Source organism: Bartonella sp. AC329YNZD, from assembly GCF_042196685.1.
Lineage (GTDB): Bacteria > Pseudomonadota > Alphaproteobacteria > Rhizobiales > Rhizobiaceae > Bartonella.
This window is the reverse complement of record NZ_JBHIQS010000003.1, coordinates 1-115343: the sequence shown is the minus strand read 5'-3', so window position 1 is coordinate 115343 and position 115343 is coordinate 1. Positions and strand designations below refer to the sequence as shown.

Annotated in this window: 94 protein-coding genes and 1 other RNA gene (1 of these 95 running past the window's edge); 46 read left to right on the top strand and 49 right to left on the bottom strand. The window is 37.4% G+C overall.

Going from position 1 to position 115343, the window contains the following annotated elements; translation table 11 throughout:
* The 9 genes from mutM to gshB form a co-directional block, all read right to left on the bottom strand.
* Positions 1-284 carry the 5' portion of a bifunctional DNA-formamidopyrimidine glycosylase/DNA-(apurinic or apyrimidinic site) lyase gene (gene mutM / locus ACFIMW_RS02815; RefSeq protein ID WP_375606811.1) on the bottom strand. The gene continues 592 nt to the left of window position 1, outside the view, so only the first 284 of its 876 coding nucleotides appear in the window; it begins with the start codon at positions 282-284; its stop codon lies off the left edge, out of view.
* Between the two features lie 276 nt (positions 285-560).
* Positions 561-1808 (bottom strand): aminopeptidase, encoded by a 1248-nt coding sequence (locus ACFIMW_RS02810; RefSeq protein ID WP_375608047.1) that lies wholly within the window; start codon positions 1806-1808, stop codon positions 561-563.
* Positions 1809-1987: 179 nt separating this feature from the next.
* The gene (locus tag ACFIMW_RS02805; protein WP_375606809.1) at positions 1988-2821 is read right to left on the bottom strand and encodes a cell wall hydrolase; all 834 of its coding nucleotides are present in this window, start codon (positions 2819-2821) and stop codon (positions 1988-1990) included.
* A gap of 551 nt (positions 2822-3372) precedes the next feature.
* Complete coding sequence (phoU, locus tag ACFIMW_RS02800) at positions 3373-4095, bottom strand: phosphate signaling complex protein PhoU (protein ID WP_375606808.1); 723 nt, start codon at positions 4093-4095, stop codon at positions 3373-3375.
* 21 nt (positions 4096-4116) lie between these two features.
* Positions 4117-4875, bottom strand: coding sequence for a phosphate ABC transporter ATP-binding protein PstB (pstB, locus tag ACFIMW_RS02795; protein WP_139412809.1), 759 nt, complete (start codon positions 4873-4875; stop codon positions 4117-4119).
* Between the two features lie 51 nt (positions 4876-4926).
* Positions 4927-6219, bottom strand: a complete 1293-nt coding sequence (pstA, locus tag ACFIMW_RS02790; RefSeq protein ID WP_375606807.1) for a phosphate ABC transporter permease PstA — start codon at positions 6217-6219, stop codon at positions 4927-4929.
* Positions 6216-7676, bottom strand: a complete 1461-nt coding sequence (gene pstC, locus ACFIMW_RS02785; RefSeq protein WP_375606806.1) for a phosphate ABC transporter permease subunit PstC — start codon at positions 7674-7676, stop codon at positions 6216-6218. Before pstC ends, pstA begins: the two co-directional genes overlap by 4 nt.
* Positions 7677-7751: 75 nt before the next feature.
* Entirely contained in the window at positions 7752-8798 is a 1047-nt protein-coding gene (locus ACFIMW_RS02780) for a substrate-binding domain-containing protein (protein ID WP_375606805.1), read from the bottom strand.
* A 134-nt stretch (positions 8799-8932) separates the two neighbouring features.
* On the bottom strand, positions 8933-9880 hold the full coding sequence (gene gshB / locus ACFIMW_RS02775; RefSeq protein WP_375608046.1) for a glutathione synthase: 948 nt from the start codon (positions 9878-9880) through the stop codon (positions 8933-8935).
* 87 nt (positions 9881-9967) lie between these two features.
* On the opposite strand from gshB, the gene ACFIMW_RS02770 reads away from it, so the two are divergent.
* On the top strand, positions 9968-10762 hold the full coding sequence (locus ACFIMW_RS02770; RefSeq protein WP_375608045.1) for a molybdopterin-synthase adenylyltransferase MoeB: 795 nt from the start codon (positions 9968-9970) through the stop codon (positions 10760-10762).
* An 898-nt stretch (positions 10763-11660) separates the two neighbouring features.
* On the opposite strand, the gene ACFIMW_RS02765 is transcribed toward ACFIMW_RS02770, so the two are convergent.
* Positions 11661-12224, bottom strand: a complete 564-nt coding sequence (locus ACFIMW_RS02765) for a c-type cytochrome (protein ID WP_375608044.1) — start codon at positions 12222-12224, stop codon at positions 11661-11663.
* A 104-nt stretch (positions 12225-12328) separates the two neighbouring features.
* Between ACFIMW_RS02765 and ACFIMW_RS02760 the strand changes: the two genes are divergently transcribed.
* The 24 genes from ACFIMW_RS02760 to truB all read left to right on the top strand — a co-directional run bounded on the left by ACFIMW_RS02760 (position 12329) and on the right by truB (position 38538).
* Complete coding sequence (locus ACFIMW_RS02760; RefSeq protein WP_375608043.1) at positions 12329-13060, top strand: 3-deoxy-manno-octulosonate cytidylyltransferase; 732 nt, start codon at positions 12329-12331, stop codon at positions 13058-13060.
* Positions 13057-13920: a prephenate dehydratase gene (locus ACFIMW_RS02755; protein WP_375606800.1), complete on the top strand. Its 864-nt coding sequence runs from the start codon at positions 13057-13059 to the stop codon at positions 13918-13920. The genes ACFIMW_RS02760 and ACFIMW_RS02755 overlap by 4 nt, the downstream gene beginning before the upstream one ends.
* Positions 13921-14456: 536 nt before the next feature.
* On the top strand, positions 14457-14864 hold the full coding sequence (locus ACFIMW_RS02750) for a hypothetical protein (RefSeq protein ID WP_375606799.1): 408 nt from the start codon (positions 14457-14459) through the stop codon (positions 14862-14864).
* A gap of 1610 nt (positions 14865-16474) precedes the next feature.
* An RNA gene (gene ffs / locus ACFIMW_RS02745) (signal recognition particle sRNA small type) lies at positions 16475-16572 on the top strand.
* A 222-nt stretch (positions 16573-16794) separates the two neighbouring features.
* Positions 16795-18735, top strand: a complete 1941-nt coding sequence (locus tag ACFIMW_RS02740) for a DNA polymerase III subunit gamma/tau (RefSeq protein ID WP_375608042.1) — start codon at positions 16795-16797, stop codon at positions 18733-18735.
* 14 nt (positions 18736-18749) lie between these two features.
* A complete protein-coding gene (locus ACFIMW_RS02735; RefSeq protein ID WP_375608041.1) occupies positions 18750-19073 on the top strand; it encodes a YbaB/EbfC family nucleoid-associated protein in 324 nt (107 codons plus the stop codon).
* Between the two features lie 30 nt (positions 19074-19103).
* Entirely contained in the window at positions 19104-19709 is a 606-nt protein-coding gene (gene recR, locus ACFIMW_RS02730; RefSeq protein WP_273790577.1) for a recombination mediator RecR, read from the top strand.
* Between the two features lie 49 nt (positions 19710-19758).
* The gene (locus tag ACFIMW_RS02725) at positions 19759-20787 is read left to right on the top strand and encodes a YeiH family protein (protein WP_375608040.1); all 1029 of its coding nucleotides are present in this window, start codon (positions 19759-19761) and stop codon (positions 20785-20787) included.
* 913 nt (positions 20788-21700) lie between these two features.
* Entirely contained in the window at positions 21701-22387 is a 687-nt protein-coding gene (gene tsaB, locus ACFIMW_RS02720) for a tRNA (adenosine(37)-N6)-threonylcarbamoyltransferase complex dimerization subunit type 1 TsaB (RefSeq protein WP_375608039.1), read from the top strand.
* The gene (rimI, locus tag ACFIMW_RS02715) at positions 22387-22878 is read left to right on the top strand and encodes a ribosomal protein S18-alanine N-acetyltransferase (protein ID WP_375608038.1); all 492 of its coding nucleotides are present in this window, start codon (positions 22387-22389) and stop codon (positions 22876-22878) included. Before tsaB ends, rimI begins: the two co-directional genes overlap by 1 nt.
* Before the next feature lie 31 nt (positions 22879-22909).
* The gene (miaB, locus tag ACFIMW_RS02710) at positions 22910-24286 is read left to right on the top strand and encodes a tRNA (N6-isopentenyl adenosine(37)-C2)-methylthiotransferase MiaB (RefSeq protein ID WP_375608037.1); all 1377 of its coding nucleotides are present in this window, start codon (positions 22910-22912) and stop codon (positions 24284-24286) included.
* A gap of 129 nt (positions 24287-24415) precedes the next feature.
* Entirely contained in the window at positions 24416-25573 is a 1158-nt protein-coding gene (locus ACFIMW_RS02705; RefSeq protein ID WP_375608036.1) for a PhoH family protein, read from the top strand.
* Positions 25570-26061, top strand: coding sequence for an rRNA maturation RNase YbeY (ybeY, locus tag ACFIMW_RS02700; protein ID WP_375608035.1), 492 nt, complete (start codon positions 25570-25572; stop codon positions 26059-26061). The genes ACFIMW_RS02705 and ybeY overlap by 4 nt, the downstream gene beginning before the upstream one ends.
* A gap of 83 nt (positions 26062-26144) precedes the next feature.
* The gene (locus ACFIMW_RS02695) at positions 26145-27170 is read left to right on the top strand and encodes a hemolysin family protein (RefSeq protein ID WP_375608034.1); all 1026 of its coding nucleotides are present in this window, start codon (positions 26145-26147) and stop codon (positions 27168-27170) included.
* On the top strand, positions 27133-28767 hold the full coding sequence (lnt, locus tag ACFIMW_RS02690) for an apolipoprotein N-acyltransferase (RefSeq protein WP_375608033.1): 1635 nt from the start codon (positions 27133-27135) through the stop codon (positions 28765-28767). Before ACFIMW_RS02695 ends, lnt begins: the two co-directional genes overlap by 38 nt.
* Before the next feature lie 149 nt (positions 28768-28916).
* Positions 28917-29330: a helix-turn-helix domain-containing protein gene (locus ACFIMW_RS02685; RefSeq protein ID WP_375608032.1), complete on the top strand. Its 414-nt coding sequence runs from the start codon at positions 28917-28919 to the stop codon at positions 29328-29330.
* A gap of 130 nt (positions 29331-29460) precedes the next feature.
* Entirely contained in the window at positions 29461-30729 is a 1269-nt protein-coding gene (metK, locus tag ACFIMW_RS02680; protein WP_375608031.1) for a methionine adenosyltransferase, read from the top strand.
* Positions 30726-31427, top strand: coding sequence for a tRNA (guanine(46)-N(7))-methyltransferase TrmB (locus tag ACFIMW_RS02675; protein WP_375606787.1), 702 nt, complete (start codon positions 30726-30728; stop codon positions 31425-31427). The genes metK and ACFIMW_RS02675 overlap by 4 nt, the downstream gene beginning before the upstream one ends.
* Before the next feature lie 151 nt (positions 31428-31578).
* Entirely contained in the window at positions 31579-32205 is a 627-nt protein-coding gene (gene rimP, locus ACFIMW_RS02670) for a ribosome maturation factor RimP (protein WP_375606786.1), read from the top strand.
* Positions 32206-32252: 47 nt separating this feature from the next.
* Positions 32253-33884, top strand: coding sequence for a transcription termination factor NusA (gene nusA, locus ACFIMW_RS02665; protein WP_375608030.1), 1632 nt, complete (start codon positions 32253-32255; stop codon positions 33882-33884).
* Positions 33885-34520 (top strand): RNA-binding protein, encoded by a 636-nt coding sequence (locus ACFIMW_RS02660; RefSeq protein WP_375608029.1) that lies wholly within the window; start codon positions 33885-33887, stop codon positions 34518-34520. It begins immediately after the preceding gene.
* Positions 34517-37036: a translation initiation factor IF-2 gene (gene infB / locus ACFIMW_RS02655; protein WP_375608028.1), complete on the top strand. Its 2520-nt coding sequence runs from the start codon at positions 34517-34519 to the stop codon at positions 37034-37036. Before ACFIMW_RS02660 ends, infB begins: the two co-directional genes overlap by 4 nt.
* 123 nt (positions 37037-37159) lie before the next feature.
* Positions 37160-37573 carry a 30S ribosome-binding factor RbfA gene (gene rbfA / locus ACFIMW_RS02650; RefSeq protein ID WP_375608027.1) on the top strand — a complete coding sequence of 138 codons (414 nt, stop codon included), beginning with the start codon at positions 37160-37162 and terminating at the stop codon, positions 37571-37573.
* A 2-nt stretch (positions 37574-37575) separates the two neighbouring features.
* Entirely contained in the window at positions 37576-38538 is a 963-nt protein-coding gene (truB, locus tag ACFIMW_RS02645; RefSeq protein WP_375608026.1) for a tRNA pseudouridine(55) synthase TruB, read from the top strand.
* 1486 nt (positions 38539-40024) lie between these two features.
* Here truB and ACFIMW_RS02640 read toward each other — a convergent pair.
* Positions 40025-41653 (bottom strand): MFS transporter, encoded by a 1629-nt coding sequence (locus tag ACFIMW_RS02640; protein WP_375608025.1) that lies wholly within the window; start codon positions 41651-41653, stop codon positions 40025-40027.
* A gap of 311 nt (positions 41654-41964) precedes the next feature.
* Here ACFIMW_RS02640 and rpsO point away from each other — a divergent pair, with 311 nt between their 5' ends.
* The 3 genes from rpsO (at position 41965) to ACFIMW_RS02625 (ending at position 45748) form a co-directional block, all read left to right on the top strand.
* Positions 41965-42234 carry a 30S ribosomal protein S15 gene (gene rpsO, locus ACFIMW_RS02635; RefSeq protein WP_005774142.1) on the top strand — a complete coding sequence of 90 codons (270 nt, stop codon included), beginning with the start codon at positions 41965-41967 and terminating at the stop codon, positions 42232-42234.
* 251 nt (positions 42235-42485) lie between these two features.
* On the top strand, positions 42486-44681 hold the full coding sequence (gene pnp / locus ACFIMW_RS02630) for a polyribonucleotide nucleotidyltransferase (protein WP_375608024.1): 2196 nt from the start codon (positions 42486-42488) through the stop codon (positions 44679-44681).
* Positions 44682-44752: 71 nt separating this feature from the next.
* Positions 44753-45748 carry a class I SAM-dependent methyltransferase gene (locus tag ACFIMW_RS02625; protein WP_375608023.1) on the top strand — a complete coding sequence of 332 codons (996 nt, stop codon included), beginning with the start codon at positions 44753-44755 and terminating at the stop codon, positions 45746-45748.
* Positions 45749-45767: 19 nt separating this feature from the next.
* On the opposite strand, the gene hslU is transcribed toward ACFIMW_RS02625, so the two are convergent.
* The gene (hslU, locus tag ACFIMW_RS02620; RefSeq protein WP_375608022.1) at positions 45768-47078 is read right to left on the bottom strand and encodes an ATP-dependent protease ATPase subunit HslU; all 1311 of its coding nucleotides are present in this window, start codon (positions 47076-47078) and stop codon (positions 45768-45770) included.
* Complete coding sequence (gene hslV, locus ACFIMW_RS02615) at positions 47079-47660, bottom strand: ATP-dependent protease subunit HslV (protein WP_012754621.1); 582 nt, start codon at positions 47658-47660, stop codon at positions 47079-47081.
* 220 nt (positions 47661-47880) lie between these two features.
* Between hslV and ACFIMW_RS02610 the strand changes: the two genes are divergently transcribed.
* The 4 genes from ACFIMW_RS02610 to ACFIMW_RS02595 all read left to right on the top strand — a co-directional run bounded on the left by ACFIMW_RS02610 (position 47881) and on the right by ACFIMW_RS02595 (position 52410).
* The gene (locus ACFIMW_RS02610) at positions 47881-48870 is read left to right on the top strand and encodes an asparaginase (protein ID WP_375608021.1); all 990 of its coding nucleotides are present in this window, start codon (positions 47881-47883) and stop codon (positions 48868-48870) included.
* A 122-nt stretch (positions 48871-48992) separates the two neighbouring features.
* Complete coding sequence (gene coaA / locus ACFIMW_RS02605; RefSeq protein ID WP_375606822.1) at positions 48993-49991, top strand: type I pantothenate kinase; 999 nt, start codon at positions 48993-48995, stop codon at positions 49989-49991.
* 13 nt (positions 49992-50004) lie between these two features.
* Positions 50005-51372, top strand: coding sequence for a M17 family metallopeptidase (locus ACFIMW_RS02600; RefSeq protein WP_375608020.1), 1368 nt, complete (start codon positions 50005-50007; stop codon positions 51370-51372).
* A gap of 165 nt (positions 51373-51537) precedes the next feature.
* Entirely contained in the window at positions 51538-52410 is an 873-nt protein-coding gene (locus ACFIMW_RS02595) for an NlpC/P60 family protein (RefSeq protein ID WP_375608019.1), read from the top strand.
* A 1241-nt stretch (positions 52411-53651) separates the two neighbouring features.
* On the opposite strand, the gene mutT is transcribed toward ACFIMW_RS02595, so the two are convergent.
* From mutT to ACFIMW_RS02580, 3 genes are all read right to left on the bottom strand, one after another.
* Entirely contained in the window at positions 53652-54065 is a 414-nt protein-coding gene (gene mutT, locus ACFIMW_RS02590; protein WP_375608018.1) for an 8-oxo-dGTP diphosphatase MutT, read from the bottom strand.
* Between the two features lie 125 nt (positions 54066-54190).
* Entirely contained in the window at positions 54191-55423 is a 1233-nt protein-coding gene (gene argJ / locus ACFIMW_RS02585) for a bifunctional glutamate N-acetyltransferase/amino-acid acetyltransferase ArgJ (protein WP_375608017.1), read from the bottom strand.
* A 128-nt stretch (positions 55424-55551) separates the two neighbouring features.
* Complete coding sequence (locus ACFIMW_RS02580) at positions 55552-56505, bottom strand: peptidylprolyl isomerase (RefSeq protein WP_375606773.1); 954 nt, start codon at positions 56503-56505, stop codon at positions 55552-55554.
* A gap of 434 nt (positions 56506-56939) precedes the next feature.
* On the opposite strand from ACFIMW_RS02580, the gene secA reads away from it, so the two are divergent.
* From secA to prmC, 4 genes are all read left to right on the top strand, one after another.
* Entirely contained in the window at positions 56940-59657 is a 2718-nt protein-coding gene (secA, locus tag ACFIMW_RS02575; protein WP_375608104.1) for a preprotein translocase subunit SecA, read from the top strand.
* A gap of 10 nt (positions 59658-59667) precedes the next feature.
* Entirely contained in the window at positions 59668-60087 is a 420-nt protein-coding gene (locus ACFIMW_RS02570; RefSeq protein WP_375606771.1) for a Fur family transcriptional regulator, read from the top strand.
* A 222-nt stretch (positions 60088-60309) separates the two neighbouring features.
* Positions 60310-61386, top strand: coding sequence for a peptide chain release factor 1 (gene prfA, locus ACFIMW_RS02565; RefSeq protein ID WP_375606770.1), 1077 nt, complete (start codon positions 60310-60312; stop codon positions 61384-61386).
* A complete protein-coding gene (prmC, locus tag ACFIMW_RS02560; protein WP_375606769.1) occupies positions 61383-62249 on the top strand; it encodes a peptide chain release factor N(5)-glutamine methyltransferase in 867 nt (288 codons plus the stop codon). Before prfA ends, prmC begins: the two co-directional genes overlap by 4 nt.
* On the opposite strand, the gene nrdF is transcribed toward prmC, so the two are convergent.
* The 4 genes from nrdF to nrdH are packed head-to-tail and all read right to left on the bottom strand — an operon-like array spanning position 62246 to position 65986.
* Positions 62246-63220, bottom strand: coding sequence for a class 1b ribonucleoside-diphosphate reductase subunit beta (nrdF, locus tag ACFIMW_RS02555; protein WP_273722534.1), 975 nt, complete (start codon positions 63218-63220; stop codon positions 62246-62248). The two genes, prmC and nrdF, sit on opposite strands and share 4 nt — an antisense overlap.
* A gap of 11 nt (positions 63221-63231) precedes the next feature.
* Complete coding sequence (gene nrdE / locus ACFIMW_RS02550) at positions 63232-65382, bottom strand: class 1b ribonucleoside-diphosphate reductase subunit alpha (RefSeq protein WP_375606768.1); 2151 nt, start codon at positions 65380-65382, stop codon at positions 63232-63234.
* A complete protein-coding gene (gene nrdI, locus ACFIMW_RS02545; RefSeq protein ID WP_375606767.1) occupies positions 65364-65762 on the bottom strand; it encodes a class Ib ribonucleoside-diphosphate reductase assembly flavoprotein NrdI in 399 nt (132 codons plus the stop codon). The genes nrdE and nrdI overlap by 19 nt, the downstream gene beginning before the upstream one ends.
* A complete protein-coding gene (gene nrdH / locus ACFIMW_RS02540; RefSeq protein ID WP_005774163.1) occupies positions 65762-65986 on the bottom strand; it encodes a glutaredoxin-like protein NrdH in 225 nt (74 codons plus the stop codon). The genes nrdI and nrdH overlap by 1 nt, the downstream gene beginning before the upstream one ends.
* A gap of 680 nt (positions 65987-66666) precedes the next feature.
* Between nrdH and ACFIMW_RS02535 the strand changes: the two genes are divergently transcribed.
* Genes ACFIMW_RS02535 through ACFIMW_RS02525 form a run of 3 tightly spaced genes read left to right on the top strand, consistent with a single transcriptional unit; the run spans position 66667 to position 69220 of the window.
* Positions 66667-67422 carry an ABC transporter ATP-binding protein gene (locus tag ACFIMW_RS02535; RefSeq protein WP_375606766.1) on the top strand — a complete coding sequence of 252 codons (756 nt, stop codon included), beginning with the start codon at positions 66667-66669 and terminating at the stop codon, positions 67420-67422.
* Positions 67423-67425: 3 nt separating this feature from the next.
* Complete coding sequence (locus ACFIMW_RS02530; protein ID WP_375606765.1) at positions 67426-68295, top strand: metal ABC transporter permease; 870 nt, start codon at positions 67426-67428, stop codon at positions 68293-68295.
* Positions 68296-68305: 10 nt separating this feature from the next.
* Complete coding sequence (locus tag ACFIMW_RS02525) at positions 68306-69220, top strand: metal ABC transporter solute-binding protein, Zn/Mn family (RefSeq protein ID WP_375606764.1); 915 nt, start codon at positions 68306-68308, stop codon at positions 69218-69220.
* Positions 69221-71104: 1884 nt separating this feature from the next.
* On the opposite strand, the gene ACFIMW_RS02520 is transcribed toward ACFIMW_RS02525, so the two are convergent.
* The 7 genes from ACFIMW_RS02520 to ACFIMW_RS02490 form a co-directional block, all read right to left on the bottom strand.
* Positions 71105-72151: a sn-glycerol-3-phosphate import ATP-binding protein UgpC gene (locus ACFIMW_RS02520; protein WP_375606763.1), complete on the bottom strand. Its 1047-nt coding sequence runs from the start codon at positions 72149-72151 to the stop codon at positions 71105-71107.
* Positions 72152-72153: 2 nt separating this feature from the next.
* Positions 72154-73005, bottom strand: a complete 852-nt coding sequence (ugpE, locus tag ACFIMW_RS02515; RefSeq protein ID WP_375606762.1) for a sn-glycerol-3-phosphate ABC transporter permease UgpE — start codon at positions 73003-73005, stop codon at positions 72154-72156.
* A gap of 10 nt (positions 73006-73015) precedes the next feature.
* Entirely contained in the window at positions 73016-73900 is an 885-nt protein-coding gene (gene ugpA, locus ACFIMW_RS02510) for a sn-glycerol-3-phosphate ABC transporter permease UgpA (RefSeq protein WP_375606761.1), read from the bottom strand.
* A gap of 95 nt (positions 73901-73995) precedes the next feature.
* Positions 73996-75330, bottom strand: a complete 1335-nt coding sequence (gene ugpB / locus ACFIMW_RS02505; protein ID WP_375606760.1) for a sn-glycerol-3-phosphate ABC transporter substrate-binding protein UgpB — start codon at positions 75328-75330, stop codon at positions 73996-73998.
* Between the two features lie 971 nt (positions 75331-76301).
* Positions 76302-77024 (bottom strand): glycerophosphodiester phosphodiesterase, encoded by a 723-nt coding sequence (locus ACFIMW_RS02500; RefSeq protein WP_375606759.1) that lies wholly within the window; start codon positions 77022-77024, stop codon positions 76302-76304.
* Between the two features lie 170 nt (positions 77025-77194).
* A complete protein-coding gene (gene guaA / locus ACFIMW_RS02495; RefSeq protein WP_375608103.1) occupies positions 77195-78751 on the bottom strand; it encodes a glutamine-hydrolyzing GMP synthase in 1557 nt (518 codons plus the stop codon).
* Positions 78752-78883: 132 nt separating this feature from the next.
* Entirely contained in the window at positions 78884-80170 is a 1287-nt protein-coding gene (locus ACFIMW_RS02490) for an RsmB/NOP family class I SAM-dependent RNA methyltransferase (protein ID WP_375608016.1), read from the bottom strand.
* Positions 80171-80685: 515 nt separating this feature from the next.
* On the opposite strand from ACFIMW_RS02490, the gene ACFIMW_RS02485 reads away from it, so the two are divergent.
* Positions 80686-80832: a hypothetical protein gene (locus ACFIMW_RS02485; protein ID WP_375608015.1), complete on the top strand. Its 147-nt coding sequence runs from the start codon at positions 80686-80688 to the stop codon at positions 80830-80832.
* Between the two features lie 176 nt (positions 80833-81008).
* On the opposite strand, the gene guaB is transcribed toward ACFIMW_RS02485, so the two are convergent.
* The 3 genes from guaB to ACFIMW_RS02470 all read right to left on the bottom strand — a co-directional run bounded on the left by guaB (position 81009) and on the right by ACFIMW_RS02470 (position 86019).
* Entirely contained in the window at positions 81009-82508 is a 1500-nt protein-coding gene (gene guaB / locus ACFIMW_RS02480; protein ID WP_375608014.1) for an IMP dehydrogenase, read from the bottom strand.
* Between the two features lie 157 nt (positions 82509-82665).
* Positions 82666-84237 carry a phospholipase D family protein gene (locus ACFIMW_RS02475; protein WP_375608102.1) on the bottom strand — a complete coding sequence of 524 codons (1572 nt, stop codon included), beginning with the start codon at positions 84235-84237 and terminating at the stop codon, positions 82666-82668.
* Positions 84238-84627: 390 nt separating this feature from the next.
* Positions 84628-86019: a sigma-54-dependent transcriptional regulator gene (locus tag ACFIMW_RS02470; RefSeq protein ID WP_375608013.1), complete on the bottom strand. Its 1392-nt coding sequence runs from the start codon at positions 86017-86019 to the stop codon at positions 84628-84630.
* 253 nt (positions 86020-86272) lie between these two features.
* Between ACFIMW_RS02470 and ACFIMW_RS02465 the strand changes: the two genes are divergently transcribed.
* Complete coding sequence (locus tag ACFIMW_RS02465) at positions 86273-86632, top strand: hypothetical protein (RefSeq protein ID WP_375608012.1); 360 nt, start codon at positions 86273-86275, stop codon at positions 86630-86632.
* A 278-nt stretch (positions 86633-86910) separates the two neighbouring features.
* On the opposite strand, the gene ACFIMW_RS02460 is transcribed toward ACFIMW_RS02465, so the two are convergent.
* Together ACFIMW_RS02460 and ACFIMW_RS02455 are read right to left on the bottom strand one after the other, a co-directional pair.
* Complete coding sequence (locus tag ACFIMW_RS02460; RefSeq protein WP_375608011.1) at positions 86911-87903, bottom strand: SIS domain-containing protein; 993 nt, start codon at positions 87901-87903, stop codon at positions 86911-86913.
* A gap of 39 nt (positions 87904-87942) precedes the next feature.
* The gene (locus tag ACFIMW_RS02455) at positions 87943-88833 is read right to left on the bottom strand and encodes a UTP--glucose-1-phosphate uridylyltransferase (protein WP_375608010.1); all 891 of its coding nucleotides are present in this window, start codon (positions 88831-88833) and stop codon (positions 87943-87945) included.
* Positions 88834-89099: 266 nt separating this feature from the next.
* Between ACFIMW_RS02455 and ACFIMW_RS02450 the strand changes: the two genes are divergently transcribed.
* Both ACFIMW_RS02450 and ACFIMW_RS02445 read left to right on the top strand, forming a co-directional pair.
* Positions 89100-90359 carry a lytic murein transglycosylase gene (locus ACFIMW_RS02450; protein ID WP_375608009.1) on the top strand — a complete coding sequence of 420 codons (1260 nt, stop codon included), beginning with the start codon at positions 89100-89102 and terminating at the stop codon, positions 90357-90359.
* 14 nt (positions 90360-90373) lie between these two features.
* Complete coding sequence (locus ACFIMW_RS02445) at positions 90374-91450, top strand: SGNH family hydrolase (RefSeq protein ID WP_375608008.1); 1077 nt, start codon at positions 90374-90376, stop codon at positions 91448-91450.
* Between the two features lie 161 nt (positions 91451-91611).
* Here the strand turns inward: ACFIMW_RS02445 and ACFIMW_RS02440 are convergent, their stop codons facing one another.
* Positions 91612-93636, bottom strand: coding sequence for a M3 family metallopeptidase (locus ACFIMW_RS02440; protein ID WP_375608007.1), 2025 nt, complete (start codon positions 93634-93636; stop codon positions 91612-91614).
* A 1062-nt stretch (positions 93637-94698) separates the two neighbouring features.
* Here ACFIMW_RS02440 and mgtE point away from each other — a divergent pair.
* From mgtE to ppa, 3 genes are all read left to right on the top strand, one after another.
* Positions 94699-96075 carry a magnesium transporter gene (gene mgtE, locus ACFIMW_RS02435; protein WP_375608006.1) on the top strand — a complete coding sequence of 459 codons (1377 nt, stop codon included), beginning with the start codon at positions 94699-94701 and terminating at the stop codon, positions 96073-96075.
* A 1267-nt stretch (positions 96076-97342) separates the two neighbouring features.
* Positions 97343-99172: a translational GTPase TypA gene (gene typA / locus ACFIMW_RS02430; protein ID WP_375608005.1), complete on the top strand. Its 1830-nt coding sequence runs from the start codon at positions 97343-97345 to the stop codon at positions 99170-99172.
* 60 nt (positions 99173-99232) lie between these two features.
* Positions 99233-99763 carry an inorganic diphosphatase gene (gene ppa / locus ACFIMW_RS02425; RefSeq protein WP_375606746.1) on the top strand — a complete coding sequence of 177 codons (531 nt, stop codon included), beginning with the start codon at positions 99233-99235 and terminating at the stop codon, positions 99761-99763.
* Between the two features lie 52 nt (positions 99764-99815).
* Here ppa and ACFIMW_RS02420 read toward each other — a convergent pair whose 3' ends face one another.
* The 16 genes from ACFIMW_RS02420 to ACFIMW_RS02345 all read right to left on the bottom strand — a co-directional run.
* A complete protein-coding gene (locus ACFIMW_RS02420) occupies positions 99816-100130 on the bottom strand; it encodes a DUF167 domain-containing protein (protein WP_375608004.1) in 315 nt (104 codons plus the stop codon).
* Positions 100131-100152: 22 nt separating this feature from the next.
* A complete protein-coding gene (locus tag ACFIMW_RS02415; protein ID WP_375608003.1) occupies positions 100153-100446 on the bottom strand; it encodes a YggT family protein in 294 nt (97 codons plus the stop codon).
* Between the two features lie 326 nt (positions 100447-100772).
* The gene (locus ACFIMW_RS02410; RefSeq protein WP_375608002.1) at positions 100773-101342 is read right to left on the bottom strand and encodes an invasion associated locus B family protein; all 570 of its coding nucleotides are present in this window, start codon (positions 101340-101342) and stop codon (positions 100773-100775) included.
* 101 nt (positions 101343-101443) lie between these two features.
* Positions 101444-101965: an RNA pyrophosphohydrolase gene (locus ACFIMW_RS02405; protein ID WP_375608001.1), complete on the bottom strand. Its 522-nt coding sequence runs from the start codon at positions 101963-101965 to the stop codon at positions 101444-101446.
* A 39-nt stretch (positions 101966-102004) separates the two neighbouring features.
* Positions 102005-103315, bottom strand: coding sequence for a S41 family peptidase (locus ACFIMW_RS02400; protein ID WP_375609170.1), 1311 nt, complete (start codon positions 103313-103315; stop codon positions 102005-102007).
* Positions 103305-104585: a murein hydrolase activator EnvC family protein gene (locus ACFIMW_RS02395; protein ID WP_375607999.1), complete on the bottom strand. Its 1281-nt coding sequence runs from the start codon at positions 104583-104585 to the stop codon at positions 103305-103307. Before ACFIMW_RS02395 ends, ACFIMW_RS02400 begins: the two co-directional genes overlap by 11 nt.
* A gap of 96 nt (positions 104586-104681) precedes the next feature.
* Positions 104682-105164, bottom strand: a complete 483-nt coding sequence (gene rlmH, locus ACFIMW_RS02390; protein ID WP_375607998.1) for a 23S rRNA (pseudouridine(1915)-N(3))-methyltransferase RlmH — start codon at positions 105162-105164, stop codon at positions 104682-104684.
* A 1-nt stretch (position 105165) separates the two neighbouring features.
* Complete coding sequence (gene rsfS / locus ACFIMW_RS02385; RefSeq protein WP_375607997.1) at positions 105166-105552, bottom strand: ribosome silencing factor; 387 nt, start codon at positions 105550-105552, stop codon at positions 105166-105168.
* Positions 105553-105663: 111 nt separating this feature from the next.
* The gene (locus ACFIMW_RS02380; RefSeq protein WP_375607996.1) at positions 105664-106257 is read right to left on the bottom strand and encodes a nicotinate-nucleotide adenylyltransferase; all 594 of its coding nucleotides are present in this window, start codon (positions 106255-106257) and stop codon (positions 105664-105666) included.
* Positions 106258-106286: 29 nt separating this feature from the next.
* A complete protein-coding gene (locus ACFIMW_RS02375; RefSeq protein ID WP_375607995.1) occupies positions 106287-107543 on the bottom strand; it encodes a glutamate-5-semialdehyde dehydrogenase in 1257 nt (418 codons plus the stop codon).
* 45 nt (positions 107544-107588) lie between these two features.
* A complete protein-coding gene (gene proB / locus ACFIMW_RS02370) occupies positions 107589-108728 on the bottom strand; it encodes a glutamate 5-kinase (RefSeq protein ID WP_375606818.1) in 1140 nt (379 codons plus the stop codon).
* 1 nt (position 108729) lies between these two features.
* Positions 108730-109755 (bottom strand): GTPase ObgE, encoded by a 1026-nt coding sequence (gene obgE / locus ACFIMW_RS02365; protein ID WP_375606736.1) that lies wholly within the window; start codon positions 109753-109755, stop codon positions 108730-108732.
* Positions 109756-109953: 198 nt separating this feature from the next.
* Entirely contained in the window at positions 109954-110682 is a 729-nt protein-coding gene (locus tag ACFIMW_RS02360) for an RlmE family RNA methyltransferase (RefSeq protein ID WP_375607994.1), read from the bottom strand.
* Between the two features lie 29 nt (positions 110683-110711).
* Entirely contained in the window at positions 110712-112022 is a 1311-nt protein-coding gene (locus ACFIMW_RS02355; RefSeq protein WP_375607993.1) for a Ppx/GppA phosphatase family protein, read from the bottom strand.
* Between the two features lie 925 nt (positions 112023-112947).
* Complete coding sequence (locus ACFIMW_RS02350) at positions 112948-113544, bottom strand: invasion associated locus B family protein (RefSeq protein WP_375607992.1); 597 nt, start codon at positions 113542-113544, stop codon at positions 112948-112950.
* The coding region (locus tag ACFIMW_RS02345; RefSeq protein WP_375697383.1) for a Vomp family autotransporter at positions 113541-115343 on the bottom strand (1803 nt) is incomplete at its 5' end. The genes ACFIMW_RS02345 and ACFIMW_RS02350, both read right to left, overlap by 4 nt.

The following is a 115343-nucleotide window of genomic DNA, read 5'->3' as shown; positions in this document are numbered from 1 at the left end:
TTTCTCGTTGAAAAAGCTTTTCTCAAAATGTCATTCTCTATACGCCATGAACCAGACATTCCTAAATGGCTTAAAATTGTTTCATTATGAGAAAGATGAAATAATAAATATTTCGCACGTCGACCAAGTTCTATAATTTTTCTGCCGATAAGGCGCTCAGAAAACGCCTCAGGAAAAGGAAAACGCAAATCTCTACGATTAAGTTTGACAGATACTATCTTTGCATCAGTTACAACGGACTCAAGTCCACGACGAACTGTCTCTACTTCAGGAAGCTCAGGCATTACTCTTCTTTAATAATTATACACTTTCCAATCGTATGACTGATAAATTGGCTTCTTCCCCCCTCCTTTAAAAACGAAGACTTCCTCTACATCTACTAAACAAATTCTTGCTGAGTGGATTTTACTTGGCTTTCTACTCATGTGAGTCATTTAACTAAAGGCTTTATGGCCAAACCCTGCCTTGAATATATACCACACACTCTAAAATACTTAGCGTATCAATGAGACTTGCATACCACCCCACCTTAAATGACGAAGTTTTACAGCATAACAGAATTAAGTCCATTCACCCTTACGAAATACAGGAACTCTTACACCATCTTGGGTAATGCCATCTATGTCAATTTCACCAGAACCAATCATCCAGTCAATATGAATGACACTTTTATTTCCACCACGTGCTGCAATCTCTTCTGACGTCAATGATGCCCCATCTAAAAAGCATTTGGAATAACACTGCCCTAAAGCAATATGACATGCAGCATTTTCATCAAATAAGGTATTATAAAAAAGGAGGTCACTCTTAGAAATTGGTGAAGAATGGGGCACAAGAGCAACTTCACCTAAGCGACTAGCCCCTTCATCACTTTGCAAAACCTGTTGCAAAACTTCCTGACCTGTTGATGCACGAGCCTCAACAATACGCCCTGCTTCAAAACGCATCTCAATATTATCAATCAGTGCTCCTTGATAAGAAAGAGGCTTTGTTGAGCGAACGAAACCTTCAACCTTATGAGCATGAGGAGTCGTGAAAACTTCTTCTGTCGGAATATTCGGATTGCAAACAACACCATTTTGAGCTGCAGATGCACCACCATGCCATTCATGATCATCTGCCAAACCAACTGTTAAATCGGTACCTGGTCCTGTAAAATGCAAAGCAGAGAAACGCTGCTCATTAAGCCAAGATGACCGTTGTTTCAAAGCTGCATTATGGACACTCCATGCATGCACTGGATCTTCTTCTGTAACACGTGAAGCAGAAAAAATTGCATCAGCTAATTTTTTAATCGCCTCATTAAGAGGTAAAGAAGGAAACATTGCCTCAGCCCATCCTGCTGTTGGATATGCAACAATCGACCAATTCATAGCAAAATTTGATATTTTCTTGAGTGCCGGCTGGTAAGCTATTGAAGTGGCTTTATTTAAACGTGAAACCTTATCAAAATCCTGATTGGAAAGGAGCAAAGGATTATCCCCAACAATCGCTAAACGCGCTGCCCCATTTTCAAAAGCCTTTGCCATTCCCTCATAGAGCCAAGAAGGAGCACAATCAAAACTAGCCGTATGAGCATTTTCAAAACGTGTAAGTGATAACATATCATCACTAAAAATTGGTGTAATGACACCAGCACCAATCTTATAAGCATGATATGCGATACGCCGAACAAAAGGGAGGGCTGAAACTGGAGCAGTTAAAACAAGATCCTGCCCCTCTTGTAAATTCAACCCCACTTTCACTGTAATTTCTGCAAGACGATTAAGCATTTCAGGCGAAATTGTCTCATGAATATCAAAGTACATTACCAATACCCTTCTTTAAATAGAATGCGTTCTTTATGTCGTCATATTATAAATTGTTATTCAATATCTTTTGAATTTACTTTCTCCACGTATAATTATGGATATCATGATCGCTAAAGAGTTCACTTAATTCATAAACTGCAATGGATTGTAAAAACACTTCCTTGGTCGTGCAAAAATTATCGGTTTGTGTACCGTTTTTCTAACATTGCAACAATTGCATTTAACTGATCTGATGAAGGTAACGCCATAATCGGTTTATTTTCTTCTTTCCTAGCTGGATGTTGAGGCGCATAGGCGGGAATGGGAACTTTATCAAGCTGTACCATCGCAAAAGACGTAGGATGGTCCGTCTTGGACTGTGCTACCTGTGTAGAAGAAGATATACTCTTTTCTGTTCTTATTCCTCTACTTTCTAAACTTTCATCCACAAAGCTTGGCGTATTACCAGAACGTTCTTGGGCAAACGCATAAGCAACATCATAAGGGCGATTATTTGTAGGAATTTGAAGTGATCCATCACGCGATCGTTTTTCATAAAAAGCATTTCCCCCTGCAACATGAACATAGTGCATGTTTTTATACGGAAAAGACAAACCAGCGGTATGAAAAAACTTAGCGTGTTTAACTTTCTTATCTCGTTCACCCCGTAAAACGGCATCAGCCGCTTCTCTTACACGAGCAACAGATGCTTTCTCCGTCATAGGACGTGTTAAAACACCAGGAGCAAACTGCTTATATTGACCAACAACACCACAAATCGTCTTAGGATAGGCGGTCGAATTAACACGATTCATAACAACCGTCCCAACGGCAATCATTCCTTCACGGCTTGTGCGATTTGATTCAAAATACATCGCTCGCATAAGGCATTGACGCTCTGTCAATGGATACGTAACCGTTTTTGTCTTATTATTTATTTTTCCAGTATCTAAATGATTTGAAGCACATCCCACAATAACTAACGGCGCTACACAACAGGTAACAAAAACATTCCAACGATTTTTTTTCATCTTATGCAACACATTCCTATAATCTCTAAGCTATTCAAATTTTAAAATGAGCTTTAAATGTATCTCTCAATAAAGTACATAGCTAATTGTTACCACTCAGTAAAACTTTAATACAAGAGGTAATCAAAAAGTATCTATGCAAAATAAAAAATAAAAAACTCTTAATTTACAGATCGATATTGTTATTCTTCACGATTCAATATAGGCTATAATAACCCAGACGTTTTAATTACAATAAAATAACACTATCCACTTCTTCTACATACGAAAAAAATAATACAGATATCCCCTTTGAATATAAAATTTTAACAAAATGATCTGAAAGGAAATTCCCCTAGAAAACTCCCCTCCAGCCACAGTGTGAATAATGGTATCATTCAATATACAAATATGTCAAATCAAGAGTTAGAAATCTGCCATGCTTCTCTGAAAAAACTCTTTGTTACTTCTTTGTGCTTTTCCATAAGATGGTTATCTTATTCTTTCTATAGCTGCACTCTAAGAAAATACTCATATATCTACAAACTTATTTTATACATATAAGAAAAATTTTAATCTATTTTATTCTCACCTACCCCAACTTTATAAGTAAGATCATCGCGAGGACGATCAGAAGACATATGATAACCCGTTATGATATAATGCAACATTTCAGCAATATTGGTAACATGATCACCAATTCGTTCAATGTTTTTTAAACAAAACAGTAAGTGCGTACAAACCGTAATATTGCGCATATCTTCCATCATATACGTCAAAAGTTCACGAAAAAGAGAAGTATACAAAGCATCAATCTTCTCATCACGCTCCCGCACAGCGTCAATACGCTCTAATAAGCGACTCGTATAAGCATTTAACACTTCTTTTAATTGATTGAGCGCTAAAGCTGTAATTGTTTCAAGTCCATGATAAAAGGATGCAGATTGACGTATTTCTGAAAGTGCAACAGTCCTCTTAGCAATGTTTTTGGCCATATCCCCAATCCGCTCAAGATCAGAAGAAATACGAATGGCTCCAATAATTTCACGCAAATCGACAGCCATCGGCTGGCGTTTGCATATAATAGCAACCGCTTTTTCATCAATGTCACGTTCTGCTTCATCTAAAAACACATCATCGGCAATCACTGTCGTTGCAAGTTGAAGATCACTACACACAACCGATGCGACAGAACGTTCAATCATCCTTTCTGCATGGCTCCCCATTTCTGTAATCCTTACTCTTAAATATTTTAGTTCTGCATCATAAGAACGGACAGTATGTTTCATAGACATATCTTACACTCCTCAATTTACCTATCCAAAACGCCCCGTAATATAATCTTGCGTCCGTTGCTCTTTTGGTGAAGTAAAGATCATTTCAGTTGCACCAACTTCTACCAAATGCCCTAAATGAAACATAGCCGTATATTGAGAAACACGTGCGGCCTGTTGCATGGAATGTGTTACAATAACAATTGTATAATTTTGCCGTAACGCATCGATAAGCTCTTCAATCCGTGCTGTCGCAATGGGATCAAGAGCTGAACAAGGCTCATCCATCAAAATAACTTCAGGACTAACCGCAATAGCACGTGCAATACACAAACGCTGTTGTTGTCCCCCTGATAAACTTGTTCCAAGATCATGAAGACGGTCTTTTACTTCTTCAAACAAACCTGCCTGCCTCAAACTCTTTTCAACCACATCATGCAATTCAGAGCGTGTTTTAACCAAACCGTGAATGCGTGGACCATACGCAACATTCTCAAATATAGATTTTGGAAAAGGACTAGGCTTTTGAAAAACCATTCCAACACGAGCACGCAATTCTACAACATCAATCCTCTGATCATAAATATTCTCCCCATCTAAGGTAATAAGACCCGTTATTTTAGCACCTTCAATTGTATCATTCATACGGTTAAAACAACGCAAAAAAGTTGACTTCCCGCATCCTGATGGACCAATCAAAGCAGTCACTTGATGTTCAGGAATATCAAGTGTAATACCATGGAGTGCCTCTTTGTCTCCATAAGAAACCTTCACATCCTGACCACGCATTTTAATCTTCATTACAAAAACTCACCTTACAAAAATCTTATCGAAATTGTTATTTTATTAAAATTATTGGCGGCGTTCAAATCGTCGACGTAAAAAAACCGCAGAAATATTCATGATCGCAAGAAAAATCATTAATACAATAATAGCCCCTGACGTCTTTTCAACAAAAGCGCGCTCTGCTTCACCAGCCCACATAAAAATTTGAACAGGCAACGCTGTTGCTGGATCCATGGGAGTCGTAGGAATATTAACAACAAAAGCAACCATTCCAATCAAAAGCAAAGGCGCAGTTTCACCCAAAGCCTGAGCTACTCCAATAATTGTACCTGTCAAAATACCAGGCGCTGCTAAAGGAATAACATGATGAAAAATCATTTGTGTTTTTGATGCCCCCAAACCTAAAGCTGCTGCACGAATAGAGAGAGGAACAGCACGCAAAGCAGAACGTGTTGCAATAATAATCGTGGGGAGAGTCATGAGCGCTAAAACAAGACCTCCAACAAAAGAAGCGGAACGTGGTAATCCCAAAAAATTAATAAAAACCGCGAGTCCTAAAAGACCAAAGACAATCGAAGGAACAGCTGCAAGATTATTGATATTAACTTCAATAAAATCTGTAAATTTATTTTTACGTGCATATTCTTCCAAATAAAGAGCCGTTGCTATGCCTATCGGAAGTGAAACCAATAAAACAATGCCTATCATATAAAGAGAACCAATAATCGCAACCCCTAACCCAGCAGTCTCAGGACGACTTGAAGCGCCAAGTGTAAAAAAACCAACATTAAATGTTTTATAAAGCGTACCATCATGCGCTAAACGCTTTATCCATTCTATTTGCCGATTAGAAACTTTACGGTTTTTTTCTGCTACATGCAGATCAATCTGCCCCTTATAAGCAGAATCGATATCCGCAGCTGCCAAAACTTTGATTTTTTGCATTGTGCCAATCAGTCTTGGATTCTTTGTCACCATTTCACGGAGTTGAACACGTACACCACTTGAAAACATACGGCTAACATCCCGCAGGGAGGCTCGATCATTTTGATCGATATCAAGTTTCTTGGCTAACGCATTGCGTACAAGAATTGGATAATTCGCCATTATGAGGACCTGTGGATTTGTTTTATGTTGACCACCTGGATCAATAATCTTTTCATCCAAATAAATCGATAATGTCATTTGACTCTGCAAAAAGGCTGTATAACCTTGACTAATGATAGACCATAAAAGCGCAAATAAAAAAAACAAACCAATAAAAATGGCAATCAAACCATAAGCACGAAAACGACGTTCAGCCCAATACCGACGTTTGAGGCTAATATTGCGACGAGGAAAAAGAATTTTTTCATTCATTCATATTGTTCCCGATATTTACGCACAATATAAAGAGCTAGAATATTCATCAAAAGTGTCATGACAAAGAGTGTCATTCCTAATGCAAAAGCCACCAAAGTTTGTGGAGAGTTAAACTCAAAATCACCAGTCAATTGATTAACAATCTTAACTGTCATCGTCGTCATTGCTTCGAAAGGATTGAGTGTTAAGTTTGCAGCAACACCCGCCGCCAAAACCACAATCATTGTTTCACCAATTGCACGCGATGCTGTCAACAAAATTGCTCCCATAATCCCTGGAAGCGCTGCCGGTATAACGACTTTCTTAATTGTTTCAGATTGTGTTGCTCCTAAACCATAAGAACCTTCACGTAAAATGCGTGGAACAGCTGTTATAACATCATCCGACAAAGAGGAAACAAAAGGAATCAACATAATTCCCATCACAACTCCAGCAGTCAAAACACTTTGCGCCATAATAAAACTAACCCCGTCTGAGAGAGAAGCAGAGAGATCTCGTAAAAATGGTCCTACAACCTTCAAAGCAAAAAAGCCATAAACAATCGTTGGAATGCCAGCAAGAACTTCTAACAATGGCTTCACAATTGCTCGCAATCGCGAAGAAGCATACTCGGCCATATAAAGAGCTGAAAATAATCCTATAGGTACAGCAAAAAGCATGGCAACAAATGCAATATAAAGCGTACCAGCAAGAAGTGGTATTAAACCAAATTGTCCTACTTCACCGCTTGAACCGCTCGCGGAAAAACGCGGATCCCAAACCGTTCCTAAAAAGAAATTTGAAAAAGATACAGACTGAAAAAAGCTTATTGTCTGAAAAAACATAGAAAGTGCAATGGCTATTGTCGTCAAGATAGCAACGATAGAAGCACAAACCAGTCCAATAATAATCAAAGATTCAACCTTATTACGCGCACGCTGATGAGGAGCAATTTGCATTATTCCACAGATAAAACCAAAGAATGCAATAGCAAAAAGGAAACCATAACCAATGAACTGAAGCTTTTCAGAAGAAAATACCCATGACTGTGCCATTGTGTACACATCATCCGATACTTCATCAGGTAAAATAAATCCCTTCGCGAATAATTGTGCCTGCACTGTCTTATAGGAAGCGGTAGAAAGATCCCCTTCAAAGTGATGAAGCATTTTGGCAAGACTTCGAAGAGTCTCCCAAAGTAAATCATGATTTACAGGCTCTGTTATATGCGCACTATATGCCTCAAGCTCTTGAGAGGCATTATATTCTAAATAAATTGTACTCCCAGAATCCCAAAAAATTAAAAAAATAAAAGCTGGAATAACAGTAATCAAAAATGTCCACCAGCCATAATAATACGCACGAGAATGCATTTTATGTCGTCTGTATTCAAGAAAGCGTGCACGCATATAAGAAATACAAAAGCCACAAAATCCAAGAATTAATAACAGCAAAATAATGAAGGAAATGCGCATTTTATCTTTCAGTTTTTATAAAAAAATAGCACCCAAATTTCCTATCCCAGAAATCCAACAAATTTTCCCTGCAAATTATTTCAATGTCATTACTCGACCAGCAGAAAAATCAAAACGCTGTGCTTGACGTTCCTTTTCAGGAGAAACAATCAAACCATATTCAGCCAAAGGACCCTCTGGACCAATCATTTGGTCAGAAAGAAAAAAATCAACATACTCTCGCAAACCTGAAATAATACCTAAATGTGCTTTCTTAATATAGAAAAAAAGTGGACGAGAAACTGGATATTGTCCACTAGAAATCGTCTCAACTGTTGGCGCAAAACCGTTAATATCAGCAACCTTTAGCCTATCAGCATTATTTTGATAAAAAGACAAACCAAAAATACCAACCCCTGTTTTATTAGAAGTTAGACGCGCAAATGTTTCAGAATAATCACCATCAATATCAACCGCTTTTCCATCCTTACGTACCGCAATACAAGCAGTGTGTATCTCCTTATCATCCATTCCTAAAGACTTCATCACCTCAACTGCCCCACTCTCTTTACACCCCTCAATAAGTAATTTTTCCTCAAAAACTTCACGTGTCCCATGCTTCTCTCCAGGAATATACGCTGCTATCGTCCAATCAGGAAGAGCACTATTAACTGTACTCCATTTCAAAAAATTATTCGGTTGCAATTTTCCGTCTATAATAATTCGAGCAGCAAGGGCTTTATAAACATCTACTGGCTGTAATTTCCAATCAGGCCCCTTAATATCTGTTGCAAAAACAATGCCATCATACCCAATACGTATTTCCTCAACATCTTTTACACCAGCATCAAAACAAGACTGTAATTCACTCGATTTCATTGCTCGCGAAGCATTAACAATATCAACAGTGTTCTCCCCAATACCACGGCAGAACTCCTTAATACCAGCTCCTGTTCCACCCGATTCGATAACAGGAACCTTAAAATGGGGATAAATTTCTCCAAATGTCTCAGCAACAATCTTTTGATAAGGTAAAACTGTAGATGAACCAGTAATCTGTATTTGATCGCGTGCATTGCCTCCATTTGCTGACAGCAGTAGCGCAAAAATCAATCCCACTCCAATTGATAATACTCTGCTCATCTATAAACTCCCTAAAAATTGAGGACAAAGCCTCTTAATTCATATCATACGGTCATTGTAGTTCACATTTGCACCATAACAAATATAAAAAAACAATATGGATCATTTTTTTAAAACCATGTTTTTATCTTCTGTCAAATAAATTCATTTGAACGCTTGAACTCAATAACATCCCAAAACAAATGAGCAACATCTGTACCGCAGAAGCGTTTAATTTCACGAATTCCCGTAGGAGACGTCACATTGATTTCTGTTATATAATCTCCAATCACATCAATCCCCACAAAAAGAAGACCTCGTTCCTTTAAGGCTGGACCAATGCGTTCACAAATCTCATAATCACGTTTTGTTAACTCAACATTTTCCGCGCGACCTCCAACATGCATATTAGAGCGCACATCTGTTTCTGTCGGAATTCGATTAATAGCTCCAACAGGTGCACCATCAAGCAAAATAATCCTTTTATCTCCTTTTCGTACTACTTCTAAATAGCGCTGAACAATAAAAGGTTCGTGATAAATTTCTGCAAACATTTCCAACAATGATGCTAAATTGCGATCATCTTGTTTTAAATAAAAAACACCAGCGCCCCCATTCCCATAAAGTGGTTTAACAATAATATCGCCAAATGTCTTTCTAAAAGCTGTTATTTCTTCAATATCTTTGGTAATTAGTGTTTCTGGCATCAAATCGGAAAATTCAGTAACAAAAATTTTTTCTGGACTGTTGCGTACCCATGCCGGATCATTCACAACAAGTGTTTTAGGATGAATACGTTCTAACAAATGAGTCGTGGTGATATAATTGAGATCAAAAGGGGGATCTTGGCGTAAAAGAACCACATCCATATCTGTTAATTCTGTGCGAACAGGCTTTTCTAATTGATAGTGGCTTCCCTCTTTATCATGTACAATCAATGGCTCTAGTCGTGCAATCACACAACCATCGCACAGAGATAAACGATCTGGTGTATAATGGAAGAGAGAATGTCCACGTTCTTGTGCTGCTAAAGCGAGTGCGAATGTCGTATCTCCTTGAATCCGAACTGTTGAAATATGATCCATCTGAATGGCAATTTTCATAAATAAATCCTCCCTATCCTAAAAGCAGACTGGTCTATGCATCATAAACTTAGTAAACAATAAAAGAACTATGACAAGAGAAAATTTATGACACAAGAAACAGATACAAAATTAAGCAACGAAGAAATCGAACGCTATGCACGCCACATCATTTTGCCTGAGATTGGTGGTGCAGGGCAACAAAAGCTAAAAAAAGCACGTGTCCTTGTTGTGGGCGCTGGTGGTCTCGGTGCTCCTGTCTTAACCTATTTGGCTGCCGCAGGTGTTGGAACCCTTGGAATTATCGATAATGACATTGTTTCACTTTCCAATTTACAACGCCAAGTTATTCATAAAACAAGTGCAATGAACAAAAGCAAAACAGACAGTGCTGAAACCACTATAAAAGCAATAAATCCCCATGTTGTAGTTGAAAAACACACCCTACGCTTAGATAACAGTAATGTGGATAAACTGCTCAATGCTTACCACATCATTGTTGATGGAAGTGATAATTTTACGACACGCTATCTTCTTGCTGATCACGCTGCCCAATGTAAAAAACCTTTAATAAGTGGTGCTGTAGAACGTTTTAATGGCTCATTAACCGTCCTTATGCCATATAAAGACAATAATCCTCACTATCGCGATTTATTTCCCACGCCTCCTGCTCCCGATACTATTCCAACATGCGCTGAAGCTGGAATTATCGGTGTTTTACCCGGTGTTATTGGGACCCTACAAGCAATGGAAGTTATTAAAATGATCACAAACATCGGAGAGCCATTAGTAGGAAAGATTCTTCTCTATAATGGATTATTAGCACAATTTAATATTATTACTTATAAACGCTCAAATTATAAAGAAAATGCCATAGTTATTAAGAAGCTTGGAGAATCTTGATGATGTTCTCTCTTCCACTAACTTTTAGCACTCTCGCAATATGTATTGAAATACTAATATTTTATCGTAAGTCATCGAAACATTGTAACCAATGAAACCTATTAAATTTATCACAAATATGGAAAACCTTTTGTGAAAAAATAATTCTCTATAATGGATTATCATCATAATTTCATGTCATCGTCTATAAATAGACAGAGACTCGTGCAAACTTAGCTCCCATCAGTATTCTTGTGTAAAAAATTTTCAACGTAGATAAAAATACAATCAACGGAACTCTATTCAACTATTTTACTAGTCACACATAAAAATTGTTTCACATGAAAGTGCTCACTTCAAACCATAACCTATAAATAATCTAAGTCATATTTTAGTGATCGGTACTATAAAAGGTCAATGATCTGTCCACACACTTCTAACCTTAAGAGAAAACGTCTATTCATCAAGCATCATAAAATGCAGCTTAGGATTATTGCACGTATAAGAACAATCAATTGTCTCAGTTCATAAGAAAAATACATGGGAATTGATGTGTATAGAAGGATTAAGATAAACCTCATGGAGAGCTTTAATTACATAATTATTACATTCAGAAGCAGAAAGCTGCGGCTCATGAATTGATAATCCTTCAGCAATAATTTCATAGAACAATTATATGTAGAAAAAGTGAAGCACACAAATCTTGAAAACCAATCTACAGACGACAGTGTAAAAAGTGCATTTTTATAAAAGATCTCTTTAAAATAAGCGAGTAAATATGCAATGTTAAATGTGTTCTGTTTTGCGTGAGGGGCGTTCGCCCTAACAAAACATCAATAAGAGCTCTTTTTATAAAACTGCGAAACTAAAATTACAAAAAAATCAGACTTCTTTCTAAAATTAACATCTATGGTATAAGTTAATTTGGCTCGTTCGCTTTATTATTATCCATTGGTAAAGGAACAGGATGATCGGATAAACTGCGTAAATAAAGCAAAAGATCAGCACGATCTTGGTCATTTTTAATTCCACGGAAAGACATAATGGTCCCAGGAAATGCTTCACGTGGAGAACGTAGATAACGATCTAACGTTACAAAATCCCATTTTTGATCAGAGTGCGCACGTAATACCCGTGAATATGCAAAACCTGCTGCTGATGCCAAAGGGCGGTCAACAATTTCCCAAAGAACTGGACCAACACGCCCTGCTTCATTGCGTCCAGAAGTATGGCATATGGCACATTGGCGAAAAATTTTACGGCCATTTTCAAAATCACCTTGTTGAAGGCGGCTATTGAGTGATAGAGAAACATCCATCGCTTTCTGTTTTTCTTTAAATATATCGTTCTTGGTAACTGTATGATAATATTGAACCGATGTAGGATGATCATAAACTATATTGCTGAGTGTGGAAATTCCCACAACAATGATCAACACACATAAACAAGCAAAAACAAAATAGATAACTCTCCAGCGATTCATAAAAATTCAAATGTTCATGGTTTCATTACTATTTTTAGTATAAGCTTTTTCTTTATAACACACAACATCCTAAATGCACCACAGACGACGTTTGGAATCTTGCAATGGCTCTTGAACCAATTATTCTTATTCCTGCCCGTATGGGCTCAACCCGCCTTCCTAAAAAAGCTCTCGCTGAAATCGCTGGAAAGCCGATGATTGTTCATGTCGCAGAACAAGCAAAAAAAGCCGCATTAGGTCGGACCATCGTTGCAACAGATCATCATGATATTGCTGAAGCCGTTACAGCTTATGGACATGAATACATCATGACATCTTGTGATCACAAGTCTGGATCTGATCGTATTTATGAAGCTTTAGTACGCATTGATCCTGAACAACGCTACAACGCCATTTTAAATATACAAGGTGACCTACCAACAATCATGCCTCGTGAAATCATTCGTGCACTACGCCCTTTAGAAAATAGCTTTACTGATATTGCAACCTTGGGTGCTCAAATCATTGAAGAAAATGAAACAAGAGATCCCAATGTTGTCAAGATCATTGGGACACCGCTTTCTCAAAATCGCCTTCGTGCTCTTTATTTTACTCGCGCCACAGCACCCTATGGAGATGGTCCTCTTTATCACCATATTGGAATATACGCCTATAGGCGCGAAGCACTTGAAAAATTTGTATCATTCAAACCCTCACCACTTGAGAAACGTGAAAAACTTGAACAATTACGTGCATTAGAAAACAATATGCGTATTGATGTGGAAATAGTCGATACAATTCCCTTAGGTGTAGACACACAACATGATCTCGATAGAGCTTGTGAGATTTTAGCATGAAAATACTTAAAAAAACCAATAAAATTTCTTTCCAAGGAGAATACGGCGCTAATTCCCATATTGCTTGCTCCAATATGTTCCCCAATATGGATGCTGTTCCCTCTGCTACTTTCGAAGACGCTCTTAATTTAGTGGAAAGCGGGAAAGCTGATCTTGCTATGATCCCTATTGAAAATACTCTTGCAGGGCGCGTTGCAGACATTCATCATCTTTTACCGCAGTCGTCTCTTTATATTATTGATGAATATTTTTTACCTATCCATTTTCAACTCATGGTTTTGCCCGGCGTTACATATGACGAAATTAAAACCGTCCACAGCCATACGCATGCCCTTGCACAATGCCGAAAAATCATACGAAACAACGGTTGGAAACCTGTTGTTTCTGCTGACACCGCTGGAGCTGCAAAATTTATTAAAAAAAATGCTAAACGTTCACAGGCTGCCTTAGCACCTTTAATCGCAGCAGAACTCTATGGACTTGATATTCTTGAAAGAAATGTTGAAGATAACCCTCATAATATTACCCGTTTTGTCATCCTTTCACGCTCCAAACGACATGTCCCCAAACCTCAAAATGGCGAAAAAATCATCACCAGTCTTCTTTTTCGAGTGCGCAATGTCCCCGCTGCTCTCTATAAAGCTATGGGAGGATTTGCAACGAATGGTATCAATATGACAAAATTAGAAAGCTATCAAATTGGTGGAAATTTCAATGCAACACAATTCTTTGTTGATATTGAAGGACATCCTGAAGACCCGATGATGAAACTTGCCTTAGAAGAATTATCTTTCTTTTCTGCAGAACTGCGTATTATCGGTACTTATCCAGCACAAAACGATCGAACATCGTATATATAAAAGCAATTAAGCTGCTATCATTTTTTGTTGATATCAAAAAGCATCGTAAAAATTTCATAATGCAACGCATCTTGAAAGGGCTCGTTTTTTTCTACTCAACACCCTTTATAAACACTGAAGAAGAAAAAACAGCTCGTAACAGAATATATAAATTATTTTCATAATATTTTCTCACAAATTATATCACGATAAACCGCAATTCAACTCGTATAAAAACCAGTGTAAAAAATACAGTAACCAAAAATAAAAACGCTTGTACCATCTATTTTCCTTTATATATTCAAAGAGAGACTCTTGAGAAAAGTCATTTCCTCTGACAATATTCCAATAAAGATAACGAACTTCTAAATTCGCTCTCAAAACAATTAAAATTATTATACATAATAGAGCATTCAAATCTCTTAGATTAATACCATTCTAAACATAGTTTGAAACTAGAAAATGCAACTTAGCCCTGATTTTAGCATTAAGTTTGAGCTTTTATCTTTATAAAAATTGATTTATGATTCACCTCACTTTAGAAAAAGGAGAGGATAATGAAAAAAGTCTTCACGCGAGGATTATTAGCTGCAAATATTCTCGCCTACTCTAGTGTTGCATTTGCTGGCTTTGGTGAAAAAAAATGGAATTTTGCGCGGGATGAAAGTGTTGTGATCACACCATCCTATACATTCCAGCAAGGAGTTGAATACTCTTGTAATATCTTTAAACCGAAGAAAGTATCCTTTACTTTATCATACTCTGCCCCTTCTGATTTAAACAAATTGAGAATTTTTGTTGATGATGAAAAGAAAATAACCCATGATAAAGAAAAGAAAATCTTTACCCTAAAAAATATAAAATCTCTTCATATAAGTTTTCCTTGGTCAGGACGTTATATTTTTAAAAATATTACGAACAAAAAAGTTGTTGGAACAGATTGTGACACAGGAGGTTATGATTAACAATATTTCTATAACATCTAAATTTGAGTAGAGTTATTCTTTTTTTTAGGTGTTTTTTTCAAAATACGGCATAATGAGCCATTAAAACTAATCGCTGAAAAGATTATTTTTATACTAATATGGCAAACCTTAAGATGCTTATAAGGTTAGATATTAAAGAACTTTTGCGAAAACTAGAAGACTAAACTTAAATTGTTCTGTATTTTCTACTATCAGAGCTATTTTTTTAATAAGAATATAACTTCTATCTTCGCAACTGCTTTATTTTAAGTACTATAAAGCACATCGTACCCAAATCACTTAGATAAACAGAAAGTAAAATTTGCATCTGCAGACGCATTCCTCACTGCACTTTAAGTCATACTCATTCAGCTTTTTATAAAAATTTATCTCGCTTTTCTCTTTTCGTTAAAAAATCTAATTATTTAAAGCTATAAAATGTCGTGTATATAAAATACCATTTTTACAGTTATAAAATCATAAATCTGTGCCAGCCACCATTATTATTTTATAGCTTTTAAATTGCATCGTCTCTTGTATGAGTACAGTCCTTAAAAGATATGTGAAATCTTTTCTCCAATAATGGGAACACATATATTGATTTATCTAGTGATGAGCCCAACGTCTTTAATGAAGAAAATCAGCACTCAAGAAAAAAGAGCGATAACATCTACTCAAGATTTACATTCATAGATGTTAAAAGAAAAAATATTACGTATTTGATATTCTCGTTCACAATAAAAATGATGAAACTTTTTTATAAGTCAAGATATTGATTTATAAATAATAATTCTCTGTTCTGCATATTGAATGAGAGTCCTGAATATCGTAAGATTCTTTCATTTCAAACTTGTTTATCTTGAATCAATCAAAACCATCTCCTTGTACGTCAAAAGCGGGATGAGTGTGAGGATAAAACTGTATAAGAAAGGAGTAAAATGGCTTTTATGAACCATCTTAAGTGCCAAGGGCTGTTGCAACACCCACAAGTTGGCAAATATTAATGATGGTGCCGGCGTGCTTCTTCACAAATGTAAAGATGGAATTGCTCAATGGATTTATACCTCAGAAGCAGTATGTATACACTTTACAAGTGATGTGATGAAATCGAATTAAAAGTATTGAAAAATATTTCTTGTAAAAGCATGTGAATGTACAACATTCAATGTATTCTGTTTGAAGTGCTCTGTTTTGTATGAGAAGAGCGATACTATTAAATTAGTATTTATAATTATTCATAAACAATATTCTTCCTCTAAATTTCTCATTATAATTCATTGCACGATCTATATGCTTTATTTTCCTTTTTTGCCGTTGCAAATTTTAATGATTCAACTTCGTAATTTTAGAACAGACGGAGCTATCCTAAAATTCTTACAGGCAAGTTTGAACGAATGATTATAATTATACATTCAGATTATCTTAAACGAAGAAAATATTTTCATCCCCAATAAATATGAAAAACTCCTGCTATGAAAACTGATAAATCCTCAATCTCTTTGTTGTTTATATGTCAATAAATTAAACGCAAAGGAAAATTCTTTGTCGTTCTTAGGATATTTTTCGTTTCCGAGCTTGATTTTTCATTCCAAATCGACAATATGAACTTGGGAGGTTGGTGGTGGACGAACTACTCGCCAACTGGGTCAGGTCTGGAAAGAAGCAGCCCTAACGGGTTCTGGTACGGGTCATCGTGCCGACCTCCTGTTTTGCTGAAGAAATTATTTTTATGCTGTCTTTTAGCGAAGTATTTTTAATCTTCAAAGCGGCATTTGTATGCAATGAGTAGAGGGATTTGATTGTCTTTAAATAAAGGCTCCCATAAATAATTTGATTAAGAAAAAATCCTTTTATATGAAAGTACAGTATTGACCTATGCTTTTGTATTATCAAAATATACGCATAACAAACTTCGAAGTTGGAAACATTCATGGAAAGTGTACCGGTAGAAACAGCCTATCGTGTTCTTGCTCGTAAATATCGACCACAAAACTTCTCTGATCTCATTGGTCAAGAAGCTATGGTGCGTACTCTCACCAATGCCTTTGAAAAAGGTCGTATTGCACAAGCGTGGATGTTAACAGGGATTCGTGGCGTAGGTAAAACCACAACAGCACGTATTTTGGCACGTGCGCTCAATTATAAAACAAAAGATATTGACCAACCAACAACCATATTAGACTCTCTTGGTGAACATTGCGTACAAATTATCGAAGGACGCCATATTGATGTTATAGAAATGGATGCCGCTTCTCATACGGGCATTGACGATATTCGTGAAATTATTGAACAAATACGCTATCGTCCTGTTTCTGCGCGCTATAAGGTTTATATTATCGATGAAGTCCATATGCTCTCAACACAAGCCTTTAATGGTTTGTTGAAAACTCTTGAAGAACCACCATCCCATGTAAAATTTATTTTTGCCACAACAGAAATTCGCAAAGTTCCTATTACAATCCTTTCACGTTGCCAACGTTTCGATTTACGACGTATTGAATCAAAAGCTTTGAGTGCGCATTTGCGCCAAATTGCAAAATATGAAAAGGTAGAAGTGGAAGAGCAAGCACTCTCTATGATTGTTCGTGCTGCAGAAGGCTCTGCACGTGATGCATTATCCATTTTTGATCAAGCGATTGCCCATAGCAATGGCAATGTTAATGCTGTTGAAGTGCGTACAATGTTAGGGTTAGCTGATCAAGCACGTATTATCGATCTCTTTGAATTTATCATGAAGGGTAATGTTGTCAATGCATTACATGAATTACGCAGTCAATATGATGCAGGTGCTGATCCTCTTACTATATTGACAGAACTAGCCGATTTTAATCATCTGGTCACACGTTTACGTTTTACACCAGAAATAGTGGAAGATTTCTCACTAACTGAAGAACAACGTTTAAGAAGTTTAGACTTTTCAAAAAAACTTTCCGTTCCTGTTTTATCCCGAAACTGGCAAATGTTACTCAAAGGCTTACAGGAAGTTAATCAAACTGCACGTCCACTTCAAGCCGCTGAAATGCTTTTAATTCGTCTTGCTCACACGGCTGACCTACCAACTCTTGATGAAGCTTTAAAAAAGCTTACGCAAGAAAAAACACCTCTCACACTCGTTACAAATTCTTCTCATCAAGAATCTACGAATGCAAATAATATAACAAAAGAAACAACGGTCGATGCCCATACTTTCTCAAGCGTTACCAATACATTATCAGATCTATCAGATTTAAAAACATCCTTGAAAAGCCAATTAGATAATTCCTTACAACCGGAAAATTTAGTTAAAAATCAAACTCCTGAAAAAACCAACGCCCACGAAGTAACAAAAACTCTTGAAACTTTTCAATCTACTGATCTTTCTGAAAAGATTGAAAATTTATCGCATTGTGTCACACAAATAACAGAAGAGATTGCTGAACCTAGAACTCTAGTGATTAATTCTTTGCACGATATTGTTAAATTAGCTGAACAGCATAATGATGTTCCTTTCAAACTCCTTGTTAAAGAATTTGTTCATCCTGTTTCTTTTGATGTTGGGCATATTACCTTAAGACTTTCTGAAAATACTCCACAATTTCTTGCTCATGATATAGAAAAAAAAATATCTCAATGGACTAAAAAACGCTGGACAATAGCTTTTGTCAATGAAGGAGGTGGCCCAACCTTACAGGAGGAAAGTATAGCGATTCAAAAGACTCTTTTTTCCAAAGCAGAGACAGATCCTGACATCGCAAAAATCCTTAATCATTTCCCAGAAGCAAAAATTGTCGATATTCGACTCAATAAAAAAGAAAATGATCTTGATTTACTTCCTAATACCTTTAAAAATGCTGATATTTTTCAAAATAACAGTAATATCAATGATGAATAAGGATACCTCTTCCTATGCGTGAAATGATGAGCATGATGAAAAAAGCCAAAGAAATGCAAGAGAAAATGCAGCAAATTCAAGAGGAAATGGCGAATTTACAAGTGGTTGGTGTTGCTGGCGGTGGGCTTGTCAGTGTTACATTAAACGGCAAAAATACCATAACCGCCATCCAAATTGACCCTTCATTACTCAAACCGGAGGAATCTGAAATTCTTGAAGACCTTGTTATGGCAGCCCATAATGAAGCCAAAGCAAAAATTGAAATGGCTATGGAAGAAAAAACTAAAAGCATGACAGCAGGGCTACCACTCCCATCAGGTTTCAAGCTTCCATTTTAATGAAACGGATTTTTTCCGTGGGACAAAAATATGTCTAAATACATTGCAGGACCTGAGATTGAACGTCTCATTCAGATTTTATCACGGTTACCAGGTCTTGGTCCACGTTCGGCACGTCGTGCTGCGCTTCATCTTATCAAAAAAAAAGAGACATTGCTGGAGCCTTTGGGAGCGGCTATACAAGCAGCTATAGAAAAAGTCGGCATTTGTTCTGTTTGTGGAAATGTCGATACCATTGATCCTTGTTCAATTTGCACAGATTTACGCCGCGATGATACAACAATCATTGTTGTTGAGGATATTGCTGATCTGTGGGCCCTTGAGCGCGCAAAAACTTTAGCCGCACGTTACCATGTGTTGGGTGGACGACTCTCTCCCTTAGATGGAATAGGCCCTGATGAACTCAATATTGCCACCTTAATACAACGTGTTGTACAAAACCCTATCACGGAGATTATTCTTGCTGTCAATGCGACTGTCGAAGGTCAAACAACTGCTCACTATATCACCGATCAGCTTTCCAATTTTCCAGTTAAAATTACGCGACTTGCTCATGGTGTCCCTGTAGGAGGCGAGCTTGATTATCTTGATGACGGAACTTTAGCAGCAGCTGTACAAGCACGAACAAACCTTTAAAACTTTTTCTTCTTAACCTTTAGCTTTTTAATGACGGGGGAATATTCAAGTGATCAAGAAAAAACTCTCACTTTTAAACGACTTTGGTCCTGGTATTTTAGTATGTTTACTCATATCAGCCTTAGCTTATGGTTTAGAAGTTGTAGAAAAACAGCTTTTTGCAGAAGCGTGGCTTGAAAGCCTTGTTTTGGCAATTCTTTTAGGCTCTATTACCCGTAGTTGTTTTACTTTGCCAACATATTTTCAAAAAGGTATCACCTTTTGTGCAAAAACACTTCTCGAAATTGCTATTGTTCTTCTAGGTGCAAGCATTAGTATTAATGCAGTCCTTTCAGCTGGTTGGAATTTACTTGCTAGCATCGTATTCGTTATATTCATAACAATTATCCTTAGCTTTGTCATTGGTCGACTTTTCGGGCTTTCTACACATTTAGCAATGTTAGTCGCTTGCGGGAATGCTATTTGTGGCAATTCAGCTATTGTCGCTGTTGCGCCTGTCATTAAAGCAAAGCATGACGAAGTAGCCGCATCAATTGCTTTTACCGCTCTTTTAGGGGTTCTTATTATTTTATTTCTACCCTTTTTACATCCATCTTTGAATTTGTCATTTAGCCAATATGGTGTGCTTGCTGGCATGGTTGTTTATGCTGTACCGCAAGTTTTGGCAGCAACAGCATCTATCTCTTTTGTAAGCGTCCAAATTGCAACAATTGTTAAATTGGTACGCGTTCTCATGTTAGGTCCTGTTATTTTTATTCTATCAATTATCTATCATCGCTCAGCACAAACACGTTTTCGTCTACATACTCTTGTGCCATGGTTTATAATCGGCTTTATTATCATGATGCTTATCCGCTCAAGCGGACTTATTCCTGAAACGGCTATAAATCCGATCAAACTTACTGCTCAGGTGTTCACTATCATTTCAATGGCAGCATTAGGTTTAGGTGTTGATATACGATCATTAAAAAAAGCAGGATGGCGCGTTATTTTGGCTTCAACCTGCTCCATAATTATTCTCGGTATTTGTAGCCTTATCATGATACAATTGAATGATTTAAATCATATAGTACTTTGAAGTATGCATTAATTGTTTCTTTTTTAATGGAGTATATAATAAATCAAAGATTTACTAATATCAAAAACAGTTCTTTCATAAAATCAGCAAAAATTCTAAAAATTTGCTTATTATCCTATATTCTATACAAAAAATTGAAAATGCTACGATATGAAGTGAAAACTATCGAATTTGCTTTTTCAATAAGCTTTTCAATCTATAGTGATTTGCAACGGTATAGTATTCAATATGGAACGCATACAAAATAATGCTCTTTATTTCAGATCTAATTAAGTTAATTTTTTTATAGAAGACTGATAGAATATGTTCTTTAATGAAGTCATCCTTCTCACGAAGAGAAAATACCTAAAACAGAACATATTTATGTTGCTCATTCACCTGCTTGTAAAAAAATACCTCTCAAGGCACATGAACTCCCTTTCAAGGCTGTGCCTGTGAATAATATAATATAAAATCCCTATAAAGTGTATAAAATACATTATGCACCTCCCTCTTCGCTTCATAAAGTCACAAGCCTCTAATATCAAACTCTTGCTAACTCCCAATATTGCAACAGCTCTTGCATTTAAATGGTTTATGAGAGAAATTTTACTCTTTTCTTCAATAGTTTTATCTACACGCCAACTCTCTTTCATGCCGTGTAAGAAAAAGATTTTAATTTATGAGTTTGAAATGAAAAAATCTTACAATATCCAAGGATATTATTGAACATGGCAATAATAAACTATTATTATAAATCAATTCATTGATAACAAAAACCTATAAGGATCACATCAATATCTCGTTTATTCTATAAAAGATATTGTTACTTATTGGCACTAGCAACTTTCTTACAAATGAAATATACGACAATAAAAAGATTAAAAATATAACAGGCCTTTTGTTTACCGTTTTATTCAACTAAAATATTTTTATGCTTATCCTTGCTATAGATACTGCTTCAATTTATTGTGCTGTTGCACTTGTTCGCCATAAATCTGTTATTGCGCGTATTAATGAGCGCATGAACAAAGGGCATGCTGAAAAACTTATTGGGCAAATTACACAAATAATGGCACAAGCCAATATGACGCTTGATCAAGTTGAGCGTATTGCTGTCAATGTTGGACCTGGATCGTTTACTGGTGCACGTGTCGGTGTTGCAACAGCGCGCGCTTTGGCATTAGCACTTGAAATACCAGCTGTTGGAGTGAGTGCTCTTGAAGCGTTAGCTGCGCAAATAACAACCAATACAAAGAGTACATCAGCAATTACTGTTGTCATTGAAGCAGGGAGAGATATGTTTTACCATCAAAATTTTCATCAGGATCTTATCCCTTTGGGAGCGCCGGGATTAAAAACAGTTGAAAATATCATCGAAGATTTGCCTCCAAAAACCCAACTAACTGGCCCAGCTGCTGATGTCATTGTGCAGCATATGAAAAACCATAAAATAAACGAAAAAATTGTCCTAGAAAAAATCCCCTGCGAAGCGGCTGATATTGTAAACTATGCTTATCTTGCTGCAAACAAACAACCACAAAATTCACCTCGCCCACTCTATCTACGCAGTGCTGATGCAAAACAACAAACTGATTTTGCTTTACCACGAAAAAAATAATGTCCAAATTTTCATTAACAAAAAAAGATTTTGAGATTGCTCCGCTACAAGTTCATGATAGTGCGGCTCTTCATCAAATTCATCAATATTGTTTTACCCTTGCTTGGAAAAAACAAGCTTTTGATAATTTCTTAACAGATCATTCTATCTTCGGGTACAAAGTTTTTCTCATTGATCGCCCTGATCAAATTTTAGGCTTTTGTCTCTGCCGTCTCATCCTTGATGAAGCAGAAATCATCACAATTGCTGTCCACCCTCATTATCGTCAACAAGGAATTGGTACCCTGCTTGTCGATCGTACCGTTTGCCATCTTCACAACAAGCGCGCTATAAAATTATTCTTGGAAGTAGAAACAACAAATCTTTCTGCTTTGAACCTTTATCAACGCTTCGAATTTCAAAAAATTTCTAAACGTCTTGCTTACTACCCATCAAAAAATGGTCGCGGTGATGCAATTATCATGCAAAAAACTTTTAAGCAAATAGATTGAGATTTGTGTAAAAAACATTTAGACATGCACTATGAATAAAGTAAATTCTAAAAATACGCCTCCTGTTACTCCTAAAAAGGTTTTTATCAAAACTTATGGATGTCAAATGAATGTTTATGATAGCCAACGTATGACTGATAGTCTCAGTTCACAAGGCTATGTGACAACACACACTCCCGATGATGCCGATCTTATTCTTGTTAACACCTGTCATATTCGTGAAAAAGCAGCAGAAAAACTTTATTCTGATCTTGGTCGTTTGCGCATTATGCGTCAAGAACGCACACCTGATAAACCCTTGACAGTTGGTGTAACGGGTTGTGTTGCACAAGCTGAGGGAAGTGAAATCTTGCGCCGTGCGCCAACAGTGGATCTTGTTATTGGTCCACAAATGTATCATCGCCTGCCAGAATTGTTAGAAAAAGCCAAACAAGGAAAAAAGATTATCGAAACAGACTATGCTGTTGAAGATAAATTTGCTCATTTGCCGCCTCATAATAAACATGCAGTAAGAAAACGGGGTGTTAGCGCATTTTTAACAGTACAAGAAGGGTGCGACAAATTTTGCACTTTTTGTGTTGTTCCCTATACGCGGGGTGCTGAAATATCACGGTCCGTCGAGCAAATTACCGAGGAAGCCCGCCAGCTTATTGAAGCAGGTGTTAAAGAGATTACGCTGCTTGGACAAAATGTCAATGGTTGGCATGGACAAAGTGCTGATGGCAAAACTTGGCGTCTTGGCGATCTTCTTTATCATCTTGCAAAACTCGATGGTTTAAAGCGTTTGCGTTACACAACCAGCCACCCGCGTGATATGGATGATAGCCTTATCGCCGCACATCGAGATCTTGATATGTTAATGCCTTACCTCCATCTGCCTGTTCAATCAGGTTCAGATCGCATCTTAAAAGCCATGAATCGCCAACACAAAAGTTCTCATTATCTTCATCTTATCGAAAAAATTCGGACGGCACGACCCGATATTGCCTTTTCAGGTGATTTTATTGTAGGATTTCCAGGCGAAACAGATGAAGATTTTGAAGAAACCATTAAACTTATTCAACAAGTGCAATACAGTTCAGCTTATTCTTTTAAATATTCCCCCCGTCCTGGAACAGTGGGAGCTACCATGAAAAATCATGTTGATGAATCTGTAAAAGATGCCCGACTTCAACATCTACAGCACCTTCTCCTTGAACAACAAAATGTGTTCTTGCATTCTAAAATTGGTCAAAAAACGAACGTTCTTATCGAAAAACCTGGGCGTCACTCAGGGCAAATGGTAGGGCGTTCCCCGTGGCTTTTACCTGTTGTCGTCGATACAGAAGCCTCTACAGGTAGCGTGGTAGAAATTCATATTAAAAATGCAAGCTCAAACAGTTTTGTTGGTGAAGTGACCAATAGATAACCATGCCTCTAAGACCTTGTTCACAATAAATATTTTGGAAAACTCTTTTATTTTAAAAGAAAATGATTACATCTAAAGTGTGCACTTTTGCGAAAGAGAGTTTGTCTTTTATAGAGTTTACTCAAAAAGATGTGTAGTATTTATGTAGAAATGGAGAATAGGCTGAAAGCTTCAACCGAAAAAATAAAGCGCGTTAAAGAAAACGTAAATATTGCCCTTGAAAAGACTGATCCCTTGGGAAAAGTAAACGCTTCAGATACAAGCCAAGTTGTTTTGATTTTTGAAAACAATAAATATGCAAAAGTAGTTTTTGGTAAATTTGACGAAAACCTTGCTTATATCGGAAAAAAACTTGAACTCAGTATTCATCCGCGTGGTAATGAAGTCTTAATCCATGGAAGTATTTCTGTTATAAAACGTGCGCAATATGTATTGCAGCAGCTTTATGAACGTGCAAAAACACATCAAGAGCTCACTTTATCAGATATAAAAGGAGCGATTGCTATGGCAAGTATACCCAAAAAGCAGAAAGAGGACACAATAACACACAAATCTGCAACAAAAAGTACACCAGCACAGTTGAGAACTCATAAAAAAATAATTCATGCACGGACTCCAACACAAGATGCTTACATCCACGCTATGGAGCATACTGAACTTGTGTTTGGTGTAGGACCAGCAGGAACAGGCAAAACGTATCTTGCTGTTGCTCATGCCGCAATGCTTCTAGAACGTGGTATCATTGAGCGAATTATTCTCTCACGTCCTGCTGTTGAAGCTGGAGAACATCTTGGTTTTCTTCCCGGTGATCTCAAAGAAAAAGTTGACCCATATTTAAGACCACTTTATGATGCTCTTTATGATATGATTCCTGCTAAAAAAATAGAACGTATCTTAGCTTCTGGTGACATAGAAATTGCTCCTCTTGCGTTTATGCGCGGGCGAACACTTGCCCATGCCGCTATTATTCTTGATGAAGCACAAAATACTACGCCCATGCAAATGAAGATGTTCCTCACACGTCTTGGAGAAGGAGCGCGTATGATTGTTACCGGTGATGTAAGCCAAATCGATTTGCCTACAGGACAAAAATCAGGTCTCACTGAAGCAATCCGCATTCTTTCAAATGTAGAAAATATTGCAATTGTGCGTTTTGAGGAAAAAGATGTTGTACGCCACCCGCTTGTTACTGCTATCGTTCGCGCTTATGATCGTGATTCTAGAATACACAATAAAAAAAAATCACTCGCGTACGACACATTAAAAAATGAATTTGATTCATCATGATTATTATTGATATAATGATTAAAAGCGCAGGGTGGAATGATGAGGAAATGCTTTATAATATCACCGAAAAAGCGTTAACGACAACAATGCATCATGTTTCATTGGAAAATGTTGTAAGCGAAATTAGCCTGCTTTTTACGGATGATGAACATATGGCACAAATCAATGCACAATGGCGCAATAAAAACAAATCCACCAATGTATTATCCTTTCCTGCTTTTCCCCTTAAAGCTGGAAATCCTCCTGGTCCCATAATGGGTGATATTATTATTGCACGAGAAACTGTTGTTCTCGAAGCAGAGAAAGAAGGAAAAACATTTCAAGACCATTTAATGCATATGATTGTTCATGGCATCTTGCATCTGCTTGGTTATGACCATGAAACTGATAATGAAGCACATCAAATGGAAAAGCTTGAAAGAGAAATTCTTCAAAAGCTTTTCATAAAAGATCCTTACGCTGAATTGTCTATAAATGATAAAATTTAACTTTTAAAATTAATATTACGAGCATACCATTTAAGCCTCTCATTCATCTATTATAAAAAGAAAGTTTAGAAGATTTCAAAACCATGGCCAACAAAATAAATGCACAAAATAATAGTCCTACATCTTCTAATAATGAAAAAAATCCCTCTCAACAAACGAATCATACAGAAAAATATTCTCTGATGAATCATTTATTTTCATTCTTACGTGGTCGTAATTGTGCATCTACGTCACTGCGCGATGACCTTACCGTTGCCCTCACGACTGACAATGAAAAAGACACCGCCCTCTTCTCACCTGAAGAACGTACTATGCTGCATAACATTTTACGCTTACGTGAAGCACGCGTAGATGATGTTATGATACCCCGTTCTGAAATTGAAGCATTAGAAATAAACACTTCACTTGGAGAAGCCCTTAAATGTTTTGCAAAAATTGGTCATTCTCGCATACCAGTTTATGCTGAAACTTTAGATGATCCGCGTGGAATGATCCATATCCGCGATATTCTTAACTATATGATTCGCTTTATTATCACCCCAACAAAAACCGAACAGAAATCCGATTTTCTTCAATTAAACCATGCAGACTTGCATACCCCAATCGGTGAATTGGATCTAATCCGAAAAGTTCTCTTTGTTCCCAGTTCTATGCTAGCAAGCAAATTATTAACACGGATGCAAACCACACGAACACAAATGGCTTTAGTTATTGATGAACATGGAGGAACAGATGGTCTCGTTTCAATGGAGGATATTGTTGAATTAGTCGTTGGTGATATCGAAGATGAACATGATAATGTTGACAATGCTATCGTACGCGAACCCAATAATAAATGGCTCGTTGATGCAAGAACTGAACTAGAAGATGTGGAGAAAGCTCTTGGACCTGATTTTATCGTAGGGGAATATGGTGATGATGTTGATACTATTGGTGGTTTGATTGTCTCCATTCTTGATCGCATTCCTGAAAAAGGTGAAATTATCGAAGCTGTACCTGGCTATAGATTTCGTATTTTAGAAGCTGATAAACGCCGGATTAAGCGGTTACGCATTTTTCGCATTCCAGAAAATGAGAATCTTGAGAACAATGCCATTCCTAAAGAATAGTCCAGAGTTTTTTAACAATTTCATCGTTTTTTTGTCCTCTGTTACCGGCTGGAAGCGCCAAGCATTGATCTTTCTATGTGGTGCTTTTACTTCTTTTGCACTTCCACCCTTTTATTTGACACCTCTTTGCTTTTTAACTTTCCCCATTTTTATTGTTTTACTGGACTCAATACAGTCCTCCCCAAACAATAAAAAACATTTTTTTATCTACGCTTTAAGCTGTGGAACCTTTGGTTTTAGTTATTTTATTTGCGGACTTTGGTGGCTCTGCAATGCTTTGTTAACAGATCCAGATTCTTTTGGTTGGGCAGTTCCACTAGCCATTTTATTTCCTCCTCTCTACCTTTCTTTTTATTGGTTTTTTTCTGGTTTCATTGTCGGCTTATTATGGACAAAAGGAATAGCACGCTTTTTTGTTTTAGCCTTTTCTTTAGGATTAGCCGAGTGGTTGCGTGCGTTCTTATTCACAGGATTTCCATGGAATGCTCTTGGATATACAGCCATGCCCACCCCAATGCTCATGCAATCTGATGCCATCGTGGGACTGTACGGAATGAATATTCTTGTGGTCTTAACCTACAGTTTGCCAACAGTTTTACTCACAGATGAAAAAAAGAAAGCTGCCCTTTCTCTTTGCTTAGCACTTATATTTATTCACTGTAGTTTTGGATTTTATCGCCTCCATACGATAGACAATACAGCTGAAGATCAAAAAAGAAGTTTTTGGGTGCGCATTGTTCAACCTTCTATACAACAAAATATAAAATTGCGCGATAATACACGAGAAGCCACGTTGGAAGCGCATATGAATCTGAGTGCAGCACCAGCAACTGGTAAAAATCCAGAACCTGATTTTATCGTATGGCCTGAAGCATCTGTTCCTTATCTTCTCTATGATCAATCATCTATCACAATGCACATCGCCTCTCTTTTAAAACCTAAACAATGGGCTATTATCGGAGCAATACGCGCCAGTGATGATTTACCCCATTCCCAAACACAATATTTTAATACAATTGTAGTCATTAACGCTCAAGGTAATATTTTTAACACTTCCGATAAACTTCATTTGGTCCCTTTTGGTGAGTATCTTCCCTATCAGAATTTATTGAAAAAAATTGGATTGCATATCCTCGCTGATAATATTGGTGGATATAGTGCTGCACATGTGCGCGAAACTGTCACAATGCCAAACGGATTTTCTTATCTACCCTTGATTTGTTATGAAGCAATATTTCCTCATGAAATGACTTTTAAAGGTTCCCCGCCTCAAGCAATCATTAATGTTACAAATGATGCATGGTTCGGTGTAACACCGGGACCCTATCAACATCTTCAACAAGCACAGCTTCGTGCCGTTGAACTGGGAATCCCCCTCATACGGGCAGCCAATAATGGAATATCAGCAGTTATTGATTCTTATGGACGAATCGTTGTAGCTCTTCAACAAAATGCTGTGGGCATTATTGATTCAAAAATTCCACCATCCATTACCCCTATAGGAAGCAATGAATACAGAACTTTCTCTACTTTTATCTTATTCATCCTTATGCTATTGTGTCGTATTGGTTTTGGTTTTACAAAACAGCTTAAATGATTCAAGTGCTCCTTGTGCGATATTATGTTGCATATACCAGTAATATTGGGAAAAAATATTACATATTATTTTAATTATATGATAAACCAGCTTCGCATAAATCTGATGTTGGTTTAAAAGAAAAGTGCTGGAAATTAAAGAGTTGCATTATGACCGAAACTAGAAAAAAACCTGACCCTATAGATATCTATGTTGGAACTCGTATTCGTTTACGTCGTAATATTTTAGGACTTACTCAAGAAAAACTAGGTGAAAAATTAGGCATCACTTTTCAGCAAATCCAAAAATATGAAAAAGGAACAAACCGTATCGGTGCCAGTCGTCTTCAAGCGATAGCAGAAATTATGGATGTTCCTGTTTCTTACTTTTTTGATAAAGGTATTACCTCTCAACAAGTAGAAGGTTTTGCTGAAAGTGATCACAATTTTATGGACTTTTGTTCTAGCAGCGAAGGTATCCAACTCATGCGGGCTTTTACGAATATCTCTGATGCTAAAGTGCGTCGAAAAATCATTGACTTAGCAAAAGCACTTTCTGAGGAAGATTTAACAAATAAGCTATAAAATTAAAATTATATTTTTTCTCTCTTATTCATATAAATTCGCATTAACGATTTGCTGTGGAATTGGCAAACCGTAGAAATTTTAGTAGGCAATTAATTGAATCGTTGGTTTTCTTTTTGAAGGAGTTCCTATGCCGCATCAAGATTATCTTTTTACGAGCGAATCGGTATCAGAAGGGCATCCTGATAAAATTTGTGATCGTATTTCTGATGAAATCGTTGATATGATCTATAAAGAAGCTCAAAAGACTGGTACTGATCCGTGGTTAGTCCGCGTTGCTTGTGAAACTCTCGTCAGTGTAAACCGTGTTGTTATTGCCGGTGAAGTGCGTGTTCCCGATACACTCTTAAAAAAAGATAAAAATAAAGAGTTTATCTATGATAAGACTGGCTTTCCACTCATTAATCCTACGCGTTTTCGTACAGCAGCACGCCGTGCTATTCGTGCTATTGGCTACGAACAAGCCGGATTTCATTGGAAAACTGTTAAAATTGATGTTCTATTGCGCCCTCAATCTACGGACATTGCAAGAGGCGTTGATAATGCTACAGATCGGCATGGTGAAGAAGGAGCAGGTGATCAAGGTATCATGTTTGGATATGCTTGCCGTGAAACACCAGATCTCATGCCTGCACCAATTTATTATGCGCATAAGATTCTCAAACTTCTTGCCGCAGCCCGTCATAAAAGAGAAGGAGAAACTGGAAAATTAGGACCAGATGCTAAAAGCCAAATCACCATACGCTATAAAAATGGAAAACCTATAGAGGTAACATCCATCGTTCTTTCAACGCAGCACCTCGATGAAAGTTGGGATTCCAACAAAGTGCGTACAGTGGTTGAACCATACATTCGTCAAGCTTTACATGATATTCCCATTTCTGATCAATGTAGTTGGTATATAAACCCAACAGGAAAATTTGTCATTGGTGGTCCTCAAAGTGATGCCGGATTAACAGGACGCAAAATTATCGTAGATACTTACGGAGGCGCAGCACCCCATGGAGGCGGTGCTTTTTCAGGAAAAGATACGACAAAAGTTGATCGTTCTGCAGCGTATGCAGCACGTTATCTGGCTAAAAATATTGTTGCAGCTCATTTAGCAGAAAGATGCACCATTCAACTCTCCTATGCAATTGGTATTGCACAACCTTTATCTATTTATCTTAATCTTCATGGAACAGGAAAAGTCGATGAAAAGGTTATTGAAGAAGCCATCCGCAAAATAATGGACCTTTCACCTACCGGCATTCGAAAACATCTTGACCTCAATAAACCTATTTATGCAAAAACAGCTGCCTATGGTCACTTTGGTCGTAAACCAAAACACGATGGTTCGTTTTCATGGGAAAAAACTGATCTCGTGAAAACGCTTCAAACAATGATCCAAATCCCATGATTAAACATAATATACGTAAGAGTGAAGCATTTTTTGGACGCCGACAAGGAAAACAACTTCGAAACAGTCAGCTTACACGTATACAAATGCTTCTCCCCAGTTTGAATATTGATTTAAATGTCCCTCCTCCCTTAAACCTTACATCTTTATTTTCAAGCAAAGTAAGAGAAATTCGACTTGAAATCGGTTTTGGTGGAGGTGAACATTTACTTCATGAAATGGCATATTTTCCAAAAACCGGTTTTATCGGTGTCGAGCCCTTTATCAATGGCATGGCAAAAATATTGTCGTCTCTTGAACAGCATCAAAACCATCAAAATCGTCTTCGCCTCTATAATGATGATGCTACACGCCTTCTGGATTGGCTCCCTGATAACTCGCTTGATGGAATAGACCTCTTCTATCCTGATCCTTGGCCGAAAAAGAAACACTGGAAACGACGCTTCATCAATATAAAAAATCTTAACCGTTTTTCTCGTGTTCTTAAAATAGGGAAATTTTTTCGCTTTGCTAGCGATATAGACAGTTATGTAAACTGGACTTTGTACCATTGTGCACAACATGATCACTTTGAATGGAAAGCAGAAAGCCCTCAAGACTGGAAACTCCCTTATCCACTATGGAGCGAAACCCGCTATGAAGCAAAAGCTCTCCGCGAAGGACGAACGCCTGCCTATCTTACCTTTATCAAGAAATAAATGATCAAGCGCTTTTCTCATAAACAACTTGAAAAATTTTGGATTTAAGAGTATCAATAGTTAAATTCTTGGTCTTATGATGAAGAGTGGGCCGTTGGACCCGCTCTTTTTTAATATCATAAAACTGATGAAACCAACTTGGATAAAATTTATGAATGAAGTTGAAAAAATAAGCAATCTTGACGAACCGCGCCTGTTTGAAGAAGATGGTATCGAAGCACAGGTTGCTGCTCTTGTCATACCACTACTTAAACCTTTAGGTTTTCGTTTGGTTCGCGTGAAACTTCTTGGTCAAAATGGTTTAACACTTCAAATTATGGTTGAACGTGCCGATGGTTCTATGACCATAGAAGATTGTGAAACGGTTAGTCGAACTGTTTCTCCCCTCCTTGATGTACAAAATGTTATTGAACGCAAATATCATTTAGAAATCTCATCCCCTGGAATTGATCGTCCATTGGTAAGAAAATCTGATTTTTTTCATTGGCAAGGGCATCTTGCAAAAATTGAAACCAAAATAACAATTGATGGGCGCCGAAAATTTCGCGGGACACTTACAAATATCACGCAAGATGGATTTATTTTAAACACTGATAAAGCTGCTTATGGAGAAGCCATGTATACCCCTATTTCCTTTTGTGATATTATAAATGCGCATTTAGTGCTTACCGATGAGCTTATTCGCGATGCATTGAAACAAAATAAAGATTTAAGTCAACAATTCATTGCCGAAGAGAACGCTAACGACTCTATACAGACGCTCAATTTCAAAAAATAATATCACTGGGAAATACCCATCGTGTGGCACAAAGAAGGAGAAAATTGATGGCTACAAGCGCTAACAGGCTTGAGATTCTGCAAATTGCAGATGCTGTTGCACGTGAAAAGTCAATCGACCGTGAAATTGTCATTTCTGCGATGGCTGATGCTATTCAAAAAGCAGCACGTTCTCGTTATGGTCAAGAAACCAATATTCGTGCTGAAATCAATTCTAAAACAGGTGAAATTAAATTACAGCGCCTGCTTAAAATCGTTGATGTCGTTGAAGACTATACAACGGAAATTACTTTGTCTGATGCTCTCAAACGTCAAGCAGAAGCAAAAATTGGTGATTTTTTTGCTGATCTTTTACCTCCTATGGATTTTGGACGTATCGCAGCACAATCTGCTAAACAGGTTATTGTACAAAAAGTACGCGATGCAGAGCGTGATCAGCAATATGAAGAATTCAAAAATAAAGTTGGTGAAATTATTTCTGGTACAGTTAAGCGTGTGGAATATGGTAACGTCATCGTTGATCTAGGGCGCGGTGAAGCTATTGTGCGCCGTGATGAATTAATTCCTCGTGAATCATTCCGCTATGGAGATCGCATTCGTGCTTTTGTCAATGATGTACACCGTGAAACGCGTGGGCCGCAAATTTTCCTTTCACGCACCCATCCCCAATTTATGGTAAAACTTTTCACTATGGAAGTACCTGAAATTTATGATGGTATTATAGAAATCAAATCTGTTGCCCGCGATCCGGGTTCACGAGCTAAGATCGCCGTTGTTTCACGCGATGGTTCCATTGATCCTGTTGGAGCATGCGTTGGAATGCGAGGAAGTCGTGTACAAGCTGTTGTTGCTGAATTACAAGGCGAAAAAATTGATATTATTCCTTGGTCGCCTGATGCAGCAACATTTGTCGTTAATGCATTACAACCTGCAGAAGTTTCTAAAATCATCCTTGATGAAGATGCTGAACGTATTGAAGTTATTGTGCCAGATGATCAACTTAGCCTTGCTATTGGACGACGTGGACAAAATGTTCGTTTAGCTTCGCAGCTAACAGGATGGAACATTGATATTTTAACGGAAAAGGAGGAATCTGAAAATCGTCAAAAAGAATTTACTGAACGGAGTAAATTGTTTATGGAATCCTTAGAAGTTGACGAAATGATCGGACAAGTTATGGCGTCAGAGGGTTTTTCTTCTATTGAAGAAATCGCCTATATTGATCTGGAAGAAATCGCTTCTATTGATGGTTTTGACCATGAAACTGCTAATGAAATCCAAAGTCGTGCCCGTGAATATCTTGATCGGCAAGAAAAAGAGCTCGACGAAAAACGTAAAAAACTCGGAGTTTCTGACGAATTGCGAACACTTCCTGGAATGACAAGTGCTATGTTGGTTGCTGTTGGTGAGGATGGTGTAAAAACAATAGAAGACTTTGCTGGCTATGCCGTTGATGATTTAGCCGGCTGGAGAGAACGTAAAGAAGGTCAAACACAGAGTTTTTCTGGTATTCTGACCCCTTTTGACATTACACGTGCTGATGCAGAAGCTATGGTTTTAGCCGCACGTGTACAAGCAGGCTGGATAGACCAAGCTGATCTTGTTACAGAAAATCCTGTAGAAGATGAAAATTCTGCAGAAAATGAAAAAACAGATGATTTGGATGTGGATACACTTTAAATGAATGAACGAACTTGCATTGTGACCCGAAAAAATGCTTCAGCACAAACGCTGATCCGTTTTGTTATTGGTCCCAATAACCAAATTGTTCCTGATCTTAAAGCGAATTTACCAGGGCGTGGCGTTTGGATTTCTGCCCATCACGCTGTTATTGAGAAAGCAATCAAACAGAAAGCTTTTCATAGAAATTTTAAAACAGATGTTGAGGTTGTACCAAATCTTGTGCATGTTGTTGATACACTTTTACTAAAAGCTGCTCTCTCAAGCCTTTCCATGGCAAGAAAAGCAGGAGCCGTTGTCGCAGGAGCAACAAAGGTTGACACCGCTATTCGCTCTGGTCAAGTTATTCTTGTACTCCATGCCAAAGAAACAACAGAAGATGGAAAACGAAAAATTGCACAGGCCATCCACACAACACAACAACAAACAAATCGCACTATAAAAACCATATCTTTATTTACAAGTGATGAAATGCGAGTGGCTTTTGGCTCTAGTCCTGTAATGCACGCAGCTTTATTGGACACAAAGGCTGCCGAAGGATTTCTCAAAACGATATATAAATTGATCACCTATCGTGATGACAAACATAGTAAGCTTGGTGAGATAACGGCACAAGCCGTGAAGGAAGTACAATGAGTGAAAATAACAACGACAAAACAACAATCAAGAAGACACTAACTCTCAAGCGGTCTGTCTTGGAAACAAGCACGGTCAAACAAAATTTTAGCCATGGCCGTACAAAGGCTGTCGTTGTCGAAACTAAACGGCGTAAAATTACGCGACCTGATGAAAAAACTGAGACCCTACAACCCATTACAAAGCCGCATGTGGCTTCCCAGCGCTCTAAACCACGTTTTGAGGGAAAAAAGCCTCAAGAATCTGTAGCCAAAAGCAATCTTTCATCGGCTGAAATGGAAGCAAGACTTCGCGCATTAGAAGAAGCACATATCCAAGAAAGAATAACGCGAGAACAAGCCGAAGAAAAAGCAAAACGCGCTAAAGAACAGGAAGAAATTTTACAGCAAGAAATTAAAGAAAAAGAAATACATCCCCAACAAGAAGAAGAAAAACCGCTGATACAGACTCCACCTGTTCCTCCTCTCATCGAACAAACAGATATTCCTCTTGCGCCTAAAAACACAACTGTGATTGAAAAACGCAAAATAGATGAAGATAAAGAAGAAGAGCGGCATAACCGACGTTCTAATCTTTCTAAATCAGAAATACGCGCACCAAAAGTTATCAAAGGGACTGATGAGCGACGTCGTGGAAAACTAACTCTTAATAGCGCACTGGATGAAGAAGGAAGCGCACGTGGGCGCTCAATGGCTGCAATGCGGCGCAGACAGGAAAAGTTTAAGCGTGCACAAAACCAAGAACCAAGAGAAAAAATTTCTCGCGAAGTTGTTCTTCCTGAAACAATTACCATTCAAGAGCTCGCACAACGTATGACTGAGCGTTCCGTTGATGTAGTTAAATTTTTAATGAAACAGGGACAAATGGTGAAACCTGGTGATGTTATTGACGCAGACGTTGCCGAACTCATCGCTGTTGAATTTGGCCATACTGTTAAACGTGTTTTAGAATCTGATGTAGAGGAAGGTATCTTTAATGTAACAGATAATCCTCAAAATATGCAGCAGCGTCCCCCTGTTGTAACCATTATGGGCCATGTTGACCACGGAAAAACTTCTCTTCTGGATGCTATTCGCAAAGCAAATGTTGTTTCTGGCGAAGCAGGTGGTATTACGCAGCATATTGGTGCCTATCAAGTAGAACAAAACGGTCAAAAAATTACCTTTATTGATACACCAGGGCATGCTGCATTTACCGCTATGCGTGCACGCGGAGCGCGTGTTACCGATATTGCTGTTCTCGTTGTTGCCGCTGATGATAGTGTCATGCCCCAAACGATTGAATCAATCAATCATGCGAAAGCTGCTGGTGTCCCTATCATTGTTGCTATCAACAAAATTGATAAACCAGCTGCGAATGCACAAAAAGTACGTACAGAACTTTTACAACATGAAGTGTTTGTTGAAACTATGGGCGGGGAAACTTTGGACGTTGAGGTTTCTGCTAAAACTGGTCAAAACCTAGATAAACTTCTCGAAGCTATCCTTCTTCAAGCTGAAATGCTTGACCTGAAAGCAGATCCTCAGCGAACTGCAGAGGGCGTTGTCATTGAAGCCAAATTGGATCGAGGACGCGGATCTGTTGCAACAGTTCTTGTTCAAAAAGGTACATTACATCCTTCTGATATTATCGTTGCCGGAAATGAATGGGGTCGTGTACGTGCTTTGATTGATGACCGTGGTCGTCATGTCAAAGAAGCTGTTCCCTCTACACCAATTGAAATTTTAGGCATGCAAAGAACACCACAAGCTGGAGATCGTTTTGCTGTTGTCACACATGAAGCAAAAGCACGCGAAATTTCTGAATATCGTCAACGATTAGCTCGTGATAAAGCTGTTGCTCGACAAACGGGTTCGCGTGGTTCTCTTGAACAGATGATGACAAAATTGCAAACAACTGGTGTTAAGGAGTTTTCTCTTATTATAAAAGGAGATGTGCAAGGATCAATTGAAGCAATCGCTTCAGCATTAGAGAAGCTAGGAAATGATGAGGTTCGTGCGCGTGTTGTACATTCTGGTGCTGGAGGAATTACCGAAAGTGATATTTCTCTTGCCGAAGCATCTAATTCAGCTGTGATTGGTTTTAATGTTCGGGCCAATAAACAAGCGCGTGATTTTGCTAAAACACAAGGAATTGAAATTCGTTATTATAACATCATTTACGATCTTGTTGACGATATCAAAGCCGCCATGTCTGGATTACTCTCACCAGAACAGCGTGAAACATTCCTTGGTAATGCTGAAATTCTAGAAGTCTTTAACATTACAAAAATCGGAAAAGTTGCTGGATGTCGTGTTACAGAAGGTAAAATAGAACGAGGAGCAGGCGTTCGCCTTATCCGTGATAACATCGTTATTCACGAAGGAAAGCTAAAAACACTCAAACGCTTCAAGGATGAAGTCAATGAAGTACAAAGTGGTCAAGAATGTGGAATAGCCTTTGAAAACTATGAAGATATGCGCGCAGGAGATATCATTGAGACCTTCCGTATCGAACATATTAATCGCACATTATAAAATAATCCAATAACTTTACCCTAGTGTAAAATGAGGAAAGTTATTCGATTATATAGACAATGTCTCTTTTTTTCCTTATCTAAATGATCAAAAAAGAGGTCTTGTAGCGAGGATAAAACTTTGATGAAAAATGCAGGGCCATCAAAACGGCAACTTAGAGTAGCAGAGCAAGTACGTCACGCAGTAGCGCATATACTACAGCGTGGTATTTTGCTTGATGATGTCTTGAAGGATATTGTCATTTCTGTCTCTGAAGTACGAATGTCACCAGATTTAAAAATTGCCACTTGTTTTGTATCACCTCTCAGCACTCTTAAAAATACTTTCCATACCGATACCGATGTCGTTGATATTCTCAATAAACATAGTCGTTTTCTCCGTGGAGAAATCAGCCATACGTTGCAACAAATGAAATATATGCCTCAACTGCGTTTCCGACTTGATAATAGTTTTGATAATTTTTCAAAAATTGATGCCCTACTTCGTTCGCCTGAGGTCGCGCGCGATCTTCACCATAGTGATAAAGATAAGGTTTAAGTATGGCACGACACCGCAAAAAAAAAGGACGTCCTGTTTCTGGCTGGGTCATATTTGATAAACCAAAGGGAATGAAATCCACAGAAGCTGTCTCACAAATCAAATGGCTCTTTCATGCACAAAAAGCAGGACATGCCGGTACGCTTGATCCTCTTGCTTCTGGTCTCTTACCCATTGCATTGGGTGAAGCAACCAAAACCGTTCCTTACGTGATGCAAGGCAAAAAAACTTACCGTTTTCATATCGCTTGGGGACAAGAACGTTCAACAGATGATCTAGAGGGAGAAATAACCAAAACATCTCTCAAACGTCCAACTCGAGAAGAAATACTTGCTCTTCTTCCTCAATATACAGGTATTATTTTGCAAACACCTCCACAATTTTCAGCAATAAAAATTGCCGGAAATCGCGCTTATGATCTAGCGCGTGAAGGGGAAATCGTTGAAATTCCACCCCGTGAAGTGGAAATAGAAACTTTCAAGTTAATAGAAACTCCTACCAAGGAGTATTCTGTCTTTGAAATAACCTGCGGGAAAGGAACTTATGTGCGCTCTTTAGCACGCGATATGGGACGTGATCTGGGATGCTACGGGCATATTGCTGACTTAAGACGTATTACCGTCGCACCTTTTGATGAAGAGGATCTCATCACATGGGATGAACTAAAAGCAGCTAGCCCGCTAAATAAAAATACTACAGAGGAAAATAATAGTTCTTTTGAAAAAAATTTCACAACACTCGATGGGCTCTTAATTGAAACGAGCGCCGCATTGGATTGCCTCTTTCATTATACCCTTAATGAAACCCAAGCACAAAGAGTTATGAAGGGGCATTCTATACTCTTGTGTCATCACAAAATACCTCTTGATGAAGATGAAATTTGTGTCCTCTATAAGGAACAACTGCTTGCTATCGGCACCCTCGACAAAGATCTATTTAAAGCAAAGCGGATTTTTACAATTTAATCGATTCTTTCCCCCTTTTTCGGAAAGATCATTTTTCTCTCTCAAATAAAGAAAATGTGTTGCTTTTCATTGTCTCCATTTTTCTTATTCACATCAAAAATTAAGTTAACGATACAAGCCAATACCATCATACACTTTGTCCCCCCCTAATGTAACAACAGTCCTTGCATTTAAAAAGATTCATAAGAGACATGTTATATCCCTTTTTCAATCTCTTTTTACTCACACGTTAACCTCCGTTTGTAATGTATCAGCGAATGATTTGGATGGATTCAACCTAAACACATTTAAAATGAAATAATCCTACGATATCTAGACTTTTACATTCAATATAAAAAACAGTTATTTATTCTTATAATCAATGTGTTGGAATCATATTCATTGCGTCCAACCTTAAAAACTCAAGAATCTATATCATGTTAAATCACTCATTTGATCATTACAGTACACACCTACATAATCTCTTTTTGGCAAAAAGAATTGTTTCGAATAGAAAAACTCAAACCGCAGGATTTAAACACATTGTAAGGATAATCCCTTCCAACTATTTATCCAATAAAAATTGATCGTTGACCACCTAAAAATGGCATAATTATGCTTACAATCGATCATTCTAATCGTCACGAAAGCACGCAAAGGTTTTGTAAAAATATCTGTAAAGAATAAGAAATTGTCAAGCTAGGGATTAGCTTATCGTTGTTTTTTGTATCGAATAAAAAGCTAGTATATCTCTTCATTCCATGGTTGGTATTTTGTAAACAGTTTCAACTTTCTATACCAGATATGAGTAAAGATATATCTGGTTGAGTAATATTTAAAAGGGTAAGATAGCTTCATTTTGCAAAAACATGCAAGCAAAAACAAGCTATTTTTCATCTTACTATTATCCCTTTCATTCGACTCTACTTTTTAAATAATAGGGATTACGCTTTGTCTTACGTTTTTATTTTTCTCGTTCTTTTAATATGATTATTTCTCACTCAAAATAGGACGCCTAAAATAAAAAATTGTTGTGCTGCTTATTCACATGCTTTTTTAAGAAACATTTCTCAATGCATTCGAACTTATTTCACAACAACGCTCGTAAAATATATAAAATTCATTGCGCATGGCCCCATCTTTACGCTTAATAAAAATATAAGCCGGTATCACCATTCTATTTTCTAATTTAAAGTGTCGTAATAAACCTTGGCACTCGAAATAGTTTATTAGAAATCCTCCTTTTTCTATCATACCCACTCTTACTTGTGACGTACAAGAAAATGGTTTTGATTGATGCAATATAAAGTAAGGTAAACAGATTTGAAATGAGAAAAACTTAAATTTTTGAAGACTATTATTTACCATAAAAAATGATAATTAGTCATTTATAAGTCAATATATTAACTATTGTAATACCCGTTTTTTTGTTGTTGCACTTATGCAAAAAAATTGATCAAAATAATATTAACATAATTTAATATTTTACAAAAAAACTGTTTTAACCCTAAGGGAGATGATCAGAGGAGACTTTTAAAAGCATCTCATTGGCTTGGGGTATTGTTTGGCGTTCAATCATGCGGTGCACTCTTATACCGTTAGGAGCACAATTTAAATGACGCAGACGCTTATTGACTTCGGCATCCGCTTTTGTGCGACGATGATTATGACGTAAATAATCTACCCATGTTGGCATATGATAAGCCTCTGTCCAATATTCAGGTCTTTCCAGATCTCGTAAAAGGACCCATTGACGCGCACCATCGCGTAACCGAATATGGCGTCGACGCGTCATCACTTTAAGAAACTCTTCGAGATCATTTTCATGAATTTGATAATCAATCATTATCATGATCGGGCCACTTCTTGCTTTGAGGTCGAGTAATAATTCCGGCTCTCTAAAATGATCAAGAGGATTTAAATCTATCTGAGGAATTTCTTGAATTCTAAACTTTACCCCCGCAAGAGCACCTAAAATCAAGAATAGAGAACAAATGCTCAAAGCAATTGTTGGAGAATAACCATCAGCCAAAACTCCCCAGATTGCACTTCCAATAGCCATCCCCCCATAAGATGCCGTTTGATAAAGTGCTAAAGAACGAGCTACAACCCAGCGTGGTGTAGAAAGTTGTACAGATGTATTAAACAACGATAATGCCAAAACCCAACATAAACCTGCAGGAAATAAAGCAATATGGCTTATAATCAGTGAACGGCTTATTCCCAATAAAAAGCAAGAAAAGGCAAAACCAATAAATGCACTTGCAATAATTGTTTCTGAACGAAAATGATGCCGTACAAATTCATTAATAATACCTGCTGTCATGGCTCCTAACCCAAAACAACCCAGCAACGTACCATAAAGAAGGGCATTTCCTCCGAGAACTTTATGCGCAACAATTGGCAAAAGTGCTAAAATCGAAATTGCTCCTATACCAAAAAGGAACGCTCGAACCATAATACTTAAGAGATTAGGCGACATCGCAACATAACGCAAACCATCTGAGACAGCTCCTAACAGTCTTTCTCGTGGCAATGGGTTGTTTTTATAATTCGATTTCCAGAAAAATAACGCACCAATAAGAGGAATATAGCTTATAGCATTAAACAAAAAAGCAGCAGATGCACCCAAAGTTGCAATAATGGCACCACCAATCGCAGGGCCAACACTCCGCATCAAATTAAAGCCAACACTATTCAAACTAACAGCAGTAGGAATATTTTCCCTGCTCACAATATCTCCTATCGTTGCTTGCCAAGAAGGATTATAAAAAGCCGTGCCACATCCAATCAAAAACGTAAAACATAATAAAAGCCAAGGTGTGAGAAATCCCAGATAGGCTAAAACAGCTAAACTCATGGATATGACCATCATCATAATTTGTGCGCACAACATAATTTGACGCCGATTAAAATTATCAGCTAAGGCCCCTGCCATCAAAGAAAACATAACAAGTGGTAACGTTGTCGCACTTTGAACAAGCCCAACCATGGAATGCGAAGAACTAATCAACGCCATTAACCACCCTGCTCCAACAGCCTGTATCAATCCCCCTAAATTAGAAATAAGAGTCGATAACCATAAATTTCGAAATACCGAATTACGGAAAAGCTTTAATGTTGAAATGCTCTGCATCTTTTTCCTCCAAATCGGTATTTATCATTTTTTTACCATACACACGCAATAATTTTTGTATCAAAAGGATGCATAATTCTTTAAAAATTCTCATAAAACCCTCTTTAAATCAATATTTCTAAATAAAAGCCCTTGATTTAGAGAAAGACTTCAAAATGCTGTTAAGGACTAGTATTTTAACCTTCTTTCCTATATAAGAACGAGAATAGGTAAGAGTCTTCGACTCTTTTTGTTTCTTAACAGACCCTTGCTGAACGACATCTCGGCTGTGGGTGACTTTATGTTTCTTCGTTTTTGGAAAGGATAATACGATGTCGATTACAGCTGAACGTAAACAAGCTCTTGTCGCAGAATACGCAAATAAAGTTGGTGATACAGGATCACCAGAAGTACAAATTGCTGTACTTTCTGAACGTATTTCTAATTTAACAAACCACTTTAAATCTCATAAAAAAGATAATCATTCTCGTCGTGGTCTTTTGAAGATGGTGTCTCAACGCCGGCGCCTTCTTGATTATCTTAAAGGAGTTGACCAAAATCGTTATCAAACACTTATTAAGAAATTAGGTTTGCGTCGCTAAAAGAAAAATGGGGGTGGTATTTAAAAAAACACCCATTTTTTTCAACGTGTTTCTTTCAGTTAAAATTTTTAAAAGCTGATAAGTTATTATGGGATAGGATTGCTTACCATTTCACATTTAATGCGGTTTTCTTCTTTTTTTACCAAAAGGATAGAAGTAACTTGTTGTCTACCCCAGAGCTTGAAAATATGCTACGCACAACCAGAATTTGAGCAATCAAAGATTTAAACACTGGTCATTAAGGATAAAAAATGTTTAAAACGCACAAGATAGAAATTGAATGGGCCGGGCGTCCGCTCACCCTTGAAACAGGGAAAATAGCGCGTCAAGCTGATGGTGCAGTGATTGCCACCTATGGAGAAACGATTGTCTTAGCTACCGTTGTATCAGCCAAAATCCCAAAACCAGACCAGGACTTTTTTCCACTCACCGTTAATTATCAAGAAAAATCCTATGCTGTTGGTCGAATACCTGGGGGCTATTTAAAACGTGAAAGTCGACCAAGTGAAAATGAAACTTTGGTTTCACGTTTGATTGATCGCCCAATTCGTCCCCTTTTCGTTGAGGGATATAAAAATGATACACAAGTTATTGTTTCCGTTATACAGCATGATCTCGAAAACAATCCCGATATCCTTGCAATGATTGCATCTTCTGCCGCATTGACCCTGTCAGGTGTTCCTTTCATGGGGCCTATAGCCGGTGCCCGCGTTGGCTATTGTAATGGACAATATGTTCTTAATCCTCATATCGATGAAATGCCTGAATCAAAACTTGATCTTGTTGTTGCTGGAACAGAAAGTGCTGTTTTGATGGTTGAATCAGAAGCACAAGAATTACCGGAAGATATCATGTTGGGAGCTGTGATGTTTGGTCACAAAGGCCTTCAACCTGTCCTTGATGCCATCATCAAGCTTGCTGAAGTTGCTGCAAAAGATCCTCGTGATTTTGTTCCTGAAGATCTTTCTGAACTTGAAAAAGCGGTGCAGAAAATGGCAGAACAGGATATACGAAAGGCTTACACAATTACTGATAAACAAGAACGTTATGCTGCAATTGATGCTCTAAAAACAGAAATTATCAGTAAATTTATGCCAGAAACAGAAGACGACTGTCAATTCAGTGCAGATCAAATTGCAACCGTCTTTAAACAATTGCAAGCAAAAATTGTTCGTGGAAACATTCTTGATACCCAAAAGCGTATTGATGGACGCAATCTTTCTACCGTGCGCCCTATCCAATCAGAAGTAAGTATTTTACCCCGCACACATGGATCCGCACTCTTTACCCGCGGAGAAACACAAGCTATTGTCGTTGCAACATTGGGAACTGGTGAAGATGAACAATATGTTGATTCTTTAACGGGTATGTATAAGGAAACATTCCTCCTCCATTATAATTTTCCACCATTTTCCGTGGGTGAAACAGGACGCCTTGGTTCTCCTGGTCGTCGTGAAATTGGACATGGCAAATTGGCATGGAGAGCAATTCATCCCATGTTGCCAAATAAAGAATCTTTTCCTTATACCATTCGTGCTGTCTCAGAAATTACTGAATCCAATGGATCTTCTTCTATGGCAACGGTTTGTGGAACGTCACTTGCTCTCATGGATGCTGGTGTTCCTCTAGCACGCCCTGTTGCTGGTATTGCTATGGGCTTGATTAAAGAAGGAGAACGCTTTGCTGTTCTTTCTGATATTTTAGGAGATGAAGATCATCTTGGAGATATGGATTTTAAAGTCGCAGGAACAGAAAATGGTATTACTGCCTTGCAAATGGATATCAAAATTGATGGTATTACCGAAGAGATTATGAAAATTGCGCTTGAACAAGCCAAAGGTGGCCGAATCCATATCCTTAATGAGATGGCGAAAGCTTTAACCAGTGCACGTGCTGAGCTGAGTGAATTTTCTCCGAGAATCGAAGTTATGAATATTTCTGTCGATAAAATCCGTGATGTTATCGGCTCTGGTGGTAAAGTTATTCGGGAAATCGTGGAACAAACAGGAGCAAAAATTAATATTGAAGATGATGGTACCATTAAAATTGCTTCTGCTGATGCTAAAACCATTGAAGCGGCAAAACGCTGGATCCATTCTATTGTTGATGAACCTGAAGTTGGTGCTATCTACCAAGGAACAGTTGTAAAAACTGCAGAATTTGGTGCATTTATAAACTTCTTTGGTTCTCGTGATGGACTCGTTCATATCTCTCAACTTGCATCAGAACGCGTCGCCAAAACAACCGATATTATTAAGGAAGGCGACAAAGTTTGGGTTAAGTTAATGGGCTTTGATGAGCGTGGAAAAGTTCGGTTATCAATGAAGGTCGTTGATCAAACAACCGGAAAGGAAATCACCGGTGATAAAGCGATGAATGAAGAAAAGTGCGTGGATGAAAAAAAACAACCTGAAAATAAGCGCCGCCGTAAGAAAAAAGAAGAGTAAGCCTTTCTTCTTATCAATCATGAAATGCCATCCCAATATTGGAATGGCATTTTTCTTTGAAAGAGCCCTATGTGTTATTATTTTTGCCTTTTGAAAATCATGAACTCCCGTATCCAGATCCAAGCCAATGTTGGCTGAGTTTCGGTTTAACAGAAGTTCCGGCTCAAAAATGGGCGCAAAATTTAAAAATTATTACGCCTTGGCGACCAGATTTTTTAAAATTTGTCGATACTCAATTTCACTGCTCTCCTCAAATAGATAAAACTTTCAACTATGATGGTGCATTTTTACATTTGAGCAAATATCGTGGTTTTAATCAAAATTGTTTTCTTGATTTATTAGAATGCGTTAAACCCAATGGATGGGTTGTGATCAGTGGGAATAAAACTGCTGGTGCTGCTTCAATGATGAAATGGGTCAAAAATATTGTCCCCATCACCAATAAACTGTCTAAAAATCATGGTCTGGTATTTTGGCTGCAAGTTCCTCCACAAATAGAGAAACAGAATATTGTACAATTGCGCTCACCACCGCTTACTTTTGGTAAATTTCAAACTACTTCTGGTATGTTCTCACACGGTCGTATTGATCCAGGATCTGCTGCGCTTGCTTCTTATATGCTCAAAGTTATTTCTGGAAAAACAGCTGATTTTGGTGCTGGATGGGGTTATCTTTCTCACGTTGCGCTTGAAAGAAGTGAAAAACTCACTGCTCTCGACCTTTATGAAGCAGACTACAATGCTTTGAGAGCAGCAAAACAGCACCTTAAATCCATAACAACTCCTTTTCCAATTCATTTTTATTGGCATGACCTTGTACATGAACCTATCACAAATCTATATGACACAATCATTTCAAATCCACCGTTTCACACACAACAAACAATAGATGTTTCATTAGGAAAAAATTTTATTATAAATGCTGCAAAGTGCTTAAAGCCAAGCGGCAGTCTGCTTTTTGTTGCAAACCGCCACCTGCCTTATGAAACATTATTAAAAAATATTTTCCGCACAGTGTTGATACACGAACAACCCCATGGTTTCAAAATTATCGAAGCACGCAGATAAACAGAACAAGCAATAACTTTCAAAGAATAAAACGTGAAAGATCGATATCAGCAGCAAGCTCGCCAATAGATTTTCTCACGTAAGCAGCATCAATTGTAAATGTTGTTCCAGCTTTATCAGGCGCAGTGAAAGAAATTTCATCCAAAACGCGCTCCATCACCGTTTGCAAACGACGTGCTCCTATATTTTCAATCCTTGCATTTAAATCTACAGCAATATCTGCTAAAGCATCAATAGCATCATCTGTAATTTCCAAATGAACCTCTTCCGTTGCCATAAGAGCGATATATTGTTTAATCAAACTAGCTTCTGGTTCCGTTAGAATGCGTCGTAAATCTTCCCTTGTTAAAGGGTTGAGCTCCACACGGATGGGCAAACGTCCTTGAAGTTCCGGTAATAAATCAGATGGCTTGGAAACATGAAATGCACCTGAGGCAATAAAAAGAATATGATCGGTTTTTATTTGCCCATATTTTGTAGAAATTGTTGTTCCTTCAACCAAAGGCAAAAGATCCCGTTGAACGCCCTCACGCGAAACCGCAACACTTGCTCCACCATCCCTGGTTGCAATTTTATCAATCTCGTCGATAAAAACAATACCGTCATTTTCAGCAACACGAAGCGCATCTTGAATAATTTGCTCCTGATCAAGGAGTTTTTCAGATTCATCATCAATGAGCGGCTTAAAAGCATCTCTTACTGTCGTCTTACGGACTTTTGTACGACTGCCCATTTTTCCCAAAATATCTGATAAATTCATAATACCCATTTGCGCCCCAGGCATACCAGGAATATCAAAAGTTGAAGCACTACTGCTATTATTATCGGCGACTTCAATTTCAATCTCTTTTTCATCCAATTCACCTTCACGCAATTTTTTACGAAAACTATCACGAGTAGTAGGACTTGCTGTTTTACCAACAAGGGCGTCTAAAACACGCTCTTCAGCATTCACGTGGGCCTTTTCTTTTATTTCATCCCGTTTCTTTTCACGCACAAGAGAAATGGCAATTTCAACAAGATCTCGAATAATTTGCTCAACATCACGTCCCACATAACCAACTTCAGTAAATTTAGTCGCTTCTACTTTAACGAAGGGTGCTCCAGAAAGTTTTGCTAATCGACGTGCAATACCAGTTTTACCAACACCTGTTGGCCCTATCATTAAAATATTTTTTGGCATAACTTCTTCACGCATCGGCTCATCAAGCTGTTGCCTACGCCACCGATTGCGCAGTGCAATAGCTACAGAGCGTTTGGCATCATTTTGGCCAATAATAAAACGATCAAGTTCAGAAACAGTCTCACGAGGGGAAAATACAACACACATTTAAATAGCTTTCTCTAAAGAAGATAATTCTGCATCCAATGTTTCAATCGTAAAATGATCATTGGTGTAAACACAAATTTTAGCGGCAATAGCCATAGCTTTACGAGCAATAGTTTCTGCATCCAAATCCAAATCCATGAGTGCACGCGCTGCTGAAAGAGCAAAATTTCCTCCAGAGCCAATTGCCATAACCCCATCTTCTGGTTCTAAAACATCACCAAGCCCTGTTAGAGCCAAAGTTACTTTCTTATCAGCCACGAGCATCATTGCTTCGAGACGACGCAAATAGCGATCTGTTCTCCAATCTTTTGCAAGTTCTACACAGGCACGCATAAGCTGATCAGGATATTGTTCAAGCTTTGTTTCCAATCTCTCCAGTAATGTAAAAGCATCTGCCGTAGCACCTGCAAAACCAGCAATAACCACTCCGTTCTTTCCAAGACGACGCACTTTACGTGCATTGCCTTTCATAATTGTCTGTCCAAGAGAAACCTGACCATCACCGGCCATCACGACTTTTCCACCTTTTCGTACCGTAATAATTGTTGTACCATACATTATGTCTGGCTTATGTTCTGTCATAAGGAAACTCCTTAATATTAACTTTACTTTTTAATATTGATTTCTTTTCATACAATGTAAAACTCAATTACTATTGTCCTATTTAAGAACATATACAGCAAAACACAATGATTCAGCATAACTCAATTTGTTGAAAATGGAAAAATGATATCATTGTTGTCAATGTAAATTACTGCTAAATAGCTTTATATAAACAGTTTGTGCTTTTTAGAGGAAAATTATGAAAAAAATAGCCATAGGGACCTTAGGTGGAACAATTGCAATGACGGCTGATAGTTTTGGTCACATGCAACCGACTTTAACTTCAGATAACCTCATAAAAAGTGTTCCTGCTTTAAATAACGTTGCTGATATTCATGCACAAACATTAATGCAAATACCAAGTGGATCTTTATCGTTTCAAATGCTTTTTGAAATAATTAAGTGGGCAAAACAACAAATAAACGCTGGTGCAGAAGGTATTGTTTTAACACAAGGGACTGATACTCTGGAAGAAACAGCTTTTTTTCTTTCTCTTTATTGGAAAGAAGCTGAACCTCTCATCATAACCGGTGCTATGCGCATGCCTCATGAAGCAGGAGCCGATGGCCCAGCTAATATTTTAGCAGCCACTCATGTTGCGGCAGCCACACAAAGTCGTAACAGAGGCGTTCTCGTTGTCATCAATGATACAATTCATTCACCTTATTGGCTCTATAAAAGCCATACCGTCAAAGTCGAAACATTTCAATCAGGTCTTGCAGGTGTTTTAGGAACTATTTTAGAGGGAAAACTTATTTATTTCAATGATCGAAAATTTTTCCCAAAAACGTTTGATTTTCCCCAAAACCATGATCATCAAATTGCACTCCTCTATTCCTCTTTATCTTCTGATGCAAAATTAATGAAACTATGCCTTGAAAGTGGGTATTATACTGGGCTTGTTATTGCAGGTTTTGGTGCAGGACACTGTAGTTTTCAAGAAGCAGACCTCGTACAACAATATGCACAAAAAATACCAATCATTATTGCTAGTCGTTGTTGTAATGGCTCCACAACTCGTATAACTTATGGCTATAAAGGCTCAGAAATCGATATGATTGCTTCTGGTGCGCTCATGTCTGGTTATTTATCAGCCGTAAAAGCGCGTCTACTTTTATGGGCTTTTTTGGCGCAAGGGTATTCATTGGAACAAATCCGTGTAGATTGGAATGACTGGACGATAAGCTAACAAAAAATGACCTATTATCTTGAAGAAGAGAGCATGAAAAACAAAATTTACTTGAATACAAAGCCGTTCACATGTCCGTTCTTAATCGATTGCTGCGGCAAAAAAATTCTCGACCAATACAAATGATTGATACGACTATACAAAAAATTAATCAGAAAGATAATCTGGTCAAATCCGTTTCTGACCGATATTCACCCTACCGTGTCTTTACTGCACAACAATGGTCAGAGTTTCGTGCGGATACACCTCTTACTTTGACTTTTGATGAAATTAAGCGTTTACGCTCTATGGATGATCCTATCGATCTTGAGGAAGTTCAACGCATTTATCTTTCTTTATCGCGTTTGTTATCATGCCATGTTGAAGCCGTACAGGAACTTTTTCACAAACGTCAGAAGTTTCTCCATCAAGAAGAGATGAGGAAAACGCCTTTTATTATTGGAATTGCTGGTTCTGTAGCAGTAGGAAAATCAACCACTGCTCGCATTCTTCAAGAACTATTGAAACGTTGGACATCTAGTCTTAAAGTTGATCTGATCACAACGGATGGTTTTCTCTATCCTAACGCAATCTTACAGCAAAAAAATCGTATGAATCGTAAAGGATTTCCTGATTCTTATGACATAAAAAAATTGCTATGCTTTCTTTCTGCTATAAAAGCAGGTGTCGGAAATATTCGTGCTCCGCTTTACTCACATATGACCTATGATGTTCTAGAAAACCAGACAATTGCCATTGACCATCCTGATATTTTAATTGTTGAAGGTATTAATGTATTACAGGTCAGTGATCTTCCTAAAGATGGGAAAGCCATTCCTTTCGTATCTGATTTTTTTGATTTTTCAATTTATGTCGATGCTGAAACAGAAGTCATTCGTCACTGGTATTTGGAACGTTTTAAACGTTTGCGTAAAACAGCTTTCCAAAATCCTGAATCCTATTTTCATCGTTATGCCCACCTCAATGAAAAAGAAGCCTCAAAAATTGCTGAGGATCTTTGGCAAACGATTAATTTAAAAAATTTACAAGAAAATATATTGCCAACACGACCAAGGTCCAATCTCATTCTACGAAAGGGAAAAAATCATTTGGTCGAATATGTCGCACTTAGACGACTATAAGGATCTCATAACTATGCACCACCACCCCATTCATTTTACCTCAACGCGTATCGATAACAGTTGCCCTATCATCTTGGTAAACCAAAGAACTCTTGCCAACTTATCACTTGATGCGTCAACAACAGCATGGATAAAAGTTAATGACTTTACTGGTAAAGCAGGACAAATACTCTTTATTCCTCACGAAACGGGGCATTTAAAAAAAGTTTTATTTGGAATTGGCAATGGTAACGATCCTTTTATCACAGGAGTTCTTGCTCAAAAACTTCCTGCTGGTCAATGGCATTTAGAAGGTACAACCTCTGATGAAATAAATACCTATCTTGGATTGGCATTCGGCAGTTATCAATTTAATCGCTATCGTCAAAATTCTTCTTTCAAATCTTTATCTATCCATGTCAATGAGGCAATTGATCTTAATGAACTCCAACGAATTTATGAAGCTGTCTTCTTTGTCCGTGATCTCATTAATATTCCAGCCAATGATATGAACCCTGATACTCTCGAAAAAGAAGTACGACAACTAGGAAAAATTTATGGTGCTCATGTCCAAAGTATTTGTGGAGATGATCTCTTAACCCATAACTTTCCGATGATTCATGCCGTAGGACGAGCAGGCAGTACTCCACCACGACTGATTGAGTTACTCTGGGGCCAAGAACATCATCCTAAAATAACGTTGGTGGGCAAAGGCGTAACTTTTGATACTGGAGGACTCGATATTAAATCAGCCAATAACATGTTGCTTATGAAAAAAGACATGGGGGGTGGAGCAAACGTTTTGGGATTGGCTAAACTTATCATGGATGCAAAATTGCCTTTCCGTCTCCGTGTTTTGATTCCAGCCGTAGAAAATGCAATTTCTGCCAATGCTTACCGACCAGGTGATATTCTTAAAAGTCGTAAAGGCTTAAGTGTTGAAGTGGGCAATACAGATGCTGAAGGGCGACTTGTCCTTGCTGATGCACTCGCCTATGGTGATGAAGAAAGTCCACAATTCATGCTTTGCATGGCTACTTTAACAGGAGCAGCCCGTATAGCATTAGGACCAGATCTTCCGGCATTTTATTGTAATGATTCACTATGGGCACAACAAATTTCTGAATCTGCTCACGCTGTTTTTGATCCTCTTTGGCAAATGCCCCTTTGGCAACCTTACCAAGAGATGTTATCATCACCAATTGCTGATCTTAACAATGTAACTGGAAATAGCTTTGCTGGCTCTATAATCGCTGCTTTATTTCTTAATTCTTTTGTTGAAAAAACCAAACTTTTTGCCCATTTCGACCTTTATGGATGGGTTCCAAAAGAAAAACCAGGGTATCCTGTCGGTGGTTCCGCACAAGTTATTCGTGCTCTTTATAATCTCTTTAAAAATTAATTTTGACATAAAACAAACATAAAAATGGACAATTTTAGAACTTTAAGAGCAATTGTTCTTCATCTTTAATTGTGTTCTGTAATTTATTTGAGGATAAAAATTCTACCAATACAATTATTATGAGCCTATTTAAAGGAAAAAAAACAAAGGATGAAAGATAAATAAATGTTCCCTAGAGATCCGAGATTACATGCGTTCAGAGAAGATCTAGCAGACGAACGTCTTAAAGGCGAAATTACAGCTCAGCGCTTTGTGCAAGGTGAAAAAAGACGCGTTAATGTACCTGTTGCTGGATTGTTTAAAGAAAATAATAACAAAAGTGAAATGCAGACAGAGTGCTTATACGGAGAAGAACTTCTCATCTTTGAGCATGGAGAAGAAATGTCGTGGGCACAATCTCTCAAGGATGGTTATGTCGGTTATATTGATACAAAAGTTCTTTGTACATCAACCGTAGAACAAACACATGTTGTTACAGCGCCACGTACTTTTCAATATTCCCAAGCTGACTTACGTGGACCAGTAGAATATCCTTTATCTATAGGAAGTAAAGTAAGCGTTGTTAATGAAGTTGAAGTCCGTGGGACCAAGTATTCTATACTTGAAAATGGGGGCGCAATCGTTAGCGATCATCTCAGTCCAATTGGCAACGTCGTGTATAAAGATTATGTTAAAGCTGCTGAAATGTTGATCTATACACCTTATCGTTGGGGTGGAGCCAGTGGTTTTGGAATTGATTGCTCAGGACTGGTCCAACTTTCTATGACAATGGCTGGTCAAGTTGTTTTACGCGATACTGATATGCAACAAAAAACTATAGGAAATCCACTCTCAGATAGTGATAAACTTCAACGAGGTGATTTGATTTTTTGGAAAGGTCATGTCGCTATTATGACTGATTCTGAAAATATTATTCATGCAAATGGTTCCTCTATGGATGTTACGATCGAACCACTGGAAAAAGCAGTTACGCGTATTGCTCAAAAATGCCAGCGATATCCTGTAGAAAAACGACGTCCAACAACACTGGGAATATAGTACGTGCTTTTACATGAATATGACAATGTGGGCTATTGTTGGCTGTTTGCTTCATATCGACGTAAGAAGGTTTTTATAAATTGAATTTATATCAAATGGGGTGCATTGCTTAATTATCCCCTAAACCTCGGTATTTAAGAGGATTGTACTTTTTTATATATAAAACTTATTGAGTTTTTGTATTTTTTTTAGTGATGGGTGTGCGAATAGAGGTTAGAGAATAAGATTTTCTAACATACGCCCTACAGAGTTGCATTCTCTTTTACCAATTTTCTCCATGTATGTTTTGAATTTTGCTAAGTTATGTTGTAAAAAAATATTCAATATTTTTTCAAAAGTTTTTATCAACATACACTGTCCTTTGGATATTGCAAAAATTCAGCACCCAGCTTTCTCAATGGCTTTTTTAAATCATCATTTTTTACAATAATGTGTTGATTTTAAAAATAAAAAAGCATTATGCAACTCAAATGAGATCTCTTGCCATTCGTATTTTTCACTGTTCCACATATCCTTTTACTTTGCATTAAAAAATTGTCCAATGACAGCTTGTTAAATGGGTTTGCATGTAATTTGGAAAGTAGTTGAAATATAGATTAAATAGATAACGCATAAACTGTTAAAATATAATGGAAAGTATAACGTTGATTTTAAGAAATTATAATAAAGTTAATTCATAAGTTTATAAATATAAAAATAGCAACTTTCAGTGTATCTTGTATTATTCATTCATAGATAATGCTAAAAGATGAATTGAAAAGTAAATTCTCTCAATCAATACGCAATTGAATAATACAAGCGTGATACTATTTATAAGTACCTTCTATTATTATAGAATATAAAAAACATAAGACACTGCATAGTCTTTATCATTTTAAAAATATTGCTTTGCATAATTTTGAAAGCTATAACGCTACACAAAAAGGAAATGGATAAACCACACAATAATTTCTACCTTTATGCTTTTATCTTTTTCCAAAACGAATATACTTATCCTTCTATTAGCTTGTTCTTAAACAATTTTTTCTGATTTAGAGAAAGAGTATTTAAACAATGAAATAGTACAACATGAAGAGAGACAGTTTTATGTAAAGGATATTTTATGATTATAAATCAATATGTTGATTTTAATATGCATCATCATGATGAGGAAGCAGTTTTTTATGCAAAAAAATCCTTTTGAATCCTTGCTCAATATGTATGCAATACACACCACACGATATTCTCTTCTCACAAACTCATTAAAGAAGAAAATTTCTCAATAACTGAATTAATGGTTTATCTGCATCAGGCATAGGATATTGATCAAGATCATTAATAAAAACCCATTCTAAATTTTGCCCTTCTCGTCCTTGTGCAACGCCCTCATAATGGTCACAAAGATACAATGGCATTAAGAGATGAAATGTCTTATAGCTATGACTTGCAAATGTTAAAGGGTGTAAATTATTTGGTTGAACATAAATACCAAGCTCTTCCTCTAGTTCACGAATCAATGATGCTTCCGGAGTTTCACCTTGCTCAACCTTGCCACCAGGAAACTCCCATAAACCAGCTAGTGATTTTCCTTCAGGACGCTTAGTTAGCAAAACACGATTATTCTGATCGAACAATGCGCATGCAACAACAAGAAGAATGGAACTTTTTATATACATATTACTCGCCAATAGGGATCATAAAGATAACTGTCTTTATCTATCATATCCACCTGCTCTTAAAAGAACTTACATCCTTCATTTTTTCTGAAAAATAATAAGCTGTTAAATATAAAATGCATCCATTAACTTCTATAATTGCTGTTGATCATAACGTACTCTTTCGTTAAATCGCAAGACCAAACTTTCGCTGTACCATTACCCAAACCGATATCAACACGAATTGTGATGTGCTTACCTTGCATATAAGTACCTATTGTCTCTTCACAATACTCAGGATCTCGTTCGCCATTGATCGCCACACGATGCTCACCAAACCAAATCATCAATAGATCACGATCGACTTCAACACCAGCCTTCCCAACGGCCATAACCACCCGTCCCCAATTCGCATCTTCACCGGCAATAGCCGTTTTTACAAGTGGTGAATTTGCAATTGACAAAGCAATCGTTTTTGCAGCATCGTTTGTTGTAGCACCAATTACATTAACCTCAATTAAATGACGAGCACCTTCACCATCACAAACAACTTGTAATGCGAGCTCGTGCAAAAGTGCACTCAAGTGCTTTGAGAACACTTCATAACGCGGATCTGTTTTACATCTAATGCAGGGAAAATGTTCTTTTCCTGTCGCAAACAACATAAGCGTATCTGAAGTTGAGGTATCACTATCAACAGTAATTGAATTAAAAGAACCCTCAACTGCCTCTGATAACATGGATTGGAGTGCATCCGAAGAAATAGTAGCATCACTAACTACAAATGACAGCATTGTCGCCATATCGGGTGCAATCATACCAGCACCCTTTGCAATTCCATTAATGGTAACACACTCTCCCCCACAGTCAAAAGTGCGCGTCGCAAGTTTTGGAAATGTGTCCGTTGTCATTATGGCTTTTGCAGCTTCCAACCAATTTCCCTCTTCTGCTGTCTCTGTCATACTTGGTAAAAGATTGACAATACCCGAGGCATCCATTGGCTCACCAATAACACCTGTGGAAGCTATAAAAACTTCATCTTTTCTAACCTTTAAAGCGTTCGCTGCTGCATATATTATTTCATTCGTTGTGTGCTTTCCTTTGCTTCCTGTAAAAGCATTTGCATTTCCAGAATTCACAACAACAGCTCTAGCAACCCCATGAGGAAGCGATGCGCGACAATGCTCTACAGGAGCAGATGGACATTTTGAACGGGTAAAAACGCCTGCCACATTCACTGGCTTATCGAATATGATGAAAAGAAGATCTGTACGATCTTTATATTTAATCCCAGCTTCAGCTGTTGCTATCCGTACACCAGATAATGGAGAAAGCTCTTGGATCTTTTGAGGCGACAAAGGAGAGATTTTCAAAACCACAATATGCTTTCTATAAAAAAATGAAATGATTGCAGATCAATAACCTCTCATAGAAAACTGCTAGATTTTTTGAACAAAACCAACCTAGCAAATTATCTATTAAAGAGGCTATCTACTTATTTTCCTAGCTATTCCGTATCTTCTTCATCGGACGTCTCATCGGGAAGCAGCGTCCCATTTTGATGAAGCGATTCCATGATTTTTGTAACATTAGGATCAGGGTATTTCACATCTATCTTGCTACGTAAATCAACAATCAGTTCTTGATAGCGCTTTTTTATCAGCTGTGTCCGCAACATTTCTTTAACATCATCAAATGCAGGCGGTTGTTTTACACGACGATCCTCTAATTTAATAATATGCCAACCAAAAGGACTTTCAACAGGTTGTTTAGTGTATTCGCCAACTTTTAAACCAAATGCGGCATCTTCAAAAGGCTTGACCATTTGACCATGGCTAAAATAACCAAGATCACCCCCAACGGCAGCAGAACCATCTGTTGAACTTTTCTTTGCAATCTCTTCAAAACTTTCGCCTTTATTTAAATGCTTAATGATAGCTTCTGCTTCTTTTCTCGTTTTGACCAAAATATGACGCGCTTTAACCTCATCCTCCTTAGGTAGAGCAGCAACTTCTTGCTTATAAAGAGCTTCCAAATCAGTATCCGATATTTTGTCAACAATCGTTTGTTTAAAATAAAGCTGTTGAAGAACATTATCACGCATGACTGCCATACGTTTATCGTAAGCTTCTGTCTTATCAAGACCTTTTCTTCTTGCTTCTTTTGCAAGTGCCTGCATATCTAAATAAGCTTTTAGAACCATCATACGACGTTGTTCATCAGGAAAACGTGCTAAATTAGGATTTATTTCAAGTGCTAAATCATCCAATTGACCTGCTGTAATATTTTTCCCATCAATAACTGCCATAACATGAGAAGGAGAAATTGCTTTTTCAGAAGCTTTCTCCAAAGTTTTTAAATCATTCGATGGTGAATTCACACCTTCTTGGGCTTTCACCCCTAAACTTGTACTTGCCAATAAAGTTGATGCTAAAAACAGCGTGATAAAGTTGAATTTCATAAATATACTCCTTAAAAGTGAAGGCAGGTTCAAGATTCCAATTTTCTTTACCATAACACTTTATTCTTTAAATATAGAGAAATAAATTAGTAATTTCATTGTAAAAAATATAAAATCGTTCTTTTATCTCAGTTTCTACAACCCTATCTAATGCAAATGAAAAACATGATCATAGAGAAAAATGACATATTGTATCTTCAATTACTTTGTATTGTATCAGTTAAATAGCATACCTAAAGTTGACATAGCGCGCTTAGCCTCTTATCTCTACGTTACAATTAAAATGGAAAATTGCACACCTGCAAGTATAATGGTACCATCTGCATTTCATTATATCTCTAATGATATCAGAAAACTTAAAGAAAATGTAGAGAATGGGGAAAACGTATGAATTACCCAACAAAAGTGACAATAATTAAAAGAAAGGGCCAGTGATGGTCGGTTTAGGTGTTTTTGCACGTAAATTTTTTGGTTCAGCTCATGAGCGACGCCTCAAAGCACTCCGCCAAAAAGTTGCACAAATTAATGCTTTGGAAGAACAATTCGTAAAATTAAGTGATGAGCAGCTTTACCAAAAAACAGATGCCTTTCGTAAACGTCTTAGTGGAGGTGAAAGTATTGATTTGCTCTTACCAGAAGCTTTCGCAACTGTTCGTGAAGCAGCAAAACGTGTTTATGACATGCGTCCTTTTGACGTACAACTTATTGGTGGAATGGTCCTTCACGACTGCGGCATAGCTGAAATGCGTACTGGTGAAGGTAAAACATTAATGGCAACTCTACCAATTTATCTCAATGCATTGGAAGGTAAAGGCGTTCATGTTGTGACAGTAAACGATTATCTCGCCAGTCGTGATGCTGAAACAATGGGGAAAATTTTTAGTTTTCTAGGGCTTACAACAGGCGTGATTCTTCATGATCTTGATAGTGAAGCCCGCCGAGAGGCATATGCATGCGACATCACCTATGCCACAAATAATGAACTAGGTTTTGACTATTTGCGTGATAATATGGCCTTCGATCATAGTCAAATGGTCCAACGTGGACATCATTACGCAATTGTTGATGAAGTTGATTCGATTCTTATTGATGAAGCCCGTACCCCCCTTATTATTTCTGGTCCTCTAGAAGATCGGACTGACTTCTATAACCTTATTGATACATTTATTCCTGCCTTAACTCCAGAAGACTATGAAATAGACGAAAAACAAAAAACAACGACCTTTACCGAAGTTGGTACTGAAAAAATTGAAAAAATGCTCGAACAAGCTGGGCATCTTAAAGGTGAGAGTCTTTATGACATAGAAAATGTCGCTATCGTTCATCATGTCAATAATGCTCTAAAAGCTCATAAACTGTTTGCTCGCGATAAAGATTATATTGTTCGCAATGATGAGATCGTTATTATTGACGAATTTACAGGGCGAATGATGCCTGGGCGGCGTTATTCTGAAGGACTTCATCAAGCTTTAGAAGCTAAAGAGCATGTTGCTATTCAACCAGAAAACCAGACACTTGCTTCCATCACTTTCCAAAATTACTTCCGTATGTATAGAAAATTATCTGGCATGACTGGAACTGCAACAACAGAAGCCGAAGAATTCAGAAATATTTATGGTCTTGACGTTGTCGAAGTTCCTACAAATTTGCCAATACAACGTATTGATGAAGATGATGAGATTTATCGAACAGCAGAAGAGAAATATCGGGCAATTGTGCGTGATATCCGTCAAGCACACGAAAAAGAACAGCCTATTCTTGTTGGAACAACCTCTATTGAAAAATCAGAACAATTGGCAGAACGTTTGCGAAAAGAAGGCATTACCGATTTTAGAGTCTTAAATGCTCGCTATCACGAACAAGAAGCATATATCATTGCGCAAGCAGGAGTTCCTAGAGCTCTCACCATTGCAACCAACATGGCAGGACGCGGTACGGATATACAACTTGGTGGTAATGTTGAAATGCGCATTCGACAAGAGTTACAGGATATCCCCGAAGGTCCAGAGCGGACAGCTAAAATTGAAGAAATAAAAAAAGATGTCAAGCAACTTAAAGAAAAAGCTTTAGCGGCTGGAGGGCTTTACGTTATCGCTACTGAACGTCATGAAAGCCGTCGTATTGATAACCAGCTTCGTGGACGTTCTGGTCGCCAAGGCGATCCTGGTCGCTCAAAATTCTTTCTCTCTCTTCAAGATGATCTTATGCGTATCTTTGGCTCCAACCGTATGGATGGTATGCTACAAAAACTTGGATTGAAAGAAAATGAAGCTATTATCCATCCATGGATTAATAAAGCCCTTGAAAAAGCACAAAAAAAGGTCGAAGCACGAAACTTTGAAATTCGTAAAAATCTACTAAAATATGATGATGTCATGAATGATCAACGCAAAGTTATTTTTGAACAGCGTATGGAGGTCATGAATGCAGATGATTTATCAGAAATGATCCTTGAAATGCGTAATGAAGTCGTAGAGGATCTCGTAGAGGCTTATATTCCATCAGGGACATATTCTGAAAAATGGGATGCAAAAACTCTCGAAGAAGAGCTTCAACAACTCTTTAATCTTGAGCTTCCAGTGGAAGAATGGGCAAAAGAAGATGGAATTGCCGAGGAGCAAATTCTAGAGCGTGTATCAGATGCTGTTACAAAACTTGAAAATGATCGTACTGAACGATATTCTCCAGAAGTTATGGCTTATTTTCACAAAGCAGTATTGCTCGAAACTATTGACACGTTATGGCGTGAACATCTGGTAAGTTTAGACCATTTGCGTTCTGTTGTTGGGTTTCGTGGTTATGCGCAACGGGATCCACTCAATGAATATAAGACAGAATCATTTGAACTCTTTCAAAATATGTTGAAAAATTTGCGCAGAATTGTCACTTCTAAACTTATGCGCTTTGAAATTATTCAACAACCCACAGAACCAACCATGCCTGAGCAAACGGATGCTGTTTCATCCGTCTTTAATGATCAAAGTCAAGAAAATTCTCCCACCTTATGGGCACGATCACAAGAAAATAGATTTGTTAATCCACAAGATCGTGACCCTAACGATATAACCACATGGGGAAAAGTTGGACGTAATGAGCGTTGTCCTTGCGGTTCAGAGAAAAAATACAAACACTGTCATGGAGCCTTTGTTTGAAAAGTAAACTATGCAAATGAATAAAAAGCGAAATTATGAGCAAGAATTGCGCACAGCTGGTTTAAGAGTAACACGTCAACGACGTGTTATTCTTGATATTTTGACGGATACAAATGATCATCCCAATGCATTTGAAATTTTTCAGCGTGCAAACAAAATAGATTCGAATATTTCACTCTCAACGGTTTATCGAACCATGAAAATATTAGAAGGAAATGGAACAATTCATCGCCATAGCTTTAGTGGTGGTCCATCTCGTTTTGAGCAAGCAGATGGGCAACATCATGATCATCTTATTGATATAGAAACAGGACAAGTTATCGAGTTTCATTCTGATGTTATTGAAAAGCTGCAAGAGGAAATTGCAAAATCCCTTGGCTATGATATTATTCATCATCGCCTTGAACTTTACGGAAAAAAAAACTCTTAAAAAAATGATTATATATCATTAGATAAAATACCTCAGGCAAATCAAATTTTATAAAAATTTACCTTTAAAATATAATAGTTTTCATTGGCAAAAAAAAAGAATTGCTTTATTACCTCTTTTTGTATGATGCTATACGGTAATTCATTGCCGATATTATCACAAAAAATCATTGCAAAAAAATATTATAAAAATTGTATTATGAAAAATTAGGCCAATATTATCATGGTTTCTTTGCCACAAGATCGTATGAAACAGCTTGAAAAGCGCTTTGAAATAATTGAAAGCCAAATGACAACAAATCCAAATGCTGAAACATATGTCAAATTAGCTTCTGAATATGCAGAACTACAACCCGTTATTACCTCTATACGCGCATTAAATGCTCTTTACGGAGAGATTACAGAATTAGAAGCGATTATCAACGATAAACAAACAGATATAGAGATGCGTAACCTTGCCCAGGAAGAGCTACCATCGTTATATAAAAAAGGAGAGCAATTTGAAAAAGAACTCCAGATTCTGCTTTTGCCTAAAGATGTTGCTGATGAAAAAAGCGCTATTATTGAAATTCGAGCAGGAACGGGTGGATCAGAAGCAGCACTTTTTTCCGGTGATCTTTTTCGCATGTATGAACGTTATGCCCATGCTCACCATTGGAAAGTAGAAGTTATTTCACTCAGTGAGGGGGAAGTTGGCGGATATAAAGAGATTATTGCTAGCATTTCAGGAAAAGGTGTCTTTTCTAAATTGAAATATGAATCAGGTGTCCATCGTGTGCAACGCATCCCTGAAACAGAGACAGGTGGACGTATCCATACATCTGCTGCTACCGTTGCTGTACTTCCAGAGGCTGAAGATATTGATATTGATATTCGTCCTGAAGATATTCGTATCGACACAATGCGTGCATCTGGAGCAGGAGGACAGCATGTTAATACAACGGATTCAGCTGTTCGTATCACGCATATTCCAACAGGAATTATGGTCGTACAAGCAGAAAAATCACAACATCAAAACAGAGCACGAGCCCTTCAAATTTTACGGGCACGCTTATTCGATATCGAACGACAAAAAGCGGAAAATGAACGTTCAGCTTCCCGTAAGAGCCAAGTTGGTTCTGGTGATCGTTCAGAACGTATTCGTACCTATAATTTTCCACAAGGACGCATCACGGATCACCGTATTAATCTGACCCTGTATAAGCTTGATCGCATATTGGAAGGAGATCTTGATGAGCTTATTCATGCACTCATCTCAGATCACCAAACAGCACTCCTGATGGAAATGGACAATAATTGAACAAATATTCTTTCAAAAATGTCATCCAACAAACTCAAGAAAAATTGCGCATGAAAGGAATTTCTGAAGCCAATCTCGATGCGAAAATACTCATTGAATGGATAACAGGAATAAATGCTGCTGAAAGAATTTCTCAACCAGATATACCTCTATCTTCTGAGCACATTACACAAATAGAACAGGCTGTCCAACGGCGGATTGCAGGCGAACCCGTCTACCGTATTATAGGAGAACGAGAATTTTATGGCATATCCTTCGCTTTGTCTCAAGAGACGTTAGAACCCCGTCCTGATACAGAAACGTTGATAGATCTTGTTCTCCCTTTCCTCAAAAAATATGTCGAAAATTCGAGAAAAATAACACTCCTTGATATGGGGACAGGAAGTGGCGCCATTGCCATTGCCATTCTTAAACACATTCCACAATCCTATGCAGTCGCTGTCGATATTTCTGAAGATGCCCTTAAAACAGCGACAAAAAATGCAAAAAATGCTGAAGTAATACATCGCTTCACACCTCTTCTTAGCGATTGGTTTAATTCTGTCACTGGTCGCTTTGATTTCATTGTTTCCAATCCACCTTATATCCCCGCAAAAGATATCAAAAAACTTGCAAAAGAAGTGCGCTTACATGATCCATTACGCGCTCTTATCGGTGGAAAAGATGGTCTTGATTTTTATCGTAAGCTCGCCCATGAAGCAGCCAACTACTTAAAAGAAAACGGCACTATCGCTGTTGAAATTGGTTACTCTCAAGAAAAAGAAGTTTGCAATTTGTTTGAAACAAATGGCTTTCAATGCTTAGAAATGCGCAAAGACCTCAGTGGAATACCCCGCGCACTTCTATTTGCATGCAAACATTAAAATTCCCAATCATCATCCGTGGTAGCAACCGCCTTGCCAATGACATAAGAAGAACCTGCCCCTGAAAAAAAGTCATGATTTTCGTCAGAGTTTGGTGATAAAGCTGCCAAAATAGCGGGATTAACACGACAAACCTCAGGGGGGAAAAGAGCTTCAAAACCTAAATTCATTAAAGCCTTGTTAGCATTATAATGAAGAAAAATTTTAACATCTTCCGTCAATCCAAGTGCATCATAAAGATCTTCAGTATATTTGCACTCGATGTTATAAAGGTCAAAGAGCAGGTTAAAAGCAAAATCTTTAATTTCTTGTCTTTTGGCTTCATCAAGCTTTGCAAAGCCCAATTGGAATTTATAACCTATATAATAACCGTGAACCGCTTCATCACGAATGATCAGTCGAATGAGATCTGCTGTATTGGTTAACTTAGCGCGACTGGCCCAATACATGGGCAAATAAAAACCAGAATAAAATAAAAAGCTTTCCAGTAAAGTAGAAGCAATTTTTTTCTTGAGTGGATCATTTGCTTCATAACGTTCAAGTACTAATCTAGCCTTTTTCTGCAAATGAATATTTTCTTCCGACCATCTAAATGCATCATCAACTTCTACGGTCGAGCAAAGGGTTGAAAAAATAGAGGAATAAGAACGTGCATGAACCGCTTCCATAAACGCAATATTCGTCAAAACCGCCTCCTCATGCTCTGTTATCGCATCAGCCAGAAGCGAAATGGCTCCTACAGTGTTTTGAATTGTATCTAAAAGCGTTAGTCCTGTAAAAACACGAATCGTTAATTTACGTTCTTCATCCGTTAAGCTTGACCATGAGGGAATGTCATTGGAAAGTGGAACCTTCTCAGGTAACCAAAAATTCCCAGTTAAGCGGTTCCATACTTCAAGATCTTTCTCATCATGTAATCTATTCCAATTAACAGCACACACAACAGGATTTTTGGTTGTAATCTTTGTCATATGATGATCTCCTATAAACTGCACGAAACACAGCCATCTACTTCTGTTCCACTTAATGCTACTTGCCGTAATCGTACATAATAAATACTCTTGATACCCTTTTTCCAAGCATAAATTTGTGCGCGGTTAATATCACGTGTGGTCGCTGTATCGGGAAAAAATAATGTTAATGAAAGACCTTGATCAACATGCTGTGTTGCAACAGCATAGGTATCTATAATTTTTTCAGGCCCAATCTCATAAGCATCTTGGTAAAAATTCAAATTCGTATTATCCATATAAGGAGCGGGATAATAAACGCGCCCAATTTTTCCCTCTTTGCGAATTTCAATTTTTGAAGCAATTGGATGAATAGAAGAAGTGGCATGATTAATATAGGAAATAGATCCCGTGGGTGGAACAGCCTGTAGATTGCGATTATACAACCCATACTCAACAACTAAATCTTTGAGTTCCTGCCAATCATTTTGACTTGGAATAACAATATTGTTCCGTGCAAAAAGCTCTTGTACAAGCGCAAATTGCGGTTTCCATTCTTTTTCAATATATTTTTCGAAAAAACGCCCATCTGCATAAGCTGATTTTTCAAACCCTGCAAATATCTCTTGACGTTCGCGCGCAATTAAATTGGAAGCACGTATGGCGTGATATGTCACAATATAAAAGTAGATATTGGTAAAATCAATCGCTTCTGGAGATCCATAATAAATCTGCTCACGCGCTAGAAACCCATGCAAATTCATTTGTCCCAAACCAATCGCATGACTTTCGGCATTGCCTTTCGCAATGGAAGGTACACAAGCAATATTGCTCATATCCGAAACAGCAGTCAGAGCACGAACAGCAGATTCTACGGTCTGTCCAAAATCAGGACTTTCCATTGCTTTGGCAATATTCATGGATCCAAGATTACAGGATATGTCACTTCCAATCGTGCGATACGTTAAATCTGTCTCCAGTTCACTCGCCTCACTCACCTGCAAAATTTCTGAACATAAATTGCTCATACTTATGCGCCCAGCTATCGGATTCGATCGATTAGCAGTATCCTCAAATAAAATATAGGGATAACCCGACTCGAATTGAATTTCCGCTAGTGTCTGGAAAAAAACGCGTGCACTTATTTTCTTTTTACGAATCTTTGCATTATCAACAAAGGATCGATAATGCTCCGTTAAAGAAATATCGCTAAAGGGTTTACCTGTAACACGCTCGATGTCATACGATGAGAAGAGATACATATCCTCATTATTCCGTGCAAGCTCAAAAGTAATATCAGGAATAACGACACCAAGCGAAAGCGTTTTGATTCTAACTTTTTCATCAGCATTTTCACGCTTTGTATCCAAAAACTTCATAATATCTAAATGATGAGCATGCAAATAAACAGCTCCAGCCCCCTGTCGTGCCCCAAGCTGATTGGCGTAAGAAAAAGAATCTTCCAAGAGTTTCATCACCGGTAAAACACCTGAGGACTGATTTTCTATTTGCTTAATTGGCGCTCCAGCTTCCCGCAAATTGGTCAAACAAAGCGCCACACCTCCACCACGTTTTGAAAGCTGCAAAGCCGAATTAACCGAACGACCTATCGATTCCATATTATCTTCAACACGTAGCAAAAAACACGAAACCAATTCACCACGTTGTTTTTTGCCAGCATTTAGAAATGTCGGCGTTGCTGGTTGAAAACGTCCTGTAATAATTTCATCCACAAAACTTTCCGCAAGAGCTTTATTCCCTTGTGCCAAATATAAAGCTACAAGACAGACGCGATCTTCATAACGTTCAAGATAACGTTTCCCATCAAAAGTCTTCAGTGTATAGCTGGTATAATACTTAAACGCGCCTAAAAAGGTAGGAAAACGAAATTTAAATGCATAAGCACGTTTAAAAAGCTTTTTAATAAAAGAAAAATCATAAAGCTCAAACAAAGCTTTTTCATAATAACCTTCTTCTATTAAGTAATCTATTTTTTCCTTCAGGTTATGAAAAAAAACTGTATTTTGATTAACATGCTGAAGAAAATATTGCCGCGCAGCAAGCCGATCCATATCAAATTGAATATGACCATTTTCATCATAAAGATTAAGCATTGCATTCAACGCATGATAATCAGTAACCTGATCCGATTTCTGCGATTGTCCTATACCAATTGTTTCCAAAATCTTTCCAATCCCTTTTTTACATAAATAACGTCTTCATCAGTTCCACGCAGCTCAAAACGATAAAGGCAAGGGACACAACATTTTTCAGCAATAATTTTACTTGCTAAATTATAATAGCGACCAAAATTACGATTCCCACCGCCAATAACACCACAAATTAATTTTCGGTTCTCAGATTCATTAAGAAACTGGACAACGGCCTTTGGCACGGCCCCTCTTCCTTCGCCATCTGCATATGTAGGAACAACCAATACATAAGGTTCACCAACCAATGCAGAAGGCTTTTTTTTATCAATTTTGAAGAGTCGTTGACCAAGCTGCGAGACAAAATGTTCTGTATTACCCGTTGCACTCGAATAATAAACAATAAGCCCCATTAAGCACAAAGACCACTAATCATATCTGGTCTAAAACCAGACCAATGATTTTCACCACAAACAACGACAGGAACCTGACGATACCCCAGAGATTGAACAAAACTATATGCTTGTTCATCACAGGAAATATCAACAACACGATAATGAATGCCTTTTGCATCAAAAGCGCGGCGTGTAGCATCACATTGGACACAAGATGGTTTACTATAAATAGTGATCGACATTTTCTTCAACTTTCACAATTCCAAACAATCAACCCTGAAAGGTCAATCTAATAATTTTATAGGTACTCAAGAATAACAAAAAACAGAAATTGTAAGCAAAACATGTGGTTATTTTCAAATAATACACAGCTTCTTAAACATAACAGAATTCCTCATCAAATAACTTCAAAAACTATGATGAGAATAAGCGATTATTCTACAACTTAAATGGCAAAGCCCCCTAGTTATAAAACAATCTTTTGCTTGCATTACAATTCCCTCCTGCTGTCTAAAAAACTAACGTTCTAAACTACCGTTTTTCAAGAGCTCTGTTTACTCTTTTACGGCAAAAATCAATTACAAAAACGAAAGGGAATCCTTCCAAAAGAGATTCTTCAGTAAAAATACTGCTATACCTTTGGCCAATAAACTCTTTACAATAATGGAAATAACTTAGATACCAAACGAAACACACTAACACCCTCTCTTGTGCTTATTTAGAATCACCAATCATTTTGATACTATATATAGTATATACTCTCTCTCTTTCGTCAAGGTGAATTCAATTATTATTTTTAATTTTCCACGATCTTCCCACTAAAATTTTCAGTACTCAAAACTATGTAATAATATAACATTTTGTTGACAAACGTTATATTATTACATAGTTTCCAAAATAATAAGCAACAATGGTAAAAAATATGGATCTGCACTTCAATAAGACAACATTAGGCTATAGGAATAGAATAGCAATAAAGAACTTTTCAGCAAAGTTAAAAGCTGGTTCATTGGTTGCAATAACAGGTGATAATGGCGCTGGAAAATCGACACTGCTAAAAGCCATCGCCGGATTGATTAAACCTCTTAAAGGAAAAATTACAAAACCAAAAAAAAGCCGCATTGCTTATCTTGCTCAGCAATGTCATGTAGATCAAACATTTCCAATTGATGTGAAAACGCTTATCAAAACAGGGTTATGGTCCTTTTGTGGACTATGGAAAAACCAACGCCCTTATGATTCTAAGATTCAGAATGCGCTTGAAATGGTTGGACTCTCAGCACTTGCCACCCGTTCGCTTGAAACATTATCAGGTGGGCAATTACAACGCGCTCTTTTTGCACGTATCATTGTACAAGATGCCAATATTATTTTGCTTGATGAACCTTTCAATGGTGTAGATCATAATACCCAAAAAGACCTTCTTGCACTGATCACATACTGGCAACAGCAAGGACGCACAATTCTCACAGCACTCCATAACCCTCTCATCGTGCAAGAATTTTTTCCCCAAATGATTCAAATTGATCAACAAAACGCCTTTTATGGAGAAACAACACAGTTTTTAAACAACACCCTTCATCACGTTATGCCACCTCTCACATCCAATTCTTTCCCTATTAGCGCACAACAAAAACAAAATCTTCTCATTAATGATCCTCTCTTTCTTAGGTTATAAGACGTGTATGCATTTTTTCTTGCCCCCTTTGTTGATTTCCAATTTATGCAAAACGCTCTTATCGGCTCTATTCTTCTCTCTATTAGTGCTTGTCCTGTTGGTGTGTTTTTGATGCTCCGTGGAATGAGTTTGACAGGAGATGCTATCTCTCATGCCATTCTTCCTGGTGTTGCAACTGCTTTTCTCATTTGTGGCTTCTCCCTTATATCTATGACACTTGGTGGTATTTTTGCTGGCATTATTGTTGCTTTAGCAACCATTTTGATTTCACGAAACAGCTTTCAGAAAGAAGATGCATCCATGACCGTCTTTTATCTTATTGCACTCGCGGCAGGTGTTATTATTATCTCACTGAAAGACTCAACTATTGAGCTGCTTCATCTCTTATTCGGATCGGTTCTTGCACTTGATGCACAAGCCCTTTGGTTAATCACTACTATAATGCTGATTACACTATGCAGCCTTTGTATTTTTTGGCGTGCACTCGTTTTAGAAAGCTTTGACCCCCTCTTTTTTAAATCACTCTCTCCATTGAGTAAATATATTCATATTTCATTGCTTGGACTTGTGGTGCTGAATCTAGTTGGAGGCTTTCAATCACTAGGAACATTACTTTCCGTTGGCATTATGATGATTCCAGCCATTACAGCCCGTTTTTGGTTTTCACGGCTAGGCCCTATTTGCGCGCTTTCCACTCTTTTTGGAATCATTTCTAGCGTAGGTGGTCTCCTGCTTTCTTTTCATCTTTCACTTCCCTCCGGCCCTGCTATCATCATTACCGCAGGATTTATTTATCTTGTTTCCTGTTTGATAAGTCCACGTGGCTTTATTGTAGCATGGTTTCCCCACCTCTTTTATACCTCCTCACTTTAAGGAAAAAAACGTGCCTAAATTTGCTCAAAAATTTGTTCTTCTTGGAGCTTTATTGCTTGCCCTTTCTCCATTTTCTGCTTCTGCACACAATAAAATCAAAGTTGTTGCGAGCTTTTCCATTCTTGCAGATCTCATAAAAAATGTAGGAGACAACCATATCTCTATGACCACTTTTGTAGGTCCCAATGCGAATACCCACACTTATGAACCTACCCCTCATGATGCTCAAGCTCTTAGAAATGCTCAAATTATTTTCATCAACGGACTTCATTTAGAGGGGTTCATTGACCGCCTTATCACAGCAAGCGGTACAAAAGCACTTCTTGTCAAAGTTAGTGATAATATACCCCCTCTCGAAATGAAAAAACAAGAACATAATGCCCATCATCACAGCGTTATTGACCCACACGCTTGGCAAACAATTCCCAATGTTGAAATCTATGTGAAGAATATTGCTGCTGCTTTTTGTAAAATTGATCCACAATCCTGCACCAGCTACAAAAAAAATGCCGAAACCTACATCCAAAAACTTAAAATAGCACAAGATACCCTGAAAACAAAAATTGCTACCATTCCTAAAGATAAACGTATCATTATCACATCTCATGATGCCTTTGGCTATTTTGCCAAGGAATATGGTTTTACTATCCTTGCTCCTCAAAGTGCTTCAACAGAAACTGAAGCAACCGCAGCCGATGTAGCCAAGCTTATTAAACAAATTAAAGCAAATAAAGCAACGGCCCTATTCGTTGAAAATATCTCTAATCCTCGTCTCATAAAACAGATTGCAAAAGAAACAGGTTTAACAATTGGTGGAACACTTTATTCTGATGCATTGTCAAACAAAAATGGCCCTGCAGCAACTTATCTCGATATGATGGAACATAATGTGAATACCATCATTGATGCTATCACAAAACATTAAGATCTTCTATAAAAGAGATAAAAAAGAGTTCATAAAATCGTAAGTCTATGGTTATGTTACTAATGATGCCCCAACAGCTATAATTGATAACATTGATATGAAATAAAGTTACTTTTACAGAGAAATTTATACTCTATAGATTCTAAGATAGATAAAGTAAGTAGATTTATTGCCTCATGGTGCCCAAACTGTTAGCAGTAGCATTCTATTTTTCAATGCTTCTTTTACAATAACTCTCGACACTTGAAAGATTCATAAGAAGAATTTTGTGTCTCTTTCTTAAAGTATTTTTATCTATCCAACTTCATTTATAACATGCAAGTAGAATTGTGTATGAATAAAAACCACTTGAAGAAAAAATGCCTCTTATGAAGAGTCTCAACACAATAATTGTTGCAATGTTGGAGACTGAAAGAGAGTATGATGATGGCCCAAGCTTGTATTTTTATACGCATAAAGATGGCAATACACAATGGATTTTATGTTATACTATTTATAAACGACTGCGTGAAAAAATAGTTTGAACAACCTAGCAAGATATTTTTTTAAAAAAGTGCGTAAATTGGCAACCCAACAGCCTTCTGTTTAGGTATTCTGTTTTGTATGAGAGATGCAATTTTATTCAACGAACGTAAAAAAATGTGCTCGGCAATGCTTAATCGCCATTATGTAAGAGACATTGGCTTAGATGTTTTTGAAAATCGCAATACTAAATTAAAAGATGAGGCTAAAGATAAAATCTATTTTTTATTTGATGCTTTCATATTCTGCCTAAATTAAGCTGTCTCCTCATTTTAGAAATTACACAAAACTGAATACAGCACTGAACCGTCTTCATATTTGTCTCAAACATACTGCTGTATAAAGTTTAGGTTGATTTATAAGCAACAAAAAAGCACGCGCTTTATAAGAAAATAATATCATAAAACCATTAATAGACTGGCAATATATTGAAAAAATATACCAGCTTTTATAAAATGCTTTGCAAAACAATAATATAACTGCCTTTGTCCCTACTGATTCTTATAGGTGTTCGCACCAATCCCTTATGTTATATTCATAAAGATCTGTTTTAGGATGATCTATAGGCAATTTTTAACTCAAGAATATAGAAAGATCGATGAGATGTTACAGATGTGTTTCATCTGCTTTTATCGCTAAAAGCAATGAAAATTCTAAAATAAGCACACCTTCTATCTCTCAGTGATTTTTTGCAACTTATCAGATACCCTTGCTGAGAATTACATAGTGATTTACATGAGAAAAAATAAACTTGCAGCATGCGCGCATAGGTTTCTCTCTAATTTATGTGATTGGTAAAAAAAATAAATGCTTCTTATAGGAGCTCTGAAACTATTTTAGATCATATGGCCAGCAGTAAAATAGAATGCGCCTATTCTCGTAGAGACTATTTAGAACAGCGTCGTATTTTATGGATCAAATAGACTTTTTATGTTAGGGATCAAAGCTCAGATATGGGGCGCATCCTCCCTTATCTATGACTCATTTTTTCTCTCTATTTCTCTCATTTACTTTTATAATACACATAAATTATTACATCAATAAACATATGATAATATGTTGTTTTTTATAACAAAATTATAAATGAGTAAAAATTGGTTAATAAAGATTTATTCTATATTGATATTTTTTTATAATGAAAATGATGTTTGAAAATTATATTCTTCTTATAGACCAAATTTCTTCATATAAATGTTTTGACATTCTCAGCGCCACGGAACAATGGATCATTACCAAAACTGTTAAAATTTTGTTTTTAATCCCATCGGTTACAACCTGAGTTTGTAAATGTAATTGAGCAAGTCAAAACACACCATTATCATGACGCAGCATAAAAGAGAGTCGTATCACATCAATTAATGCTTACTTATTATTTGTGCGCTTTCCTGTGTTTTTATTAAAAGTATGAAAATTCTGATGAGCAACTGTGAAACTTAGTTTTTGACCATAGTCGTGTGTCAAGCGTTCTTTTATTTCAATCGTAAAGATGCTACCATTCCAACGCGTTAAAACATGGCAACCTGTTCCAATAGGCTTGATAAGCTCAATTTTTGTGTGAAAGACAGGCCCTTTGTCTGGATGTTCGCCCAATAAGATGATCTCAGGTCTGAAGGCTAAAAGATCAGTTTCTTCGCCATAAGAAAATGAATGCCCTAAATGTTGTTCTAAGACATGGCGATCAAGAAAATTCATAGGAGGAGAACCAATGAAATCAGCAACAAATGTTGTTGCTGGAGTATCGTAAATTTCCATTGGTGTTCCAATTTGCTCGATAGCTCCTTTATTCAAAACCACTATTCTATCAGCTAATGTCATAGCTTCTAGTTGATCATGGGTAACATAGAGGCTCGTTGTTCCTAATGAACGCTGTAGTGTTTTTATTTCAATACACATTTGCGCCCGTAATTTTGCATCAAGATTTGAAAGAGGTTCATCAAAGAGAAAAACACGGGGTTGACGTACAATCACACGCCCCATTGCAACACGCTGACGTTGTCCTCCTGATAATTGTCGTGGTTTACGATCAAGAAATGGTTCTATCTCCAAAAGCTTTGCAGCATGTGCGATACGTTTTTTAATTTCTTCTTTAGGAGTTTTACGATTTTTAAGACCATATTCTAAGTTTCCACGAACTGTCATATGGGGATAAAGGGCATAATTTTGAAAAACCATAGCAATATCACGATCAGCTGGTTCACGATCATTGATACGTTCGTTATCAATGCATAATTCACCTGAGGTGACTTGTTCAAGTCCTGCTATAATACGTAATAAGGTTGATTTTCCACACCCTGAAGGACCGACAAGAACAAGAAGCTCTTTATCGGCAATAGTTAAGTTTAAATCATCAATGACCAGAATGCCGTTGTCATACTGTTTTTTTATATTTGATAACTGGATTATGGCCACAATTACTTCTCCGTTTCAATAAGGCCTTTGATAAAAAGCCGCTGCATGAAGATAACAACAAGAACAGGGGGAACCATGGCAACAACCGATACTGCCATGAGTATATTCCATTGAGGATCATGTTGAAGTGATTCGACAATAAGCTGTTTTAAAATAATAAGGATCGTTTGATGATTTTGATCCGTTGTGATGATAAGAGGCCAGAGATATTGTATCCATCCATAAATGAACATAATGATAAATAAAGCAGCGATATTACTTTTACTAAGAGGAAGAAGAATATCCTTAAAAAATTTAACTGGACCTGCACCATCAACACGTGCCGCCTCTAAGAGTTCATCTGGAACAGTCAAAAAAAACTGGCGAAATAAAAATGTAGCGGTTGCAGATGCAATAAGTGGAATAATCATTCCACTATAGGTATTAACCATCCCCAATTTTGCAACAATCTCATAGGTTGGAAGAATACGAACTTCGACAGGGAGCATCAATGTAACAAAAATAAGAACAAAAGCAGTTTTTCGGAAGGGAAAGCGCATGTAAATAATTGCATAAGCAGACAAAAGTGAAATAATAATTTTTCCAATACTAATCCCAAGAGCCATAATGAATGAATTCATTAAAAGTGGCCAGAGGTTGGGCAAACCCAGCTGTGCAAGGCCATCACCAAAGATTGTTTTATAATTTTCCAGAGCATATTTCCCAGGCAAAAGAGGAAGTGTTCCTGAGGTAAATGCTGCTGAACTATGAGTTGATGCAATGATAGCAACATAAACTGGAAAGCAAATAATGATAATACCAACAATGAGCGTTATATGGGTTATAACTTTCAAAACAGGGCGATTTTCAACCATAATTTGTTTCCTAATATTGTACACGGCGCTCAATCCAGCGAAACTGGATAAACGTTAAGACAATAACCATCAACATCAATAGTGTTGATTGTGCTGCCGATGCACCGATTATTTGATTTCTAAAGCCATCATCATATACTTTATAGACGAGGATGCTCGTTGCACGCGCAGGACCTCCAGAAGTTGTATTATCAATAATACCAAAAGTATCAAACATAACATAATTGACATTGACAATAAGAAGGAAAAACGTCGTTGGTGAAATTTGTGGGAAGATCACAGTCCAAAATCGTTTAAAGGGACCAGCACCATCAATGGCGGCTGCTTCTATTTGAGAACGCGGAACAGACTGAAGACCTGTAAGAAAAAAGAGAAAATTGTAAGAAATCTGTTTCCAGCTAGCCGCAATGACAATAAGAAGCATCGCTTGAGTGCCATTAATACGATAATTCCATAAAACCCCTATTTTTTCGAGAAGAAAAGGGATAATCCCAATAGTGGGATGAAAGATAAACAACCATAATATACCGGCCAATACTGGAGCAACAGCATAGGGCCAGAGCAAAAGCATTGTATAAGCCTTTTTTGCACGGATGACACGATCAACACAGACAGCTAAGAGAAGTGATATTGTCATTGAAGCGACAGTAACTGAGATGGAAAATACTGCGGTTGTAAGAAGCGATTGCCGATAAGTAGGATCAGAAAGAACGGTTATATAATTTTCAAGACCAATAAAAGTTGTTGTAAAGCCAAAAGGATCTTCGCGTTCAAAGGATGATTTTATTGCCTGAGCAGCAGGCCAAAAGAAAAACAAAAAAGTCACAAGGAGCTGAGGAAAAAGCAACCCGTAAGAAAGGAGACTATTTTTAAAATATGCATGCTTTTCTTGCATTCGTAGGGCTCTTTAAATGTAGAGACTTTAAAAAGATAAACAAAAAGGACTCAACGATTTTTGTTGAGTCTTTAATGTTTAACAATAAAACGAAATTAATGATTGGATTTTTCAAATTCACGCAAGAGTTTATTTCCACGTTTAACGGTTTCATCTAAACCATCTTTCGGTGTTTTTGAACCACGAAGAACAGCTTCCAACTCTTGATCAAGAATAGTACGGATTTGTGGTAAATTACCAAATCTTATACCTTTCGAATTAACTGTTGGAGGATTAAGATTGATCTGTTTAATAGCTATATCAGCACCTGGCGTTTTTTCATAGAAATGTTGTTTTTTGCTTAATTCATAAGTCGCTTTTGTGGTTGGAAGATAACCTGTTTCTTGATGCCACCTTGCTTGATTTTCTGTTTTTGAAAGAAATTTAAGAAAAGCGGCTGCCCCTGCATATTCCTTTGGAGTATGTCCCTTAAACGCCCAAATAGAAGCTCCCCCAATAACTGAATTTTGCGGCGCTCCTTCTGCATCCTTATAGTATGGTAGCATACCAACCCCCACATTAAACTGAGCTTCAGAAACAATTCCAGCATATGATCCTGAAGATTGCATTAAAATTGCACAATTTTGTGCCATAAACATTGGTGTTGAATCTAATGCGCCAGCAGGACCACCATAGCGGAAAATACCTTGATCAGACCACTTTTTCAAGTCAGCCCACATACGCACTTGTAAAGGTCCATTAAATGTAAGTTCTGAATCAAATCCTTTAAAGCCATTTTCCTTCGTTCCAAAAGGAACATTATGCAACGCTGAAAAGTTTTCTATACCAATCCATTGAGCTGCATAAGTCATTGTAAAACCACACGTTGCCGCTTTAGTTTCAAGAATTTTTTTGGAAAAATCTTCTATATCTTGCCACGTTTTAGGAGGCTGTTCTGGATCAAGCCCTGCTTTTTTAAAGATATCTTTGTTATAATAAAGGATTGGTGTTGAAATATTGAATGGCATAGAAACCATACGCCCCTGTTCATCGGAGTAATAGCCACTAATAGCAGGAAAATAATCTGTAGGATCGAACTCTTGTTTTGTATCAGCCATAAGTTGATAAAATGGATAGATTGCGCCTTTTGCTGCCATCATAGTTCCAGTACCAACGTCATAAATTTGAGCGAGCACCGGCTGTTTCTTTCCACGAAATGCTGCAATGAGTGAAATCAAACCCTCTTCATACTCACCGCGATATGAAGGAATAACTTTATATTCAGATTGACTCGCATTAAAATCGTTAATGAGACTTTCAGTTTCCTTTCCTAGTTCACCACTCATAGAATGCCAAAAGCTAATTTTTGTCTGCGCGAAACCTTCTGTTATTCCCGCTGTTGTTATTATGATAGCAACCGTAGCTACTATGGAAAGATAAAAACGACTCATGATTCACCCTTTCTGAAGTGATGGAATACAAACTACCCCTAAATTTATAGTATCACACATGAACATGCCATGCCGATTTTATTATAAAAATATGCTGGCTCATTTAAACAGGAACCACCAAAAGGTCAAATGAATTTGTTTAGATTTATTCGTTTTCTTTTATAAGCTTTCTTATGTATTCATGAGTCATTCGATTGTAAATATTTAAAAAATGAGAAGGTTTAAATAAACAAGGAAATAGGTAAAAAGATATATATCGTAAATGTTATTCAATGACTATTGTAATATTTGAACTTACTTTTTAAAAAAAGAGTTGTTTATTATTTTGTTATTTGTCTTATAACTTTCGATTTATGCCTTAAAACGGTGTTGATACTACATTGAACAAAGAGATAAATAGACTTTTTCTTAAAATGAAGAAAATTATTTTAAAGTATTTAATGGCCTCCTTCCCTGATAATGGGGTCATGCCCTTCATGCAAAACAAAACGGCTTTGTCTTACAAAATTTTCATGCTGTTAAAAAATCTTTCAATACATCTATATCTCATGATAGCTTCTATAAAATGGAATATTAAAGTCCCTCCACTAAAGTGTATAAAACTTTTTGCACGCCATCATTCTTATGCTTCAAAAAGTGAAAAACAGCACCACTCTATGAACCCTCATGCTTCAACAAGTCTTGCATTTGAGAATGTTTAAATGAAAATTTTTATTCTTTTCTCACGAGATATTTATCCACACACCAAGCCTACTTGTAATGTGCAAGTGAATGATTTTGATTGATCCATTGTAAAAAGATTTGAAATGAAAAAACCTTATATGTTAAGAATTCTCATTCAACATGAAAAACTATTAATTATCATTATAAATTAATGTGTTATTGTTACGTGTAAAAAAATATTTCTTGTTTTCTTCCATTAAGCTCGCTTTATGAAGGTACAAGGATTTCTTTTATAAGGTATATATTTTTTACCTTTGTGCTCGCAATGTCAATGCAAGATCAGGTTGATCTGTCGTAATATAATGTACAGGCATATCAAGCCAATGTGATAACCGAGCTTTTCCATTAATTGTCCATACCCCTACAATAAAATCAGCCTCAAGAGCTGATTCAATAAAATCCTGTGTAACAATAGAGCCATTTAAACTTAGATCAGTATACCCCAATTGTTTCCATTCAGAAAAATGACGGTGCATATCACCTTCAAAATTATCAACACATGGACCAGATGGTATTCCTGCCTCAATAAAAGGACGAAGAACTAAAGGATCAAAACTAATTGCAGAAACCCGTTCTGTTAAATTGCGGCTTTTTATGAGCGCAAGCGCTTTTTGAGATAATATTGTTTCACGCTCCACTTCACCACATGTTTTGATTTCAATATGTAACGCAACATTCGTTGGTGCTAGAAGATCAAGCACCTCTTCTAATAAAGGAGGTGCTTCTCGGCTACCTTTCACGCAGAGTTGTTTGCGTGTTTCATTATCAATGTCGTGAATATATCCCTTTTTGCCAACCAATTGGTCTAGATGAAAATCGTGAAAGACAACCACCTCACCGCTTTTTAGCAAATGAACGTCGCATTCAACTTCATCAACACCTAACGCTATAGCATTATTAAATGCCGAAAGGGTATTTTCAGGATAAAGATGAGCTCCTCCACGGTGTGCAACAATTTTTTTCTCAGACATGCAAAATTTCATACTTCTCACTTTTCAATATATTGACGTACAGATTTTCAGATAAAGACTTATATCAACATGAAAATGCACAATAATTTTTAAATATTTTTTCTACATTTTTCTGAATATCAAACCCTCAGTCATATTTTATTCTGAAAAAGGCTTATCCTTCATTTCAATTATTCCCATTCAATGGTACCAGGAGGCTTTGAGGTTACATCATACACAACACGATTAATTCCTCTAACTTCATTAATAATACGTGCTGCTGTCTTACTTAAAAATGCCATATCATAGGGATAAAAATCAGCGGTCATTCCATCTACAGATGTGACAGCGCGAAGAGCACAAACAAATTCATAAGTGCGATCATCCCCCATAACACCAACAGTTTGAACTGGAAGAAGAACAGCAAAAGCTTGCCAAATTTCATCATAAAGTCCGGCCTTACGGATTTCCTCAAGATAAATAGCATCTGCTTCGCGTAAAATTTCTAATTTTTCACGTGTTACAGCACCTGGACACCGAATTGCAAGGCCGGGACCTGGAAAAGGATGGCGACCAATAAACTGCTCCGGTAGCCCTAACTCTCGCCCTAGCGAGCGAACTTCATCCTTAAAGAGCTCACGCAACGGTTCTACAAGTTTCATCTTCATCTGTTCTGGTAGTCCACCCACATTATGATGGCTTTTAATGGTTACCGTTTCACCAATAGCAGACACACTCTCAATGACATCTGGATAAAGTGTTCCTTGTGCTAAAAACTCTGCACCTCCTATTTTTTTCGTTTCTTCTTCAAAAACTTCAATAAAAAGGCGACCAATTGTTTTGCGTTTTTTTTCTGGATCTGTCTCACCTTTTAAAGCATTAAGAAACACATCAGCAGCATTAACGTGAATAAGCTCTATATTATAGTGATCACGAAAGAGCGTGAGAACTTCTTCAGCTTCATTCTTGCGCATCAGCCCATGGTCTACCAAAATACATGTCAGTTGATCTCCTATGGCTTCATGAAGGAGTACCGCTACAACAGATGAATCCACTCCCCCTGAAAGACCACAAATCACACGACTTTTCCCAACTGTTTGTCGTATTGTCGCAATTGCCTGCTCACGATAAGAAGCCATTGACCAATTACCTTTAATAGCAGAGATCTTATGAACAAAATTTTGCAAAAGTTTTGTACCATCTGGTGTATGGATAACTTCAGGATGAAACTGTACCGCATAAAAATGCCTTTTCTCATCAGCAATAGCCGCATAGGGAGCACCTTTTGAGGTTCCTATGACACGAAAACCTTCTGGTAAAGCTGCCACACGGTCACCATGGCTCATCCATACTTGATAACGAGAACCTTTTTCCCACACTCCACCAAAAAGGGCACTCTCTTCTTGAACTTCCAAAAAAGCGCGCCCAAATTCACGCTCATGTCCAGCTTCAACCTTTCCTCCAAGCTGAATACACATGACTTGTTCACCATAGCAAATACCCAGAATCGGAACACCCGCCTCAAAAATTTCCATTGGAGCACGCGGAGAGCCCTCATCAATAACGGAATAAGGACTCCCTGATAAAATAATAGCTTTAGGATTTATGCGGCGCACAGCTTCTAAAGCCAATTGAAAAGGAGTAATTTCACAATACACTCCCATTGCTCGTACCCTTCGTGCAATAAGTTGTGTAACTTGTGAACCAAAGTCAATAATAAGAACAGTGTCTGGATGTGATATGCTCATAGAAAACCAATCAACAATTGTAAAAGAAAACTCATGAGAGTTATGATTCAATCTTTCTCTTTTCACAAGCCTGTTTTCTTAAGAAAAAGATTATTCTCGTAAAGTTTATGATAAAAAGTGTAAAAATATGGATCAATGTTTTTTTTGCAACACAGATAAAAAGAACCCATCTGTTTGTGTTGTGGCCGGCGACAAAGTAAGTCCATAATTTGAAAAAACTGGTTGCACAGGAGAAAAACTAAAATGTTTCTGCCAAAGCGCTGGCATATCTATTGGAGAAAAATGAGAATGTTGTTGAAGGAAATGGGAAATTTGTTCCTCATTTTCATCTGTAAAAAGAGAACAGGTAATATAGATTAGGCGCCCATTTGGCTTAAGATAAGCTATCGCTTCATTCAAAATATCCCTCTGTTCTGTTTGGCGTTGTTTCACCTGTTCTAATGTTAAACGCCATTTCGCATCTGGACGACGACGCCATGTTCCTGTCCCACTACATGGTGCATCTAGTAGAACTCTATCCATCTGGCCTATTAATGGCTTCAATTCTTCTTTTTGTGCTCGTACTTGGACATTACGAACACCAGCGCGTCGAAGACGATCAAAAATAGGAGCTAGGCGTGCTTTATCAGAATCATAAGCATAAATTTGCCCACGATTGTTCATATCAGAAGCTAAAGCTAATGTCTTTCCACCAGCACCTGCACAATAATCTAATACCTGTATGCTCTCTTGCGCTTCTACAAGATGAGCAACAATTTGAGATCCTAAATCCTGTATTTCAAAGTATCCTTTTTGAAAAGCTGGTTCCACTTGAACATTGGGATGACGATTAAACTTTTCAATCGGTGCAATTCTTAAAGCTTGCCCAAACCATGGAAAAGATTTAAGTTTGGTTTTTGCTAATTCTTTCAGCACCTTTTCTGGTGTTGCCTTTAGGTTATTTACCCGTAGGTCTAAAGAAGGACGCGTTGCTAACGCAGCCGCTTCAGTGATCCAATTATCACCAAATAAAGGACGCAGATGCGCTTGACACCATTGCGGAATATCACCACGAATATAGTCTGGAGCATCCACTAATTGCTGACTTTGCCACGATTTACGCTGTTTAGCCCCTAATAACTGCGGTGCAAACCGATCTTCTGCCAACTCACCGTCAATTTGCTCCAGCGTCATTTTTCCAGAATCTAATAAGGCACCAAAAACGATATCTCGGATATCATCACTCTCCATACGCCATTGTAAAGAATAACGTCGTCTTAAAACATCATAAACGATTGTACCAATGGCTGCACGATCACCTGCTCCAGCAAAGCGATGAGAAAGACCCCAATCCTTTAAAGCTTCTCCTACTGGGCGATGCTTCATTTCTATCTCTTTGAGAATATCTATTGCTGCTTGCAAACGCCCACCTAATCGCATTCATTTCTCCCATTAAAATAATAAAATTTTAAATCATCTAAAAAAATAATATTATCTTCTTCTTGCCAATGAAACCTTCTCAAAGCCATAAAAATTTACATTCAATATTAAAATTATCTGATCAAACTTTTTATAAAACCCAATTTAGAGTATCTATATTTGTTCTTTCATCTTCTACCCATTCGCTTTATTATCTCCTTCTACCTCTTATACTAAAAGATACGTAGCCATCCATAAAGAACTTATTTCCGCCATGTATTATGCAAAAAACAACCTCTCTATCATTGTGTAAAATAAAATTTACGAAGATTATCTGAATAACAGAAAAAGCAAATATCTCCCATCTTTTGATGGCTATCCTTCTGAAAAAATAGAAAAAATATTTTCATAAAATTAAACAAGTTCATCTGACGCTCATCAAAAAATTAACTTTTTAGAAAATGCTTGGAACCACTATTTGGCATGACCGTTTTTACTCTACTGGCAACTGCCAGGAAATTTAAAAGGAGAAAATAATGACTTATAATAATGGAAAAACAACTTCATCTAAAAGTCGTCAGAACACAATGCCCTCAAACAATGGAAAGAAATCCGTTCAAAGTGATCAGACGAACACTCGCCAACGTGCGTCAAAGACAGGGCGGAAGACAACAAAAAGTTAATTCTAATTTTATATAACTTATTTCACATAGTCTAGAAGAAAGAATTAGAGTTTTAGTCTCTAATTCTTTCCTTTTAGGATTTTATTCCAAATCACAAACAGAAAGAAGAACAGCCTCTCTTTTTTATTCTCGGAAGATTTTATATTTATGCAATATGATGCTAGACTCTTATTTCTTCAAACAGGCCCACGATAGTTTGGACTCTCCCGAGTGATAGAAACATCATGCGTATGACTTTCATGGAGTCCCGCATTTGTAATACGAACAAACTTTGCTTTTTCACGAAACTCTACGAGATCTTTTGCACCCACATAGCCCATCGAAGCACGTAGTCCACCAGCAAGCTGGTGTAGAACTGATGCTATAGGACCTTTATAGGCCACTTGCCCCTCCACACCTTCAGGAACCAACTTAAGTTCATCATGAACGTCATCTTGAAAATAGCGATCTGCCGATCCTCGTGCCATAGCACCAACAGATCCCATACCGCGATAGGCTTTAAAAGATCGACCTTGATAAAGATAAACTTCACCAGGACTTTCTTCTGTACCCGCCAAAAGAGAACCAATCATCGCTGCACAAGCCCCACCCGCTAAAGCTTTAGCAAAATCACCCGATGCTTTGATCCCACCATCTGCAATTATGGGAATGCCTGCTTTTTCAGCAACTTCTGCAGCATTCATAATGGCTGCAAGTTGAGGTACACCAACACCAGCAACAATACGCGTTGTGCAAATAGAGCCAGGACCAATACCAACTTTTACCGCATCTGCACCACTGTCAATCAATGCCTGCGTTGCTTGAGCAGTTGCGACATTCCCAGCAATAATAGCTGGAGAGGAAGCCATCTTTTTAATTCGTTCAACAGTTTCTAGTACACGTTGAGAATGTCCATGCGCTGTATCAATGACCAAAACATCAACACCTGCGTCAATGAGACGTTCAGCACGCTCAATCCCATTATTTCCAACACTACTAGCCGCTGCAGCACGCAAGCGCCCTTGAGAATCTTTAGCAGCATTTGGATTTAATTTTGCTTTTTCAATATCCTTAACTGTTATCAGTCCGACACAACGATTCTGTTCATCCACAACTAATAATTTTTCAATACGATGATGATGTAAAAGATACTTCGCTTCATTGAGTTGAACATTTTCACGCACTGTGATTAAATTTTCATGCGTCATTAATTCATAAATTTTTTGTTTGGGATCCGATGCAAAACGTACATCTCTATTGGTTAAAATGCCAACAAGTCGCCCCGCTGTCTCACCTTTAACACTATTTTCAACAACCGGAATACCGGAAATACCATGAGAGCGCATTAAAGCTTTTGCTTCTTCAAGTGTTGCATCTGGTCCAATTGTAACTGGATTAACAACCATACCAGATTCAAACTTTTTTACTTGGCGGACTTCTTCTGCCTGCTCTGCAGGAGACATATTACGATGAATAACCCCAAGACCACCAGCTTGAGCCATAGCAATTGCCAAACGCGATTCCGTTACCGTATCCATTGCAGCGGAAAGCAATGGCAAATTGAGCTTAATATCAGCTGCAATGCGCGTACTGAGATCCACTTGACTAGGCATAACAAGAGAATGACCGGGTTGTAAAAGTACATCATCAAAAGTCAGTGCTAATGCACCTGTCCCCGTTTCAACAATCTTTGCCATAGCAAAATTCCTTTTATAATAAAAATTATAATAAAACACCGCAAGGAGCTTTAAAATACAACTGCGGTTCTCATACATGGTAGATTGGCAAAAAATTATGCCATGCTACAAACAAAATGAAAAGAAAAATAAATATCTTTTCATGGTTTATAAAAATTTACAATTGTGATTCGATGGGTAGCCAACTTATTATTTTTGCAAATGCGCGACGCCAGAAATTGCTTTCTGGTTCATAATCAATGCTATACTGTTTTTTATTTTCAATAAAATCCCAATAAATACGATTATTATCACCAAGACGAAGATGATAACTCATTTCCCTCGTCGTTTCTTCAGAAAATAACAAATCTAACCTCGCTGTAATGGGCGCACATTCAAAAAGAATGCCCATTTCTGTATTTAACGCCGCTGATCTAGGATCAAAGTTTAAAGATCCAATAAAAGCTGTTTTATGATCAACTAAAAAAGCTTTGGCATGTAAACTTGCCTTACTGGATCGAAACAATCGTAATCCATGGGAAGTGCCTTCCGCTTTTAATTCATAAAGCTTAACACCACTTTTCAACAGTGCCTTACGATACGGGACATAACCACCATGCACTAATGCTACATCAGTCGCTGCTAAGGAATTTGTCAGAATTTTGACATCAACACCTTTTGAAACCAAATTACTAAAATTCTGCGTACCGACTTTGCCAGGAACAAAATAAGGTGACGTAATCTGAACCGTTTTTTGAGCATTTCCAATAACCTTTGAGAGTGCCTTCATAAGCCAATTACTTGCTTTTTTACGCAATGCTTTTTCTGGAGGATCAGAAAGAACAACAACTTTATCTGCTAAAAATAACCGCTTTCCTGTTTGGATAAAACAACTAAAGTTAATGTGTTCTTTGACATAATCTAAATAAACCTTTGCAACCTTGGAATCCCGAAATTTTCGTAATTTATCTCTCCAATAGCTAAGATCACTTGCGCTTTTAGGAACAACCAAAGTATGAATTGGTAAAACAACAGCACTATTCCAAAAATCATCAAAGATACTTTCCACCTTTTTAACAGAGGGACCAATTAACATCAAATCTAAATCTCGAAAATGAGATTCTTTACCAGCATCAAAATAAGAATCTGCAAGATTACGCCCTCCGACAAAAGCAACCCTACCATCAACGATAAAAGCTTTATTATGCATTCTACGTGTTACAGTAATTGCCCGTAATATAATTTCTAAACCACGCCGTAAACCACCTTTACGCGATCGCCCTGGATTAAACATTCTCACCTCAATATGAGGATGTTTATCTAGCGCAATATAAGCTGGATCACGTGCCTGAGCATTAATATCATCCAAAAGAAGCCGTACCCGAACACCCCGATCAGCGGCCTCAACTATTTCACTTAATAATAGGCGCCCCGTTAAATCATCGTCCCAAATATAATACATCAGATCAAGGCTACGCCCAGCTTCTGCAGCCCCTATTGCACGAACACAAAACGCATCCAAATTGCTGATGATGAGGGAAAGGGCATCTTTATCAACCCCCAATCCATTTTCTTCCTCACCTAATTGACTGACGATACGATCAAGCTTGGTTTCACCTCTCTTAATAGGCAACGCATACGAACATTGTCCCTTAGCACTTTTCACAAAACGCCCATATGTATAGATTGCCAACATAGACGCAACAAAAAAAAAGAGAATAAAACCAATAACAATCTGTAAAAGAGTCAAAGAGGATAAACTTTCTATTTTCAAGCTAGCGCATTACCAATGATACAAACAACAATCCTAATACTAATCATTTTATCTTAATCGTGTAGCAGATAAAATGCCACTTTTTGCTTAAGAGAGTATAAATTTAATATTCATGATGTAAAAATTTTAGCTTTAATCTCTCAACACTTAAAAAATGCCTCTCAGCTTTAATAAATGCAAACTTAACTAAAATTGTATAAATTGAAACAAAAGATAAAATGTCAAATAAAATTTATACTTGCTTTAAATCTATAAAACCATCCTCACTACATAAACTTTACAATAAATGATCATTTTCTTAAGTCTCCCTACGGACTTTATCAAAAGCCACTTCATCTTTTTTGAAAATCATGTTTATTATGAATTTCACTTCCGTTCTTGATTTCTTATTGCTCTCAATTCTTCCATTTTTCTATAAAGTGTAGAGCGACCAATATGAAGGCGGCGCGCTATTTCGCTCATATGTCCTTTATAGTGTTTAACCGCTTTCTCGATAATATCATGTTCCATTTCTGCAAAAGTACGCACATGGCCATCAGTATTCAAAAATTGGATCGATTCTTGTTCATTATCTTCATCTTCTTGTATATTACCTTCAATGATATTGGGAACATTCATTAACGAATTTCCCATTAATTGAGGAAAATCTCGAACCGTTAATAAAGGTCCTTCACTGAGTAAAATCGCACGAAATAAAAATTTTTCAAGTTCATTTCTATTACCAGGCCAATCATACTGCATAAGCAAGGAAAGAGCCGATCCTGCTAAACCATGAACATGTGATCGCCCTGTTTCTACGATAATACGATCAATCAAATGTTGTGTGATCTCTGGAAAATCATCCCTTAATTCTCGTAAAGCAGGAACGCTAATAGACAAATGAGAAAATTGTTCAAACAAACTATGCAAAAGAAAATTCTCTTTAACCAAGTCCTTTAAACGCGATGTTGAAATAGCAATGATCCGAAAAGGAAAAAGTTCTCCTTTTGTATTCTTTTCCCTTTCTTTAAGATAATGCGCAAACCGTTTTTGCTGTATGGGCTCAAGTCTATCAATATCACAAAGGCAAAGTGTCCCTTTTTCAAGCGAAGAAACCAACGGTAGGAATTCTTTAAACCATTGCTGATTTTCTTCCTCTGGATCAACAATGGCGGAACATTGAAAGCGAATAAAAACGCCTTCTGAGAATAAACCCTCATGATGAATAATCCGAGCTAATGTCTCACGTCCTGTTCCAACTTCACCCTCTATCAAAAGATTTTGCAAAGAATTCGCTGCTTTTCTCGATTGTTCTAAAACTATCTGCATAGCTTTACTTTTCATACAAAGGTCAGAAAATCGTAAATGATTCTCTTTTTTTCGTTGAATATCTCGAACCTCATGCTTCAAGGCAGAAATAAGAGCAAGAATATCCAACGTAACTCTTACGCGTAATAATGTTACTGGATGAATCCAATAATCAATCGCTCCAGCTGCTAGAGCTCTCTGGAGTAAATCCTGATTTTCTTGCTGTGCTATAACAATAATAGGAATAGAAACACCAGCAACTCTAATCATTTTAATCAAATCGCTCACACTCAAATCACTCATAACGACATCAAGGAGTGCAAGCACAATGTTTTTACGCCTGTGTAAAAGATCAATCGTACGGAGACCATTTTCTGCTTCAATGACACGGTAGCCAAAACCTCGGAGCATAGCAGAAAGCTCTATACGTCTTCCATAATCTTCACTCGCAACAAGAATGGGACCAACCATAATGTCAATAATCTCCTTTGAGACCACTCAGCAGCTTAATGTAAAAATTATTGTAAACCATAAGAAATATTTCACCTTTTGTGTTTCACTTACGAACTTCATTAAGCTGTTAATTAAATACAACATTAAGGCATTTTTTTCTATTTTTTTGCTTTTTCATTGATTTTCATCAAATTTTTCATATTGACTCATGGGATAATTTAATAATGTTATAGAAACTAGAGAGCAAAATAATCTAAATAGAGTGCAATAAATGAAACATACCTATCATATTTTATGTCTTACAATCACCACTTTCCTATTAAGTGCTTGTAGCTTTTCGCAGTATTATAACCCAAATATGCCAACAGGAATTGATGGAAAATGGGTTGACGAGAATGGTATTATTTCTTCTTTTCATAATGGTGTTTTTGAAACACATGCAGCAGATACAGAAGAAAAGCTATCAGAAGGAGCATATAATTATCTCAATGCTCAAAATATAGAAATTGAAATACGCTCTATTCTTCGTGGAACAATCTCTAGAGTCAATTGTACAATGTCATATGACTCCACACAACTTCTCTGCACCTCACATACAGGAGCACAATTTTTTCTTAAACGAAAATCTTAGACAAAATATAAAGTAAAGCTTTTCTTATAAGATAGACAAAATACATACATTAAGCAGGAGGTGTTCCTTTCTCCTCCTGACAGGAAATTTTCTCTCAAATACGTAAAGAAACTGATACAATCTCTATCCGTAGAATTTTCTAAACATTATGAAATGCGTAAAACACTCATTTTCTTCCACAAAACATCAGCAAAACCGTATCACAATAAAACTGTGACTTTGTATCATTCAATCTATTTTAAGCTAAAATAACATTTTATTTGGTAGGGAACTTTAATCTAAGCAGCACCAATACGCAAAAGATCATGAAAATGGACAATTCCTATCGGTTTTTTATCTTCAACCACGAAAAATGCACCAATCTGATGATCATTAATAAAAGCTGTTGCTGCACCAACAAGTGTATTTGGCTTTACAACTTTAGGAGCTTTGGTCATCACCTCGTCAACATTAAATTTTGATAAATTAAAATGAATGTTACGTGCAAGATCGCCATCAGTTACAATTCCGATTAGTTCACCTTCTTGATTCACAACACCAACACAACCAAAATGTTTTTCCACCAAAACATTCATCGCTTCAGTCATAGCTGTTCCCTGCATAACCAGAGGAATACTATCACCCTCATGCATAATATCACACACGTATTTAAGGCTTGCACCAAGAGAACCACCAGGATGATATATTTTGAAATCCGTTGCGGTAAAACCACGCATTTCTAAAAGAGAAACCGCTAATGCATCTCCCATTGCCAATTGCATAATTGTTGAAGTTGTAGGGGCTAAACCATGGGGGCAAGCCTCTTCTATCTTTGGTAATAATAGCACAATATCAGCTTGTCGTCCTAACACAGAATGCTCATTTGATGTCATTGCAATAAGAGGGATACGAAAACGTGCAGCATAGCTCATAATACCACTTAACTCTTGAGTTTCACCAGACCATGATAAAGCAAGAATAACATCATCAGATCCAATCATACCAAGATCACCATGATTGGCTTCTGCAGCGTGCACAAAAAAGGCAGGTGTTCCAGTTGAGGCTAAGGTTGCTGCAATTTTTGTGCCTATATGACCACTTTTTCCAAGACCAGTAATGACCACATGTCCACGCGCATTTCTAATAGTTTGAACAACCGCTTCAAAAGAAGAAGAAAGACTTTCCAGAAGAGCTTTTTCAAGAGCTTCAAGCCCCTGCTTTTCACTCGCAAGTGTTTTAAGCGCTGATGCTACTGCACCTTGCAAAGCCATATGAGGAGACGGTATTGTCATAATCAAATTCGATCAATAAAATTAAGTGAGAGATCTATATCACTTTTCAACATTAATGGTTTCTAGTAAATTTTTCAATGAAGCAGAAACGTGGCTGTGCATATCAGCGCGTGCTAAAGAAAATGCAACGTTGGCTTCAATAAAACCAGCTTTAGAACCGCAATCAAAAGTGCGCCCTTTTACTTGCAACCCCCAAAAATCTTGCTCATTTGAAAGCCGTATCATAGCATCTGTTAATTGAATTTCATTTCCTGCTCCTCGTTCTTGAGTGGAAAGAATATTAAAAATTTCTGGCTGCAAAATATAACGTCCATTGATGTACAAATTTGATGGTGCCGTTCCTTGTGCTGGTTTCTCTACCATTTTTGTGATTTCAAAACCATTTGCAATCTGTTTGCCTTTCCCAACAATACCATATTTATGTGTTTCTCTAGGATCGCATTCCTGAACTGCTATAATATTTCCCCCACCTGTTTTTTCATAAAGGCTCATCATTTCAGAAAGACAGCCCTTTTTCGCCTGTATCAACATATCGGGTAATAATAAAGCAAAAGGTTCCCCTGCAACTAATTCACGCGCACACCAAAGAGCATGCCCTAATCCCAAAGGTTGCTGTTGCCGAGTGAAAGAAGTTGACCCTGGTAATGGCTGTAAACGGTATAAGTTTGCAAGATCTTCTTTCTTTCCACATTCAGCAAGTGTCGTGTATAATTCAACTTGCGCATCAAAATAATCCTCAATGACTGCTTTGTTGCGTCCAGTCACAAAAATAAAATGCTCAATACCAGCTTCCCTCGCCTCATCCACAACATATTGAATAACAGGTTTATCAACAACTGTTAGCATTTCTTTAGGAATCGTTTTTGTCGCAGGAAGGAAACGCGTACCAAGACCTGCTACTGGGAATACTGCTTTCCGGATTTTACGCACACTCACCCTCCTCAATGAATTCATATAACTTTTTTGTTTTATTTATCATATGTTTTTACGAAATGGTAAAAAAGATATCTTATTGTTTTGATTATCATTATAATAGGCAATCAAAAATGTAAAAAGAATCTGAGAATTTATTGAAGGAATTAAAACGAATTATTTATTTCAGTTTTTTCCTATTCTTGATCATATTATCGATTAAACTAAATACAAAATAAAGTTATTGCACATCTAATGAATTGAATATTAATGGGGATTTCAAAATGCAAAAAACAGAATTGAAGAGTTTCTCTTTTTTTTTAGAGAAGTCAATAGCTTGGAGACCCCTTGTCACTGGCTCTGCCATTCTTTTGTCTGCTTTTTTAATGTTTTTTGCATCATTTTCACATGCGGATAGCGGATTTAAACACTGGATTAAAGAGTTTAAAAAAATAGCTATTGCTCACAATATTAGCCCTTCTACGTTTCATATGGCATTTAAAGACATTAATGCCATTGATCCAGAAGTTTTAAAAAGCGCCGCATACCAACCGGAATTTATTGCTCCTTCATGGAACTATTTCGATAATCGTGTCCATGATATTGCTATTATAGAAGGACGGCGCCAAGCAAAAAAATGGAATAAATGGCTTCTTCAAATTGAAGAACGTTTTGGTGTTGACCGTAATATTCTGCTTGCTATTTGGTCAATGGAAAGCAATTATGGAAAAATTTTAGCCAATAAAAGTGTCATGCATGATACCATTCGCTCGCTTGCAACCCTAGCCTATGCCGATAAAAAACGCGAAAAATACGCACATACACAACTTATTTCTGCTATGAAAATTCTACAAAGTGGTGAAATTAAACGCTCTCAACTCACTGGATCTTGGGCCGGAGCATTGGGACATACACAATTTATTCCAAGCAGTTATCTCGCCTATGCTGTTGATATAAATCAAGATGGACGGCGTGATATCTGGAACTTTGTTCCAGATGCTCTGGCTACTGCTGCTAATCTTCTTCACAAAAATGGCTGGCAACCTAATCTTATTTGGGGAGTAGAGGTAAAAGTGCCGCAGGGAAAAAAACTTCCTGAAGGCTGGTATTCCTTTGAACAATGGAAAAAATTAGGTGTAAAATACGCTAATGGGCATCCTCTTCCTACATTAGCTGAACAAGCAATGTTAAAATATCCAGATGGAGAAAAAGGACCTATATTTTTAGTCACAAAAAATTTCTTTGTTCTAAAACGTTATAATAATGCAGATCGTTATGCTCTTGCCGTTGCCCTTCTTGCTGATCGCATTGCTGGACGGCCTGGATTAGTGCATGATTGGCAAAGACCTTTTCAGCCTATTACCTTCCAAGAATGTAAAGAACTGCAATCTCGCTTAAGTGCATTGGGATATTATAAAGGAGATATTGATGGACAAATCGGAACAGCCTCTCGCAAAGCAATCAAAGCTTTTCAGCTGCATTACGGTCTAAAAGAAAATGGATATCCATCATCTCAAGTGCTTTTTCTCCTTCGCCAACAATAATGGAGAATAAGGTCTTGTCTCTTTTGCGTCTTATATACTTGATATTCTTACTGTTTTCATTTTCTATTGTGGGGATCATACAACCATCCCCAAGTAAAGCAACGAACTTCTTCAAATGGTTGTCACAACATAACAAACAGACGCAACAACCACCGCAAATTATAGAACAAAAAATAAACAAGCCGCAAAAAAAGATCGTAACACAAAAAAACATACAAAAGCTAAAAAATGAGAACGCAAAGCGCATTCTTGTCATAGGAGATTTTACAGCTTCTGCTGTTGCCGATGCACTTAAGAAGTTTTTTATAGATAATAGTGATATCGTTATTATGAACAACACAATGCCAGCTTCCGGATTAGTTCGAACTGATTATTATTCTTGGCAAAGCAATATTTCTAAACTCATTAATCAAAATAACCCCGATGTCATTATCATGATGATCGGGGCCAATGATAATCAACCCATCATAGACTCTCATAGCACGATTAACACAGATCAATCAGAATGGATGCACATCTACAAACAAAGAATTATCGAAATTGCTGAAAGTCTTCATGCCTCTGGAAAATCGTGGATATGGATAGGTCAACCTTCTTTTGGAAATAACCTTTTGACACAAAAAATGAAAATTTTTAATGCGCTCTACAAACAAGTAACAGAAACAGCAGGAGGATATTTTCTTGATATCTGGAGTGGCTTTAGTGATGAAGAAGGAAACTTTTCTTTTTCAGGCTATGATATTAATGGAAAAATGACCAAATTGCGCACCAATAATGGCATGCATTTCACTTCTGAAGGAAAGAAAAAACTTGCTGCTTATTTAGAAAAGCCATTGAAAAATATTTCAAATTTTCATGCCTTTTCTCATGAAAATTCTTACTCAACCGATCAAGTTATTAAAAAACTTATACAAGAATCAGAGAATCAAGAGCCAAGTAATATTATGCGTCAGCCTCCAATGAGCCTTAATGATATGGTACAACAAAACACCCACCTCATAGGCAGGAAAAAATCAAGTTTTATAGAAAAATCATGGTTTCCACCAAATGGACATCAAAAAGATCGAGCTGATAATTTTTCTTTCCCATAATGTCTATTTAAAATACAAAATCTATTTCCCCTATAAACAAAAAGCGAATAAGATAAAAACACTGTTTACATAGCTATAATGAAGAGAAAATTTGCATAAATTGCAACTACATCTTTGCGAAGAATATGAAAACGGCATGGTTAGCACCATGCCGTTATATCTTACAATCCACGTTTGTTAATCATTGCCTCTGGTAAAGGCATCCGTCCCCGAAAAGCTTTATAAAGCTCCTCTGGATCACGACTTCCCCCAGCAGAGTAAATAAAACGTTTCAACTTATTAGCAAGCTCTGAATTAAAAACATCTCCCGTTTCTTCAAAAGCCTGAAAAGCATCAGCATCAAGCACTTCCGACCACATATAAGAATAGTAACCAGCGGCGTAACCATCCCCTGAAAATATATGCGTAAAATGTGGAGGACGATGGCGCATAATAATTGTATCAGGCATTTGCAGCTTGTCTAATTCTTGGCGTTCAAACACTGTTGGATCAGTGACTTTTTCTCCTTGGTGAAAAGCCATATCCACGAGAGCTGATGAGATAAATTCAACCGCAGAAAATCCAGCATTAAATGTCTGTGCTGCTAAAACTTTATCTATCAACTCTTGTGGCATAGGAAGCCCTGTTTTTGCATGTATAGCATAAGATTTTAATACTTCTGGTACAGTTAACCAATGTTCATAAAGTTGAGAAGGCAGCTCAACAAAATCACGCGAAACCGATGTTCCCGATACAGATGGCCATACAACATCAGAAAGCAAACCATGCAATGCATGCCCAAACTCGTGAAAAAGCGTACGTGCATCATCAAGAGATAAAAGAGCAACCTCCCCTTTGGATGGTTTAGCAAAATTACAAACATTGTAGATAATGGGCTTTTGTCCGCCTTCCAATTTATGTTGTGATTGCAAACTACTCATCCACGCACCAGACCGTTTTGAAGAACGTGCAAAATAATCACCAATGAAAAACCCAAGTAAGCTTCCATCAGATTTTTTTACTTCCCATAAACGTGCATCAGGATGCCAAAGTGCAACAGCATTTTTTTCTTCAAATGTAATGCCAAAGAGTTTTTCTGCTACTCCAAAAGCCGCTTTAATCATATGATCAAGTTGAAAATAATATTTAATTTCAGCGCCATCAAAAGAAAACTTTTCAGTGCGAAGTTTTTCAGCATAATAACGCCAATCCGAAGCTGTTAAAGATTCATTGCTTCCCTGATTATTGGCAAAATTTTGTAATTCAATTTGCTCAGTAGAAGCCTTCGCTTTTGCTCGCTCCCATACAGGCATAAGCAAATTCATAACAGAATCAACACTTTTAGCCATAGTATTATCGAGTTTTAAATCCGCAAAAGATTTATATCCCAATAATTTAGCTTGCTCATCTCGAAGCGCAACAATCTCTAAAATAATGGTTCGATTGTCATTCTTGTTATTATTTTCACCACGTTTAGCCCAAGCTTGGAATGCAACTTTACGCAAATCACGACGATCAGAGAATTTTAAAAAAGGTTCAACAATTGAGCGTGCTAGTGTTAATGCATAGGCTTCTTCACTGCCTCTTTCGTACGCAATTTCTTTCATTGAAGCAATGAGATCTTCCGGTAAACCAGATAAGTCTGTTTGTTTTAAAAATAGAATCCATTCAGCTTCATCGTTTAAGACATTTTGCCCAAAAGTAGCATTTAAAAAAGCGAGTCTTTCATTAATTTCTACAAGCCGTTTCTTCGCTTTTTCATCTAATTTTGCACCATGACAAACAAACTTTTTCCACCATAATTCAAGAACACGTGTTGTTTCATTCTCAAATGTCTCCTGTTGCGACTGTTTATAAAGCATATCTATTTTCGCAAATATCCGCGCATCCATCATCATTTTTGAAGAATAACGAGAAAGTTTTACAACGAACTCTTGCTCTAGCTGTTGAATTAATACATTCGTATGAGCACTAGTGCGTAAGAAAAATATTGAACAGACACGATCAAGCGCTTTGCCACAAAGCTCAAAAGGTTGCAAAAAGTTCTCAAGTGTTGGTGGTTCTTGCACCATCGCAATCGCTTCTAGTTCTTCTTCGGCTTCTTGAAGTGCCTGTGCAAAAGCGGGTTTAAAATCTTCATCATTTATAGAAAAAAAATCAGGAAGACCTGAAAATCCCTTCCAATTCAGCACGGCTTCTTTTGTCATAATACTTTATGTCTCCATTATAAATTTAGGCTGTAATCATTATCTTTACGACACAAATTGATAATATACTAAAACTATTTTGTGAGTTTCAAAACTACCTGTCAAAGCTCTATTGAAGTAAAAAATAAAAAGTACCTTTAATTTCAGGAGATAAATAAAAATAAGAATTTCCACGCTTATGAAACAACATATTGATTTATAATAATAATTTATCGTTTTTATATATTGAATAAAAAACCTTAAGATCGTAAGATTCTCTCATTTCAGACCTGTTTATGTTGAATCAATCAAAATCACTTGCTTGTACATCACAAGCGGAGCTGGCGTGTGGGTAAAAGCCGTAATAAGAAAGGAATAAAAATAGCTCTTATGAACCATCTTAAATGCTAAGAACACCTACAAGCTAGCAAAGTGTTGTGATGGTACTGGTTTGATCCTTCATAAGCATAAAGATGGAAGTGTTCAATGCATTTACCTTTATACCCTTCACAAGCGCCGTCGTGAAATGGGCTTGAATGCTCTTTGAGAGATATTTCTTAAAATAAGCGCGTGAAACTGCAATACAATGGCGTTCTGTTTTACGTGAAGGGACGTTGCCCCATTACAAGAACGGAGGTTCCTACCAGTCTCTGGACTGTCAACAGTCCAGCTTATCTCGGCGGATTCTACCTGCTAACCACTCATGCAGTTTACTTCATAAGCGCAACAGATAAGCCCCTGCCCTGAATACGGATTGCGATATCTAAAAACACTTAATATGTAAAGCTTTTCATGCCTTATATCACCGCTCTAAACAACGGTGTTTGACGGCATAATAAGGTAAAAATGGGAACTGATTTTTACATTTACGCCTTCATATTATCCTCCAATCAAGCTGTATTCTCGTTTCAGTGATTCAGAAACTTGTTCATAACTGATAATTTATCCTTGACTTTAACTTAAAATATTAACAATTGAAAATATAGTCGGGGAGGTTTTTTTCAAATCTTCCATAAATTTTTGTTTTTATCTCATCTATTATTTAGATTTACAACTCCCCAACTCTTCAGGAGGTACTTTATCATGACTGAAATTAAAACGGCCTTCGACTTCAAAAATTTTTCTCCTGAAGCTCTCGCTGAAAAATTAAAAAATCAGCATTTTGCAGACTCTATTGATATCATCAATGATCTCGATATCATGGAACGAGTCACTATTCTTAGTCTTCTACCTCTTGATTATGTTATCGAACTTTTTGATAAACCAGAGCTTGAGCAACCTGCTGCTATTTTAGAACTTCTCCCTATAAATCGTGCGGTTGAAATTCTTGATGGCATGTCTGCAGATGCTGCTGCAGACGTCTTTCAAGAAATAAATAAAGAAACCCGTACACGGCTTTATGCCTTGCTTAAACCCTTAACACGTGCGGAACTTAAAAAACTTACCAGTTATCCTGATCATACAGCAGGGGCACTCATGACAACAGAGTTTATAGCAGTTCCTTCAAACTGGACCATACAAAAAACTTTGGATCACATTCGTGAAGTCGAGCGAACACGTGAAACAGTTTATACCAGCTATGTGATTGATCCTAAAACAGGTACTCTTCTCAAAGCTGTTTCACTGCGTAACCTTATTCTTGCCTCACCTGATGAACAAATTCTTAATGTCCCTACCCATGACTCACCCATTACAATATCGCCCTTCACACATCATGAAGATATCGCACGCCTTTTCCAACGCCATGATCTTCTCTCTGTGCCTGTAGTTGATGAAAGTAACCATGTCATTGGCATTGTAACCGTTGATGACGTGCTTGATACTATGGTCGATGAGATGAATGAAGATGCCTATAAATTTGGGGGTATGGAAGCGCTTAATAAGCCCTATATGCAAATTAAGTTTCCTGAAATGATGAAAAAACGTGGCGGGTGGCTCGCTTTACTCTTTATCGGTGAAATGCTGACAGCAAGCGCTATGCAGCATTTCGAAACAGAACTCGAAAAAGCGATTATTCTTACACTGTTCATACCTCTCATTATGAGCTCAGGAGGAAATTCCGGCTCACAAGCTACATCCCTTATTATCCGTGCATTGGCTTTACGTGAACTCACATTAAAAGACTGGTGGAAAGTTATTATTCGTGAAATTCCAACAGGATTATCCCTTGGTCTCTTACTCGGAATTATTGGTGTTACGCGCATTGCTCTTTGGCAAAAACTGGGTATCTACGACTATGGCCAACATTGGATTGCTATTTCGACAACAGTGGGTACAGCTTTAGTTGGAATCGTTACCTTTGGTTCTCTTTCTGGATCTATGTTGCCTTTTATTCTTAAAGGTTTAAAATTTGATCCAGCAAGTGCTTCTGCTCCTTTTGTGGCAACTTTAGTAGATGTCATGGGCATTATAATCTATTTTTCTGTAGCTTCCCTCATTTTGTCAGGAACTCTCCTTTAAACATGTAAAGTAAAAACTCTTACTTATGGAAAAATCTTGTCATGTAACCTAAAATTCTTTCCATAAGAGAATAAGCTTTATTATTTATTTTTCTAGCGCACCGCTCTATAGATAATTTATTATTTTTTTTGAATAACAGCTCCGAGTAGCGTAATTTCACCTCATCATAAAGCTTCTCATATTAAATCGATTAAAGTCATCTTCTTGCCAGTCACAAACGAGATCGGTGTATGGCTAAAAACTATTCAAGAAAAAATAAAATACTTCTTATATCATCTCTCTCTCGTATCAAAAACTGGCGCAATATTGACAGCTGAGAAAGAATAATAATGATGATACTCAACAAGCTTTATATTTCTTCACAAAGGCGTTAATAGTATACTATTCGCGTATGTTATATCATTTATGAGCCCTATCATGGAATGGATGTAGTGTACATTAAGCGATCTCTCTTAAGTACATGAATATGCAACAAAAAGTATATTCTGTTTAAAGTGTTCTGTTTGGCATGAAAAGCATACTCCTATTAGAGAATGCAATTAACAAAAAAGTGTAAGGCAATGCACTATCTCCATGGTTTAAAAAATATTACTTTAGATGCTTTTGAAATCATAAATTGGATTAACGGCAAAAATGGGAATTTTCTTTGGATACCTTCATATTCTTTCTAAATAAGACTGTATTCCGGGTTCATAAATAAATCAAAAGATATAACTCTTGCCCTAATCTGGCATACAAAAGCTAGAACTTCTTATAAAATTTTTAATCGTCTCAATATTTACCTCAAATACACGATTGCATTAGATCTGGATTTTGATTGACAAGTTATTGAATAAGAAAAAGCTTTATTTAGAATAAAAATATTGTAAAATTGTCAATAAATTGGCTATGGATTGAGAGATATTCCGGATTTTTATCAATCTCTTTGCAAAACAACAACAATACCGCTAGCTTTATACTTACTTACTCTTACAAGAATTCATATAAACTTCTTGTGTCATATTGATAAAAATCAAATTGACTGTGATTTTTGGGATAATTCTTAGCTCGAGAATAGAACATACGTATTATAAAAAACTTTTACGAAGCTTCAGAAATTGAAGCTCAATAGAGCCTTAAAGACTTGGATAAATAGTTTTGCCATAAAAATATTGCCTCCATCTTCCAAAATTATAAAAAAACATGTAAAAGGTTTTCTAATAATCAGGCAAAGAATGTAAAGACTTTGCTTCAAATGAAATTTCATTAAACGAAAAGAAGAAAATTTATGCAATTGCGTAACATTGCCATCATTGCCCACGTTGACCATGGGAAAACAACGCTTGTAGACGGGCTTCTCAAGCAATCAGGAAACTTCCGTGATAATCAACGTACAAGCGAACGTATGATGGATTCAAACGATATTGAGAAAGAACGCGGAATTACAATCCTAGCGAAAGTGACATCTGTTGTTTGGAAAGATACTCGAATTAATATTGTTGATACACCAGGACACGCTGACTTTGGTGGAGAAGTTGAACGCATCCTCAATATGGTTGATGGAGCCATCGTCCTTGTTGATGCAGCTGAAGGACCAATGCCACAAACAAAATTTGTCGTTGGCAAAGCATTGAAAGTAGGTTTGCGCCCTATTGTTGCTATTAATAAAATTGACCGACCTGATGCACGCGTTGATGAAGTTATTAATGAGGTTTTTGACCTTTTCGCTGCTCTTGACGCAACTGATGAACAGCTTGATTTTCCCATTCTTTATGGTTCAGGACGCGATGGATGGATGGCTGAAGCCCCCGAGGGACCAAAAGATCAAGGATTAGGTCCTTTATTTGATCTTGTAACGCGGCATGTTCCTTCCCCTAGCGTCGCAGAAGGTCCGTTCCGCATGATTGGAACTATTCTTGAAGCGGATCCGTTTTTGGGACGAATTATTACAGGTCGTATTCATTCCGGCTCTCTAAAACCCAATCAAAATGTCAAGGTTCTGGGACAAGATGGAAAACTTTTAGAAACTGGGCGGATTTCAAAAATTCTAGCATTTCGTGGTCTAGAACGGCAACCTATTGAAGAAGGAAGTGCTGGTGATATTGTTGCGATTGCAGGTCTGCAAAAAGGTACCGTCGCTGATACTTTCTGTGACCCTACGGTTAATGAACCCCTTACTGCCCAACCAATTGATCCTCCTACTGTGACGATGAGTTTTCTCGTCAACGATAGCCCCCTTGCAGGAACTGAAGGCGATAAAGTAACAAGTCGTATCATTCGTGACCGATTGTTAAAAGAAGCAGAAGGCAATGTCGCTCTTAAAATTGAAGAATCAGCCGATAAAGATTCTTTCTACGTTTCAGGACGAGGAGAATTACAGCTTGCAGTTCTTATTGAAAATATGCGCCGTGAAGGATTTGAGCTTAGTGTTTCACGTCCACGTGTTGTTATGCAAAAAGATGAAAATGGAACAATTCTTGAGCCAATCGAAGAAGTTGTTATCGATGTCGATGAAGAATATTCCGGTACTGTTGTACAAAAAATGTCTGAACGTAAGGGTGAAATGGTAGAATTACGTCCTTCTGGAGGTCATCGTGTCCGCCTTGTCTTTTACGCCCCAACTAGAGGACTTATTGGTTATCAATCTGAACTTTTAACGGACACACGTGGTACAGCAATTATGAATCGCCTTTTCCATGCTTATGAACCTTATAAAGGAGACATTGCTGGTCGCGTTAATGGTGTTATGATTTCTAATGACAACGGTGAATCTGTTGCTTATGCTCTTTTTAATCTTGAAGATCGTGGACCTATGATCATTGATGCAGGTGTGAAAGTCTATCAAGGTATGATTATTGGCATCCACTCACGCGATAATGACTTAGAAGTTAATGTGTTAAAAGGAAAAAAACTTACTAATATGCGCGCTTCCGGAAAAGATGAAGCGGTAAAGTTAACGCCTCCCATTAAAATGACATTAGAACGTGCCTTATCATGGATACAAGATGATGAACTTGTGGAGGTAACCCCTAAAAATATTCGTCTCCGCAAACTCTATCTTGATCCCAATGAACGTAAACGTTTTGAAAAAACACGTGATTTCAAGTTAATTTCATAATCTCTTTGGTAAAATATTTAATTGTATTGAGCCTCACTATATTCCAGAAAGGATGTCTCTATGAATATTAAGGAAATACCCGTAGGCAAAAATCCACCAGAAGATATTAACGTTATTGTGGAAGTCTCTCTTGGTGGTCAGCCAATAAAATATGAGATGGATAAAAAGTCGGGTGCATTATTTGTTGACCGTTTTCTTCATACATCGATGGTTTATCCTGGAAATTACGGTTTTGTCCCTCATACGCTTTCAGATGATGGTGATCCTATTGATGTCCTTATCTGTAATACCCGTCCACTTATACCTGGTTGTGTTATCAATGTTCGCCCCATCGGAGCTCTAATGATGGAAGATGATGGTGGTAAAGATGAAAAAATTATTGCCATTCCCACGACAAAATTAACAAAACGCTATATCAATATTCATGACTATACAGATCTGCCCGAGATTACACTCAAACAAATTGAACATTTCTTCAAGCATTATAAAGATCTGGAACCTGGAAAATGGGCTAAAATTGAAGGATGGCGTGATAAAAACTTTGCTCATGAATTAATTAAGCAAGCTGTTGAGCGCAATAAAAAAGTATAACGATTTTAATAAAATAAAGCCTATAAAAAATAGGCTTTGTTCTTTATTTTTTCTACGAGATACAATCTCTAAAGGATTGCCATATCTGTTGTAGCTCTTCTAAATGTGTTGAAAAGTAAAGTTGTTTGTAGCGAGATATTGCGCCGCTTTTCAGGGAAATAGAAGAAGATGGGATTTTCCACTGCTTCGCAAGAAATTTAATGAGAGCTTTATTCGCTTTTCCATCTTCAGGAACAGCACGAAGGCGTATAACCAGATATTGCTTTTCACCATCCCTACATTCAACCCCTATTATTTTGTCAACAGATGATTTGGGAATGAGATATACAAACAAAATCAAGTTATTTTTATCAACTTGATAAAACATGTATTCGCCTCAAGTAACATTTCTATACATACATGTTTGCGTAAACACGCCACATAAAAGTACGAATAAAATAAATAATAACGAACACTATAATAGGTGAAATATCAATTGTTCCCAAATTTGGTAAAATTTGCCGGATACGGCTTAGAACGGGATTTGTAAGACGATATAGAAAGCTTCCTATCAAAACAACAAAGCGATTGCGTGAATTTATGATATTAAAGACATAAAGCCAAGAAAAAACAACACTAGCAATTAGAATATCAATATAAATCTCAAAAATCAAATCAATCGTTCGAAGCAATGCATAAATCATGCGTCATCCCTTTCAATCAAGGAAACAGAAGAGCGTATAGAAAACCTTCATTAAAGCAGGCCTGTGTATCAAAAAATGGTTTTATATTTCAATACTCTTTTTTCTTGAATAAAAACCAGACATCTAAATTCTTCATCTCTCTATTTAATGACGATGCAGTTAGAAAACAAATATCAAAATTAAAAATAGCACATAAAATAGAAGAAACGGCAAAAAATCTGAATATCCCTTATAGGATTAATCTTAAATCTCATCGTTTTAATTATTAATTATAAAAAACAAACAAACTAAAAGCGGCCTTTAAAAGGCCGTTTTTAGTTTTAAAATTATTTTTGCAAAGCAGTCAAACGATTAAGAGCATTGCTAAAACCATTCAGCTGAACAAACAAATCATTCAAAGGCGGTTCACCTGCAGCAGCAATTGTCATCGCCAACTTTAATTGCTTTCCTGCACGTAAAGCTGCTACGTGACTTTTGTCAAAAACGACTGGCACCATGCAACCTGCTGGCACACAAGTCCTTATACCAGTTTCAATAACAGCTTTTCCTTCATCAACTTGCAAACGAACAGGTTTAGAAACCAAAATGCCAAAAGGAACGGTTAAACTACCTGATACAACACCCTCAGCATTGAGAATAAGGCTCATAGCCACAACAACACGCCCTTGCTCATTTACTTCTTGACGATGCATAAAGCAAACTTTTTTCCCTTCTTGTAACCCACAATTAATGGTCCACAAGCCATAGGTTTCAGTTAAAGAAGAAGCACCATTTGGTAATGTCTCTACTGCATCTTTTGCATCTTTTGTTGCAGAAGGCTTTGAACCTGTTGCAAATGCAACAGATGAAATACTCAAAAGAGTACAAACTATAAGTAAATTAAATAACTTTTTCATTTTATATCCCTGTTCTTTACATAAAAGAGAAACATATTTATTATTTATAAATTAATATAAAGCATCTCAATACAAAAAGCTTTCTTATAATCATATAGCTTTTATAACAACCGAAGGCTACCTCGAAATTCACTAACAACTTTCATATAAACATGCTTTTTAAAAGAAACAACAATTAAAGGAAGGGTTTCTAGATCAACCCATTTCCATTGATCGAATTCCGCTTTATTGCCTTCTGGCGGCGGATTAATGGCAATTTCAGAAATCTCTCCCGTAAACTGAAAAGCAAACCATTTTTGCATTTGCCCACGATATTTATTGCTTAATGTGCACCCAACAAGTTCTTGTGGAAAATCATAGCAGAACCAATTTTGTGCTTCTTTAATCAACTTTACAGATCGAATACCAGTTTCTTCATAGAGTTCACGATATGCCGCATCTAATGGCTTTTCATCTTCATCAACCCCTCCTTGAGGAAGCTGCCAACGATGAGATATTTCAATATCTGCATGAACAGGCGTCATTAAACGACGCCCAACCCAAACTTTACCCTCATGATTAAAGACAACAATCCCAACACATTTGCGATAAGGAAGAGCCTTTAAATTAATACCTGCATCCATTTAATATTCCTCAAAAGTGCAAGCTATAGATATCATTTTTCACTTTAATATATCCTTATTGGGATCTGGTGGGAATGCTGCATTTGCCATTTCACCCCGTAACAGTTTATAAGCCTCATTCAATTGAATATCCTCTTTAGGGTCTTTCGGAACAAAAGCAGCTGAACCAGAGCCTTTATTACTTTCCCGTTTCCCTTTGATATGTCCTTTTAATGCAGACTCACCAACTTTTACATCATAACCCTTATATTTTTCAGGGAGTGGTTGCTCTACAATAATATCAGGTGTGATCCCTGTTCCTTGAATAGAAGTGCCAGATGGCGTGTAATAAAGTGCTGTTGTTAAGCGTAAAGCCCCATTTTCACCCAAAGGAATAATTGTTTGAACAGATCCTTTACCAAAAGACTGCGTCCCTAAAATTGTTGCACGGCGATGATCTTGTAGTGCACCTGCAACGATTTCAGAAGCACTTGCCGAACCACCATTAATGAGGACAATGAGCGGCTTTCCATTGGTGACATCACCTGGCTTCGCATCAAATCTCGTCACATCACTCTTTTTGCGCCCACGAGTCGACACAATCTCACCTTTATCGAGAAAAGCACTCGAAACATTAACAGCTTGATCTAAAAGCCCACCAGGATTAAGCCGTAAATCAAGGACATAACCTTTTAATTTATCTTCAGGAATTTGAGATTGGATATCTTTAATTGCCGCTAGAAGATTACCCAATGTCTGCTCAGAAAACTGAATAATTCTCAAATATCCAATGTCACCCTCAACGCGATATTTCACCGCTTTCACTTTAATGATATCACGAACAATCTTAACTTCAAATGGCTTATCAACGCCAGAACGAATAATTGTCAAGGTAATTGGCGTTCCAGGAGCCCCTCGCATTTTATTAACAGCTTCATTCAATGTTTGACCATTCGTTTGTACGTCATCAATTTTTGAAATAAGGTCTCCTGATAAAATACCTGCTTTTGAAGCAGGTGTATCATCCATTGGAGAGACAACTTTAATTAAGTTTTTCTCCATAGTGACCTCAATACCAAGACCGCCAAATTCTCCTTTCGTAGAATCCCGCATGTCCTTGGCTTCTTCAGCATTCATATAAGATGAATGGGGATCAAGCGATGTAAGCATACCATTGATAGCATTTTCGATAAGCTTTTTATCATCTGGAACCGTCACGTACTGCATACGAACACGTTCAAAAATATCGCCAAATATAGCCAACTGCTTATACGCATTACCTTCATTGTTTGCAGCAACAGACTGCACCATAATCATTGAACTGGCGCCGAGCAATACCCCAGCGACCAAAAGAATAACTTTACGAATCATTTTGGCTCCTTCTCGTTTTTTCAGTCTGCCACCAAGGAGTTGGATTTATAGGTTTTCCCTGCTTTCTAAACTCAATGTAAAGCATTGGAGCAGTTTTGCCTATATCCAATGCAACACTATTCGCAATAAATTGCATCTCCATCATACCCAAAGGTTCCCCTGAAAGAACAAACTGCCCTTGTTTTACATTAATTTTCGACATTCCGGTAAGAATGATATGATAACCATTTCCAACATTGAGAATAATTAACTGTCCGTAAGAACGAAATGGCCCAGCAAAAGCAATAAAAGCATCCACAGGTGATATAACAACAGCACCTGACTCTGTTTCAATCGTTTCACCAAAGCGCGTAATCTGCGAATTATTATGAGAAAATCGAATTCTTTTTCCTGAAACAGGGAAAAGTAAAGAACCTTTTCGGCTTTCAAAATTCGACTGCTCTAACAATTGTAAATTTTTCCGTACCTGTATTGATGAATCAGAGCTAAATTTTGACTGACGATCAAGCTCTAAAATCAATTCTTCCAAAGACTGCGCTTTTTTAGCAAGAGAAATATTTTTTTGTTGCTGTTCTGTAAGTTCTTTTTCTGATTTTTCTTGTAGCTTGTTTTTTTTGTCTAATAAAAGCTCTAGACGTTTTCGCTGCTCTGCTTGATTTTGCAGTTTTGTCTTTAATACCGTATATTCCATGGTAATGGAATTGCTTAAATTGGTCAACTCCTTGAGTTTCTCTGTTAAATCTCGTGTTTTCTCTTGCATTTGAGGAATAACAGCGCCTAATAAAACAGAACTACGCATAGAAACCAACACATCCTCTGGCTGTATCATAAGAGCAGGAGGGGGATTCAATCCCATACGTTCCAAAATTGCAAGAACTTCCGCAAATTCAGCACGACGACTTTTTAAACTTTGATAGACTTGTACCCGCTGTTCTATCATTTTCTTAAGCTTTTCTTCCCTTTTAGCAATATCATCTGCTACTGTACGTTCTTCTTTAGCCGCTTTTATAAGTGCATCACTCAAAACACGTTGATCTTTTTTTAAATGCTCAACTTGACGCGTAAGAATAGTAACACGCTCACGCGAAAGTGAAATATTTTGGCGAATTTCTCCCAATGCTTTATGTGCCGCCGTACTACTCATTGTATCTTCCGCATGCGATGCAGAAAAGCAAAAAAACATACTCAAGAGTAGTACCACAAATATCACGCATTCCCCATATAAATATTGCATCTTTTTATGAAGAATCTTTTTCATTTGCACAACCATTACAGCTCATCGTATACATTAAAGATGCTTTAAATGGTGTCGGCTAAAACAATATTAATAAATAGATAAATAAGTACTAAAAATTGCACAAAAATATTAAAAACGATGATACGGATGATGATTTGCAATTGTTACAGCACGATAAAGTTGTTCTGCAAGAAGAATGCGCGCAATTTGATGTGGCCACGTCATAAAACCAAAAGATAAAAGAAAATCAGCACGATTTCTTATCTGTTCATTATGCCCATCTGGCCCCCCCAAAGCAATGATGACATCTCGAATGCCTTCATCACGATAAAACCCTAATTTTTCAGCAAAAGCAGCTGAAGAAATCGACTCTCCGCGCTCATCTAACACAATTAATTGATATTTTTCAGGCAAAAATTCAATGAGTCTCTTCCCCTCTTCCTCCATACGCTGACGCGCTGTTTGAGCACGACTTTCTGATATCTCGTGTAACTTTTTTAAATGAAATCCTACAGCACCAGAACTTTTAGAAAAACGATCCAAATAATGTTGAACCAATGTTTGCTCTGCCCCACTTTTCATACGACCAACCGCAAAAATAGAAATTTGCATTTTAATGATCTCCGAAAAGAACTGATGTTGTATCATTTAAATCCGGTGTCATCCATATTTTTTCTAAATTATAAAAAAGACGAATTTCTGGACGAAAAAGATGAATGATAATATCACCTGTATCAATCAATACCCAGTCACCTCCAGCAAGCCCTTCTACACGCGCAAGCCCCTGCCCACTATCTTTCCAAGTATGTAATAAATGATCAGCAACAGAAGATACATGACGCTGCGAATTTGCTGAAGCTATGACCATATAATCAGCCAAAGATGACTTCCCTCGAATATCAATAGCAACAATATCTTCTGCTTTTGTATCTTCTAAACTCTTGAGAATAACTTCAAGACTCTCACTAACAGAAAAAACTTTTTTTTCTTTTGAAGGCATAATATCATAAGAGTGTTTGTGTGCAACGTTTTTCAGATCAATATCCTTTCTTGTCGTTGTGTAATGTCAAAAAGAGACTTCTTTAGAAAGAAGCAGAATCTTATGAAATGTTCAAGAAAAATCATTCTTCTCCAAACGAAGGTTTGTTGAAGATTGAAAAGATAAAGGTCCATGCAAATAAGTCCAAACTGGCGGTTTTATAAAAGGTAAGCGCCCACTTTCTCTCTCATCCAAACGAAATCGGCGATAAATCTGTGCCATAGGAGAAAAGAGTGCCGACCTATTGCCTAAAGGACGATCAATAATCGCAATAGGAAGCATAGAGACAATATCACGCCATCGATACCAATGATGTATCGTTGTAAAACTATCCGCTCCCATAATCCATACAAAATTTACACCACTGTAATGGGTAAGAATATGGAAAATTGTATCTACCGATACTTTGCTCCCTATAGCTTTTTCAAAACCTGTCAAGCGAATTTTCGGATGGTCAATAAGTTTAAAACTTAATCGCATTCTCTCCTCTAAAGGGAGTAACTGTGTACAATCCTTTAAAGGATTGCCTGGACTAACCATCCACCATAACTGATCAAGATGTAAACGCCGAATGGCAATTTTTGCAACGAGAAGGTGCCCCGCATGCGGCGGATTAAAGGAACCACCAAAAAGACCTACAACATTAGATCTTTCAACATGTGGCATACAATTTTTCCATGGAAAAAATAGGCTTTTCAAACTCTAACCTGACCATTTCCTTTAACATGATATTGAAATGATGTTAGCTGTTCAACACCTATGGGACCACGTGCATGCATTTTTCCTGTTGCGATACCAATTTCCATTCCAAAACCAAATTCACCTCCATCAGCAAACTGTGTCGATGCATTGTGTAATAAAATAGCTGAATCTAAATGATTAAAAAAGATCTTCACCACTTCCAAATCCTCAGCAATAACCGATTCCGTATGTCCTGATGAATAACGCTTTATATGAGCAATAGCTCCCTCAACCCCCTCAACCGTTTTAACAGAAAGAATAGCATCAAGATATTCATGTGACCAATCTTCTTCAGAGGCTAATTTTACATCTGGCATAAGAAAAACAATATCTTCTGTGGCGCGAATTTCACATCCCTTCTCCTGTAAAGCAGTTAAAACAGGAAGAAACTTTTTTAATGCTTGGCTGTCAATGAGAACTGTCTCAACAGCACCGCATATCCCTGTTCGCCGCAGCTTTGCATTTAAAACAATATTGCGTGCCATATCTAAATCTGCCGATTTATCAATATAAATATGACAAAGTCCCTCCAAATGAGCAAAAATTGGAACACGTGCATCAGACTGAACGCGGGCAACAAGGCTCTTTCCACCACGTGGTACGATCACATCAATCGCTCCATCCAATCCTTTAAGCATTTCCCCAACGGCAGCACGATCTGTCGTTCCAACCATTTGGATAGCATCTTTGAGTAAACCAGAGCGCTCTAATCCTTGTACCAACGCACAATGAAGTGCATGAGAAGAATGAAAGCTATCCGAACCACCGCGCAAAATCGCAGCATTGCCCGCTTTTAAACACAAAGCACTCGCATCAATTGTAACATTTGGGCGACTCTCATAAATAATGCCAATTACACCAAGAGGTGTTCTTACACGACTTATATGAAGCCCATTGGGGCGTGTCCACGCACTTATGACCTGCCCAACAGGATCAGATAAATGAGCAACTTGACGAACACTATCTATCATTGCACCCAAACGCAATTCATCTAATCTAAGCCGATCAATCATTGCTGCTTTCAAATTATTCTGAGCAGCCTTCTCTAAATCCAAACAATTCGCCTGTAAAATTTCATCTGAGTAAGCCTCTAGGCTTAAAGCGATCATTTCCAATGCATTGTTCTTTTGCTCAGAAGAAGCAACAGCCAATGCTGCAGCGGCATAGCGTGCTTTTTGTCCCATATCTTTCATTTTTTCTTCTAAAGTCATCGTATCATCCACTCTGCCAAAATAATAAAAACAAAAGTAACTTTTTTAAACAGAATTGATCAAGCAACGTACAATCATATCATTACGATGCACCATAGCAGAGCGCGCCTCATACCCAAGAATAGCTTCAATTTCTTCACTTTTATGTCCTATAATGCGTACAGCCTCATCTTTGTCATAGCTTACAAGTCCACGCGCAATCTCAACTCCATCTGTACCAACAATTGCAACCGTATCCCCACGCTGGAAATTTCCCTCAACGCCAATAACCCCTGCTGCTAATAATGATTTTCCTGTTTCAAGAGCCCTAATGGCTCCTTGATCAATCGTCAAAACACCAGATGGATCTAAATGACCAGAAATCCATGTTTTCCAAGCATTGACAGATTTCTTACTTGCTGCAAAAAAACTCTTGCGTTCACCTTTGTCAATTGCAGCAAGGGGATTCATACGTTTGCCTGAAGTGATAATCATCGCCGTTCCAGCAGCATTAGCTATTTTTCCGGCATCAAGCTTAGTCTTCATTCCTCCCCGCGAAAACTCTGAAGCAGCAACATCTGCCATTTTTTCGATATCATGCGTAATGGATGCAACAAAAGGTATAAATTCAGCCGTAGGATCTCTATGGGGAGACTTTGTATAAAGACCATCAATATCAGATAAAAGTATTAAAAGATCTGCCCTCACCATTGTTGCCACACGTGCAGCTAAACGGTCATTATCACCATAACGAATTTCAGTTGTCGCAACAGTATCATTCTCATTAATAACAGGCACAGCCCCCAAATATAAAAGCATCTCAATCGTTGCACGTGCATTGAGATAACGTCTTCGCTCCTCCGTATCAAATAAAGTAAGCAAAATTTGGCCTGTTTTGAGCCCATGTTGAGCAAGCGCATCACCATAGGTTTTCGCTAACTCAATTTGCCCCAAAGCAGCACATGCCTGACTTTCTTCCAATTTCAAAGCCCCCTTAGGAAGCTGTAGCAATGTCCTTCCTAAAGCAATAGCCCCTGAAGACACCAATAATATCTCTACACCTTTTTTGTGTAATCCAACAACATCACTGATCAAACTTTTAAGCCATTCAACCCGTAACCCTGTCTGAGGATCAACCAAAAGTGCAGATCCAATTTTGACCACGATACGTTTATAGTGTGTGAGTTTTTGCAATCCAACAGCCATCTCAATCAATCCTGCTATCCCCACCGTTCTCCTCTTTACGTGAAATTTCAATAATACGTGCACCAGCACGCAGCACATTTTCTAAACCTTCGCGACTAACCGCAGAAAACATCATAACAGGTTGATCCGTTACTCTTTGTAAAGCTTCCTGTTTCGTTTTACGCTCGTCAACCGTGAGCGTATCTATTTGGCTTAAAGCGACAATTTCAGTCTTATTACTTAGATTGTTTCCATAAGACTCAAGTTCATGACGCACAATTTGATATGCTTTTGCAACATCTTCTTCTTGAGCAGAAATCAAATGAAGGAGGACACGACAACGTTCCACATGTCCTAAAAAACGGTCTCCAATTCCCACCCCTTCATGGGCTCCTTCGATTAACCCCGGAATATCAGCCAAAACAAATTCACGACCATCAATTCGTACAACACCAAGATGAGGATGTAGAGTGGTAAAAGGATAATCTGCAACTTTTGGTTTTGCAGCCGTCACAGAAGCTAAAAAAGTCGATTTCCCAGCATTTGGTAAACCAACAAGTCCCGCATCAGCAATTAACTTCAAACGAAGCCATATTGCACGCTCTTCTCCAGACAAACCTGGATTTGCACGACGCGGTGCCCGATTTGTCGATGTTGTAAAGTGAAGATTGCCAAAACCGCCATTCCCGCCTTTTGCAAGGCGATAGCGCTGTCCCACTTCCGTTAAATCACAGATTAACGTTGTATTATCTTCTTCAAAAATTTGCGTCCCAACCGGAACTTTAAGGATGACATCATCACCCTTCTCACCCGTCATATTACGCCCCTTGCCATGTCCCCCTGTTTTTGCTTTAAAATGTTGTTGGTATCGATAATCAATCAGCGTGTTAAGCCCATCAACAACAAGCGCCCAGACATCACCTCCCCGCCCCCCATTCCCCCCATCAGGCCCCCCAAATTCTATGAATTTTTCACGACGAAATGATACTGCTCCGGAACCTCCATTACCAGAACGAATATAAACTTTAGCTTGATCAAGAAATTTCATTGGAAGCGCTCACTGAGGAATCAATCTTTCTACCTCTATAGGCAATATATTAATTTTACCAGTTTTTCATCATTGTTAACAGAGAAACTCTAAATATCTCTGAATAACTATTTGAAAAAATCATCATACTTAAATACATGCGTAAAGTTAAGCTTTTTCAAATACGTAAGTAAAGTTAAGCCTTCTTAAAAGAAGGTGCTATTCTTGTATTTTTGTTTTTCCCTTAAATTCAAGCGCTAAAAGATAAAGCTCCACTGATTCTGATCGACTTGCGGGTGGTTTAACATGATAGACTTTTTTAAAATGCTGTTTTAGTATTGTGAGAAGAGTGTTTTCTGCTCCACCTTGAAAAGCCTTTGCCAAAAAATGCCCACCAGGTTTTAGAACAGAAAGAGCAAAATCAGCAGCAACTTCACATAAATAAATCGTTCTTAAATGATCTGTTTGACGATGTCCTGTTGTTGGTGCAGCCATATCAGAAAGCACAACATCCGGCTTTGTTCCTAAAGCATCAATTAATTTCTGCGGTGCATCTGCATGTAAAAAATCCATTTCCAGCATTACAACCCCAGGCAACGGATCAACATGCAAATAATCAATACCAACCACGCTAGGCTTTTCATCACTTGACCCTACTATATGCCCAACCACCTGACACCATCCCCCAGGTGCTGCTCCTAGATCAATAACCTTTTGTCCTTTTTTCAAAAAACTATAACGTTCATTAATTTCAATGAGTTTATAAGCCGCACGTGAACGATAACCATCTACTTTTGACTGATGAACATAAGGATCATTCAGATGCCTCTCTAACCATCGCCGTGATGAAGCTTTAATGGTTCCTGCTTTCTTTTTTACGCGCTGATATAATTCATGTGACCCTGAACCTCCATAGCCACCCTTGGGTGTTTTTGTTATTTTTTTCATCGTTATTCATTGTCTCCATATTTAGTTCTCTAACGCTTGAAATCTCTGCTCTTTCTATGACGACACCATACACCATCGCGTAACATCAGCTCTATTAAAATTCCTTCCCTTAATCCACGATCAGCAACCCTTAAACGCTGACTTGGCCAAACTTCTCGAATAACATCTAAAATTGCACAACCAGCTAAAACTAAATCTGCTCTCTCTCGCCCAATAAAAGGACTTATTACGCGTTTTTCTATATCCCATGACAATAGGCGTTTTGTCATAAGAGTAATGTCTGCATCATTCATCCAAATGCCATCCACTTTTCTTCTATCATAACGCTCTAAATTAAGATACATTCCTGCTAAAGTCGTAACTGTACCAGAGGTTCCCAAAAGATGAAACTTCGGACCTTGCGCTAACTCTCCTAATTTATGACGATCTGAAAAATTATTTAACAACCTTCGCACATAGCTTTTCATTTTTTCAAAATCGTCTAAACTAATATTATTTCCTCCAAAACGTTCAGCAAGTGTAACAACACCAACAGGAAGAGAAGTCCAAGCGATAATCTGTCCAGATAAACGAAAAGAACGTTTTTGAGAAACATCAAGGAGAACAATTTCTGATGATCCTCCTCCAATATCAAAAAGCACAATTGCATCAATATTTGGCTCAACAAGCGTACTGCACCCTGTAACCGCAAAACGCGCTTCTGTTTGCCGATCAACAATTTCCAATTCAAGACCTGTTTCATCCAAAACACGCTGAATAAAATGCCTACCATTTTCCGCTGAACGGCAAGCTTCCGTTGCAATCAAACGATAACGCTTAATATGCCTTTGTTTTAATTTTAAATGACAAATCTTTAATGCTTCAATCGCACGATCCATAGCTTGCGTATTAAGAAAACCGTTATTTATTAAACCTTCTCCCAATCGTACAATACGAGAAAAAGCATCAACAACACGAAAATATCCAGGTTTACTGGGAGATGCGATAAGAAGACGACAATTATTCGTTCCCAGATCAAGCGCCGCATAAAGAGGTGGGGATTTTACTTGAGAAAACCGTCGAAGAAAAGGAACTTTGAGTTTTTTTGTTTTTTGAGCTCCTATCATTGTCTGACCATGAAACTCAAAAGCTGTTTCCGATTGAATAAAAACCTGTTTCTGTTTACAATATTTTTTTCTCTGTTGTCCCTTTATATCAACAAATATGGAGTGTGCCTCTGTTCGTGACAATGCAGAAAGATTGTTTTTATTACTACCACACGGATCATAGAACTGATCTGCTTCAGTATCGCATGTTTCTCCTCGCTCTGACTCTTTTGAACCATAATTTAACGGGGTCATTTCTCTCATCCTTTGAGCGTTTCCCCCAATAAATAAACGCAAAAACTCTTCTACTCACTCCTAAATAAAGCAACAATGCAGCATCAAATAATAAAAGAAACCATTCCTTCTTTTTCTATCATCAAAATTTTCTACGCTAGCATTATTCAGATTTTGGTATAATCTTTTGGTTGTTTTCATGAAATCATTCTTCTCTTTATGAATTGAAAACTATAAATTAATCGTTTACGTTCACATTAATTTTTATAAATTATGCTCTTTTCTTTATACCATTTACCGGAGCATACCTCTATTGTAACAAACCAGCACTATCATATTATCTGCTGACTCCTAATGTTACAAAAACCTATATATTGGAATAGTTTATAAGAAGAATTTTTACTTTTTTCTTCAATAGCTTTCTCCACACACTAGCCTCGTTTGACGAAACAGCTTTGATTATATTGGAATAAAAGTTCCGTAGTACTACAAAATGCAACTACAATAGCTGTTATCTCGTGAATACAAAGAAAAACTATCGTTCAAAAAATTCTCTAGGATTATAAATTTATCTATTATTACAACACTTCAATTGAAAAATATTAATGCTTAATCAGACGGCCCTAAAAACCCATATGAAGCTAAAAAAAGAATTTAGCTTACTCATTATTGTAAGGAAGACGTATTTTCATTTATTTAAAATTGAGTATTTCTAACAAATAATGCAATCACTCTCTAAGCTTTATGAAAAACTCTAACTTGATTTTCTATTACACATAAATCACTTATTGTGACTTTATATTCATAAAATTCCTACTCTTTTGAAGAAATCACCTCTATAGCATATTACATAAAACTTTTTACTTATCTTATCCTATAATTCACATTAAAAAATATAACACAACGAGTTATGAAAAATGACCCTTGTTAAAATCACTCGATGTTTCTAAGGACGCAAAGAATTAAGTGCTGCATTTAATCCTTTAAATGGTACAGTAAAAGAAAATACCTTTCCCTCTTTAAGCTTATAAGAAATACGTACTTTATTGTTCTGCTCTATTTGTTTAGCAAAAACTGGCCCTACAGGTGATTGTGCCAAACAAACCGTTTCATTACATCGCGTATAATGAATAAGAATAGGTTTTTTATAACCTTTCACAAACATTTGAATCGGAACATTTATATCAGAATTTGGCAATGTTCGAAAAAGCATCACTGCTTGACCATTTGTCGTAGAAACAAGAGACCAACTAAAAATAGTATTTCCTTCCTGATCATGAACAGTCTGTGTTACATTACATATACCTTGCTTGAGCTTTTGTTTTTCATCACAAATCAAAGTCCAGTCATAAAACTGCATAATAATTCGGCGTGTTTCACCAGGTTCACCCTTAGGTATCGATAAGTGCGGTGGATGCACTGTATAAATATTATCATTCTCATTAGCAAAGCTTTCGCCCTTGCCTATTAAGGCAAGAGCAAACAAAACATTCACTAACATACTTCTCTTTTTTATAATAATAGTCATTTTCTCTATTATCATCTCAACCTCAGAGTAATCCCAGCGCCTATGCCCCAATGACCTCCAGCACTCGTAATAGATACATTCGAGCGGATATTTCCATCTTCAGATGTATAACCAGCACCAATAGCAAATGCCGATTGACTCCGCCACAAACCACTACCAAATGAGACACTTAAGGATCCTGGTATATCATAGTAACGTAAATTAGACACAGCCAAACCAATAGCAGCTGCTTGCCTTGCCTCCTTGCGGACATCTTCAATGGCATAATTTAACGTCTCAAATTTCATATCTGTATAAGATTTCGACTCGTTAAGACTATCATTGACAAGACTACTAACTTTATCATCCGTATATTTCTTCGCATCGTCAAGAACTATCTTCATCTGCTTTTCTGTATAATCATGCAACTGACCACCATTAACAGCTTCCTTAGAACCTATCTCAATCTTACCATCCCCGACATTGTCTATCAACACAGGTTCGCTGTCATTCCCACCCACCAACGTGATGCTATTGCTCTTCTTACCTTCCGCATCTTTGTCATAGTTAACAGCTCCATCTATAACCGCAGTTTCAATATCTTTAACATGTTGGTCTAGCTTATCTACCTTATGATCAACCTCGTTGACCTTCTCATTCGTCTCCCATAGCTGACCTCCATTCACTACTTCTTGCGAACCTTTTTCAACCTTGCCACCCAAAACATTCGTAATCTTACTCGAGACTCCCTTATAACTCGCATCATACGACCCGGCGTCTTCATTCCAATGCAAACTATTCGTATCTATATTGCTAGAAACCTCTTTAATTCGGTCGTTGATAAGCGTCATACTCTCACTAACACCTTCAAAGGCACCTGCAACATCATTATAGTTCTTCTTATCCGATAAACTACCATCTGCATTAAAGCGCGCAACCTTGAACTCTGGAGCATGCCATGCGCCACCTTCATAGCGCGCTCCTCCACCTAAATACATCGCTAGTGTCTTATTCAAAGAATAAAGCTGGTTACCCGTAATCGCCTCACTAGACCCTTCAGAAATATCTCCATCTAAAAGTAACTTCAGTTTGCTCTTGCTTCTTTTGTCACCTTGCTCATGAAGCGCTACAAACGCACTATCTTCATCACTCCACAACAATGCATTCTGCTTAATATTATCATTATCTGTAATATCATTGTGAAGCTTCGTGAATGAACTGCTTACACCTGCAAACGCTTCTGCAATATTGGCATAGCTATGTTCTTCAGCATTTCCAGATTCATTAAAGGTCGTAACTTTGAAAGTAGGCGCCGTCCATGCACCATTTTCATAGCTCGCACCTCCACCAAAATATGTCGCTAGTGTCTTATTCAAGGAATAAAGCTGGGAACCATTTACTGCTTCTGTTGAATCTTCAGAGAGAGTTGCCGCTTTCACGCCAAAAATACTACGTGTATCACCATTACTGTTTGCAATTGTGATTGTTCTGCCCTCTGTTTCAGCCCCAATCTTGATTACTTTCGTTTCAGAATCCTGCTTAACAAGACTGTCTCCTACAACTTTATTAATCTCATTCTTAAGCTCATTATGAATATTCGTGATGGAATTATTCACATTCGCGAAAGAACTACCTACTCCAGCAAAGGCTGTGGTTACATCATGATATTCTTTATCTTCTGTATTGCCATCTTCTTTAACGCTCTTAACCGTGAATGTAGGGGCTGTCCAAGTGCCGTTTTCATAGCTAGCGCTACCACCTAAAGACTTCGCAACATTATCACCTAACGCATGAAGCTGGTTACCCGTCACTGCATCCGTCGAACCAGATTGAAT

Excerpts from the sequence above, each read along its gene's own strand:
- ACFIMW_RS02440 (WP_375608007.1), bottom strand. The coding sequence starts at position 93,636 with ATGACAAAAGAAGCCGTGCTGAATTGGAAGGGATTTTCAGGTCTTCCT.
- ugpB (WP_375606760.1), bottom strand. The coding sequence starts at position 75,330 with ATGAGTCGTTTTTATCTTTCCATAGTAGCTACGGTTGCTATCATAATA.
- ACFIMW_RS02705 (WP_375608036.1), top strand. The coding sequence starts at position 24,416 with ATGTGTAGTATTTATGTAGAAATGGAGAATAGGCTGAAAGCTTCAACC.
- mutT (WP_375608018.1), bottom strand. The coding sequence starts at position 54,065 with ATGTATATAAAAAGTTCCATTCTTCTTGTTGTTGCATGCGCATTGTTC.
- pnp (WP_375608024.1), top strand. The coding sequence starts at position 42,486 with ATGTTTAAAACGCACAAGATAGAAATTGAATGGGCCGGGCGTCCGCTC.
- truB (WP_375608026.1), top strand. The coding sequence starts at position 37,576 with ATGGCACGACACCGCAAAAAAAAAGGACGTCCTGTTTCTGGCTGGGTC.
- rlmH (WP_375607998.1), bottom strand. The coding sequence starts at position 105,164 with ATGCAAATTTCTATTTTTGCGGTTGGTCGTATGAAAAGTGGGGCAGAG.
- pstC (WP_375606806.1), bottom strand. The coding sequence starts at position 7,676 with ATGCGCATTTCCTTCATTATTTTGCTGTTATTAATTCTTGGATTTTGT.
- ACFIMW_RS02675 (WP_375606787.1), top strand. The coding sequence starts at position 30,726 with ATGATTAAACATAATATACGTAAGAGTGAAGCATTTTTTGGACGCCGA.
- prfA (WP_375606770.1), top strand. The coding sequence starts at position 60,310 with ATGGTTTCTTTGCCACAAGATCGTATGAAACAGCTTGAAAAGCGCTTT.
- pstB (WP_139412809.1), bottom strand. The coding sequence starts at position 4,875 with ATGAAGATTAAAATGCGTGGTCAGGATGTGAAGGTTTCTTATGGAGAC.
- rimI (WP_375608038.1), top strand. The coding sequence starts at position 22,387 with ATGTCCAAATTTTCATTAACAAAAAAAGATTTTGAGATTGCTCCGCTA.
- rpsO (WP_005774142.1), top strand. The coding sequence starts at position 41,965 with ATGTCGATTACAGCTGAACGTAAACAAGCTCTTGTCGCAGAATACGCA.
- ACFIMW_RS02810 (WP_375608047.1), bottom strand. The coding sequence starts at position 1,808 with ATGTACTTTGATATTCATGAGACAATTTCGCCTGAAATGCTTAATCGT.
- guaB (WP_375608014.1), bottom strand. The coding sequence starts at position 82,508 with ATGGCAAAGATTGTTGAAACGGGGACAGGTGCATTAGCACTGACTTTT.
- ACFIMW_RS02580 (WP_375606773.1), bottom strand. The coding sequence starts at position 56,505 with ATGAAATTCAACTTTATCACGCTGTTTTTAGCATCAACTTTATTGGCA.
- ACFIMW_RS02760 (WP_375608043.1), top strand. The coding sequence starts at position 12,329 with ATGGCTCTTGAACCAATTATTCTTATTCCTGCCCGTATGGGCTCAACC.
- ACFIMW_RS02595 (WP_375608019.1), top strand. The coding sequence starts at position 51,538 with ATGTTCCCTAGAGATCCGAGATTACATGCGTTCAGAGAAGATCTAGCA.
- ACFIMW_RS02415 (WP_375608003.1), bottom strand. The coding sequence starts at position 100,446 with ATGATTTATGCATTGCTTCGAACGATTGATTTGATTTTTGAGATTTAT.
- ACFIMW_RS02450 (WP_375608009.1), top strand. The coding sequence starts at position 89,100 with ATGCAAAAAACAGAATTGAAGAGTTTCTCTTTTTTTTTAGAGAAGTCA.
- phoU (WP_375606808.1), bottom strand. The coding sequence starts at position 4,095 with ATGTCTATGAAACATACTGTCCGTTCTTATGATGCAGAACTAAAATAT.
- ACFIMW_RS02400 (WP_375609170.1), bottom strand. The coding sequence starts at position 103,315 with ATGATTCGTAAAGTTATTCTTTTGGTCGCTGGGGTATTGCTCGGCGCC.
- ACFIMW_RS02660 (WP_375608029.1), top strand. The coding sequence starts at position 33,885 with ATGAATGAACGAACTTGCATTGTGACCCGAAAAAATGCTTCAGCACAA.
- nrdI (WP_375606767.1), bottom strand. The coding sequence starts at position 65,762 with ATGGGGCTTATTGTTTATTATTCGAGTGCAACGGGTAATACAGAACAT.
- ACFIMW_RS02755 (WP_375606800.1), top strand. The coding sequence starts at position 13,057 with ATGAAAATACTTAAAAAAACCAATAAAATTTCTTTCCAAGGAGAATAC.
- ACFIMW_RS02695 (WP_375608034.1), top strand. The coding sequence starts at position 26,145 with ATGGCCAACAAAATAAATGCACAAAATAATAGTCCTACATCTTCTAAT.
- miaB (WP_375608037.1), top strand. The coding sequence starts at position 22,910 with ATGAATAAAGTAAATTCTAAAAATACGCCTCCTGTTACTCCTAAAAAG.
- ACFIMW_RS02500 (WP_375606759.1), bottom strand. The coding sequence starts at position 77,024 with ATGTCTGAGAAAAAAATTGTTGCACACCGTGGAGGAGCTCATCTTTAT.
- ACFIMW_RS02685 (WP_375608032.1), top strand. The coding sequence starts at position 28,917 with ATGACCGAAACTAGAAAAAAACCTGACCCTATAGATATCTATGTTGGA.
- ACFIMW_RS02770 (WP_375608045.1), top strand. The coding sequence starts at position 9,968 with ATGACACAAGAAACAGATACAAAATTAAGCAACGAAGAAATCGAACGC.
- nrdH (WP_005774163.1), bottom strand. The coding sequence starts at position 65,986 with ATGTCGATCACTATTTATAGTAAACCATCTTGTGTCCAATGTGATGCT.
- nrdF (WP_273722534.1), bottom strand. The coding sequence starts at position 63,220 with ATGACAAAGATTACAACCAAAAATCCTGTTGTGTGTGCTGTTAATTGG.
- ACFIMW_RS02395 (WP_375607999.1), bottom strand. The coding sequence starts at position 104,585 with ATGGTTGTGCAAATGAAAAAGATTCTTCATAAAAAGATGCAATATTTA.
- ybeY (WP_375608035.1), top strand. The coding sequence starts at position 25,570 with ATGATTATTATTGATATAATGATTAAAAGCGCAGGGTGGAATGATGAG.
- ACFIMW_RS02610 (WP_375608021.1), top strand. The coding sequence starts at position 47,881 with ATGAAAAAAATAGCCATAGGGACCTTAGGTGGAACAATTGCAATGACG.
- ACFIMW_RS02460 (WP_375608011.1), bottom strand. The coding sequence starts at position 87,903 with ATGACAATACCGTCTCCTCATATGGCTTTGCAAGGTGCAGTAGCATCA.
- ACFIMW_RS02470 (WP_375608013.1), bottom strand. The coding sequence starts at position 86,019 with ATGGTTGGTCCCATTCTTGTTGCGAGTGAAGATTATGGAAGACGTATA.
- obgE (WP_375606736.1), bottom strand. The coding sequence starts at position 109,755 with ATGAAATTTCTTGATCAAGCTAAAGTTTATATTCGTTCTGGTAATGGA.
- secA (WP_375608104.1), top strand. The coding sequence starts at position 56,940 with ATGGTCGGTTTAGGTGTTTTTGCACGTAAATTTTTTGGTTCAGCTCAT.
- nusA (WP_375608030.1), top strand. The coding sequence starts at position 32,253 with ATGGCTACAAGCGCTAACAGGCTTGAGATTCTGCAAATTGCAGATGCT.
- ACFIMW_RS02805 (WP_375606809.1), bottom strand. The coding sequence starts at position 2,821 with ATGAAAAAAAATCGTTGGAATGTTTTTGTTACCTGTTGTGTAGCGCCG.
- gshB (WP_375608046.1), bottom strand. The coding sequence starts at position 9,880 with ATGAAAATTGCCATTCAGATGGATCATATTTCAACAGTTCGGATTCAA.
- guaA (WP_375608103.1), bottom strand. The coding sequence starts at position 78,751 with ATGAGCATATCACATCCAGACACTGTTCTTATTATTGACTTTGGTTCA.
- typA (WP_375608005.1), top strand. The coding sequence starts at position 97,343 with ATGCAATTGCGTAACATTGCCATCATTGCCCACGTTGACCATGGGAAA.
- ACFIMW_RS02485 (WP_375608015.1), top strand. The coding sequence starts at position 80,686 with ATGACTTATAATAATGGAAAAACAACTTCATCTAAAAGTCGTCAGAAC.
- ACFIMW_RS02740 (WP_375608042.1), top strand. The coding sequence starts at position 16,795 with ATGGAAAGTGTACCGGTAGAAACAGCCTATCGTGTTCTTGCTCGTAAA.
- rsfS (WP_375607997.1), bottom strand. The coding sequence starts at position 105,552 with ATGCCTTCAAAAGAAAAAAAAGTTTTTTCTGTTAGTGAGAGTCTTGAA.
- mgtE (WP_375608006.1), top strand. The coding sequence starts at position 94,699 with ATGACTGAAATTAAAACGGCCTTCGACTTCAAAAATTTTTCTCCTGAA.
- infB (WP_375608028.1), top strand. The coding sequence starts at position 34,517 with ATGAGTGAAAATAACAACGACAAAACAACAATCAAGAAGACACTAACT.
- ACFIMW_RS02350 (WP_375607992.1), bottom strand. The coding sequence starts at position 113,544 with ATGATAATAGAGAAAATGACTATTATTATAAAAAAGAGAAGTATGTTA.
- ACFIMW_RS02360 (WP_375607994.1), bottom strand. The coding sequence starts at position 110,682 with ATGAAAAAAATAACAAAAACACCCAAGGGTGGCTATGGAGGTTCAGGG.
- ACFIMW_RS02465 (WP_375608012.1), top strand. The coding sequence starts at position 86,273 with ATGAAACATACCTATCATATTTTATGTCTTACAATCACCACTTTCCTA.
- coaA (WP_375606822.1), top strand. The coding sequence starts at position 48,993 with ATGATTGATACGACTATACAAAAAATTAATCAGAAAGATAATCTGGTC.
- ACFIMW_RS02375 (WP_375607995.1), bottom strand. The coding sequence starts at position 107,543 with ATGACTTTAGAAGAAAAAATGAAAGATATGGGACAAAAAGCACGCTAT.
- ugpE (WP_375606762.1), bottom strand. The coding sequence starts at position 73,005 with ATGGTTGAAAATCGCCCTGTTTTGAAAGTTATAACCCATATAACGCTC.
- ugpA (WP_375606761.1), bottom strand. The coding sequence starts at position 73,900 with ATGCAAGAAAAGCATGCATATTTTAAAAATAGTCTCCTTTCTTACGGG.
- ACFIMW_RS02535 (WP_375606766.1), top strand. The coding sequence starts at position 66,667 with ATGGATCTGCACTTCAATAAGACAACATTAGGCTATAGGAATAGAATA.
- rimP (WP_375606786.1), top strand. The coding sequence starts at position 31,579 with ATGAATGAAGTTGAAAAAATAAGCAATCTTGACGAACCGCGCCTGTTT.
- ACFIMW_RS02420 (WP_375608004.1), bottom strand. The coding sequence starts at position 100,130 with ATGTTTTATCAAGTTGATAAAAATAACTTGATTTTGTTTGTATATCTC.
- ACFIMW_RS02750 (WP_375606799.1), top strand. The coding sequence starts at position 14,457 with ATGAAAAAAGTCTTCACGCGAGGATTATTAGCTGCAAATATTCTCGCC.
- ACFIMW_RS02380 (WP_375607996.1), bottom strand. The coding sequence starts at position 106,257 with ATGCCACATGTTGAAAGATCTAATGTTGTAGGTCTTTTTGGTGGTTCC.
- ACFIMW_RS02735 (WP_375608041.1), top strand. The coding sequence starts at position 18,750 with ATGCGTGAAATGATGAGCATGATGAAAAAAGCCAAAGAAATGCAAGAG.
- ACFIMW_RS02410 (WP_375608002.1), bottom strand. The coding sequence starts at position 101,342 with ATGAAAAAGTTATTTAATTTACTTATAGTTTGTACTCTTTTGAGTATT.
- metK (WP_375608031.1), top strand. The coding sequence starts at position 29,461 with ATGCCGCATCAAGATTATCTTTTTACGAGCGAATCGGTATCAGAAGGG.
- ACFIMW_RS02490 (WP_375608016.1), bottom strand. The coding sequence starts at position 80,170 with ATGCGATTAGGTGGGCGTTTGCAAGCAGCAATAGATATTCTCAAAGAG.
- proB (WP_375606818.1), bottom strand. The coding sequence starts at position 108,728 with ATGGCTGTTGGATTGCAAAAACTCACACACTATAAACGTATCGTGGTC.
- ACFIMW_RS02355 (WP_375607993.1), bottom strand. The coding sequence starts at position 112,022 with ATGACCCCGTTAAATTATGGTTCAAAAGAGTCAGAGCGAGGAGAAACA.
- ACFIMW_RS02570 (WP_375606771.1), top strand. The coding sequence starts at position 59,668 with ATGCAAATGAATAAAAAGCGAAATTATGAGCAAGAATTGCGCACAGCT.
- rbfA (WP_375608027.1), top strand. The coding sequence starts at position 37,160 with ATGAAAAATGCAGGGCCATCAAAACGGCAACTTAGAGTAGCAGAGCAA.
- pstA (WP_375606807.1), bottom strand. The coding sequence starts at position 6,219 with ATGAATGAAAAAATTCTTTTTCCTCGTCGCAATATTAGCCTCAAACGT.
- lnt (WP_375608033.1), top strand. The coding sequence starts at position 27,133 with ATGAGAATCTTGAGAACAATGCCATTCCTAAAGAATAGTCCAGAGTTT.
- ACFIMW_RS02765 (WP_375608044.1), bottom strand. The coding sequence starts at position 12,224 with ATGAATCGCTGGAGAGTTATCTATTTTGTTTTTGCTTGTTTATGTGTG.
- ACFIMW_RS02405 (WP_375608001.1), bottom strand. The coding sequence starts at position 101,965 with ATGGATGCAGGTATTAATTTAAAGGCTCTTCCTTATCGCAAATGTGTT.
- recR (WP_273790577.1), top strand. The coding sequence starts at position 19,104 with ATGTCTAAATACATTGCAGGACCTGAGATTGAACGTCTCATTCAGATT.
- ACFIMW_RS02600 (WP_375608020.1), top strand. The coding sequence starts at position 50,005 with ATGCACCACCACCCCATTCATTTTACCTCAACGCGTATCGATAACAGT.
- tsaB (WP_375608039.1), top strand. The coding sequence starts at position 21,701 with ATGCTTATCCTTGCTATAGATACTGCTTCAATTTATTGTGCTGTTGCA.
- hslU (WP_375608022.1), bottom strand. The coding sequence starts at position 47,078 with ATGTGTGTTGTATTTTCCCCTCGTGAGACTGTTTCTGAACTTGATCGT.
- hslV (WP_012754621.1), bottom strand. The coding sequence starts at position 47,660 with ATGACAGAACATAAGCCAGACATAATGTATGGTACAACAATTATTACG.
- ACFIMW_RS02780 (WP_375606805.1), bottom strand. The coding sequence starts at position 8,798 with ATGAGCAGAGTATTATCAATTGGAGTGGGATTGATTTTTGCGCTACTG.
- ACFIMW_RS02640 (WP_375608025.1), bottom strand. The coding sequence starts at position 41,653 with ATGCAGAGCATTTCAACATTAAAGCTTTTCCGTAATTCGGTATTTCGA.
- ppa (WP_375606746.1), top strand. The coding sequence starts at position 99,233 with ATGAATATTAAGGAAATACCCGTAGGCAAAAATCCACCAGAAGATATT.